We start from the raw sequence: 115,343 nt of genomic DNA, 5'->3' as shown, positions 1-115,343 counted from the left end.
GTGTGTGCGCTCGACACGACTCGGGCCCGCTCGGCGGACGCGTCTGCCGTCGTGTCCTCGTCGTCGATCAATGTGTCGAGTACTGCGTCGAGCCAGGTCGCTGCCGGGCCCTCGTAATCGGGTTCGCAGTCGACGCGGTCGAGCAGGCGCTGGGCACCCAAGGCGGTCAGTCGTTCGTCGATCCTTCGGCCGTGGCCGCAGAAGTCGGCGTAGTTCGAGTCGCCGAACGCCAGTACGGCATAACGAATTCCGGTCAGAGCCGGCTCGACCTCCGCGATCAGACTGTCCCAGAATCTCGCCCCGTTGTCGGGCGCTTCACCGTCACCGGTGGTGCTGCTGACGATCAGCACATCGGCCTCGGCGGGCAGGCCGTCGACGGTGAACGAGTCCATCGAGTGCTCGGCGATCGTCAGGCCCGCTCCCCGCAGCCTCGACAGGCACGACTGGACGTAACCCTCTGCGGTTCCGGTCTGCGAGGCCCACAGCAAGAACGCCGGTCGCTGATACGAGTCCGCTCGGGGGTGGACGGCGGAATCCTCTGCTCGCGAGAACAGGCCCGCGAGAACGCCGTCGAGCCATGCGTGGGTCTCGGGGGACAGGGGAGTCCGCGACGGCAGAGTAGGTGTTCCGCAGGCGCGACGACCCGCCTCACTGCCCAGGCCTTCGAGAAGTCCTGCGATGTAACGCTGTTCGACGGTGCTGAGCGGTGCTGCGGGACGGGACGGGCGACCGACGATCGCGGCGAGCGCATCGACCGGATCGTGGGAGCGTTGCTCGTCCTCGGGTGAGGGTGATAGGGCTGCAGCAACTCTGGTGAGCGTGACTGCGCACGCCTTGAACTCGGGTTGTCGAGAATCCGGATCGACGGCGTCGTTGGTGACGGCATTGATGGCGAGATGCTCACCGAATTCGTCGTTCCAGTGGAAGGGCGCGAAGCAGCTACCCGGGAGCACTCGATCGGTGACGACGGAAGGCAGTACCGCCCGGCCTCGACGGGACGCTACCTCGACACTGTCGCCTTCGACCACGCCGAGGCGTTCGGCGTCGAGTGGGTGCATTTCGACGAACGGGCCGGAATCGAGTTTGTTCAGTGCGGCGACCTTGCCGGTCTTGGTCATGGTGTGCCACTGGTGTGGCAGGCGCCCGGTGTTGAGCAGGAACGGGTAGTCGTCGTCCGGCATCTCGGCAGGTGCTATCGCGGGCCTGGCGAAGAAGTGTGCCCGTCCACTGGGCGTGGGGAACGACAGCGCTGGAATCGAACCGTCCGCCGATGTCCGTTGCCGTTGGCTGATCCCGTCGTTCAGGTAGCGGATCGGGTGTCTGGTTGTCGTGACCTCGGGCGGGCACGGCCACTGAATGGGACTCTCGCGCAACCGTTTGTAGGTGACTCCGCGAATGTCGTAGCCGGTGTTCGGGTTCCAGAATTGTTTGATTTCCTCGAACACCTCCTCGGCGCTCTCGTAGGAGAAGGCGTCGGCGTACCCCAGCGCGCACGCCATGTCCGCGATGATCTTCCAGTCCGGCAGCGCACCGCCCGGTGCCTCGAGCGCCGGTTGGAACAGCGTGAGGTTGCGCTCGGAATTGACCATCACGCCCTCGGCTTCCGTCCACAACGCGGCGGGCAGCATCACATCGGCGTAGCCGTTGGTTTCGGTATCGGCGAACGCATCCTGAGTGATGACCAACTCGGCGGCCTCGAGACCGTCGATCACTGTTGTTCTGTTGGCCACCGAGGCAACCGGATTGGTGCAGATGATCCAACACGCTTTGATTTCGCCCGTGGCCAGCTTGGAGAACATCTCGATGGTCCCGCCGCCGATGTCGGTGCGCAGCGTTCCGCGTGGGATGCCCCATCGATCCTCGACGAATGCTCGGTCGTCGTCGTTTCCGACCGCACGCTGTCCCGGCAATCCGGGGCCCATGTACCCCATTTCGCGCCCGCCCATGGCGTTCGGTTGTCCGGTGAGGGAGAACGGTCCGCTGCCGGTCTTGCAGATGGCACCGGTCGCCAGATGGAGGTTGCACAGCGCGTTGGTGTTCCAGGTTCCGTGTGTCGACTGATTGAGCCCCATGGTCCAGCAGCTCATCCAGTTCTCGGCACCGCCGATCATCGCAGCCGCGGATCGAAGATCTTGCTCGGCGATACCGGTTGCGGCGCAGACCTTCTCCGGGGTGTAGTCGCCGAGGAAGTCCGGCATCGCGTCCCATCCGTCGGTGAATTCCGCGATGAAGTCGGGGTCGATCTCGCCGTTGTCGACAAGGAGGGCGAGTAGACCGTTGAGCAGAGCCAGGTCCGATCCCGGCTCGACTTGCAGGTGCAAGTGGGCCTTGCTCGCCGTGGCGGTGCGGCGGGGGTCGACGACGATCAGCTGTGCGCCTGCCTTGACGCGGTCCATCATGCGCAGGAACAGAATGGGGTGACAGTCGGCCATGTTGGAGCCGATCACGAAGAAGACATCGGCGTGGTCGAAGTCCTGGTACGACCCGGGCGGGCCGTCGGCACCCAAGGATTGTTTGTATCCGGTTCCTGCGCTGGCCATGCAGAGCCGAGAATTGGATTCGATCTGGTTGGTTCCGATGAACCCTTTGGCCAATTTGTTCGACAGGTACTGCGCCTCGATGGACATCTGTCCGGACACGTACAGAGCGAGCGCATCGGGGCCGTGCTCGTCGATGATGGTTCGCAGCCGCCGGGCGGTGTCGTTGATCGCCACCGAGGTGTCCGTGCTCTCCGGGCGCTCGCCGCGGCGCTGCCGAATCTGGGCTTTCTCGAGCCGGCCGGGACCGGCGAGCATGTCCGCAGTGGTGGTCCCCTTGGTGCACAATCGGCCGAAGTTGGCCGGGTGAGCCTTGTCTCCGACGGATTTGGTGACTACGGGCCTGGTCGGGGTGGCGTCGGAGGACGTGGACCGGCCGCCGATCTCGAGCACCATGCCGCATCCCACACCGCAGTACGCGCAGAGTGTCTTCACCGTGGTGACCATGGGTTCCACAGTGCCCGGTCCAGTGTGCGCGGCCATTACATGCCAGTTAGCCGGAAATGACGTTGTCCTCACCGCACTCTGCGAGGTCCGGTGATGTGCTCTCCGGGAGAACTGCGGTCACGGACACTGAGGTAACACGAACATTTCGCCCGGCGATTGGTACTCGAACGTTATTCGTCGAACGGGCTGTCGAGTGGAATGCAGCGATTCTGCGCTGGCACAATCGTCCGAGTCGGGCTCGAAGTGGGAAGTGGTGTGTTGATGAAGGTGTGTCGCGGATTCGTACTCGCCGCGGTGGGGTTTGTTGCTTCGGCTGCGGTCTTGTCTGGATGCACGTCTGGATCGGACATCTCCGAGCCGTCGGTGCCGATCGACTCGAATCCGATGACCGAACTGATGAAGCCGAAGCTGACATCCAGCGTCGTCGACGGAGCCGTAGGATTCTCGCCTGCGGACCCGGTCACCGTCTCGGTGGCCGACGGCAAACTGTCCTCGGTCACCATGCTCAACCCCGAGGGCGAGCCGGTATCGGGCGCTGTGTCACCCGACGGGCTGTCCTGGACCAACACCGAACCGCTCGGGTACGACCGTCAGTACCGCGTGCAGGCCGACGCGTACGGACTCGGGGGAGCGTCGAGCACCGTCACGAGTTTCACCACCAGTCAGCCCGGAAACTTCACCAAGCCGTATGTTCTGCCGAATCCCGGTTCCATCGTGGGCATCGGGCAGCCGGTGGCAGTCCAGTTCGACGAACCGATCGCCGACCGGGTTGCTGCGCAGAACGCAATCACGGTCACCACGACGCCCGCGGTCGAAGGCGCGTTCTACTGGGTCAACAACACCGAGGTTCGCTGGCGGCCGCAGAATTACTGGGCTCCCGGCACCGAGGTCGAGGTAGCGGTGAACGTCTACGGGCGCGATCTCGGTGACGGCATCTTCGGCCAGGAGGATGCGAGCACCTCGTTCACGATCGGCGACGCCGTCATCGCCACCGCGGACGACTACACCAAACAGGTGACGTTCAACGTCAACGGTCAGGACGTCATCACCATGCCGACGTCGATGGGCAAAGACAGCACTCCCACCGACAACGGCGTGTACATCATTGGCGACCGATTCGATCACCTGGTGATGGATTCGTCGACGTACGGTGTGCCGGTGGACTCGTCGAGCGGATATCGCACTCCGGTCGACTGGGCCACCCGTATGTCGTACAGCGGCATCTTCTTTCATTCGGCACCGTGGTCGGTAGGGCAGCAGGGCTACTCGAACACCTCGCACGGTTGCCTGAATCTCAGTCCTACCAACGCCAAGTGGGTCTACGACAACACCAAACGCGGGGACATCGTCGTGGTGAAGAACACGGTCGGAGGAACGCTCTCGGGTACCGACGGACTCGGCGACTGGAACATCCCGTGGGACGAGTGGAAAGCAGGAAACGCGACCACCGTCTGATCGATCCCGTGTTCGTCGATCAGCGCCGGTCGCGGGTCTGATACAGCGAGGGATCGATGCCGAGGGTCTTCAGATATGCCGTCGGCTCGATGCTCGATCCGTTGTTACGTACCTCGAAATGCAGGTGCGGTCCGGTCGAATTGCCGGTGCTGCCGACAGCGCCGAGGACGTCTCCCGGTGCCACTTCGTCGCCGACGGAGACCGCGATGCTGGACTGATGGCCGTAGTAGGTCTCGGTGTTGCCGCTCTTGATCCGGACGAGTTTGCCGTAGCCGTCGCCTGCATCTCCGGCCTGGACGACGGTTCCGCCGGTCACCGCGTGGATGGGGGTTCCGCTGTCGGCGGCGAGATCGATTCCCTGGTGGTACTGCGCGCCGTTTCCGGTCGGGTTGTTGCGTCCGCCGTAGCCCGAGGAGATTCGGTATTTGCCTGCCTCGATGGGGAGCACTGCACCGCCGAGTCCGATGGTGGGCGGCGCGATCGGAAGTTCGATCGCGGGCAGGTCCGTTGTGCTCGGTGCGTCCGGTGTCGAGAGCGTATCGCCGTCGAGAACGATGGCAGCGACCTGCGTGATCAGGACGCCGGTTGCGTCGAGCACGGCGGACAGGATCGCGGCCCGCTGTTGAGCATCGGGTTGGGGGATCGGGATCTGGGGCAGTTCGATCGTGGGTTGTGCGGTGGCCACCGCGGGGTTGACCATGCCGGTTGCGCCGATGCACAGTGCTGCCGACAACATCGAACCCGCTATGACTCTGTGCAATCTGCGACCCACGAATAGCCTCCTCGTCTGCGCCCAACGCGCACCGATGGACTGGTGCGATGTGGGCGTAAGAACATGTTCGGTGACGCTTCGGGGCACGCTGAACTCACGTAGCAGAAAACACATGAATCACATTGGTACTTTTCTTCCCCAAAAGTGCCATTAGTTACCGTACGTCACATCAACCCCATAAGAAACCTGAAAGTTGAATTACAACAACGTAATTCGAGGTCGGAGGGGCCGCGTCGGCACCGGGAACGCTCGAGGCCGGGGAATGAACGCACGAAAAAGGCCGGTCTCACGAGGAGACCGGCCCTTGTCGTATGGGGTGAGTGACGGGACTCGAACCCGCGACACCCAGGATCACAACCTGGTGCTCTACCAGCTGAACTACACCCACCATGTCCACATCAGCAGAACCGTGTGTGGCTCTCCATCAGCAGCGTCGACAATACTAGCGGGTTGAATCCCGGGTTGCTAATCCGCCCCTGCTTGCGTGTCGAGATCCTGAACGACAGCCGCGATATCGCTGGTCGACGGGCCCGGCTGTGCCACGAATGCCGTTCGACGGTAGTACTGCAGCTCCTTGATGGACTCCTTGATGTCCGCGAGAGCGCGGTGCGCCAAGCCCTTGGGAGGCTGCCCGTAGTAGATCCGCGGGTACCACCGCCGGGAAAGTTCTTTGATCGAGCTGACGTCGATCATGCGGTAATGCAGATAGGTATCGAGCGCGGTCATGTCACGCGAGATGAATCCGCGGTCGGTGGCGATCGAATTGCCGGCCAGCGGCACCGTCCCGGCCACCGGGACGTGCTCCTTGATATAGGCCAGCACCTGCTGCTCTGCATCCTCCAGCGATACCGTCGACGCCCGCACCTCGTCGGTCAGCCCCGATTTGGCGTGCATGGCGGTCACGACGGCCGGCATGTTCGCCAACGCCTCGTCCTCGGCATGGATGACGATGTCGACACCCTCCCCGAGAATGTTGAGCTCGCTGTCGGTCACCAGAGCAGCAATTTCGATCAGCTTGTCCTTGCTCAGGTCCAAGCCGGTCATTTCACAGTCGATCCACACGAGTTTGTCCTGCACTCGCTCCACAGTAGTGCGCGCCCTGCAGCCGCTAGGGTTTGCGGTGGCGATCGAACCAGTTCAGTTACAGCACACGTTCTTGGAGGACGCGGACATGACAGTCGACCCGACCCAGCCGGCACCCACGCTCAGCCCGGCCGAGAAGGCGAAGGCGGCCAAGGCGGCCGCCGTCGAAGCTGCGCGGGTGGCCGCCGAGGCCTTGGCCGCGGCCGAAGCGGCCGAGGCCGAAGCGCTCGCCGCGGAACAGGGGCTGTCCCCGACCGCGAACGGCAAGGCCGCCGAGATCGCAGCCGGATACGCCTCGGTGGGCGCTGCGCTGGAACTGGGAACGGTGATGCTGGACGGCGACACCGACCCGGCTGCCCGCATTCGAATTCCGTTGGCCACGTTGAACCGGCACGGACTGGTTGCCGGAGCCACCGGCACCGGAAAGACGAAGACGCTGCAGGGGATTGCCGAACAGCTCTGCGCCGCCGGTGTGCCCGTCGTGATGGCCGATGTCAAAGGCGACCTGTCGGGTTTGTCGGCGCCGGGCGAGGACAACGAGAAGATGCGCAGCCGAGCTGTGGATACCGGCGCTTCGGACTGGGAACCCGCGGGCCATCCGGTGGAGTTCCTCTCCCTCGGCACGGAGGGAATCGGTGTGCCGGTGCGTGCCACGATCACTGCCTTCGGGCCGATTCTGCTCAGTAAAGTGCTGGGGCTGAACAACACTCAGGAGTCCACTCTCGGTCTGATCTTCCATTGGGCCGACTCCCAGGGGCTTGCCCTGCTCGATCTCAAGGACCTGAGATCGGTGATCATGCATCTGACCAGTGACGAGGGCAAGGCTGATCTGAAAGGCATCGGCGGTGTGTCCTCAGCGACCGCAGGGGTGATTCTGCGCGCGCTGGTCAACCTCGAAGCAGATGGCGGCGACACCTTCTTCGGCGAACCGGAACTGGCGACCGAGGATCTGTTGCGCGTCGGACCGGACGGGCGAGGCATCATCACGCTGTTCGAGCTCGGAGCGCAGGCATCGCGTCCGGTCATGTTCTCCACGTTCCTGATGTGGGTGCTCGCCGATCTGTTCCAGACGCTGCCCGAGGTTGGAGACATCGACAAGCCCAAACTGGTCTTCATCTTCGACGAGGCGCACCTGCTGTTCGCCGACGCCTCGAAGGCATTTCTGCAACAGGTGGAGCAGACGGTCAAGCTCATCCGCTCCAAGGGCGTCGGCGTCTTCTTCTGCACGCAGTTGCCGACCGACGTGCCCAATGACGTGCTCTCGCAATTGGGTGCCCGAATTCAGCATGCTCTGCGCGCGTTCACACCGGACGATCAGAAGGCGCTGAACAAGACGGTGCGCACCTACCCCAAGACCGATGCCTACGACCTCGAGAAGGCGCTGACGTCGTTGGGTACCGGTGAGGCGATCGTGACGGTGCTCTCGGAGAAGGGTGCCCCGACACCGGTGGCGTGGACGAAGATTCGCCCGCCTCGTTCGTTGATGGACACCATCGGAAACGACGCCATCGCGGCGGCCGCGTCGTCGAGCGCCCTGTCTGCGAAGTATCGAGAAACCATCGATCGTGAGTCGGCTTACGAGCGGATGAACGCTCGGGTGGCGAACGTGCCCGCTCCGGACGAGAAGTTCGACATTCCGCCGTTGCCTGCCGATCTGCCCGACCTACCCCCGAGCGAGCCGGAAGGTCCGTCGGCCGCCGAGCGCATCATGGACAACCCGGCCGTCAAGAGCTTCCTGCGGTCGGCCGCCTCGGCTGCCGGGCGTGAGATCTCGCGCAGCATCTTCGGAACCGGACGCCGCCGGCGGCGCTGAGGTCAGTTACCCAGCTTCTTGTAGAAGCTGCCGATGATCGGTGCGGAAATGCTGCGTGGGCTGTACTGCCCGGCCGCGGACATGCCCTTGCTGAGCAGTCCGGGTACGACGCGCATCTTGTTCTTCGCCAGGCCGTCCAGCGACAGCTTCGCGGTGTAGGCGCTGTCGATCCACAGAAAGTCGGGAACCATCTTGTCCACGATCGAGGCATCGGCCGGGTCCGGTGTCTCGGTGCGGACCGGGCCGGGGGCGAGGAGGGTGACGTTGACACCGGTACCCGCGAGCTCTCCGCGGAGCGATTCGGAGAAGGTGTTGACGAAGGCCTTGGTCGCGGCATAGGTGGCGTTGTTGGGGATGGCCATGTTGCCCGCCGCCGAACCGGTGATGAGGATGCCGCCCGCTCCACGGCCGATCATGCCGGGCATGACAGCCAGCGTGAGATCGTGTACCGCAACGGCATTGAGCTCGACCTGATCTCGCTCGTACTCCGGATCGAGCCCGGCCAACGGGCCGAATGTCGCGATGCCTGCGTTGTTGCACAGGATCGAGATCTCACGCTCGGACAGTTCGGTGACCAGATCCTGACGCTGTTCGCGGTTCGACAGATCCGACTGACGCACCTCGACGGCAACGCCGTGCTCGGCCGTGAGCTTGGCAGCCAACGCCTCGAGCAGCTCGCCGCGTCGCGCCACCACGATCAGCGAGTGACCACGGGCGGCGAGTTCGGTGGCCAGGGCTTCACCGATCCCGGAGGAGGCTCCGGTGACGACGGCGCGGGCATCTTGGCTGGGATTGGGCAGGCTCACGGTGAGACAGGCTAGCGGACAGATCAGATCGTGGCCGCGAGCCGGGTCCCTTGCTCGATGGCCCTCTTGGCGTCCAGCTCCGCGGCGACGTCCGCACCGCCGATGATGTGCGTGGTGGTGCCCGCAGCCTTCAGTTCTTCGACCAGATCGCGAACCGACTCCTGGCCCGCGCAGATCACGATGGTGTCCACCTCGAGAACGCGCGGACGTTCGTGCTTGTCGCCGAAGGAGATGTGCAGCCCCGCGTCGTCGATCTTCTCGTAGTTGACGCCCGAGAGTTGATGCACGCCTTTGGCTTTCAGTGCAGCGCGATGGACCCAGCCGGTCGTTTTCGCCAGCCCGGCACCGATCCGCCCCGGTTTGCGTTGCAGCAGATACACCTCACGCGGAGACGGCGCGGGAACCGGGGTCGTCAACGCGCCCGGCGCGGCCTCGGGCTCGGTGACGCCCCACTCCTGCTTCCATTCCTTCAAATCCAACGTGGGGGAGTCGTCGGTGGTGAGGAATTCCGAGATGTCGATACCGATTCCGCCCGCACCGATGACCGCGACCCGATCGCCGACGGGCTTGCCATCGCGCACCAGTTCCGCGTACGACAGCACCGACGGGTGCTCGATGCCGGGGATCCGGGGAATCCGGGGGGTGACGCCGGTCGCGAGTACCACCTCGTCGAACTCGCCTGCGAGAAGTTCGGCGGCGGTGACGCGGGTGTCCAGGTGAACGGCGACGTCTGCGCTACGCAGTGCACGGGAGAAGTACCGGATGGTTTCGGCGAACTCCTCCTTGCCGGGGATGAGTCTCGCGATTCCGAACTGTCCGCCGATCTCGTTTCTGGCCTCGAACAGGCTGACAGTGTGTCCGCGCTGCGCGAGGTTCACCGCTGCCGACAGTCCTGCGGGTCCGGCTCCCACGACGGCGACCTTCTTGGTCTTCTTCGTCGGCAGTAGCTGTAGGTCGATCTCACGTCCGGCTCGCGGGTTGACCAGACAGGAGACCTTCTTGTGTACGAAGGCGTGGTCGAGGCAGGCCTGATTGCACGCGATGCAGGTATTGATCAGGTCGGCCGAGTCGGTGGCGGCCTTGTCCACCCAGAACGGATCGGCCAGCATCGGCCTGGCCATCGCAATCAGCTGAGCGTCACCTCGGGCAAGGATGTTCTCGGCGATCTCGGGCATGTTGATGCGATTGGATGCGGCCACTGGGATGTTCACGTGCTTCTCGAGCTTGCCGGTGATATCTGCGAATGCGGCTCGCGGAACCGAGGTGACGATGGTCGGCACCCGTGACTCGTGCCAGCCGATATCGGTGTTGATGATGTTCGCACCCGCTGCTTCGACCTCCTCGGCCAGCGCGACGATGTCGTTCCAGCTCTGACCTTCCTCCACCAGATCGGCCATCGACAGCCGGAACACGATGAGGAAGTCCGGCCCGACGGCTGCCCTCGTCTGTCGCACGATCTCGACGGCCATCCGTCGTCGGTTCTTCGCCGAACCGCCCCACTCGTCGCGCCGCTTGTTGGTGCGCTCGGAGAGGAACTGGTTGATGAAGTAGCCCTCGCCGCCCATGATCTCGACGCCGTCGTAACCGGCGCTCTGCGCGAGGCGGGCGCAACGGACGAAGTTGCGGATCTGCCAGCGAACGCCCCTCGACGTCAACCGCCGCGGTCGAAAAGGGTTGATGGGAGCCTTGATCGACGACGCCGACACGCTCAGCGGCTGATACGAGTAACGCCCGGCGTGCAGGATCTGCAGCGCGATCTTGCCGCCCTCACGGTGTACTGCCGCGGTGATCCTGCGGTGCCGACGGGCCTCGAGGCGGTTGGTCAGCTTGGCTCCGAACGGCAGCAGCCAGCCGGTGCGATTGGGGGCATAGCCCCCGGTGATGATGAGGGCGACGCCGCCGCGGGCCCGCTCGGCGAAGTAGGCCGCCAGGCGGCCGGTGTCGCGGGCACGATCTTCGAGGCCGGTATGTATCGAGCCCATGATCACCCGGTTCTTCAGCGTGGTCGCACCGACGTCCAACGGCGACAACAGAATCGGATACGGGCCAGCAGTCTGCTCGGTTTTCACAGCTTCTCCAATACCTCGGTGCACCATTCGGTGAATCCTTCTTCGACGCGAATTCCGCCGCGCAGCACCAGGTATTGATGCAACGCGGTGCCGGTGAGGGCAGCGGGGGCCGGAAAATCCTGCTTCTCGATCAGTCGATAGACATCGAGGCGGGTGGCATGGACATCGCGATGGCGGGCGACCTCGACTTTGAGTGCCTCTATGTCGCCATTGGCTGCACCGCGGATCTTGACGGCGAGTTCCTCCCGGAGCTGCGAGGGATCGGTAGGAGCGGCGATCCAGCGATCGAGCTCGGCCCGCCCTGCGGCACTGACGGAGTAGACCTTCTTGTCCGGCCGGCCTGCCTGCGCGACTGCCTCGCCGGTGATCCACCCGGCTGAGTCCATCCGCGTCAACGTTCGATAGATCTGCTGGTGGGTTGCGCTCCAGAAGAAGCCGATCGACTTGTCGAACCGTCGGGCGAGCTCGTACCCCGAGCCGCTGAGCTCGGTGAGGGAGACGAGAATCGCGTGTTCCAAAGCCACGACCGAGATTATGTATGCAACGCAGTGACTATGCAACTAGGTGCACTTCGGCGGCCGACCTTCTCGGGCTAGTGTTGGCAACCATGGGAACCCAGCCCGAGGCCGCCGTCGTCGGAGTCGCAACCACCCGCAAGCAGGTCACCGCCTGGGGATTCTGGGACTGGGGCTCGGCGGCATTCAACGCGGTGATTCTCACCTTCGTGTTCTCGGTGTATCTCACCGATGCCGTCGGCGACGACCTTCCCGGCTCTATCTCTGCCACTACCTGGTTCAGCTGGTCGATCGCCGTGTCGAGCGTCGTCATCGCACTTCTGGCACCGGTGTGTGGGCAGTACTTCGACGCCCGCGGCAAACGCAAATGGCTGCTCGGGCTGTTGACCGCGTTGACCGTCGTGGCCATGGCCGGTCTGTTCTTCGTCAAGGACGACTACCACTACCTCTGGCTCGGCCTCGTGTTACTCGGTCTCGGATCCGTCATGTTCGAGTTGGCCAGCATCCCGTACAACTCGATGCTGCGGCAGGTCTCCACCCCGGAGAACATCGGCCGAGTATCCGGGTTCGGCTGGGCCATGGGCTATTTCGGTGGGATCGTGTTGCTGCTGATCTGCTACCTCGGCTTCATCGCCGGCGACGGCGACACTCGAGGTTTTCTCGGCCTCACCACCGACGGCGGGTTGAACATCAGGTTCGTCGCGGTATTGGCCGCCGTCTGGTTCGCGGTCTCGGCCATCCCGGTGATGACGGCAGTTCCCGAGGTGCCCCGCGCGGTGGCCGATCCGAAGGCGGCGGAGGCAGGCTTCGTCGAGTCGTACCGGGTTCTCTTTCGCGACGTACGCGAGTTGTGGAGCGCAGACCGCCGCGCTGTCCACTACCTGATCGCCAGCGCCCTGTTCCGCGACGGGTTGGCCGGAGTGTTCACCTTCGGAGCCGTTCTCGCCGTCAGCGTCTACGGCATCGGAGCAGCGGACGTGCTGCTGTTCGGTATCGCGGCCAATGTCATCGCCGGGATCGGAGCGATCGTCGCCGGTCGGTTCGATGACCGCGTCGGTCCCAAGAAGGTCATCGTCTTCTCCCTCACATCGATGATCGCCGCCGGTATCGTCCTGCTGTTCGTCTCGGGGCCGACGATGTTCTGGGTCTTCGGGCTGATTCTGTGCCTGTTCGTCGGGCCGGCGCAATCGTCGGCCCGTACCTTCCTCGCCCGGCTCGCGCCGCCCGGGCGAGAAGGCCAGTTCTTCGGTTTGTATGCGACGACCGGGCGGGCTGCCTCTTTTCTGGCACCGTCCCTGTTCGGTCTGTTCGTCTGGATGTTCAGCGCCGATCGCGCGGGTATCGCCGGACTGATCATCGTTCTCGGTGCCGGACTCCTGGCACTGCTGAAGGTGCGGGCCCCACGCGAGGTCTAGACGGACCGAATGCGCGCCAGAATTTCGGCGGTGAGCACTTCGGCGGCTTCCTCGGGGATCCAATGGGATACCCCGTCCAATTCGACGAATCGATACGGCGCATCGACGAATTCACCGCAACGCTCCGCACCGGCACGGCCGATGGCTGTGTCGCCGTTGCTCCAGAGGTAGGTGGTGGGGACGGTCACCGGAGGAAGGTTCGCGAACTCCTTGGTCATCGCGGCGTACCAACTCGACGCCGCTGTCAATGCCCCGGGTACCGCGAGGTGACGAACGTATTCCTCGTCGAGGCTCTGCGCACCGAACATGGCGCGCAGCCGTTGCGCGTCGTTCTCCACCAGTACACGCTCGGCCTTCTCCGGTTCTCGAAGTAGGCCGAAGTACTGTGACCGCTCCTGCTGATCCGGATCCTCGCGGATGGCCCAGTTGAAAGCCGCCGAATGGGGGACCGATGCCGCGGTGAGCGTGCGTACCCGATCGGGGTGTTCGGCCGCGAGGTGCCAGGCGACCACCGCGCCCCAGTCGTGTCCCACCAGGTGTGCCGAAGGCAGATCGAGTGCATCGAGCAGCCCCAGGATGTCGCCGGTGAGATGGTTGATGCGGTAGTGCTCGACACCGACCGGGCGGGCACCGGGCGAATATCCTCGCTGGTTGGGCGCGATCACTCGGCAACCCGCACCGACCAACCCCGGCGTCACACTGGTCCACGACACATTCGTCTGTGGGAAACCATGCAGCGCGACCACCGGAATACCGTCGGTCGGTCCCGATATCGCCACCTCGAACACGAACTCGCCGACACTTATCTCGGTCATGAACATCCCTTCGCGGCCGTCTCGTTCTCGAACGGTCAAGCCCGTCGTGGTTCCCATCGGCTCATCCCGAGCATGATCATGCGGATCTGCTTCTCGGTCCGCTCGATCAGATCCTTCTCGTTCTGGCTACCCGGTCTGTCGATCTCCAACAGGCCGACCACCGCAGTGAGCATCGTCGAGACGAGGAGATCGGCGGTCATCTCCAGATCGGCGACGTCCCACCGCTCGAGGCCGGGCATGCGGGAGAGGTCGATGGTGAGCTCGCTGACGAACAGGCGCAGTTCGGTGGCGAAAGCGCGGCGCACCTCGGTGACGCCGCCGTATCTCTCGCGGGTGAGGAAACGAAACTGGTCTTCGTGGGTCCGCACCTGGCGGACCAGGATTGCGAAGGATTCGGTGGCCGTCTTGGTGCTCGGGTTGCGCCGGGCATCACGCAGCATCTGTCGCAGCATGCGCATGCTTTCCTCGACGAGGGCGACGCCGAGGTCCTCCATGGAGGCGAAGTGGCGGTAGAACGCGGTGGGGACGATGCCGGCGGATCGGGCAACTTCTCGCAGGCTGACGCTGGCGAACGGGCGGTCGCGTAGCAGATCGAGGGTGCCCTCGATCAATGCCTGGCGGGTGCGTTCCTTCCGCTCGGCACGAGTACCCGGTTCTGTCACAACCCCCAGTTTATGGTCGCGCATTCTGTGACCTCCCATCCGGCTCCTCCCGGACTCCGTTGATCTGTCGACGAGCTCTGTAACGACGGTCACATAAACGTTGACAGGTACCAGTGCCGCTCTGTCACACTGATGTTAGTGCACAATCGTTCACTGAATGGGTCGTTGGTTTCGATCCGGTTAGGGAGGATGGAATGACGCTTCAAGAACGCCCGTCGCGAACCTCGGGTTCGCGCAAGTTCTCGCTTCTTTCCCTGTTCGAGGCCATGGCCACGCCCCACGCGCTCGATCGGTACCTCGAACTCGTCGACCCCATGACAACCGTTCGTGATCTTCGCGGCGAGGTCACCGAGATACATCGGTCCACCGAAGACTCGTTGACACTGGTCATTCGTCCCACGCGTCAGTGGAAGGGCTTCGATGCGGGCCAGTTCGTCCAGATCGGCGTCGTCATCGACGGGGTTCGTCACACTCGCTGTTACTCACCGGCCTGCTCGCAGTACCGCAGGGACGGTCGAATCGAACTGACGATCAAGGCCCATCCCGAAGGGCTCGTGTCGCGGTACCTACACAAGAATGCCCACATCGGTCTCGTGGTCAGCCTGTCGCAGGCGGACGGCACATTCAGGCTTCCCACGCCACGCCCGGCGAAGACGCTGTTGATCAGCGGAGGCAGCGGCATCACGCCGGTGCTGTCCATGCTCAGGTCGCTGCTGGACGAGGGGTACGGCAGCGACCTGACATTCCTGCACTACGCGTTCACCGAGAACGACGTCGCATACAAGAAGGACCTCGAGAAGATCGCCGCCGAGCACGAGAACGTCAACATCGTCTTCGCGTACACCGAGCAGAAGACGGGCGGCGATCTGCACGGGTTCTTCGGTCGGGAACATCTCGATGCCGTGGCTCCCTGGTTCGCCGATGCCGACACGTTCCTGTGCGGGCCGCCCGGGCTGATGAAGGGTGTGACCTCCTTCTTCGAGGATGCCGGGTTGAGCGAGCGACTACACCTCGAGGAATTCACGCCCTCGTTCGCCACCGTCAGTGACGACGTCACCGGAACCACCACGTTCTCCGGTAGCGACGTGTCCTCGGAGAACGACGGCGAAACCCTGCTCGAGCAAGCCGAGGCAGCGGGTCTCTCCCCGGCCAACGGCTGCCGGATGGGTATCTGCTTCACCTGCACCTCGGTGAAGAAGTCCGGCTGCACGAAGAACATCAAGACCGGTGAGACCGACACCGAATCCGACAAGAAGATCCAGCTGTGCGTGTCCGTTGCCGTGGGCGACGTCGACATCGACATCTAGATCCACCCCGGAACACCGATAGCCCCAGACCCATCTCGACCCGATCGAATTGGAGATCATCAGATGCTCGGAACGATTCTCTCGATCCTGCCCACCACCGTCCTGCCCTTTCGCCGCAACGAGTCCGTGCCGGACCAGCCCACCGTGCTGACCTTCGAGCAAGTCGAAGAACTCGGCCGCGAACTCGACGACCTCCGCGCCCGCACGGTCGCGAAGCTGGGCGACGAGGACCGCGAATACATCTACAAGATCATCAAGGCCCAGCGCGGCCTCGAGATCACCGGACGCGCATTGATGTACCTGCCGTTCCTCCCGCCCGCGTGGCTGGCAGGCGTCGGTGCCCTCGGCGTGGCGAAAATACTCGACAACATGGAGATCGGGCACAACGTCATGCACGGCCAGTACGACTGGATGCGTGAGCCCGGCCTGAACTCCCAGGTTTTCGAGTGGGACACCGTCTGCCCGGCGGAACAGTGGAAGCACTCGCACAACTACATGCACCACACCTTCACCAACATCGTCGGCATGGACCGCGACATCGGTTACGGCATCCTGCGGATGGACCAGGATCAGAAGTGGAACCCGTACTACCTCGGTAACCCGGTCTACGCGTTCTTGCTGATGACGTTCTTCGAGTGGGGCGTCATGCTGCACGACCTCGAGACCGAGAACATCGTTGCGGGCAAGCGCAAGTGGCACGACGTCAAGCCGCTGCTGCAGGGCATGTGGCGCAAGGCGGGCAAGCAGGCCCTCAAGGACTACGTGATCTTCCCTGCGCTGACCGGCCCGTTCTTCGTCTCTACCGTGGTCGGAAACGTCGCCGCGAACCTCATCCGCAACGTGTGGAGCTACTCGATCATCTTCTGCGGCCACTTCCCGACCGGAGTCCAGACCTTCAGCCAGGAAGAGACTGCCGAGGAGACCCGCGGCGAGTGGTACGTCCGTCAGATGTTGGGATCGGCCAACATCGAGGGCAGCCCGCTGTTCCACATCATGTCGGGCAACCTCTCACACCAGATCGAGCACCACCTGTTCCCCGATCTGCCCGCGCATCGCTACCCGCAGATCGCGCCCGAGGTCAAGGCGCTGTGTGAGAAGTACGACCTGCCGTACAACACCGGTGGCTTCTTCCACCAGATCGGCACCGTGTGGGGCAAGATCTTCAAGCTGGCTCTGCCCAACTCGCTCACGGGTTCGGCGGCTCCCGCCGGTGTTATCGTCGAGCGTAAGAAGACCAGCGCAGCGTGACGACTTCGAAGGGGGCGGTCCTGGTGGTAGGAAAGTTCGAGCGCAACAAAGATACCGTTCAGGACTTCACCGAATCGGCCGCGACTCACGTCGGCCGGATCGTCGTGATCATCGCCGGAGCCGTCCGCGACGTCACGCGTGAAATCGGTGATCTGATCACCGATGGCATCGAGATGCGCGAGGCAGCGAAGAAGGCGGAGCGCGACGCTCCGCTGGGCACCGTGATCAACGGAGAGTTCGAGACCCGCGAACGATAGGGCAGTACCCGATCGACACTGCAGCACCAGATCGACACTGCAGCACCAGGTCGACACTGCAGCACCAGATTCGCACAGCGCCGCCCGAGCACTGCTCGGGCGGCGCTCTCGTGTGCGGTCAGCGTGCCCGCAGTTGCCACAGCGACGTGGTTTCGCGCGAGCGTGCCTCGTGCAACACATCGGCGCTGTCGGTGACGCGCGAATGAGTCGGGGCGGTGTCGGTACGGCCGACGACGGACAGGCCTGCAGCATCGATAGCCGTGAGAAGGTCTGCGCGAGTGACCAATTCGAGTAGCTCGGCGAGGTCGGACACGATCAACCACGCCTCACCGTTCGGTGTCAGATGCCCACGGAGACGGCTCAGAAACGACTTGAGCATCCGCGAGCCCGGGTCGTAGACCGCGTGCTCGATCCCGGACGTCGGCTTCGTGGGAATCCAGGGCGGATTGCACACGATCAGCCCCGCGCGACCGGACGGGAAAATGTCCGCCTGCACCACCTCGACCCGATCTGCGTATCCGAGGGCATCGATGTTGGCTCGCGCGCACGCCACCGACCGCGGATCCTTGTCGGTCGCGACCACCGAGGTCACGCCGCGGCGGGCGAGTACTGCAGCAAGGACCCCCGAGCCGGTGCCGATGTCGAACGCTCGGTCCGTGTGCGGCAGCGGTGCGGTGGCGACGAGTTGGATGTACTCGCCGCGGACGGGGGAGAAGACGCCGTAGTGCGGGTGGATCGAGGCGTCGAGAGCCGGAACGAAGACACCCTTGCGACGCCACTCGTGTGCGCCGACGATACCGAGTAGCTCGCGCAACGACAGGACGCACGGCACTGCGTCCGGGCCCATAGCCTCCGTGACGGCGGCCCGCACGTCCGGTGCCCGGCCAAGATCGAGACACGCGTCCGAATCGAGTTCTACCAGAAGCATTCCCAATACTCGCGCACGTCGCGCCTGGTACTGGCGGTGCAGATGGAACCGCTCCGCACCCGACGCATCCGGAGAATGTTTCGCGGCCGGTACCCGGCGGGCCATGGCCGACAACAGCTGTCGTGCATTGTTGTAATCCCCACGCCACAACAGGGCCTCGCCGATCGTGGCCAGCTTGTACGCCACGTCGGCAGTGGTCGAATCGTTCACGATGCGCACCTGGCGGGGCGGGGGAGCGCCGTTCTCGGACTGCCAGCGGGAGGTGCGTTCGCTACCGTCCTCGACCCATGTGACGCTCACGAAGTGTGCCCGTTCACGCTGCGGTGTGCGGGTACTGCGCACTGCGGTGTTGGAAGGCAAGGATATTGGGGTTCACGATGACGCCGTTCCTGATCTCGATCGAGCGCTCGATGGTGGCATCACGACTCCAGGCCGCGTGGCCGTCCAACACGGTTCGCAGATACGGCAGCAATGATTCGCTGATCTCCCAGGTTGCCGAGTTCCACAGGTAGGACGGGCTGTGGTCGACGGCGTAGTAGTGCACGTTCTCTCCCACGGTGAACATGGGATCGGCGAACGACGTCGGCTTTGCCCATTCGAAGCCCATCCCTTCGTCGCAGGAAACGTCGACCACGAGCGTGCCGGGTGCGAGAGTGGGGAGATCGTCGTTCATCAAGAACGTCAACGGTGCGTTGGTGTCCTGCAGAACACAATTGACGATCACGTCGTGGTCGGCGAGGAACCCTGACAGTGGTACCCGTCCCTCGGGGGTGAGCGCTCGACTCTGCTGGGGATCGGCGTCGTCGAGATCGAAGTTGACGATGTTGGCCGAGTGAATCGGTGAACCCACCGCTGTGACACCTCGCTGGGTGAGGACGTCGACATCGTGAATACCGTGCGCGCTCAGTGCCGTCACGGCACCGCGAGCGGTGGCCCCGAAACCGATGACTGCCGCACGCAACCTGCGGCCGTAGTCGCCGGTGGAACCGATGAGCTGCAGAGCATGCAGCACAGAGCAGTAGCCGGCCAACTCGTTGTTCTTGTGGAACACATGGAGATTGAACCAGCCGTCCGAGGTCCAGTGATTCATGGCCTCGAAGGCGATCAGAGTCAGCGTGCGATCGACGGCGATCTGAGTGAGCTCACGGTCCTGCACGCAGTGCGGCCAACCCCACAGCGTCTGACCCGGCCTGAATTCGAGCAGGTCTTCCGCCTGTGGTTTCGGCAGCAGAATCACATCGCAGTCGGCGATGAGTTCGGCCCGCGTGCGAATGCCCGCAACCCGAGCGGCCAAGTGCTCGTCCGAAATCCCGAACGGTTCGCCGTACCCGGATTCGAGGAAAATGCGGGCTCTGATGTCGGCGTCGATGCGATCGAAATGCAGTGGATGAATCGGTAGTCGACGCTCATCGGGCTTGCGCGAATGTGAGAGGACTCCGAGAGTGAGCTGATGCACGTGTGACCCTTCGTTGAGCGAAGTCAACCACAGTGAGCCCAAGGGTTCTGCGTTCCTGCTGGTCAGAGGTGCCCCCGGCAGGATTCGAACCTGCGACCAAGGGATTAGAAGGCCCTTGCTCTATCCCCTGAGCTACGGAGGCTGGCACGTGCGAGTGAACCCGCTCGAGCACGGTTGACGAGTGTACCTTTCCGTGTGAGCCGACCGTGCAGGCATGGGTTGGGCGAGCGGTGCAGTGGGAAACCCGTGGACTCGGAATCGTTCCGATCGGTGTGGGAAGGAGGTTCGATGGACGACGTCATCGACGATGTTCTGCGCATCTGGCAGTCCGGCGACATCGCCGCTGTGGCAACGGTGATCCGCACGTTCGATTCGGCACCGCGCCCGGTCGGTGCGGCCATGGTGGTCGGTTCGGACGGCGCGGTTGCCGGTTCGGTATCGGGCGGCTGCGTCGAAGGGGCGGTGTACGAACTCGCGCAGGACGTCATGCGCACCGGCGCTCCCGTACTCACTCGATACGGAGTGTCCGACGACGACGCTTTCGCCGTCGGACTCACCTGCGGCGGAACACTCGACGTCTTCGTCGAAGTCGTGTCCCAGCGCACGTTTTCCGAACTCGGTTCTCTCGTGACGGACGTACGAAACAACATTCCCGTCGCGGTGGCGACCGTGGTTGCACACGCAGATCCGGAACGCCTCGGCCGACGGATCGTGGTCGGACCATCCGGCACCCGCGGTTCCATCGGCAGCGCACGTGCCGACGCAGCCGTCGCCGACGACGCCGCAGGGCTTCTGGCCGCGGGACGCTCGGCCGTCCTGGCGTACGGGCCGGATGGTCAGCGTCGAGGCGAGGGAATGGAGGTGTTCGTCTCCAGTCACGCGCCGCCGCCGCGAATGCTGGTGTTCGGGGCCATCGATTTCGCCGCCGCGGTGGCGCAGCAGGGGGCATTCCTCGGCTACCGCGTCACCGTGTGCGACGCGCGAGCGGTCTTCGCGACCTCGCAGCGTTTTCCTGCCGCCGAGCACGTGGTGGTCGCATGGCCGCACGACTACCTGTCTCAGCAGTGGTCGGCGGGGGAGTTGGACGAGCGCACCGTCGTCTGCGTGCTGACACACGACCCGAAGTTCGACGTGCCACTGCTCGAGGTGGCGTTGCGCATTCCGGTGCTGGCGTTCGTCGGCGCGATGGGCTCTCGCCGCACCCACGACGACCGCACGGCTCGACTACGGGCGGCAGGGCTGACCGAGATCGAACTGTCTCGGCTGGCCAGTCCGATCGGTCTCGACCTCGGCGCGCGCACCCCCCAGGAGACAGCCGTATCGATCGCGGCGGAGATCATTGCCCACCGCTGGGGCGGTAGCGGTGAACCATTGCGCACTCGACCCGGCCGCATCCACCACGACTCGACCGAGGGGCCTCGCCGGAACCAGTACGACGCTGTGTAGGACTCGCGTTTCGGGTACTGCTGATCACCTCTTACTCTGGTGGTATGGCAACACCGGATCTCGACAACATCGACCCCTCGTCCGCTGATCTCGCAGCGGACGAAGTCGGCGAGAGCACTGCCGCATCGGGTGCAGATCCGCGTTCGGCTACGACGACGGTGTTCGTCACTGCCGCCGCCATCGCCGGAGCTGTCGCGGCGCTCATCGTCATGCTGTCCGCCTCCGACGCGTTGGTGCTGCTCGGAATCCCGGATCCGGGCCCGGCCACCACATACGGTCTGCCCGCGCTGCGAGCAATCGGCGAGATCGCTGCCGTCATCGCCGTCGGATCGTTTCTGCTCGCCGCATTTCTGGTGCCACCGCAGAAGAACGGGGTACTCGACGTCGACGGCTACCGCGCGGTCCGTACCGGTTCGGCGGCATCGATGGTCTGGGCCGTCTGCGCGCTGATTCTGGTGCCGCTGACGTTGTCCGATACCTCCGGTCAGCCGTTCGCGGAGGCCATCAAGCCCGCGAACCTCTGGATCGCCCTCGACCAGGTGGAGATCGCGAGCGCGTGGCGTTGGACCGCCATCATGGCCGTGGTGCTCGCCATCGTCTCGCGCACGGTGTTGCGGTGGACGTGGACGCCTGCGCTGCTCGCATTCTCACTGGCCACCCTGCTGCCGCTGGCGCTCAGTGGTCACTCCGCCGCCGGTGGTTCGCACGACGTCGCGACCAACAGTCTGATCCTGCACCTCGGAGCCGCGTCGTTGTGGGCGGGTGGCTTGTTCGCGCTCCTGGCACACGTCCGCAGGCACGGTGCACACACCGACGTCGCCGCGCGCCGATTCTCCACCATCGCCGGCATCTGCTTCGTAGTCATGGGCATCAGCGGCGTGCTCAACGCGCTCGTTCGGGTCTCGCTCGGCGATCTGTTCACCACCACGTACGGAATGCTGATCATGGGCAAGGTCGGTGCCCTGATCGTGCTGGGCGGGTTCGGCTGGATGCAGCGTCGCCGAGCACTGCCCGCCTTGACAGCAGATCCCACCGACCGCGGAGCTCTGCTTCGCTTCGCGGGTGCCGAGGTACTCGTGCTCGCGGCGACGATCGGCCTCGCGGTCGGACTGGGCCGCACCCCGCCGCCCGCCGAGATCGATCCCAACCTCACTCCGACCGAGGCGGCACTCGGTTACGACCTGAGTGGGCCGCCGACGTTCGCCCGCATGGCCTTGGACTGGCGATTCGATCTGATCTTCGGCACTGCGGCCATCGTCATGGCCGTGGTGTACGTGATCGGCGTGCGGCGTTTGCGCCAGCGCGGCGACGCGTGGCCGGTCGGTCGAACAGTCGCCTGGCTCGCCGGGTGCGCGACGCTGCTGATCAGTACCTCCTCGGGAATCGGACGCTATTCGACGGCTGTGTTCAGCGTGCACATGAGCGGCCACATGCTGCTGTCGATGCTCGTGCCCGTTCTGCTGGCTCTCGGTGGCGCGCTGACCTTGGCGCTGCGAGTGCTACCCGCAGCCGGTAAGGACGGCGTTCCGGGTATGAGGGAATGGTTGCTGATCGGCCTGCACAGCCGACTGTCGAAGTTCCTGACGCATCCGCTCGTTGCGTCGGCGATCTTCATCGGCGGCTTCTACGCGCTCTATCTCGGCGGGATCTTCGGAGCCGTACTGGACAGTCACGGCGCACACCTGCTGATGAATCTTCACTTCGTGCTCAGCGGCTACCTGTTCTACTGGACCGTCATCGGCGTGGATCCGTCCCCGCGCAAAGTTGCGCCGGTCACGAAGCTGGCCGTGGTGTTCGGATCGCTGCCGTTCCACGCCTTCTTCGGGGTGGCCTTGATGAGTATGAACACCGTCATGGGTGCCTGGTACTACCGGACGCTGGGACTGGACTGGAACTCCGATCTGCTCGGAGATCAGAAGCTCGGCGGTGGAATCGCGTGGGCAACCGGCGAGATACCACTGGTGCTCGTCATGCTGGCGCTGTTGATCCAGTGGTCTCGCAGCGACGAGCGCGACGCCAGGCGCGGTGACCGCGCGGCAGAACGTGACCACGACGCGGACCTGGCCGCCCACAATGCGATGTTCGCCGAGCTCGCTCGACGCGATCGGCTCGGCGGACAATAGCCGATCCGGTTCAGTCGCCCCCGGCGATCTTGCCGAGCAGCCGGTTCAGCTCGACACGTTCGTGCGGCTGAAGGCCGTCGAACATTTCCGAGGACACCTGACGGCGTGCGTCGTCGATTCGGTCCAGTAACGCGCGGCCGGTATCGGTGAGCCCTACCAGGACCGCTCGTCGATCGCTCGGATCCTGCTGCCGTGTCACCAGGTTCGCGGCCTCGAGTGAGTCGACGATGTCGGTGGCCGATCGCGCGACGATCCGCAGATGCTCGGCGAGGTCGCGTAGCCGGACCGACTCACGTTCACGCGCCAGGACATGCAGTGCCCGACTCTGTGACGGGTTGAGGCCGAACGGTTCGAGCGCAGTCATGTGGCTCCGGCGGATTCGCCTGGCGACAGCCATGAACGAATCGCTCAGGTTGGGCGAGGGTCCGGTGTCCATGGACGAATCATAACGAGGATTGCACGCAACCTCATAGTGAGGTAACCTCTGCATATTGTTGCATCGACCCATGGAGGTCTACTTGGAAAGCCGACCAGAGCGTTCTCTGCCCACTGCCGATCCAGCGCCCGTCCGACGCGTCCTCGCTCTCTTCACGCCCTATCGGCGCAAGATCGCGGTCGTGAGCTCGATCATCGTTGCCAGTGCGATCATCGCGCTCGCCTCTCCCTTGCTCCTTCGCGAACTCCTCGATCATGCAATTCCCGATCGCGATGTTCGGCTCGTCAGCCTCATCGCGCTCGGCATGATCGCAGTCGCAGTCGCCACCAACACCCTTGGCGTCGTACAGACGTGGATGTCCAACGGCGTCGGTCAGCAACTCATGCACGAGCTACGAGTTCAGGTGTACTCGCATCTGCAGCGGCAGTCCCTCGGGTTCTTCGCTCGCACTCGAACCGGGGAAGTGCAATCGCGGATCGCCAACGACATCGGCGGCATGCAATCGGTCGTCACCAACACCGCGACGTCCATTGCGCAGAACGCGACGACCGTCGCCGCGACAGTGGTCGCACTGTTCCTGCTCGACTGGAAACTCGCTACGTTCTCACTGATCATCTTGCCGATCTTCGTTCGCGTCGCCCGCCGTATCGGCGACGAGCGTCGCAAGATCTCGACCAAACGACAGCGGTTGCTCAGCGAACTGTCGGTTCAGGTCGAGGAATCGCTGTCTGTCAGCGGTATTCTGCTGGGCAAGACCACCGGCTCCGCGCAGGCACTGACCGAGAAGTTCGCCGCCCGATCCCACGAGGTGGCCGGAGTCGAGCTCGCCGCGATGATGGCGGGCAAGTGGCGGATGGCCACCATTCAGATCAGTTTCGCGGTCATGCCCGCGCTGGTGTACTGGTTCGCCGGAATCACCATCGGTCAGGGCAGTGCACTGACGATCGGCACGCTGGTCGCCTTCACCGCTCTGCAGACCCAATTGTTCCGTCCCACTATGCAATTGCTCAATACCGGCGTCGAGGTGCAGGCCTCGCTCGCGTTGTTCGGCCGTGTCTTCGAGTATCTCGATCTGCCGATCGACGTGGCCGAGCCGGACGATCCGATAGCCCTGCCTCGCGAGGAAGTGCGCGGCGACGTCGTCATCCGCGGGGTCGATTTCACCTACGCTGGTGCCACCGTGCCGACGCTGTGCGATATCGACCTCGACGTGCCCGCCGGTGGCACTCTCGCCCTCGTCGGTGCCACTGGATCGGGAAAGACGACGCTCGGGTATCTCGTTGCGCGGCTGCACGATCCGACTGCCGGGTCGGTGACCATCGATGGTGTCGACCTGAGAGACATGGCATCGGAGACCATCGCAGATCTGGTGGGGGTCGTCTCTCAGGAGACGTATCTGTTCCATGCCACCATCAGGGAAAATCTGCGGTTCGCCAAGCCCGACGCCACCGACGACGAGATCGTCGCGGCAGCCGAAACGGCGCAGATCCACGAGTTCATCGACGGGCTCGACGACGGATACGACACCATGGTGGGCGAGCGCGGCTATCGGTTCTCCGGTGGTGAGAAGCAGCGCATCGCCATTGCTCGAACCGTGCTTCGTAACCCGCCGATTCTGGTGCTCGACGAAGCAACCAGTGCACTCGACAATCGCACCGAACGGGCAGTGCAAACGGCGCTCGACGGTTTGATGGAAGGGCGAACGACCATCCTCATCGCGCACCGTCTGTCCACGGTGCGTTCCGCTGACCGCATCGCGGTACTCGACCACGGGGTCGTGCGTGAGGTCGGAAGTCATGAATCCCTGCTCGAACTCGATGGGATGTACGCCCGATTGGTGCGAGCGGCCGACGATGTGGTGGACAGCGTTGCGGTATGAGTGCAGCACGGCACAGGAAAGGCCGGGTGATCATCGTGCGTACCATCGCGGGCCGCGTCGAGTGTGAGACCGAGATCAAGAAGTCACGGTTTGTCGCGGTCGTCGATCGTGCGGCCACCGAAGCGCAGGCTCGGGCGGTGATCGAGGCCGCTCGCAAAGCCGATCCCGCTGCCGGACATCATTGTTCGGCGTTCATCGTCGACGCGTCGGCTACCGACCCTCGCATCGAGCGATCCAACGACGACGGCGAACCCAGTGGGACTGCGGGGATGCCGATGCTCGAGGTGCTGCGCGGACATCGCGCGACCAACGTCGTCGCCGTCGTCAGCCGATACTTCGGCGGAACCAAGCTCGGCACCGGGGGACTGGCCCGCGCCTACGGCGGCGCGGTGACCGAGGCGCTCTCACACGCGAGATTCCTCACCAGGGAGCGCCGGGAGGTCCTGACGCTCGAACTCGACCACGTCGATGTGGGGCGCGTGGAATCGGAGCTGCGGGGGCACGGGGTCGTCGTTCTCGGTACCTCGTATGCGGCGGTTGCGGTGTTGACCGTCGCTGTCGTCGACCCCGATTCGACTGCGGCACTTGTTGCTTCGCTCACTGCCGGCCGGGTCGAGCCGGTTCGCAGCGGAGTGATGTACGCGGAGGTTCCCGAGTAGCACACCCAGCCGACACTTTCGGCGGGAGCAGGCCTCGGCCCGTGCCCTTCATCCACAGGCCGAGCGGCTGTCCACATTTTCCGAACCCATCCACCACGAGCGTTCCCTGCGTAGCAGTGTCGATCTCGATCGCAATCACGCGATCCGCAACACGAGAGGAAGACACCATGTACGAGGCACAATGCGCCGTGGTCGGAACGGTCATCACCAACCCGGTCAAGCGTTCCACACCTACCGGCGACGAGGTTCTCAGCTTCCGGATGGCCAGCAATGCCCGACGCCAGGATCGCACCACCGGCGAATGGACGGACGGCGGCACCCTGTACCTGACGGTCACGTGCTGGCGCCGTCTGGTGCGCGGCGTGGCAGCGTCACTGATGAAGGGCGACCCGATCATCGCCTACGGGCAGCTGCGCACCAACGAATACACCAATCGCGACGGCGTCGAACGTGCCGATCTCGAGATGCGGGCCAGTGCCGTCGGACCGGACCTCTCGCGTTGCATCGTCTCGGTTCATCGGACCAAGGAGCCGGCTCCCGACACGGCCCAGGACGGCGATGTGGGAACAACATCGGCGCAGGACCTCGATCGGGAGTCGATCGAGGCCGCCGAACGCGTCGACGAGGACGATCGCGAGTCGATCCTCGCGTGACCGGCCGCCTGCATCCGCCGTCCGTGCAGTGTCGCCACCTGCGGAGCAGCGCGGACGGCCGATGTAGGCACCACACCTACTCGGGCGATGGTGTTCGGACGCGCTCGCACCGATAAGCTGGGCGACATGGCTGAATTCATTTACACCATGAAGAAGGTGCGCAAGGCGCACGGCGACAAAGTCATCCTCGACGACGTGACGATGAGCTTCTATCCGGGAGCGAAGATCGGCGTCGTCGGCCCCAACGGCGCCGGCAAGTCCAGCATCCTCAAGATCATGGCGGGAATCGATCAGCCCGGCAACGGTGAGGCCTTCCTCGCTCCCGGAGCATCGGTCGGCATCCTGATGCAGGAACCGGAACTCGACGACACCAAGACCGTTCGCGAGAACGTCGAGGACGGTCTCGGTGAGACGATGGTCCAGCTCAAGCGCTACAACGAAATTGCCGAGCTGATGGCCACCGACTACTCCGACGAGCTCATGGAAGAAATGGGCGAGCTGCAGGAAAAGCTCGACCATGCCGATGCCTGGGAGATCGACTCCCAGCTCGAGCAGGCCATGGACGCGCTGCGCTGCCCGCCGCCCGAGGCGGCTGTCACCAATCTCTCCGGTGGTGAGAAGCGCCGTGTGGCCCTGTGCAAGTTGCTCCTGAGCAAGCCGGACCTGTTGCTGCTCGACGAGCCGACCAACCACCTCGACGCCGAGAGCGTGCTCTGGCTCGAGCAGCACCTGGCCGCCTACTCCGGTGCAATTCTTGCCGTGACTCACGACCGGTACTTCCTCGACCACGTCGCGCAGTGGATCGCCGAGGTCGACCGCGGTCACCTGTACCCGTACGAAGGCAACTACTCCACGTACCTGGAGAAGAAGGCCGAGCGTCTCGAGGTCGCAGGCAAGAAGGACCAGAAGCTGCAGAAGAGGCTCAAGGACGAACTCGCCTGGGTGCGCTCCGGTGCAAAAGCCCGCCAGGCCAAGAGCAAGTCTCGACTGGCTCGGTACGACGAGATGGTGGCCGAGGCCGAGAAGACGAGAAAGCTCGACTTCGACGAGATCCAGATCCCCAACCCGCCGCGACTGGGCGATGTCGTGGTGGAGGTCAAGAGCCTGGACAAGGGCTTCGACGGTCGGGTGCTGATCAAGGACCTGTCGTTCACGTTGCCGCGCAACGGCATCGTCGGCGTCATCGGCCCCAACGGTGTCGGTAAGACGACGTTGTTCAAGACCATCGTGGGGCTCGAGGAGCCGGACGGCGGCGAGGTGAAGATCGGCCAGACCGTCAAGCTCAGCTACGTCGACCAGAACCGATCGGGGATCGACCCGACCAAGACGGTGTGGGAGACGGTCTCCGACGGCCTGGACTTCATCACCGTGGGCAATTCGGAGTTCCCGTCCCGCGCCTACATCAGCTCGTTCGGGTTCAAGGGCCACGATCAGCAGAAGCCTGCCGGGGTGCTCTCCGGTGGTGAGCGGAACCGCCTCAATCTGGCGATGACGCTCAAGCAGGGCGGCAACCTGATCCTGCTCGACGAACCGACCAACGACCTGGACGTCGAAACGTTGGGATCGCTCGAGAATGCGCTCGAAGAATTCCCCGGTTGCGCCGTGGTCATCTCGCACGACCGGTGGTTCCTCGACCGCACCTGCACGCACATCCTGGCCTGGGAAGGCGGCTTCGGTGACAACGAGGCGGCCTGGTACTGGTACGAGGGCAACTTCGAGGGTTACGAGGCCAACAAGATCGAACGGCTCGGCCCGGATGCTGCACGTCCGCACCGCGTCACGCACCGAAAGCTGACCAGGGACTGAGGTGTCGAACAAGACCTTCACCTTCACCCTTCAGGTGCGGTGGGGAGACTCCGACCGCCTCGGGCACGTCAACAACACCCGCTTCGTCGAATACCTCCAGGAGGGCCGCGTTCAGTTCTTGGACGCGGTCTTCGGGGGGCCGGGGAAGCGTGGCGCGGCGGTGGTGCGCACGTTGACCACCGAATTTCTGCATCCGATTCTCGACGACTCGGGGCCGTTGACGATCGACCTGTGGATCACGTCGGTCGGAAACACCTCGTACGGTGTGCAGCACGTGGTGACCGACCGCGAGGGAACGGTGTGTGCGCGGGCCGAGGCGCTGATGGTGGCGTTCGATCTCGACACCTCGACCTCCCGTCCGTTGGAGGAGCGCGAGCGCGCACTACTCGGGGAGTATCTCGTCGCCGAGTAGTGCCGAGTAGTGCCGAGTGAATCGGACGCGCTGGGTCTGCGAGGTCACTGCGGTAACAGGGTCCTCGACACTAAGGTCGAGGTGTCAACGACGACCGGCGATCGGCGGGCGTCGGGAAAATCCTCACGAGGGAGTACTCGAACACCATGCCGCGCTCGCTGGACCTGAACGACAACGACTGGGCCGACGGGCTCGACGACCGACTGCTGGCCGAGTTGGACACCCTGCGTGGCGAGTACTTCGAGCACGTGGACACCGAGGCTGTCGGGGCGTCCGCGCATGCCCCCGACAGCACGACCTTCCGGCACCATGTTCGGCTGGCCGCGCAGCGTCGGCCGGAGACGGCGAACGTGGCCGTTCACCGACCGAGCGACTCGGCCTCGGCCGCGGATCGGGCTGCGGGAAGCTACCTGCAGATCGTCACCGACGACATGCCGCTGCTGGTGGAGTCCGTCATCTCGTTGCTCTCCCGTCTCGGCATCGAGTACACCGATGTGGTCCACCCGATTCTGTCGGTCGGTCGTGAGTCCGACGGTGTGCTGACCGGACTCAGTGCCAGCGGATCGCCCGAGTCCTGGATTCACGTTCAGCTCCACCCGTCGACTCCCGAGGATGCGGATGCACGTCTGGAGTCGGAGGCGAGTCGTGTACTGGCCGATGTGCGTCAGGTGGTCGCCGATACCGATCACATGCGTCGAGTGCAGGCAGAGGTCGCCGACCGCCTCGACGAGGTCGCTCGGGGCGCGAGCGATGCGGACCCGGACGGTGCCGACGAGCATCGTGACGCAGCTGCGTTGTTGCGGTGGCTCGGCGACGGCCACTACACGCTGCTCGGCTACCGGCGATACAGCATCGAGGGCGTCGGCGACGAGCGCAGGGCCACCGGCGACGAGTCGAGCAGCCTCGGTGTGCTGCGCGAATCGGTCACCGACAGGGACGGTTCGGAACCTGTCGGCCATCGCGATCTGGTTGCCTTGACGCAGGGGGCGAGCCCGGCCACGGTGCACCGCGCCGTGTATCCCTACTTCGTCAGCGTGCTCGATCTCGACGATTCCGCCGAACATCGGTTCGTCGGTGTGTTCACGGTGACCGCGCTGCACGAGAACGTTCTCGATATTCCGGTGATCGAGAGGCGGGTGCGCTCGGTCATCGCGCGCGCCGGCCATGATCTCGGGTCGTTCTCGGGTCAGGCGATGCTCGAAGTTCTGCAATCGATGCCGCGTTCGGAGCTGTTCGCCACCTCGAGCTCATGGCTGTACGAGACGGCGAGTGCTGTTCTGGCACTGGGGCGTCGGCGCAAGGTCAGGTTGTTCGTTCGACCCGATGCGAACGGCTCGTTCGTCTCGGCCTTGGTCTACCTGCCGCGTGACAGGTACACCACCCGTGTTCGGCTCGCCATCCAGGATCGCTTGCTCCGCGAGCTCGGCGGAACCTCGCTCGATTACACGGCGCGCGTGACGGAATCGGACCTGGCGTTGTTGCACGTGACCGTGCGTCGTGAATCCGGGGCCGCTACGACGGAGCTGTCGGCCGAGGACATCACCAGGATCGAGGCGTCGCTGACCGAGACCACCAGAACCTGGGAGGATTCGCTCGGCGACGCAGTGTCCCTTGATCGCGGCGTGGACCCGTTGCGAATTCAGCGGTACACCGATGCGTTCCCTGAGGCGTACAAGCAGGACTTCGGCCCGGCTCGGGCCGTCTCCGATATCGCCCGACTCGAAACGCTCGGCGACGAGTCGATCGACATGCAGCTCTACCGCAACGAGAAGTCCGCGGTGGGTAGCTGGAGATTCTCGTTGTACATCGGCGGCGGGGGTGTCTCGTTGTCCCAGGTGTTGCCCATCCTGCAGAGCCTCGGCGTCGAAGTCGACGACGAGCGGCCGTACCCGGTGGTTCGACCGGACGGGATGTCCTGCTGGATTTACGATTTCGGGCTTTCGGCTTCGCGCGAGATGTTGCACTCGGCAATCGACGGAGATATCGACGCCGAGTTGTCCGAGGCGGGTACCGCCGATCGTGAGAGCCGGGTCCAGCAACGGTTCACCGATGCGTTCGAGGCAGTGTGGAGTGGGCAGGCCGAAGCCGACCGCTTCAACGAACTGGTGATGCGCGCCGGACTGCACTGGCGGCAAGCCGTGGTCTTGCGTGCATACGCGAAGTACCTGCGCCAAGCCGGTTTCCCCTACAGTCAGTTCAACATCGAAGGTGTGCTGCTGACGCACCCACACACCGCTCGACTGCTCGTTGCGTTGTTCGAGGCGCAGTTCGACCCCGAGGCGAGCTCCGAGGAGGACGCGCGCTCGATCGGTGCCGAACTGGGAGAGCTGATCGACGAGGTCGTCAGCCTCGACGCGGACCGAATTCTGCGAAGCATGTTCGAGCTGATCCGCGCAACCTTGCGAACCAACTTCTTCGTCCGGGCAGCCGACGGCGAACATCGGGCATACCTCTCGCTCAAGTTCGATCCGCAATCGATCGCCGAATTGCCCAAACCGAAGCCGAAATTCGAGATATTCGTGTACTCGCCTCGCGTCGAGGGCGTGCACCTGCGGTTCGGTGCGGTGGCCCGCGGCGGCCTGCGCTGGTCGGATCGACGCGAGGACTTCCGGACCGAGATCCTCGGGTTGGCGAAAGCTCAGATGGTCAAGAACTCCGTCATCGTGCCGGTCGGAGCCAAGGGCGGATTCGTCGTCAAACGCCCTCCGGTGTCCACCGGTGACACCGATCGCGATCGCCAGGCATATGCGGAAGAGGGCAAGGCCTGCTATCGCCTGTTCATCGCCGGACTTCTCGACATCACCGACAACCTCGATCGCGCCTCCGGTTCGGTATCGGTTCCGGACGGTGTCGTGCGCCGCGACGGAGACGACACGTACCTGGTGGTCGCCGCCGACAAGGGCACCGCCACGTTTTCGGACATGGCCAACGGCGTTGCCGCCGAATACGATTTCTGGCTCGGCGACGCCTTCGCCTCCGGTGGCTCGGCCGGCTACGACCACAAAGCCATGGGCATCACGGCCAAGGGAGCGTGGGAGAGCGTCAAGCGTCATTTCCGCGAGATCGGAATCGACACGCAGACCGAGGATTTCACCGTCGTCGGTGTCGGAGACATGAGCGGTGACGTCTTCGGAAACGGCATGCTGCTGAGCAGACACATCAGGCTGCTCGCCGCCTTCGATCACCGACACATCTTTCTCGATCCCAACCCGGACCGAGAATCCTCGTTCGCCGAACGTGAGCGGTTGTTCGCGCTGCCACGGTCTTCGTGGGCGGACTACGACTCGTCCCTGATCAGCGCCGGCGGCGGAGTCTGGGAACGCACCCGCAAGTCGGTTCCCATCAGCGCGGCCGCACGTGCTGCGCTCGGTCTGGACGAATCGGTCGAGTCGCTGTCTCCGCCGGAGCTGGTCAATGCAATCCTCAAAGCCCCCGCGGATCTGCTGTGGAACGGCGGCATCGGCACCTACATCAAGGCGTCGACCGAATCCAACGGCGAGGTCGGTGACAAGGCCAACGACACGGTCCGCGTCGACGGTTGTGACGTACGAGCCGCGGTGGTGGGGGAGGGTGGCAACCTCGGTGCCACCGCCCTCGGCCGCATCGAGTACGCGGCGGCCGGAGGCAAGATCAACACCGATGCCATCGACAACTCGGCCGGCGTCGATTGCTCCGATCACGAGGTCAACATCAAGATCCTGTTGGAAACGGCCATCGCCGACGGCAGGCTGGCCCGCGAGGATCGAGACGAGCTGCTGGCGTCCATGACCGACGAGGTCGGACGACTGGTGTTGTGGGACAACATCATGCAGAACGAGCTGCTCGGTACGTCCAGATACGACGCCCCCAATCTGGTCACCGTGCACAGCCGGGTGATCGAGGACCTGGAAGCTCGGCGGGGACTGGACCGAGAGCTCGAGGCCTTGCCGACGGAGGCCGATCTGCGTCGACGCAAACAGGACGGGCGCGGGCTGACCTCGCCGGAACTGGCCACGTTGATGGCTCATGTGAAGCTCGCGTTGGAGGCGGAACTGCTCAGCAGTGAGCTTCCCGACAGCGATGTCTTCGCTCCGCGGCTACCCAAGTACTTTCCCGAGCCGTTGCGAGAGCCGTACGCCGATGCGATCACCGCGCACCCACTGCGGCGTCAGTTGGTGGCCACGACTCTGGCGAACGAGGCCATCGACTGCGGCGGAATCACCTTCCCGTATCGCTTGACCGAGGATTCCGGTGCCGCGGGAACCGATGCCATTCGCGTGTTCGCCGCCGCGACCGAGATATTCGGACTCGACGAGGTGTGGAATTCGATCAGGGCCGCGGACGTGCCGACCGACGTCTCGGCCGAGTTGTTACTCGAGTCGCGTCGAATGCTGGACCGTGTTTCGCGGTGGCTGTTGGCGAACCGGCCACAGCCGTTGGCCGTCGGCGCAGAGATCAGTCGCTACGCCGATCAGGTACGCGCCCTGCAACCGTCGGTGTCCACGTGGATCTCCGGCCACCAGGCCAGTGATCTGGATACGCGTTCCGCGGCGGCAATCGAACGTGGAGCACCGGTTGGGTTGGCCCGCCACATCTTCGGACTGCTCGATGTCTACTGCCTGCTCGACATCATCGATATCGCCGATATCGTCGACCGCGACGGAGCCGAGGTTGCCGAGCTCTATTTCGCACTCGATGCGCACATTGGAATCGACTGGCTGCTCTCCGCAGTGTCGAAGCTGGCGCGCGGTGATCGCTGGCATTCGTTGGCGCGCTTGGCTCTTCGAGACGATCTGTACACCTCGCTGCGGGGAATCACACAGGCGGTGTTGGCCGGAGGGGAACCGGACGAGTCGGTAGCGGAGAAGATCGCGGAGTGGGAATCGACGAACTCCTCGCGTCTGGCCAGGGCACGAGCCGCCCTGACCGAGATCGCCGAGACCGGAACCCTGGACCTGGCTACGCTGTCGGTTGCCGCCCGCCAGGTTCGCAACATGGTCCCCTGAGCCGGGTTCCGTGCCCGACGGTCCCACCCCGGAGCCGGGACGAGGGATGTCACCGAGAAGTCGACCGAGAAGAGGAAACGTAGACGTGAGTGTGCCCGAGGACCATCTGTCCGACAGGCGACCGGAGGCCGAACCTGTCGGCTTTCATGCCGCCGTGGACGTGCGGTGGTCGGATATGGATGTGTACCAGCACATCAACCATGCCCGCATGGTGACCCTCCTCGAAGAGGCACGTATCCCGTGGTTGTTGGTGGACGGAAGACCGACGGCGAACCTGCGCCACGGTGCCGTGATCGCGGATCTGCACGTGAAGTATCGAGGTCAGCTTCGGCACGAGGACGGCCCGCTCGATGTGTTCATGTGGATCGACGCCGTCCGAGCGGTCGACTTCGTGGTCGGATACGAAGTGCGGGCCGCAGGTGCATCCCTGGATACACCTGCGGCCGTGGTGGCCTCGACACAGATCGCGGCCTTCGACATCGATGCACAGCGGTTGCGTCGACTCACCCCGGACGAGCGTGCATTTCTTCTGAGTTGGCAGCGTGTATGAGCGCGTACTGACCGTTCCCGACGCGGTCGAGCGGGAGAACCTGGCGGCGTTCTGCACGCGGGCGATGCGCTTGGACGACGCGGCCGTCATCCGCATGCGCGCCCGCGACGGTGGAGGCGTGTCCTGTTGGGCCGCTACCGGTTTCGATGCCCTGGCGGCGCGGGTGGTCTCCGGAACCGTCGCTCCTGTGGACACATGCGCAGGCGCGGATGTTCTGGTTGCTGCACTGCGGCAGGCCGACGACGGCGTGATCGACCCAGGATTCTCGATGGATTCGGCCTGGCGCGGCGCATTGCCGCCGGACGGCGGATTCGAGCACCTCGACGATGTCCCCGCTCGAATCCTCGTCGGGCTTGCGCAGCGCGGCGCGGCGCTGGCGAAAGAACACGGCAGCAGCCACGGTCCGCCGAGTTCGCTGCTCGAACAACAAGTGCTGCACGTGTCCGGGGAGACCGACGAGGTGTCCATCTCCATGCGGACTGTATTCGCCTTGACGGCAATGGGTTTCGTTCCGCACAGTGGAACCGATCCCATGACGATCGATGTCGATCCGGATCGGATCGCAGCAGACGAGGTCGTTCGGGTACGCGCGACGCCGGTGTGGGTTCGCCTCGATGCCCGCTACGGCTCGGTATACGTCCGCCGGGCGGGCAACCCGCTGTCGCTGACGGTGGAGCGTTAGTGTCCTGAGTCTTTAATTTGCTCGCAGTAACGTGCTTTGATCTGCCTCGCCCGCAGACGAACCAACGTCCTGTACGTGATGCTTAAGACCGGTTCGGAGTATCGCGGAGGCGTCGTATCGTCACGTGGCGGCGACGCGCTCGCCGCGTAGGCGGGCACGCTGTGGGGCGCATCTCCCTGGTCATCGTAAGTCTCGTGGCCGGGGTGGCGGTCGGTGCTTGTTTGAACGCTTGGTGCACAACGTATGTTTCGAGATCAGCTGTTCAGTACGAGGTGCACTCCAGAAACGGGTATGCCGAATTCTGGGTACGACGCGAACAGCGTCAGGGACGTGCCAGGGTACGGGGAAACGAAGTACTCGGCTCGGGCTTCAACGCCGTGGTCGGCAATTCCTCTGCCGCTAGTCCCGCCAACAATCCACAAATTGTCTGCAAAGGAAGGGAACTCACCAGGATGCGCAGTGTTGGTCATCAGATCACCGCCAACATCCGCATAGGCGAGTAGCCGAATTCTGTGTGGTAGATCCGGCCGAATCCGGAAGCTCAGGTTGAGTGCGTCCTGGGGATCTCCGCGGTATGCGGCATCGGGTTGCACTGCAGAGATCCTGAACAACAGACCGTGTTCGAAGCGGCGGAACGGACCGACACGTAGCTCCAGATCCGCTCGCCGGTACAGCGTCGCCCAGTGCTCGTCGCTGATGTCGTCGACGGGCGTCCGCTCCGGCGGGCGCCGCCAATCGGGTACCTCGCGGCTCCGGAGCATCAACGCGCGGCGGTCGTCTGCTGAAACATGCTGATCGGCATCGGGTTCGTGTTCGCCGAGGATGGTTCGCGCACGGATAGCCCATTCCGGATAGCCGGTCCAGTCTTCAGCTGCAGCGGGGCTACACGTGACAGACATTGGACCCGCGGTAGGGAAGTCTTCGCTCATTCTCGCCATTAGATCAGTCGCTGTTCATCTGGAGCGCTCTCTCGCTTACCGCTGACATACGCGGGCAGTGGCTCGAACCTCAGGTCGATTGGTGGAAGTTGTATGGCCACGCCTCGCCGCCAAAATGCCACCAGCGGTGAGGAGGCGGCTCGCGATAGATCAAGGGGGCGAGTCCGCGCATGATCGCGGCGGGTCGAGGTCCACCTGCGGTTTCGTTTCTTAATAGGCTTGAGCCGTTGGCGGGACGACGCCTTGAGTTCAGCACTGCCCGAGGAGCGGTGGAAGACGCGTTCAGCGCTCAAGACTCCTGCGGTATCGCTGACACCACAAGCGTTTAAGTCCGAATACCCGATTCTGCGGTCTCGCGAATCGGGTTTTTCATGCCTGAATCAGGCACCAAAACTTCTGCCGCGACCACGCTCGGAAAGCTCACGATCGGGCACCGGATTTTCTTCAACATCGTCGCCCACACCGACACCGTAGAGGCCGACACCGACAGCTGGGTGGCGGTTTCCATCTAACGCCCAGTCATCCCTCGCGAGCAGCTGAGACACTCACGACATGAACCACTTCTTCCCCAACCGAGAGCAAGTGCTGACCGGGAGATGGACGCCGTCGCGTGGAGTCGAGATAACGCACGCCGACCTGCCGGACCCGTGGTTGCGTGCTATCCAACGACTCAGTCATGACCTGCATGTGCGCCAGTACAACGGCGTCATCGAACATATCGGTTGGGTGGCCGAGTACGACCCCGACGGCGGCGCGGTGTGGCTTGCGAGCGCAGTGACCATCGCCGGTCAGCGAGCCAACGGCCTGAACGGCAACGGCACCGGCGCGAATATCGATGCCGAGGAGGATGCTGCGTTGTGGTCGATGGCGGACCTTGTCCAGAATGCAGTGGCCGAGGCGCACACAGCGTGGCCGTGGGGCGATGCAGGTGGGTTCATGTGCCCTCGGCTCGTTGACGAGGTAGCGGTGTGGCGCGATAGGAACGGCGGCAACATACGAATGGGTCACCTCGCAGAAAAACCGTGAGCACTCGTTCAACCGCACGCAGGGGCCAACGGGAGGAGGGCTTGCCGCGCTCGGATCTGTAGCTGCCTTGCGGAGAAGGTAGAAACCCTGGTCTCCCTGGACGACGCACCACCACCACCAGCGACCTCTGCTGCTCACTCCCAGGCTAAGGCCAGTTGTGCTGACGAACGTCCTCTCTGTAGTAGAAGAAGAATGCCGAACCAATGATCGGCACAAGCCAAGCTGTCAGAATCGAAATCGCCGTACGCCGCGCAGTCAGAGGTGGCCCCGCAGCTGCAGACACATAGGTAGCGAGACCGAACCACAGCAACACGAAAAGCAAACCGATACCGATTTTCAAGAAGAAAGCGTCAAATTCAGCGCCGCAGACGCCAGCGTTCACGCACTCGCTGAAACCAGCTTCGGCCAGATAAGTACTCACCGCCTCAGGCTAGCCCGCGTACATCGCTGCAGTTGCGAAGAAGATAGAAGCACTCGAGTTCGGCGCGTTCGTCGTCCGTCAACGTGATCTCCGCAGGACGCGGACCTCGGGTTGCCATGCCGCAGTTTGTCAACTGCGGTCTTATTTACGACTCAGGACACTAGACCAGCCAGGCCGCAGCGTTGGCAGCAAGTCTGCCCTCGACGAGGGGCGCACTGGCCAAGAGCAACTCGCCGGGCGGCAGCGGGATCGATTCCTCCGATGCGTTCAGGGCACAGATGAGACCGCCGGCCCGGCGAAAGGCCAGACAACCGGGAGGCGCTCCGTACCAATCGATTCCGTTGCCGGTGAATTCCGGACGCAGCGCTCGTAGTTCGAAGGCCGTGCGGTAGAGGCTCAACATCGAATCGACGTCTTCGAGCTGTGCCTCAGCAGTATGGCCGTCCCACTCCGGTGGCATCGGCAACCAGGTCTGATCGGTGGAGGAGAAACCGAACGGGGGTTCGTGGCCCTCCCACGGCATCGGAACACGGCAGCCGTCGCGTCCTCGTTCGGCGTGTCCGGATCGCTCCCACACAGGGTCCTGCAACGCACTGTCCGGCAGCTGTACATTCGGTAACCCGAGTTCGGCACCGTTGTAGACGAAAATCGTTCCCGGCAGGGCCAATTCGACCAGGATCATCGCGCGGGCGCGGGCCTGGCCGACATCGCCGCCGCCGTACCTGGTGACCTCGCGCTCGACGTCGTGATTCGACAGCGTCCACGTCGGGGTGCCTGCGACGAGTTCGACGGCAGCGAGGGAGTTCGAGATGGCGTCGCGGATGGTCTCGGCGTCGAAGTCGACGCTGGCCAATCGGAAATTGAACCCCAGGTGCAGCTCGTCGGGCCTGATGTACTCGGAGAACCGAACATTGTCCTGAACCCAGATCTCGCCGACGGTGACCGTTCCGGGAAACTCGTCCATCACAGTTCTGATCTGTCGATGGATGTCGTGGACGTGGGGATTGTTGAATCGTGGATCGTCGTCGTCGTTCTTCATCAACGCGTTCAGTTCGAGACTCATATCGGCCAGGTCTGCGGGTTTGGCCATGCCGTGCGCAACGTCGAGTCGAAATCCGTCGACCCCGCGGGAGAGCCAGAATCGCAGTGTGCGTGCGAAGTCCTCGAACACTTCCGGGTTGTCCCAGTTCAGATCCGGCTGTTCGGGCGCGAAGATGTGCATGTACCACTGCCCTGGGGTGCCGTCGGGCTCGGTGATGCGGGTCCAGGCCGGGCCGCCGAAGATGCTGGGCCAGTTGTTCGGAGGCTGCGATCCGTCGTCGCCGCGACCATCTCGAAAGATGTATCGGGCGCGCTCGGCTCCGTCGCGCGGTGCCGTCAGGGCCGACCGAAACCACGGATGCTCGATGCTGGTGTGATTGGGCACCAGATCCATCGTGACCTTGATATCGCGCGCATGAGCCTCGTCGATCAGCGCATCGAAGATCTCGAGGTTGCCGAACATGGGGTCGATGTCGCGGGGATCGGAGACGTCGTAGCCGTGATCGGCCATGGGGGAGCAGGTGATCGGTCCGATCCAGACAGCGTCGATACCCAGCAGTTCGAGATAACCGAGTTTGTCCCGAATCCCGTCGAGGTCACCGATACCGTCTCCGTTGGAGTCCGCGAACGATCGGGGATAGATCTGATAGAAGACGGCGTCCTGCCACCACAACATCTCGGAGCTCTCGGTCGGATCGGTCACAAGTGGCAATAGTGCCAAACGAATGGCCAAGGAACGATTCAGGGGCGCGCAGATTCGGGCGGACGTGGCGTCTCCGGTCAACACCGAGTAAAGACTTGTGCTCATTCACATGACCGACACGTGCCTTCTGCTTTGGAAAGTGTTGTATGTTCTGCTTCTGGTATCAGTAGCGGCGTAGGCCGCGCCCGACGGGTAAGGACGCGACGCAAGCCATGACTCTTTCGACCATCGAAGCCGTACGGCTCGGCGATATCGCGCTCGACGACAGTCCCATCGAGCCGGACTGGGTCCTCGAGGGGAACCCACAGGCGCGCGTCGCCGAGTGGTCGAAGAGTATCGACGGCACCACCACCACCAATGTCTGGGACTGCACGGCCGGACGCTTCCGCTGGTATTTCGCCGTGGACGAGATCGTGCACATCATGGACGGTTCGGTGACCGTGTCGAGTGACGACCACGCACCGCGCACTCTGGTTGCCGGAGACGCTGCTTTGTTCCGCGCAGGCACCTGGTCGGAGTGGCACGTGGAGAACTACGTACGCAAGCATGCGATCTTGCGTCAGCACCTGCCCGGGCCGCTGTCCTTCGTTCTCAAGGTCGCCGGCTCCCTGCGAGGGGTCGGGGGCAAGCTCAAGAACGTCGCCGGGGGACAGGGGCCGCGGCGCGGGGCGTCGCTGTAGCTCAGATCGCCGAGTTGACCATCGAATTCGCCGCCATTTCCATGTAGTCGACGAGTTGCGCGCGGTGTGCGGCGTCCAGTACCGACGGATCGATCGACGCGATCGCGATGTGCATGCATCGAAGCCACGCGTCTCTTTCCATCGGACCGATCCGGAACGGACTGTGGCGCATCCGTAGTCGAGGATGGCCGCGTTCGTCCGAATACGTCCGAGGGCCACCCCAGTACTGTTCGAGGAACATCCGCATCCGCCGTTCGGCCGGTCCGAGATCCTCCTCGGGGTACAGCGGGCGCACAATCTCGTCCTTGGCGACTTCCTCGTAGAACTTCGCTGTGAGTGACCGGAACGTCTCGGCACCGCCGACCGCGTCGTAGAACGTCTGCTGCGGTTCGGTCATCACACTCTCTCTTCCGGATGGGCCGATCGCTCTGATCGGCCTCGCACGGTAATCATCGTCTCTCTAGTTGTCGCGATCTGCCGCGACCCCACCGGGACGCCCCAGCGCGTACGGAGCCTTGATGCCAGCGTCGTCGAAGGCCTCCAGGATGTCCTGATGAAGACGGCGCTGGACAGCCCACTGGCGGCCGGGGCGGGTTTTGATGGTGACGCGGATGGTGACGGTGTCCGCGCTGACGGCGTTGACTCCGAGCATCTGCGGCGGTTCGAGAATGTCGCTGTCGAAGTCGCCGGATTCGACCAACGACGCAGCGGCGCGATCGGCGACAGCGCAGGCTTCCTCGATGTTCGCGGTATGCGAGACGGGCAGATCCAACACTGCGACCGCGAAGCCCTGGCTCATGTTTCCCACCCGGAGCACTTCGCCGTTGCGGCAGTACCAGACCGTGCCGTTGATATCTCGGATCGTCGTGACCCGCAAACCGACGCTCTCGACGGTGCCGGTCGCCTCGCCGAGGTCGACGACATCGCCGACGCCGTACTGATCCTCCAGCAGCATGAAAATGCCGGACAGGAAGTCTCGAACCAAGTTCTGGGCACCGAAGCCCAGTGCAACACCGACGATTCCCGCCGACGCGATGAACGGTGCCACGTTGATACCGAGCACGTCGAGAACCGAGAGCACGAACCAGGTGAGAATCAAGACCGACACGGCAGACTTGAGCACCGAGCCGATGGTGTTCGCCCGTTGCTTTCGCCGTTCGTTGAGAATGGCGCCCTGGACGGTGCTCGAAGACCGGTCCCGCAGTGGCCGGAGCAGCATCGGTGATCTGCCGACCTCGTTGCGGGTGAAGCGGGTGATCATCCGGTGCAGCACGAGGCGCAGCACGATGGCCAGAACCAGATAACCGAGAATCTGCAGCGGACGATCGACCAGCCAGTCGCGTCCGGTTTCCGTCAGCTCGAAGGCTCGGGTGTCGAGCTGCCGAAGCAGTGACAGGTCGGTGGGGGGCGATGCGGACAGAAGGGTTGATGCAGACACCCGAAAAGTCTACGGAGACGCAGAATTCTCGCCAGTCGCGCAGCGCATGGGCTCCCCGGTGGCCGATCGCGAACGCGTCGACGCGCAAAGTTCACCGATCGGCAACAGAAAATGCCCGGAAAAAGGCTGTGCGCAGGCGGTGTATTCGTGTTCCACTGTCACTCGTGTTCCACGCAAGCCATGCGCGGGCGCCGACTGCTTCTGGAGTGACGCATGAAGAACTCGCAACACCGCCATCGACAACTCCCGCCCACTGAGGGCCGCACCACGCACGACCAGCGTGAGACGGCCTCGGGGGCTTCTCCGCTGCGCGTGGTGCCGACGGCCCACGATGCCACGAGCGACGACGCCGTACCGGCGTGGGTCAAACGCCGTGTGCTGCTCCTCAATGCCACATTCGAACCACTGACCGCGCTTCCGATGCGCCGGGCGGTGGTTCTTCTCGTTTGTGGGAAGGCCGACGTGGTGCACGACGATCCGGAAGGGCCGTTCATCAGATCGGCCGACTTCTCGGTGCAGGTTCCGTCGGTGATTCGGCTGAGAACCTTCGTTCGGGTTCCGTATCGAGCGCGAGTGCCGATGACGCGTGCCGCCCTGATGCACCGCGATCGCTTCCGCTGCGCATACTGCGGAAGCAAGGCCGAGACGGTCGACCACGTCGTGCCGCGCAGCCGAGGCGGGGGCCACTCGTGGGAGAACTGTGTGGCGTGTTGTGCTTCGTGCAACCATCGCAAGGCGGACAAACTGCTCAGTGAGATCGGCTGGACGCTGCGGGCGCAGCTGGTGCCGCCGAAGGGGCCGCACTGGCGTCTGTTGGCGACGACCAAGGAGTTGGACCCGAGTTGGCTGGCGTATCTCGGTGAAGGTGCTGCCTGACACTCGACCGGTGTATACGGTTCGGTCACAACACCGGCCCCGACGTGGTTCGAAGCGCAATTGTCGACTAACGTCACACCCTGTGAGCATTTTGGAGACCACGCTGATATTCGGGGTGATTCCGGTTGCGGTGATCGGACTCATCGGCGCGTTGACCTACTTGACCGACAAGCAGCCCGGTATGGACGTGCCTCCGTACCGACTGACGGACGAGTGGACGCGCGAACCATTGCTGTGGAGCGCTACGGACGAGGTGACTCCCTTCGGAGGACACGGATCGCACGACGCCGACGCGGCCGATTCGATCGGAGGTGCTGCAAGTGGCAAGTGGTGAACTCGTTCGTCACGACATCGAGGAACGGGATCTGCCGTTCGGATCCGCCCTCACCGCCAGCGGCCGCGTCTCGGCTGCGCACGAGTTCGGGACCGTCAACCCCGATCACCTACCGTTCGCGACGCAGGATCTGGTTGCGCTCGACGACGCGCTGACCGAGGCGACCCGGCAGACCAAGATTCGCTTCAACATCTACATCGGTGATCTCGGCGACGATCCGTCCACCGGCGTCGAATCCGTCTTTCCCGGCACGCCCGATGCCATTCGGTCCGTCCTGATCGCCGTCGATCCCAATCGGCACGCCGTCGAGATCCGGAGCGGAAAGCGAGTGTCCAATCGCGCGACCGACCGGGTTGCGCAGCTGGGTGTCACGGCGGCACTCGGGCCGTTCCGCGACGGCAACCTCATCGACGGTCTCGTCACCTCGGTGCGGGTGATGACAGCGGCCATTCTCAGTCCCTAGGTCTTCTTGCCACACGACCGCGAACGCGGCACGGGCCGGTTGCTCGCCGAAAGGCGACGCAACCGGCCCGTGCCGTCTGTTCTGCCGAGATCAGCCGGCGTCGAACTCCCGCGCGGCAAGCGATCGAACAATTCCGGCACGGCCCTCGATCACCAGGCGTCGTAGCGCGGGTGGCAAGTCCGCGTCCAGGAACCTGTCTGCGGCCGCCAGCGACTGTTCGCTGATCGACCAGGACGGGTACAGGCCGACCACAACGGTCTGCGCGACCTCGCTGGATCGACGAGACCACACACCTTCGATGGCTTCGAAATAGCGGGCGACGTACGGCTCGAGCAACTCGGCCTGACCTGGGCCTGCGAAGCCGCCGATGATCGAGCGGGCCGTGATGTTGGGGACGGCATCGTCGTCGACGACCGTCGTCCAGGCCTGCTCCTTGACTTCAGCGCTCGGCCGGGCCGCTCGCGCGGCCGCGGCGGATCGAGCACCGGCCGCGGTGTTGTCCCGGTCGGCCTCGGCGTCGATCACCGGCGAGTCGAGCCCATCGGCGTCGATGGCACCGGCCCCCGCCAATGCGGTCACGATGCGCCACCGAAGATCGGTATCGACACCCAGACCCGACAGGGACTGACCATCGACATCGCCGTCCAGTAGTGCCCGCAACACCTCGACGTGACGATCACAGAGTTCGGTAGCGGTGAGGGCGTTGACGAACGCGAGCTGGTGATCGGAGCCTGCCTCGGCTCCCCTGGCCAATTCGAGTACTGCATCGGCGAATTCGGGGGACCCGTGCTCGGCGGCCCAGGTGGGGTCGGCATAGGAGTCGACTGCAGTCTTGGCTTGCAGCAGAAGACGTTGCACCACACCCACTTCGGTTTCGCCGCCGATGCCGCGCTGGACGAGTGCGACGAAGTCCCGGGCCTTCATTTCCGCTGAGCGGGTCATCTCCCAGGCCGCCGACCAGGCCAGGGTGCGGGGGAGCGGCTCGGCGATGTCGCCGATTCGAGAGAGCAGGGTGGCGAGCGAGTCCGGATCCAGCCGCACCGCGCAGTACGTCAGATCGTCGTCGTTGACCAACACCAGCTTGCCGCGGGAGACTCCGACCAGTGCGTCGACGGTCGTCGATTCGGCGGCATCCAGATCGAGTTCGACGCGCTCGGTGCGCACCAACTTGCCGTCGACGTCGTCGTAGATGCCCACTGCGACCCGGTGGACCCGATGCTCGCCCGCACCGGGTGCCGCTCCGGTCTGTCGAACAGCGAAGCGGGTGAACGTGCCGTCGGCGTCGACGTCGAAGTCCGGGCTCAGTGTGTTCAACCCGGTGGTGCGCAGCCACTGTGCACCCCAGTCCGAGAGATCCCGACCCGAGGACTTCTCCAGGGCCGACAGCAGATCCGAGAACGTGGCATTGGCGAAAGCGTGATCGACGAAGTAGGACCGCAACCCGGCCAGGAAGTCCTCCTTGCCGACGTAGGCCACCAACTGCTTGAGCACACTCGCGCCCTTGGCGTAGGTGATGCCGTCGAAGTTGACCTCGACCGCAGCCAGATCGGGGATGTCCGCGGCGATGGGGTGGGTCGAGGGCAGCTGGTCCTGGCGGTATGCCCAGGCCTTCTCGACGTTGGCGAACGTGGTCCATGCGTTGGTGTATTCGGTTGCCTCGGACTGGCAGAGCACCGAGGCGAACGTGGCGAAGGACTCGTTGAGCCACAGGTCGTCCCACCACGTCATCGTCACCAGGTCGCCGAACCACATGTGCGCCATCTCGTGCAGCACGGTCTCGGCACGGCGCTCGTAGGAGTACCGAGTCACCTTTGACCGGAAGACGTAATCCTCGAGGAAGGTCACCGCGCCCGCATTCTCCATGGCACCGGCGTTGAACTCGGGTACGAACAGCTGGTCGTACTTGCCGAACGCGTAGGGAGTGCCGAAGTTCTCGTGGTAGAAGCCGAAGCCCTGTTTGGTCTCGGTGAACAGCCGTTCCGCATCCATGTACTCGGCAAGCGATGCGCGGCAGTAGATTCCGAGTGGGATGGTGCCGTGGTCGTCGGTGTACGAGTCGGTCCATTCAGCATACGGACCTGCGATGAGCGCCACGAGGTAGGTGCTCATCAACGGTGTCGTGTCGAACACGTGCTCGCCTGATGCCGGTTCGGCCGCGTGTGCGGCATTGGAGATGACGGTCCAGCTTTCCGGTGCGGTGACTTTCAGATCGAAGGTTGCTTTGAGATCCGGCTGATCGAAGCAGGCGAACATGCGTTTGGCATCGGCGGTCTCGAACTGCGAGTACAGGTACACCGAGTCGTCCGACGGATCGACGAACCGGTGCAGACCCTCGCCCGTGTGCGAGTAGATGCAGTCCGCATCGATCACCAGCTCGTTGTGCTCGGCCAGGTTCTCGAGCGCGATGCCCGTCGACTCGTCGTAACTCGTGGTGTCCAGGTCCGTCCCGTTGAGGGTTGCGGAACGGATCGTGCGCGCAACGATGTCCACGTACGTCGACGCTCCGGCCGTGGCCGAGAACGTGATGGTGGTGAGCGAGCGGAATACCTTCTCGCCGGGATTGCCCTGGCCGTCGGTGAGATCGAGAACGATCGCGTACTTCGTTTCCCCGATGATCGCCGAACGTTCGGAGGCTTGGTCACGCGTCAGGTTGGGAGCAACCACTTCTGTCGACACCTCTTCGTGTAGTTATGGGTAGTGCCCTCCATCCCATCACGTCACGAGTAGCCGGCGCTGGCCGACAGACGTCGCGGAATGTCTGTGCGGTGGGAGGTTGTTGTGCATGAAGATAGGTTGACCTCGACTTGCAAGGAGAGCACTGTGGCCGGTTCAGGACAGAAAGACACCGCCGATTTTTGGTTCGACCCACTGTGCCCGTGGTGCTGGATCACCTCACGGTGGATTCTCGAAGTGGAGCAGGTACGCGACATCGACGTGAACTTCCACGTCATGAGCCTCGCCGTGCTCAACGAGGGCCGCGATCTGCCCGAGGAATACGCCGAGATGATGAAGAAGGCATGGGGCCCGGTGCGCGTGGCCATCGCCGCCGCCAAACTGAAGGGCGACGAGATTCTCCCACCGCTGTACACGGCAATGGGAACGCGAATCCACAACGAGGGCAACAAGGATTTCGAAGTCGTGATCAAGGAGTCCCTGGCCGAGCTGGACCTGCCGGCGGATCTCGCCGACGCGGCAGGCAGCACCGACCACGACGAGGAATTGCGCACCAGCCATCACGCCGGAATGGACAAGGTCGGCCCCGATGTCGGTACCCCGACCATCCACGTCAACGGCGTCGCGTTCTTCGGTCCGGTGCTCTCGCGCATCCCACGGGGTGAGGAAGCAGGCAAGCTCTGGGACGCATCGGTGACCTTCGCGTCGTACCCACACTTCTTCGAGCTCAAGCGCTCGCGGGACGAGGATCCGCAGTTCGACTGATCGCGCCACCTCCCCGCGTGCACGGAAATTCATAGCAGGGTGCACGGAAATTCATAGCAGGAGAAGAACTTTCGTGCACGCGGGGTCAGGCCACGATTCGGTCCGATGCGTCCTCGGTGCCGAAAACACGGTGCTTTCCGGCGTGGAAGCGCTGCGCCGACCATGCCGCCGCGGCTGCGTCGAGAAAATCGTCCACGGCCGGTCCCGGCGGTAGGTCCGCCAGGTCGACGTTCTCGCTCCACCGCCCGAGCGTGGCCAGTCGCTGCCCGATGCCGCGGCCGGATTTCTTCGATGCGTAGTCGGTCGCAGGCGACATCGCGCGAAACGAGCATTCCGGATGCACCTCGACGTACGTGTCCACGTCGACATGCGCCTCCCGCCAGGCACGTACTGCGGGCAGGATGTGCCAGGTCTGTTTGCTGATCGCCTTGCCGGTGATCTCGCGGGAAATCGAGCACGCCTGCTCGTAAGTCGAAGCCTCGAGCACATCGACGACGGGGGTGTGGAAGATCGAGCTGCGAGCCGGTCCGAGAAACTTCTTCGCCTCGAGTTCGCTGACTCGGTAGCCCTCGGTGGGCAGGGACAGCGGCATGTCGACGCCGACTCGCGCGCACTCTCGGGTGAGATCGATCACGTCCGGCACCGAGGAGCAGGCAGTCCACGTCAGTGTCGTGCCATCGAAGATCGCGAGGACCCACGCACCCTTCGCGCCGTCCACGCCGGCGAATTTCTCGGCTCCGGAGTTCACCTGTCAGACTCTAGGCATGCGCGTATACCTGGGTGCTGACCACGCCGGCCTCGAGTTCAAGAATCAGATCATCGAACACCTGACAGCGACCGGGCACGAGCCCGTCGACTGCGGTGCCTTCGACTACGACCCCGTTGACGACTATCCGGCCTTCTGCATCGACGCAGCCCGTCGCGTCGTTGCCGACCCGGGCAGTCGCGGCCTGGTGCTCGGTGGTTCCGGAAACGGCGAGCAGATCGCTGCGAACAAGGTCACAGGCGCTCGCTGCGCACTCGCGTGGAGCGTCGAGACCGCCAAGCTGGCCCGCGAGCACAACGACGCACAGCTCATCGGTCTCGGTGGCCGCATGCACACACTGCCCGAGGCCCTCGCCATCGTCGACGCGTTTCTCGATACTCCGTTCTCGGGAGAAGAGCGCCACCAGCGACGCATCGACATCCTGTCCGAGTACGAGCGCACCGGCGAGGCACCCGAGGTGCCGGGAAAGCCTGCATAGGTGCCAGAAGGCCACACCCTGCACCGACTCGCCAGGGTGCATCAACGTCGATTCGGCGGGGCACCGGTGGCCGCGAGCAGCCCTCAGGGGCGGTTCACCTCCGGTGCTGCGCTGATCGACGGGCTCGTGCTCGAGAAGGCCGAGGCTTGGGGCAAGCATCTGTTGCACCGCTACGAGTCCGATCTGATCGTGCACATTCACCTCGGCCTCTACGGGAAGTTCACCGAACAGGCCGTGCCACTGAACGAGCCGGTGGGTGCCGTCCGGCTGCGCATGGTGGGGGAGAAGTACGGTGTCGATCTGCGCGGCCCCACCGCCTGTGAGATCTACACCGAAGAGCAGGTCGACGCCCTGGTGGCGCGCTTGGGGCCGGACCCGCTGCGTAAGGACGCCGACCCGAACAGGGCGTGGGCGCGAATCTCGGCATCACGCACCTCCATCGGCACGTTGCTGATGGATCAGAAGGTGCTCGCCGGCGTCGGAAACGTCTACCGCGCCGAGATTCTGTTCCGCCACGAGATCAACCCGATGCGACCGGGCAAGGACCTCGATCGAGCCGAGTGGGACGCAATCTGGTTCGACCTCGTCGAGCTGATGAAGATCGGTGTTCGACGCGGCCGCATCATCACCATCCGGCCCGGGGACGATCACGGCGATACGTACGCCGCGGGCAGGCCCCGGTCCTACGTCTACCGCAGGCAGGGGTTCCCGTGCCGGGTGTGCGGCACCGAAATCCTGCACTCGACGATGCAGGTGCGAAACCTGTTCTGGTGCCCGGTCTGTCAGGCCACCTGAACAGTGTCAGAACAAGTCTCCGAAGCCGCCGTCGCCGAACAAGCCGTCACCGCCCCCGTCGTCGATCGAACCGTAGTCCGAGTCGCCGCCCAGGTCGTTGCCCTCGTCGCCCATGCCGCCGTCCTCGGCTCCTGCGTCGCCGCCCGCTGCGGTGTCGTCCGGAACCCCGGCCATGCCGGAGAACATCGCCGAGAACAGGAACATCGAACCCATTCCCCATGCGCCTGCGACCAGGGCCGGACGCCACCACGGCTCGGAGTACCAGCCGGCGGGAACCGGACGGCCCGCTACGCGGCCACCCGGGTAGTAGTTCGGGGTGCGTTCGGACGGATCGGGTGACGCCGCGACCTCACGGCCCTCGAAGTCGACCGTGCGATCCTCGGTGACTCGACCTGCCTGCTGCTGGCCGTCGATGCCCTGGACCTCGGGGCCTGGATCCATGCCCATCGCCAGGCGTGCAGCGCGAATGTAGTAGAGCCCCTCGAGGGCCGTCTGCTTGGCCAGTCGGGCCTGTTCGGGGGTCGTGGCCTGGTCGATTTGCGAACCGGCCGCGATATTGCGCTCGGAAGCGTCGGCCAATGCCTGTTTCGAGGGCGTGTCGGTGCCGATCAGGTTGTAGACCTGGCCGCCGAGACGTTCGATCGACTGGCGGGCATCGGCCTTGGCGTCGGCCAGAGCGGTTTCGGCGGCTGCAGCCGAGTTCTTCTTGCTTCGCACCACCAGCAGTGCCACTGCGGCGATGACGATGACGATCAGGACTATTTCCACTTCGGGCCTTCCGCCGACGGTGCATGTCCAGTTCGGACAATTCGGACTCGTATTTCAGGATACGCGGACACGAAAAAGCCCCGCACTGACAGTGCGGGGCTTTTCGATGGAGCCGATGACGAGAATCGAACTCGCGTAGCCTGTTTGGAAGACAGGGGCTCTACCATTGAGCTACATCGGCGTGCAAACAACAGTCTTGGGATCGCCAGTTCCGTCGCCTGCGTTTCAAGACTGTACCCAACGCCGCTGCCGGATTCCAAACCGGCCCGCCGCGCCAGGTCCGGCCGAACGCCATCGGTGGGGCGCCCATCAGGGTCTACTATCGGTTGCTGTTCAATGGTGTCCGTACGACGGGGTGTGGCGCAGCTTGGTAGCGCATCCGCTTTGGGAGCGGAGGGTCGCAGGTTCAATTCCTGTCACCCCGACAAATGAGGTCCGTAGAGACGGTTCGCCGTGATTCGCGGCGAGCGAGGCGAGACCGTAAGCCAGCACGATCAGCAAGCAAGAATCACCACAAAGGAGCATGTCCCGTGAAGAGCACCGTCGAGCAGCTGAGCCCGACGCGAGTCCGTATCAACGTTGAGGTGCCCTTCGAGGAGCTCAAGCCTGATTTCGACCGCGCATACAAGGCTTTGGCTCAGCAGATCCGCCTGCCAGGATTCCGTCCGGGGAAGGCTCCGGCCAAGCTGCTCGAAGCACGCGTCGGTCGCGGTGCCGTACTGGAGCAGGTCGTCAACGACGCTCTTCCCTCCCGCTACTCCGAGGCCGTGACCAACGAGAACGTCAAGGTCATCGGCCAGCCCGAGATCGAGATCACCAAGATCGAGGACGGAACCGAGCTCACGTTCACCGCCGAGGTCGATGTGCGCCCCGAGATCGAACTGCCGGACTACTCGACCATCAGCGTCGTCGTCGACCCGATCGAGATCAGCGACGAGGCCGTGGACGAGCAGTTGCAATCGCTGCGCCAGCGGTTCGGCACCCTCACCGGCGTCGACCGTCCCGTCCAGGACGGTGACTTCGTCTCGATCGATCTCTCGGCCACCGTCGACGGCGAGAACGTCGAAGAAGCCACTGCGAGCGGGCTGTCCCACGAGGTCGGCTCAGGACAGCTCATCGACGGTCTGGACGACGCCATCATCGGTGTCTCGGCAGACGAGTCGAAGGAGTTCACCTCGACGCTGGTAGCCGGTGAGTACTCGGGCAAGGAAGCCGTCGTCACGGTCAAGGTCGTCTCGGTCAAGGAGCGCGAGCTTCCCGAGGCCGACGACGAGTTCGCCCAGCTGGCGAGCGAGTTCGACACCTTCGACGAGCTGCTGGAGGACCTGAAGGCTCGCGTCGAGCGAGGCAAGAAGGTCGAGCAGGCCGGTCAAATTCGCGACAAGGTGCTCGAGACCCTGCTCGACACGATCGAGATTCCGGCCCCCGAGGCCGTCGTCAAGGCCGAGGTCGACTCCCAGGTGCACGAGGCCATCCACGGCCTCGATCACAACGAGGAGGCTCTCGCCGAGCTGCTCGAGTCGCAGGGTTCGAGTCGCGAGGAGTTCGACAAGGACGTCAAGGAGGGGGCCGAGAAGTCGGTCCGTACCCAGCTTCTTCTCGACGCGATCGCCGAGGCCGAGAACACGCAGGTCGGCCAGGAAGAGCTCACCGAGCGGATCATCTTCCAGGCGCAGCGCTACGGCATGCCGCCCGAGCAGTTCATCCAGCAGGTGCAGCAGGCCAACCAGCTCGGTGCTGTGTTCGCCGATGTCAAGCGCGGTAAGGCCTTGGCCTCGGTTGTCGAGCGCGTCACCGTCACCGACACGACCGGCGCGAGCGTCGATACCGCGGAGCTGTTCGGCAGCCCCGCCGATGCTCCCGGCGAGGTCGAAGCGGCCGATTCATCCGAGGGCGAACAAGAGAAGTAACGCTGACAGCGAACGACGGCGGTTCCGGGACTCCGGAGCCGCCGTCTTTCGTTAGTGTCTGTGTCAGGAATCAACGATTTGTTATGGAAAAGGCAGGTACCGTGACTGTTCAGAATCCGGCGGCTTCGCACGAGCAGAGTCCCGTCATGACTTCGGCTGCATCAGGGCTGAATCTCAGCGACTCCGTGTACGAGCGTCTGCTTCAAAACCGCATCATTTTCCTCGGTACCCAGGTCGACGACGATATCGCGAACAAGTTGTGCGCCCAGATCCTGCTGCTCTCGGCCGAGGATCCCACCCGCGACATCGCGCTGTACATCAACTCGCCCGGTGGCTCCGTCACCGCGGGCATGGCCATTTTCGACACCATGGAATTCGCAGAGTGCGATATCGCGACCTACGGCATGGGGCTGGCCGCCTCGATGGGGCAGTTCCTGCTGTCCGCCGGTGCCAAGGGCAAGCGCTACGCGCTTCCGCACGCGCGGATCATGATGCATCAGCCTTCGGCCGGTATCGGCGGCAGTGCGTCCGATATCGCCATCATGGCCGAGCAGTTCGCCCACACCAAGCGCGAGATGGCCGAGCTCATCGCTCTGCACACCGGCCAGACCGTCGAGCAGATCACCGAGGACTCCGACCGCGACCGATGGTTCACCGCGCAGGCGGCCAAGGAATACGGGTTCGTTGACCACGTCGTCTCCCGCGCGCGGCAGGCCGGTGGACTCGGCGAGTAGTTCGGCCGTTACCGGCGACCTCGATCCCTCACATCTTGGAGAAACGATGACAAACCTGTTCGATCCCAACCAGTTGCCGTCCTCGCGGTACATCCTCCCGTCCTTCGTCGAGCACTCCAGCTACGGCGTCAAGGAGTCGAACCCGTACAACAAGCTGTTCGAGGAGCGCATCATCTTCCTCGGCGTCCAGGTCGACGACGCGTCCGCCAACGACATCATGGCCCAGCTGTTGGTGCTCGAGGGCCTCGATCCCGACCGGGACATCACGATGTACATCAACTCGCCCGGCGGTTCGTTCACCTCGCTGATGGCGATCTACGACACGATGCAGTACGTCCGCGCCGACGTCGCGACCGTCTGCCTCGGCCAGGCGGCCTCGGCAGCTGCGGTTCTGCTCGCAGCCGGAACCCCCGGCAAGCGCGCCGCTCTGCCCAACGCTCGGGTGCTGATTCACCAGCCGTCCAGCGGCGGAATCCAAGGCCAGGTCTCCGACCTCGAAATCCAGGCTGCCGAGATCGAGCGCATGCGGCGACTGATGGAGACCACCCTCGGTCGGCACACCGGAAAGGATCCCGACGTCATCCGCAAGGACACCGATCGCGACAAGATCCTGACCGCTGAGCAGGCCAAGGAATACGGCATCATCGATACCGTGTTCGAGTACCGCAAGCTCTCTGCACAGAGCTAGCAGAGCGAGCACCACCGGTCGGACCGGTACGGTCCGGCAGAGGATTCTCGGCGCCGGGCGCGAGTGAGATACTCCGCCCGGCGGTCGCGATTTACCAGCCGATCACCGAGATCGACGAAATCGGGTGGCGAATCACCGGAAACAACCCGCCCATGTTCGGCGAACACGGGTAGCGTCGCACCCAAGAACTCGGGCGATCGATCTCGGCGTGACGAAAGCCGGGAACAAGCCCCACCGCGGACTCGGCACAATCCGACCGCGTGGGTCGTACGCGGACAAGGAAGTAGGAACCTCCGAATGGCACGCATCGGTGACGGTGGCGATCTGCTGAAGTGCTCGTTCTGCGGCAAGAGCCAGAAGCAGGTCAAGAAACTCATTGCTGGACCAGGGGTGTACATCTGCGATGAGTGCATCGACCTGTGCAACGAGATCATCGAGGAGGAGTTGGCCGAGTCGAGCGAAGTGAAGCTCGACGATCTGCCCAAGCCCTCCGAGATCAAGGACTTTCTCGAGAATTACGTGATCGGCCAGGACGCTGCCAAGCGCACGCTCGCCGTCGCGGTGTACAACCACTACAAGCGCATCCAAGCTGGTGACAAGGCCCGCGATGTGCGAGGCGAATCCGTCGAATTGGCGAAGTCGAACATCCTGATGCTCGGCCCGACGGGCTGCGGTAAGACGTACCTGGCGCAGACGCTGGCCAAGATGCTCAACGTCCCGTTCGCCATTGCCGATGCCACCGCACTCACCGAGGCCGGCTACGTGGGCGAGGATGTCGAGAACATTCTGCTCAAGCTGATCCAGGCGGCGGACTACGACGTCAAGCGGGCCGAGACGGGCATCATCTACATCGACGAGGTCGACAAGATCGCCCGCAAGAGCGAGAATCCGTCGATCACGCGCGATGTGTCCGGTGAAGGCGTGCAGCAGGCGTTGCTGAAGATTCTGGAAGGAACCCAGGCCAGCGTGCCGCCGCAGGGTGGACGCAAGCATCCGCATCAGGAGTTCATTCAGATCGACACCACCAACGTGCTCTTCATCGTCGCCGGTGCTTTCGCGGGCCTCGAGAAGATCGTCTCCGATCGCGTTGGAAAGCGCGGACTCGGCTTCGGTGCCGAGGTTCGTTCCAAGGCCGAGATCGACACGCAGGATCACTTCGCCGAGGTGATGCCGGAGGATCTGATCAAGTTCGGTCTGATTCCCGAGTTCATCGGTCGGTTGCCGATGATCGCCTCGGTGACGAATCTGGACAAGGAATCGCTCGTGACGATTTTGTCCGAGCCGAAGAACGCGCTCGTCAAGCAGTACCGGCGCTTGTTCGACATGGACGGCGTGGAGCTCGAGTTCACCTCCGAGGCGCTGGAAGCGATCGCCGATCAGGCAATTCTCCGCGGGACCGGTGCGCGTGGACTTCGGGCCATCATGGAAGAAGTTCTGTTGCCGGTGATGTATGACATCCCCAGCCGCGACGATGTCGAAAAGGTGGTGGTCACGGCAGAAACGGTGAACGACAACGTGCTGCCGACCATCGTGCCGCGCAAGCCGGAACGTCCCGAACGCCGAGACAAGTCCGCCTGACGAACATCCTGTTCCACGAACGAGCCCCGATCATCGAGACGATGATCGGGGCTCGTTGTCGCGGGGCCAGGTGGTTCGCGATGTCCGATAGGCAATGGATCCCGCCGGTCAGCTGAGGCGCTCGAACACCGCCGCCAGTCCCTGCCCGCCGCCGATGCACATCGTCTCGAGTCCGTAGCGGACCTCGCGGCGTTCCATCTCGCGCAGCAAGGTGGTGAGAATTCGAGCTCCGGTAGCGCCTACGGGGTGCCCCAGCGAGATTCCGGAACCATGTGGGTTCAACCGCGGGTCGTCGGCGTCGATGCCCCAGGTTCTGGTGACGGCGAGGGCTTGAGCTGCGAACGCCTCGTTGAGCTCGATGATCCCCATATCGTCGAGACCGAGTCCGAGGCGTCCGAGCGCTTTCTCGCTGGCAGGCACAGGACCAATGCCCATGGTGCGCGGGGCCACTCCGGCCACCCCCCAGCCGGCGAGGCGGGCCAGTGGCCGAAGGCCAAGGGCTGCAGCCTTTTCCGGGGTGGTGACAACGGCGAGTGCGGCTCCGTCGTTCTGCCCGCTGGCGTTTCCTGCCGTGACCGTCGACTCGGGATCGATGGCGGCGCGGATCGGCTTCAAACCGGCCAAGGACTCCATGGTGGTTTCTGCGCGGGGGTGCTCATCGGTGGTCACGAGCACGGGATCCGATTTACGTTGGGGGACAGATACTCCCACGATCTCCTCGGCGAACACGCCGCTGTTCTGTGCGGCGACCGCCCGTCGGTGCGATTGCACGGCCAACGCGTCCTGATCGGCGCGGCTGATGGAGAATTCCGCCCGCAGGTTCTCGGCAGTTTCGATCATGCCGCCGGGTACGGGAAAGTTCTTGCCGCCCGCGGTCACTCGCGCACGGGCAAGCCGATCGGACAGCGCCACCGCCTCGGCTTTGACGCCCCATCGCATGCCGGTGGCGTAGAACTCGGTTTGGCTCATGCTCTCCACGCCGCCCGCCAGAACCAGGTCGTTGCCGCCCGACTGCACCTGCATGCACGCCTGGAGCACCGCTTGCAATCCGGAGCCACAGCGCCGATCGACCTGCATACCGGGGACATCGATTCCCAGGTGCGCATCGAGCGCGGCAATACGGCCGATTGCAGGCGCGTCGCCGTTGGGAGACGCTTGTCCCAGTATCACGTCGTCGATATCTGCACCGGAAATGCCGGTGCGAGCAACGAGTTCGGCGATGACCGTGGCGGCCAGAGTCTGGGCGGAGATATCGCGAAACTGGCCGCCGAAGCGGCCGACCGGGGTGCGAAGTGGTTCACAGATCACTGCATCAGGCATGGGGGGTTCCTCGTGTGTCGTTGAGTCCGGTGCTCACCCGGAGCAGGTCGGTTTCGATGGCGCGGATGGCGTCGAGCAGGGCAGGAAGAAGTTCGCTGCGGACGGCGTCGGCAGAATGCCGCGCGGCCTGAGTGGAGACGTTCGCCGCGGCGACGACCGCCCCGTTGCCGTCGTGGATGGGTGCAGCGATCGACCGCAGGCCCTCTTCGAGTTCTTGATCGACCAGGCAGAAGCCCTCGGCGCGTACGCGATCGAGCTCGCGGTCGAGCTCCTGGGCCGAGGTGATCGTTCTCCCGGTGAGCGGAGTCAGCTGCACTCGGGCGAGGTATGCGGTGCGTTCCTGGGCCGGTAGCCCGGCCAGAAGCACCCGCCCCATCGAGGTCGCGAACGCGGGGAATCGGGTGCCGATGTTGATTCCGACGGTCATGATGCGGCTCACGGGGACTCGGGCGACATACACGACATCGTCACCGTCGAGTATTGAGACCGAGGACGATTCTCGTACCCGTTCGGCCAGTGCCTCCAGGTGTGGCCCCGAGACTTCCGGGAGGGTCAGGCTCGACAGGTAGCTGTAGCCCAGTTCGAGTACGCGCGGGGTGAGCCAGAACATCGCACCATCGGTACGGACGTAGCCGAGCTCGACGAGCGTGAGGAGAAACCGTCGGGCTGTGGCACGGGTGAGGTCGGTTGCCCTCGCGACATCGGAGAGTGTTCGACGCGGATGCTCGGCGTCGAAAGCTCGAATCACCGCGAGGCCGCGGCCGAGCGACTGAACGTAGTCCGAGGAAGGCGGCGGCGCGTTCTCGGCATTCACGAGGTGCCCGCCTCGGCCTCGGTAGCAGACGAGGCTTCGGTGATCGCGGAGTTCGCGAGGGCGAAGGCACTGTTGCTGTTCGGAACTCCGGCGTACACCGCGGTGTGCAGAAACACCTCGGCCAGTTCTCCAGGTGGCACTCCTGCGCGTAGGGCAGCGCGGATATGCATATCGAGCTCGTGCTCATTACCCACCGCCGTCAGAATCGCCAGCGTCAGCAGTCTGCGCGTCTTGTGGTCGAGCCCGGGGCGGTTCCAGACATCGCCCCACGCGGTGCGGGTGATGAAGTCCTGGAACGGTGCGGTGAATTCAGTCCGCGCCAAGATGCTGCGGTCGACGTGGGCATCGCCGAGAACGCTGCGCCGCACCGCCATACCGACATCGTGCGCAGCGGCGCGGCCCGTGGTGTACGAGTTCGATCCGATGTGTGCGGCGATCGCGGCAGTGACCGGCCCCGCCTGCTCGACGTTGGCCAGGTGCGCGGCCGGGTCCAGTATTCGGAACGTCGATCCGGCGACACCGTCGGCGATGATCTTCAGGTCGGTGGGGGTCGTTGCGGGATCCTGTAGCCCGGCGAGGACGAGGGTGGGTGCGCTGATTCGTCCGAGGTCCGCCCGGGAGTCCCAGCCCGCCAACGCCTCACAACACGATGCGTAGCCCTCGTCGGGGGTGTCGACGATCATCGTGCGATACCGATCGACGAGATCGGTATCGCGAGCGAGTAGTTCCGCGGTGAACCAGCGTGTGAGGGCGGCATCGGCCAAGGATTCGGTTCCCGACGCACGCACGCCTGCTGCGCGGTCGATCCATTGCGCCGGGTCCCCGAACTTCGTCGAGGTGCACAGCAGTGTCAGTGTCTGCACGCGCTCCGGACGATGGATGGCGATCCACTGCGAGATGGCACCGCCGATCGAGAGCCCGACCAGGTGCACACGTTCCAGATCGAGCGAGTCCAGCAGCGCCAGAACGTCTTCGGCGAGCTCGGCCATCGAGTACGGACCTGCTGGAACAGGTGACTGCCCGTGGCCACGGAGATCGACCGCGAGTACGTGCACGGAGGCAGAGAGCGGACCGATCTGCGGGTTCCACATCGATCGATCGGAACCGAGGGAACCGATCAGCACGACGGTGTCCGCGTCGGCGCGCGGTCCTGGGACGTGTTCATGAGCCAGTGCAACGGTCATCAAGACCCCTTCGAGTCGGTGGGGTGTTCGGTCTCGGGTGTCAGCTGGGCGAGGATGCGGTCGACCAGTTCGGGGGCGTGGCCCAGATATCCAGCCGGATCGAGCAATTCACGAACCGTCGACGGCGTGAGAAATTCGGTGATGGCAGCGTCGGTGTCCAACGGTTCCTGTGCTGCGCACCGAGCAGTCACGATGTCCCGAGCCCGCTCGGTGTGCGGTGCCAAAGCGGCTGTGACCCGTTCGGCGAGCAGTGCGCCGTCGGTGGCTCCGAGATTGCGGGCCATGTTCTCCGGATGTACGTGCAGTCCATCGAGGCTGGTGGCAATCCGGTGTGCGGCACCGCCGGTGAGGCGCAGCAGGTCGGTGACGGTCTCCCATTCGGCGTGCCAGGCGCCCGCAGCGCGTTGATGTTCGTGATTCATGTTCGAGAGCACGGTCGACACTGCGCCCGGCACACGGCGGGTCGCAGCACGGGCGGTGATGGCGGCCACCGGATTGCGTTTGTGTGGCATCGCGGAGGAGCCCCCGGGCGCATCCTCGGACACCTCACCCAGCTCGGTGGACGACATCGACACGATGTCCCCGGCGATCTTGCCGATCGATCCGGCGGCCGTACCCAACGCGCAGGCGATGTCGGCGATGGCTGTGCGCTCGGTGTGCCAGGGGGCGAGCTGCGGTGCCAACTCCAATTCTGCGGCCAGTGCCGTGGCAATGGTGATCCCGTGGGGAAACGCCGCCGCGAGAGTGCCTGCGGCACCGCCGTACTGCACCTCCAACGCAGCTCGCACCGCTGCCAGGCGCGTGCGTGCGCGGTACAAACCCAATGCCCAGTTCGCGGCGACGAGGCCGAAGGTGGTCGGCAGTGCCTGCTGGCCGAGAGTGCGTGCCGCCATGGGGGTGGTGCGATGGGTCGCGGCGAGATCGCGTGCGGCGCGGCACGCGCCGTCCAGCGTGGCTTCGATCTCTCCGAGTGCACCGCGCGATACGACGATCAGCGCCGTGTCCATGATGTCCTGGCTGGTGGCACCGGGATGTACTGCACTGGAGGGAACCCCGGATGCGGCCACGGCATCGCGAAGCAGCTGCACCAGCGCAATGACGGGATTTCCGCCTGCGGCCGCTGCGTTCCCGAGGCGAGTGATGTCCAGGTTCTCACCGAGTTCTGCGGCGGCAGCGGTGATGATGTCGGCGTCGCCGACCGTCACCAGTCCGGCCGAAGCCGCGGCCCGCGAGAGGGCTGCTTCGACGTCGAGCATCGCTGTCACCCAGGCGCGGTCACCGACCATCGGCGCGATGACATCGCTGCCGAACGTCGGGTCGAACAGTGCACCTCGCTCGGATGTCATTGCCCTCCTTCGAGAATCGATTGTCACAGTTCGAAGAACGGGGTCTCGTCGCCGTGCGGGTCGGTGTTCTGCAGCACGATATCGAGGTGATAACCACCCTCGACCGACCGTGCAACGAGTCTGGCACGCCTGTGCTCGGGCAAGGCGGACAACACCGGATCGACCGCGTTGGCCTCGGCCTCGTCGGGGAAGTACACCCGGGTCACGACGCGCTCGAGCATTCCGCGGGCGAAGATGCCGACGTCGATGTGCGGAGCCTCCACGGCACCGTTCTCGGCGGGCAGTGGTCCTGGCTTGATCGTCGTGATGGACATCGTCCCGGTCTCGTCGGCGAACGTACGCCCGAATCCGCGAAAGCCCTCGGTGCGTGGCACCACCGCGCCCCGAGGGTCGTCGGGATGATCGAACCGACCGTCCGCGTCGGCCTGCCAGGTCTCGATCATGGCATCGGCCATGGGGGTTCGCGATCCGTCTATCAGGGTGAACGTCACGGTGACGGCACCCTCGGTGCCGGGAGGTACCACGTTCTCGCCGTCGGGCCAGAGCAAGCCGATGTGCACGTACGGCCCCACCGTCTGGGACGGGGTCTGCCCGAACGAGGCGGTGGTGAAATCGGCTCCGGTCATCACTGCGTAGCGCGGCGCGAACTCTGGATCAGTCATCGTGCTCGTCTTCCTCGAAGGGGGTGGCGTCGCGGCCGCGCAGCACGATGTCGAACCTGTAGCCCAGAGCCCAGTTTTCCTGTGTGGCTTCGTAATCGAAGGCACTGATCATGCGAGCGCGAGCGTCCTCGGGTGCAGAGTTGTAGATCGGATCCTGGAAGAACATCGGATCGTCCGGAAAGTACATCTGGGTCACCAGGCGTTGGGTGAATGCCTGGCCGAACAACGAGAAATGAATGTGGGCTGGACGCCACGCGTTGTGATGGTTGCCCCAGGGGTACACACCCGGCTTGATCGTGGTGAAGCGGTATCCACCGTGCTTGTCGGTCAGTACCCGCCCCACTCCGTCGAAATGCGGATCGAGCGGCGCAGGCCAGCGGTCTCCCGAGTGTCGATAGCGTCCGCCCGCGTTCGCCTGCCATACCTCGACGAGCGTGTGGGGCACTGCCTTGCCGTCGCTGTCGAGTACGCGACCGTGCACGATGATGCGTTGCCCTTGTGCTTCACCGCCGTTCGCGAGAGTCAGGTCTGCGTCGGCAGCGGTGACCCTGCCCTCGCCCAAGACCGGCCCGGTGATCTCGGTGAGCCGCTGGGGGAGCAGCGTCAACGGCTGTGCCGGGTGGCGCAGCGTGGTGGTGCGGTACTCGGTGAAATCTCGTGGGGCATTGATGCCGGATTGATCGCGATAGTCGGGTGGCAGATGAAGCATCGAAGGTTCCTCACGATCGTGGTGATCTACGCGATGGTCACCGTAGCTGAAGTGTTCGCATAGTGGCAAGGTGTTCATATATCGCACAAAGTCGGGTAGCGTGGATCGCATGTTGGACAAAGTCGTGGCCAGCGCCACCGAAGCGGTAGCAGATATTCCAGACGGATCCTCGATCGCCGTCGGCGGATTCGGCTTGGTGGGAGTGCCGGAGATCTTGATCGATGCTGTGCTGGCGCAGGGGGCCACCGATCTCGAAACCATCAGCAACAATTGTGGAACCGATGGATTCGGACTGGGAGTTCTTCTGACGCAGCACCGAATTCGCCGAACAATCAGTTCGTACGTGGGCTCGAACAAGGAATTCGCCCGGCAGTACCTCTCCGGCGAACTGGAGGTCGAGCTCACTCCCCAAGGCACGCTCGCCGAGCGATTGCGAGCCGGCGGTGCCGGGATTCCCGCCTTCTTCACACCCGCGGGCGTCGGAACACAAGTTGCGGACGGTGGACTGCCGCTGCGCTACGACGGAAGTGGCGGGATCGCCCTGGCCAGTCCGGCGAAAGAAACCCGCGAGTTCGACGGTGTCACCTATGTGCTCGAGCGGGGAATCGTCGCCGATTACGCGCTGGTGCATGCGTGGAAGGGCGACAGGCACGGAAATCTGGTGTTCCACGCCAGTGCACGGAACTTCAATCCACCCGCAGCAGAGTCGGGGCGCATCACGATCGCCCAGGTCGAGAACCTGGTCGAGCCAGGGGAGATCGGGCCGGACGAGGTGCACACCCCCGGAATCCATGTCCAACGGGTGGTACACGTCGGGCCCGTCGAGGTCGGCATCGAGCAGAGGACGGTACGAGCATGACCGAGAAGATGACCCGTGAACAGATGGCCGCGCGAGTGGCACAGGAACTCGGTGACGGACAGTACGTGAACCTGGGCATCGGTATGCCGACGCTCGTGCCGAACTACATCCCCACCGATATTTCGGTGATCCTGCATTCGGAGAACGGAGTGCTCGGCGTCGGCCCTTACCCCACCGAGGACGAACTCGACCCCGAGATCATCAACGCGGGCAAAGAAACCATCACGGTACTTCCCGGTGCCTCGTACTTCGATTCGGCGGCGTCGTTCGGAATGATCCGAGGTGGCCGGGTGGACGTCGCGGTATTGGGGGCGATGCAGGTCAGCGCCACTGGCGACCTCGCGAACTGGATGATCCCAGGGCACATGGTCAAGGGTATGGGCGGCGCGATGGATCTTGTACACGGAGCGCGGCGCGTGATCGTGATGATGGAGCACCTCTCACGCAAGGGCGAGCCGAAGATCCTCGAACAGTGCACCCTTCCCCTCACCGGAAAGGGCTGCGTACACAGGATCATCTCGGACATGGCCGTGCTCGATGTGACCGAGAAGGGCCTACGCCTCGTCGAGACCGCGCCCGGCGTGTCCGTCGACGAGGTCCTCACTGCGACTGCCGCCGAAATCCTCGTCGATTCGGTCGTCTGAGACCAGGACGCGGTCGGAACGTGAGTAGATGTTCATCGACCGACCGCGTAGGAATCCGATCACTGTCAGACCCGATTCCGACGCGAGGTCCACGGCCAGTGAGGACGGAGCCGAGACCGCCGCGAGAATCGGGATTCCCGCCATCACGGCCTTCTGAGCCAGCTCGAACGAGGCCCGGCCGCTGACCATCAGCACCGTGCCGGTGGCAGGAATGCGGTCATGGGTCACGGCCCAGCCGACGACCTTGTCGACGGCATTGTGGCGTCCGACATCCTCACGCAGAACCAGCATCTCACCGTCGGCGGTGAACAGAGCGGCGGCGTGCAAGCCCCCAGTGGCATCGAAGACCTTCTGAGCTGCGCGCAACGAGTCGGGTAGCCCGGTGAGCGTCCGCGATGTGACGACCACGGGGTCGGACGCGGGGGAGTGCTTGGTACGCAGTCGAATTGCCTCCAGAGATCCCTTGCCACACACTCCGCACGACGAGGTCGTGTAGAAATTGCGTTCGACGCCCGTCTCCGGTGGCGAGACACCCTCGGCCAGGGTGATGTCGAGGACGTTGTACGTGTTGGCACCCTCGTCGTCGACTCCATCGCAGTAGCGGGCCGCGGCGATGTCGGACCCCGCCGAGATCACCCCTTCGGTCAGCAGGAAGCCGTGAGCGAGTTCGACGTCGTGGCCCGGGGTTCGCATGGTCACCGCCAGCGCCTTACCGTCGACCCGCAATTCCAGTGGCTCTTCCACCACCAAGGTGTCCGGCCGCTCGACGCGGTGCTCGCCGCGTAGCCGGACCACCGGCCTGCGAGCTGTGATCCGTCCCATCAGTACCGGCCGTTCTCGGAACGCGCTGCGTAGTTCATCCTTCGATTGTGGACCTCGGTGTCATCGGTCCGTCGACTCGGTAGCCATGGCATGTACCAACGACACCATCCGCGGGTGATCGACCAGATCGTCGACCAGCACCCGCTTGCCGTCGGCATCGGCCAACGGAACCTTCCAGTTACCGTATTGGGTCTCGTCGGTACCCGGTTGGTTCTGGATTCGGTGTTCGCCGACTGCGTCGACGAGCGCGACACCGATCAGCAGTGATGGACTGCGCTGCACCAGGCGATGAAGGGCTTCGACCGTGTCCTGTCCGTCCGCATCGGCGGCGAGCAACCCGCGCTCGCGCGCCAGATCGAGAACGGCCTCCCGTTGGACCGCGTCGATCTCCTTCTCGGCGTCGAGATCGCGTTCGAGGAGTCCGAGACGTGAGCGCAGCTCGATGTGTTCACCAGCGAGGTACCCGGCGGTCGGTGGTAGATCGTGCGTGGTCACCGACGTCAGGCACAGGCGGCGGTACTGCTCGGGCGGAATCGGACCTGAATCGTCGGCCTCGAACCACAGAATCGAGGTCCCGAGGATTCCGCGTTCGGTGAGATACTCCTGCACCCTCGGTTCGAAAACCCCGAGATCCTCACCGACCACGACCGCCCCAGCCCGTTCGGCCTCCAACGCGAGGATGCCGATGAGAGCCTCGTGGTCGTACTCGACATATGTTCCGCCGCCAGCGTTGTCGGCCTGTTGCGGAATCCACCACAGGCGGAACAAGCCGAGAATGTGGTCCACTCGGATGCCGCCGGCGTGACGGAGGATCGTCCTGAGCATGTCGCGGTAGGGGATGTACGCCAGTTCTCGGAGGCGATCGGGGTCCCACGGCGGCTGATTCCAGTTCTGACCCTGCTGATTGAAGTTGTCCGGCGGGGCACCGACGGTGACGCCCGAGGCGAGTACATCGCCGAGCGCCCAGGCGTCGGCCCCGCCGCGGGCCACGCCCACCGCGAGGTCGTGCATGACCCCGATGTCCATCCCGGCATCGAGTGCGGCGCGCTGCGCAGCGGCCAACTGTTCGTCACAGATCCACTGCAGCCACATGTGGAAATCGATGCGCTCGGCGAGCTTCGTGCGTTGTTCGATCACGAAATCGGTGCGCGGATGGGCGGCCCGATCCGTCCATGCCGAATCGTGCGGGCCGAACTTCTCGGCCAGCGCACTCCATACCGCGAAATCACGCAAGCCGGAGCCCTCGCGCTCGATGAACGCCCGGTAGGAGGATTCCCGCGCCGGGCTGCGTTCGACCTTGTGAACGCGTTCGAGGGCGCGAAGTTTCGCTGTGAACGTGGCGTCGCGTTTGAGCTTGTCGGTGCGCTTGTTCGCCTTGTCGAACCGCCGCGCAGCGCTGCGCACCTTGCCGAACTGTTCCTGCGAGAGCATGGCCGCCTCGCGAATGTTCTCCACCCGGATGTAGAGCGAATTGAAGAATCGTCGAGTGGTCGGCAGATAGGGCGAGGCCTCGACCGGGGTGGTCGGTCGGTCGGCGTGCAATGGATTGACCAGGAGGTAGTCGAATCCGTGCACGCGACCGGCGATATCGGACAGATCCTCCAGGTCGCCGAGATCGCCGATTCCCCACGATCGTTGCGATCGCACCGAGTACAGCTGCGTCAGCAGTCCGGTTCGTTGCCGATCAGCCAGTTCGGCATTGGGCGACAACGACTTCGGCGTGACCACAACCACAGCGTCGGATGTACGGACCGTGTCGTCCTCGCTGATCGTCGTCGCGGTCAGACTGTGCCAGCCGAGCGGCGCGTCGGCGGGAACGACGAACGTGGCCCTACCGATCAGCCGGCCGTCGACCTCACGCGGATCGAACCAGACGTCGGCCTGGGGCACCTCGATGGGCTCGCCCTCCTCGGAGACCATCGACACCTCCACCGGATTGCCGTGCGGCACATGCACCCACACCGAGGTATCGGTGCCCTGGGTGGCCACCACCACCGGAGGCAGCAGCCGCCGCCACGGGGCATCGTCGATATCGGCCAGCGCTCGTTCGACGTCCTCGGTCGACTCGGTGGCGTAGCCCCGCGCAGCGAGGACCTGCTGCAGGGTCTCGTCGCTCACGGTGTGTTCGGCGTCGTCCCAGCCCCGATACGAGGTCGAGGTGCCGAGGCGCCGGGCGAGTGATCGAAGTGCGTGCGAGTAATCCACAGCCGAGTAGTCCACAGCGTCGATCGTGCCAGTTCGCGGCACTTGCGTCATCCGGGCGGTCCGGTCGTTCATCGGGCGTTCGCCGGTGGGACTCGCGTGCCGAGTTGCAAGGATTGAAACCGTGTCGGCTGGGTAGTCTGGACCGGCAAACGATTGAACACTGCGTGGCGACGATGGGAAGTGCGGATGGCTGGGGTCAGCAAGATCGAAGAACTGGAGCGAGGTTCCGGTGCACCGGTCGAGCTGAGGGTGCGCGCCGAGGCGGACCAGTTGCCGGTGGTTCGCGCCGTTGCCGAAACTCTCGTGGTGCTCAGCGACTTCACGCTCGACGACATCGCCGATGTGAAACTGGTGGTCGACGAAGTGTGTTCGCAGTTGATCAAGGGTTCGGTGTCCGACGCCGAACTCTCGTGCACGTTCGAGGTGGGCGAATCCGGCATCCGAATCGTCGTGGCTTCGGTTCTGGCTGCTCAGTCCGTACCGAAGAAGGACAGCTTCGGCTGGCACGTGTTGCAGACCTTGACCGACGCCATCGAGTTGCGCGCCGCTGACGCCGTCGAAGGCGATGCCGGTCGCGCCGTGGCGATCGACGTGATCAAGCGGAGGAGCAAGGTCTAGTGCCGGTGCACGAACGAAGCACACGGCGAGAATCAGACGATTACAGCGACGTTGTTGCACTGATCCAACAGATGCAGGCGCTCGACGAGAATTCACCGCAGCGCCGAGTATTGCGCGATCGCATCATCACCCGATGCCTTCCGCTCGCCGAACACATTGCCCGACGCTTCGGTGGTCGCGGCGAAGCCCACGAGGACCTGCTGCAGGTCTCACGACTGGGGCTGGTCAACGCCGTCGACAGATTCGACATCGAGCGCGGCTCGGATTTCGTCTCGTTCGCGGTACCGACGATCATGGGCGAGGCGCGCCGTTACTTCCGCGACGCAGGTTGGTCCGTCCGGGTGCCGCGGCGGATGAAAGAACTGAACTCGATGATCTCGCAGGCGGTGGGATCGTTGTCGCAGAAGCTGGGTCGGGCCCCGACCGCCACCGAGATCGCCGCGGAACTCGGAATAGAGGTCAAGGAAGCGTCGCAAGCCCTGCTGGCGCGCAGCGCATATCAGACGGTCTCGGTCGACTCGGTCGTGAGCGAAGATCGGCTGCCGCTGATGGACACCCTCGGTGCCGACGATCCCGAACTCGAGAAGATGGAAAGCTACCTGGCCGTGCGCCCCGCACTGGAGAAGCTGCCCGAGCGCGAGCGTCGAATAGTGGTACTTCGATTCTTCGGATCGATGACGCAGACGCAGATCGCGGAGAAGGTGGGGATCTCGCAAATGCACGTCTCGCGGATCCTGGCGCGCACTCTCGCCCAACTGCGCGAGGAGCTGGGCGAGGACTGAACTCGTGCCGCTAGGCTCGGACGATGAGCATCTACGACGACGTCGACGAGTACATCGGGGCCCGCCGAGTCACCGATCTGGCCGTCTCCCACGATTTCTCGCGTGCGGTTGTTTCCATTGCCGCACTCGATGATTCGCGCACCGAGTACCGAACGTCCCTGTGGGAGGTCGATGTCGAGGGCAGCGCACCCGCCAGGCGTCTGACGCACGGTGAGTTGGGCGAGAACGCACCGGTGTTCACCGCCTCCGGCGACCTGTTGTTCTCGCGCCGGTCGAACAAGGACGATCCGGCCCAGCTGTGGATCCTGCCGGCATCGGGCGGTGACTCGCGAGTGCTCGAGACCCGAACGGCGGGTGTGAACGGGGTCCGCACCGCTCGCGCCGGAGCGTCGATGGTGGGATTCTCCCCGGTGTTCGGCGCGTCGAGTACCGATGAGGACGACGACGCGCTGCGCACCGAACGCACGGCGAACAAGGTCGATGCGATTCTGCACACCGGCGTTCCGGTGCGTTTCTGGGATCACGACCTGGGCCCTGCAACCCCTCATCTGTTCGCCGGATCGGCAGCGGATCCGACCGGGCTGCGTGATCTGACCGAGGGTGCGGCCGGAGCGTTGCACGAGGCGAAGTTCGATGTCAGTAGTGACGGCTCGTTCGTCGTGTCGACCTGGGCGGTGCCCGGCGCGTTGGCGACCGTGCGAACCGTGCTGGTGCGCATCGACACCGAGTCGGGTGAGCGGACCACGATCGTCGACGACGTCTCTGCGGATCTGAGCGCGCCCGCCATCTCGCCCGACGGTTCCGCCGTTGTCTTCGTCCGTGAGTCGCTGAGCACCCCCGAGGATGCGCCTCGAATGACGCTGCAGCGATACGACTTCGAGGACTCCTCGGTGTCCGATCTCGCGGACGGTTGGGATCGATGGCCGATGGACCCGGTGTGGCTGCCGGATGGATCAGGGGTACTGGTCACCGCGGACGAGGACGGCCGCTCACCGATCTTCGTTCTCCGTGACGGGGCGCAGCCGCAGCGGCTGACGCACACCGACGACGCATACACCCACGTTCACGTGTCCTCGGTCGGCACGCGGGTGCTCGCTCTCGCCGCGTCGTATCTGGCGGCGCCGCATCCGGTGTCGATCGAGATGTCGGACGGCAGCGTCACCGCACTCGACACCGGGATAGACCAAGCCCCGGTGCCCGGCACCCTCACCGAGGTCGACACCGTCGTGTCGGACGGTTCCCGGGTGCGCGGTTGGCTGGCGCTGCCGGACGGTGCGTCCGAGCTCTCGCCTGCGCCACTGCTGCTGTGGGTGCACGGTGGTCCGCTCGGTTCGTGGAACAGCTGGTCGTGGCGGTGGAATCCGTGGCTGATGGTTGCTCGTGGGTACGCGGTGCTCCTGCCGGATCCTGCGTTGTCCACCGGGTACGGCCAGGATTTCGTGCAGCGGGGATGGGGAGCGTGGGGCAAGGCACCGTTCACCGATCTGATGGCGTTGACCGACGTCACCGCCGCACGGTCGGACATCGACGACACCCGCACCGCTGCGATGGGCGGATCGTTCGGTGGGTACATGGCGAACTGGATCGCCGGTCACACCGACCGGTTCGACGCCATCGTCACTCACGCGAGCTTGTGGGCGCTCGATCAGTTCGGCCCGACGACCGATGCGCCGTGGTACTGGGCGCGAGAGATGTCTCCCGAGATGGCGGTCGAGAACTCTCCGCACCTGTTCGTTGCGGACATCTCGACACCGATGCTGGTCATTCACGGAGACAAGGACTATCGCGTACCGATCGGCGAGGGTCTCCGTCTGTGGTACGAGCTGCTCAGCGAGTCGGGTCTGCCCGCGGACGACGAGGGCAACACCGAACATCGCTTTCTGTACTTTCCCGGGGAGAACCACTGGATACTGAGTCCTCAGCACGCAAAGGTCTGGTACGAGGTCGTGCTCGCGTTTCTGGCCGAGCACGTGCTGGGTGAGAGCGCATCGATGCCGCGAATCCTCGGCCACTAGAATCGACCGGTGACCAGTTCAGCGCCAGAGCCCTCAGCGAACCCTGCCGATTCGATCGACCTGCCCAAGAGCTGGGATCCCAGTGTGGTCGAGGCGGAGCTGTACCGGTCCTGGGTTGACGCCGGATACTTCGAGGCAGACGCCACCAGCGGAAAGCCGCCGTACTCCATCGTGCTGCCCCCGCCCAACGTGACCGGCAGCCTGCACATGGGGCACGCGCTGGACCACACCCTGATGGACGCGTTGTCCCGCCGCAAGCGCATGCTCGGGTACGAGGTGCTGTGGTTGCCAGGCATGGACCACGCGGGCATCGCGACGCAGACCGTGGTGGAGAAGCAACTCGCCGCCGAGGGCAAGACCAAGGAAGAGTTCGGCCGCGAGCTGTTCATCGACAAGGTCTGGGACTGGAAGCGCGAGTCGGGCGGAACCATCGGCGGCCAGATGCGACGCATCGGCGACGGGGTCGACTGGAGCCGCGAGCGTTTCACCATGGACGACGGCCTGTCCGAGGCCGTGCAGACCATGTTCAAGCGGATGTTCGACGACGGCTTGATCTACCGCGCCGAGCGACTGGTCAACTGGTCGCCGGTGCTGCAGACTGCCATCTCCGATATCGAGGTCAAGTTCGAGGACGTCGAGGGCGAGCTCGTGTCGCTGCGATACGGATCGCTCGACGATTCCGAGCCGCACGTGATCGTCGCGACGACCCGTGTGGAGACGATGCTCGGAGATACCGCCGTCGCCGTGCATCCCGAGGACGAGCGGTACAAGGATCTGGTCGGTACCACGCTCGAGCATCCGTTCACCGGACGGCAGATCCCGATCATCGCCGACGACTACGTCGACCCCGAGTTCGGCACCGGCGCGGTGAAGATCACCCCGGCCCACGATCCCAACGACTTCGAGATGGGTGTGCGGCATTCGCTGCCGATGCCGTCGATCATGGACGAGGTAGGCCGAATTGTCGGCACCGGAACACAATTCGACGGGATGGACCGCTTCGAGGCGCGGGTCAAGGTTCGTCAAGCCCTTGCCGAACAGGGCCGCGTCGTCGCCGAGAAGCGCCCCTATGTGCACAGTGTCGGACACTCCGAGCGCAGCGGTGAACCCATCGAGCCTCGTCTGTCACTGCAGTGGTGGGTCAAGGTGGAGAGCCTGGCGAAAGCCGCCGGCGACGCAGTGCGCAACGGCGACACCGTCATTCACCCGAAGAGTCAAGAACCACGCTGGTTCGCCTGGGTCGACAACATGCACGATTGGTGCATCTCTCGCCAGTTGTGGTGGGGTCATCGGATTCCGATCTGGTACGGACCCGAGGGTGAAACCGTCTGCCTCGGACCGGGAGAGAGCGCACCCGAGGGCTGGGAGCAGGACCCCGACGTTCTCGATACGTGGTTCTCGTCCGGGCTGTGGCCGTTCTCGACGATGGGATGGCCGGACTCGACCCCTGAGCTCGAGAAGTTCTATCCGACCGGCGTGCTCGTCACCGGATACGACATCCTGTTCTTCTGGGTCGCCCGCATGATGATGTTCGGTACCTACGTGGGAGCAGACGACGCGATCACCGCAGGCAAGCAAGGGCCGCAGGTCCCGTTCCGAGATGTGTTCCTGCACGGTCTGATTCGTGATCAGTTCGGCAAGAAGATGTCCAAGTCGCGAGGCAACGGAATCGATCCACTCGACTGGGTCGATCGCTTCGGTGCCGATGCGCTGCGATTCACGCTCGCTCGCGGGGCGAACCCCGGTGCCGACATGTCCGTCGGCGAGGACCACGCGCAGTCCTCGCGAAACTTCGCGAACAAGCTGTTCAACGCGACCAAGTTCGCTCTCATGAACGGCGCGGCACCGGCGGAACTGCCGACGCGCGAGGAGCTGACCGCCGCCGACCGGTGGATTTTGGATCGATTGGAACAGGTTCGGGCAGAAGTAGATTCGGCGTTCGACCGGTACGAGTTCAGCAAGGCCTGTGAGGCGCTCTATCACTTCGCCTGGGACGAGGTCTGTGATTGGTACCTCGAGATCGCCAAGGTGCAGTTCGCCGACGACACCATCGCCGCGACCACCCGGGGAGTACTCGGGAACGTGCTCGACGCCCTGCTGCGCCTGCTGCACCCGGTGATTCCGTTCGTCACCGAAACACTGTGGAAGGTGCTCACCGGCGGCGAGTCGCTGGTGATCGCGTCCTGGCCGACCCCTGCCGCAGAGCCGGCCGATCATGCTGCGGCGCAACGAATCGAGGACATGCAGCGACTCATCACAGAGGTCCGCCGATTCCGCAGCGACCAGGGGCTCAAACCGTCGCAGAAGGTCGCGGCCCGCGTCGTCGGAGTGTCCGAGGCCGATCTGGACGGGCAGATCACGGCGGTCACGTCGCTGGCTCGGCTCACCGAGCCCGAAGACGGCTTCGAGGCGACGGCTTCGGTGGAAGTGCGGCTGAGCAAGGCCACCGTGGTCGTCGAGCTCGACACCTCGGGCACCGTCGACCTGGTCGCCGAACGAGCCCGACTGGTGAAGGATCTCGCCGCAGCGGAGAAGGAATTGGCGCAGACCACCGGCAAGCTCGGGAACGAGGCGTTCCTGGCGAAGGCCCCGGATGCGGTGGTGGACAAGATCCGAACACGCCAGACGATCGCAGGCGAAGAGATTGCACGCATCTCCGCGCGACTCGAATCGATGGGAACCTAAGTGACCGAAGCCGACGACGCCCTTCCGACGCCGCCACCGAGTCCGGTCGATCTCGCCGAACTGGCGTTGGTCGAGTCCGAACTGGACAAACGCTGGGGGGAAACGAAGATCGAGCCGTCGACGGCTCGGATTTCGGCTCTGATGGACCTTCTCGGGTCGCCGCAGAAGGCGTATCCGTCGATCCATGTGGCAGGCACCAACGGCAAGACCTCGGTGACCCGCATGATCGATGCGCTGCTCACCGCGTTCCATCGACGAACCGGGCGCACCACCAGCCCGCATCTGCAGATGGCGACCGAGCGGATCAGTATCGACGGGCACCCCATCTCGCCGCGGCTCTACGTCGACACGTACAACGAGATCGCCCCGTTCGTGGAGTTGATCGATGCTCGGTCCGAGGCCGAAGGCGGGCCCCGGATGAGCAAGTTCGAGGTGCTCACGGCAATGGCGTTCGCCGCGTTCGCCGAGGCTCCGGTGGAGGTCGGCGTCATCGAGGTCGGGCTGGGCGGGCGTTGGGACGCCACCAACGTCGTCGACGGCGAGGTGGCCGTCATCACCCCGATCGGCCTCGATCACGTCGATTTTCTCGGCGACGATCTCACGTCGATAGCGGGGGAGAAGGCCGGGATCATCAAGAAGGCCCCGGAACGGCTCGTGCCGCGGGACACGGTCGCCATCCTGGCCGAGCAGAAACCCGAGGTCTCGGAGGTGTTGCTGCGGGCGGCGGTACAGGCCGATGCTGCCGTGGCTCGGGCAGGATCGGAGTTCACCGTGCTGGGCAGGCAGATCGCCGTAGGTGGCCAGCAATTGGAGCTGCAGGGACTCGGCGGGGTCTACACCGATATCTTTCTGCCGTTGCACGGACAGCACCAAGCGCACAATGCCTCGCTGGCCCTGGCTGCGGTCGAGGCATTCTTCGGAGCCGGGCCCGAACATCAGCTCGATCAGGACACCGTGCGCGCGGCATTCGCGACGATCGTCAACCCGGGCCGTCTCGAACGGGTGCGCAACGCTCCCACCGTGTTCCTCGACGCTGCGCACAACCCACATGGTGCCGCCGCGCTGGCTGCCGCCCTCACCGACGAATTCGACTTCCGCAAACTCGTCGGCGTCGTCAGTGTCATGTCGGACAAGGACGTCGGTGCAATCCTCGACGAACTCGAGCCGGTCTTCGACGAGATCGTCGTCACCCACAACGGCTCGGCTCGCGCAATGGATGTGGATGCATTGGCCGACATCGCGGTGGCCAAGTTCGGCGACGAACGGGTGGTGGTGGCCCCGACCCTGCCCGATGCCCTCGAGACGGCCATCGGGCTGGCCGAGGACGTCGCCGAGCCGGGAGAAGCAGTATCGGGTGCCGGAGTCGTCGTCACCGGATCCGTGGTGACCGTAGGTGCGGCCCGCACCCTGTTCGGAAAGGACCCCGCGTGAGCGAGGCACAGTTCAAACCACCCACCACCGACCCGTGGAAGGGCTTCCGCGGCGTGGTGGCGGGCACTCTGGTGCTCGAAGCGATCGTCACTCTGCTCGCGTTACCCGTGGTGGCAACCCTCGGCGGAGGTGCCACCTGGTTCTCGACCACGTATATCGTGGCCTTGGCCGTCGCGATGATCCTCGCGGCAGGCAAGCAGGGAAAACCGTGGGCGATGAAGCTCAACCTGATTCTCCAGCTGTTCGTGCTGGCCGGGGCGGTCTTCCATCTCTCGATCGGGGCTGTGGGCCTGATCTTCATCGCAGTATGGCTGTATCTGCTGTACCTGCGCCGCGACATCACCGAACGGATGCGGCGAGGAATGCTGCCGGGACAACGCGATTGACCCGAAACAGTCCGGTTTCGGCGATGCGCCGCGCGAGATCACGCTCGGGTCCATTACTGTCGTCGACGTGACCGACCGCACCCTTGTACTGATCAAGCCCGACGGAGTTGCCCGGCGTTACGTAGGAGAGATCCTCGGCCGCGTGGAGAAGAAGGGATTGAGCATCGTCGCACTCGAGCTCAAGAACGTCTCCCGTGATTTGGCCGCGGCTCACTACGCAGAGCACGAGAGCAAGCCGTTCTTCCCCGAACTCCTCGAGTTCATCACGTCCGGACCGGTGGTGGCCGCCGTCCTCGAAGGCCCCCGCGCGATCGCGGCCTTCCGGCAGATCGCAGGCGGCACCGACCCGGTGGCCAAGGCCGTTCCCGGCACCATCCGCGGCGATCTCGCCCTCGACGGCCAGCAGAACCTGGTCCACGGCTCGGATTCCGTCGAGTCGGCCGAGCGCGAGATCGCGCTCTGGTTCCCCGGCCTGGCCTGACCGCACCGCACTCCGTATCCATGCGCAGTTCGCGCGCAGCCACGCCGCACCTGCTCGGCACCCGATCGGTGCGGCGTGGCAAGTACGCGTCGACGCGTGTGGGATACTCGACGGAGATCGACTCCACAGCACAACTCAGTACAAGTTTCACGCTCCACCGAAGTCAAGGCTTCACCTAAGTTCGCTAGCCCGGTGTCGTGGATTCGATCGGATGACTGTCGTCTATCCGCTGCCCGTCATCGCAGATGCTCGAACGAGAGACAGGCTCGTTCGCGTTCTTGCTTGATGATCAGGCGCTCGGATCACCGAGACACCACCATCCAGCCAGGCACCGCACACGCTGTCGTCGACCACCGAGAATGCCGAAGTGGTCATCGACTCGAGTGCGGAGCGAGACCGAACAGCTGACGTCCAACCCGACGTGAGTACACAAGGATTGCCCTCGCGTGGCCGCGTCACACCCGAATTCGGATGAACGCGCCCGGGGGCCCGAGGAGAATACGTGGCCGATCAAAGCCCGCCCGAAGATGTACAGAACGCCAACGCACAGGGTCAGGAGCGCGTCGACGAGGTTTCGTCTGTGGAATCAGCCGAGGTGTCGTCTGTGGACTCAGACGAGGTGTCGCCTGCACAGACCGACGCCACCCCGCTGCCTACCAGGCTGCGTGTTCACGCACTCGCCAAGATCCTGGGCGTCACCAGCAAACAACTACTCGTCACCCTGGGTGAGCTCGGCATCGAAGCGCGTAGCGCGCAGTCGAGTCTCAGTCGCGAGGTTGCGGAGTCCGTCCGAGATTCCGTCAACGGCACCGATGCCGGCCCAACCGATACGTCCCCGGCCGATCCTTCCGCCTCAGAGCAAGCCGAGTCTAGCGCCGCGGTAGAGGCACCGTCCGCCGAAGCTCCCTCCGCCGAAGCGCCGTCCGTCGAGGCCACGTGGTCGGAGCCGCAGTTGTTCACCAACGCGGCCGCACCGGAACCCGAGGCCACACAGCCCACCGCAGCCACACAGCCCGGCGCGGCCACATTTGCCACCCCGCTGTTCTTGCAGCCCGCCGCCGTCGACGCTGCAGCACCGGAGTCGGCGGAGTCGCCGGCGCAACCGCCGGCCCGTCGTCGTCGCAGCCGCAAGGCAGCGCCGAAGGACGAAGGCTCGAACGCCGAGAACAACGAGTCCACCTCCGGTACCTCGGCCGAGGAAACCGCGACGGTGTCGGCACCCGACACATCCGAGTCCACCGCACCCGACACCTCGTCGGCCGACCGTTCGTCCTCGGCCGAGTCCGGGGAGCAGAACGCCTCCGAGAGCTCGGGCGACGGCGACGACGACCAGTCACAGCCGCGTCGCCGTCGGCGTGGCCGCCGTGGCCGTGGCCGTGGCCGCGGGGAACAGTCCTCCGATGACAACTCGAGCGACGACAACTCGGAGGACGATTCCGAGGTCGACAACAGCTCGGAAAAAGCCGATTCGAGCGAGTCGGAGTCGTCCGACACCGACGCTGGAGACTCGGACGAGTCGTCCTCGAACGATGAACAGCAGTCGGGCTCGGGCAGGCGTTCGCGTCGATCCCGCACCCGCAACCGCGGATCGGACCGGCAGAATTCCGATTCGAGCGAGTCATCGGACGACACGGGGTCCGAGGACTCCTCGGGCCAGGACAGCGAATCCGACTCCGATGCGAGTGCGCAGGACAACCACGACGACTCCGACAACGGCGGTCAGGACGGGGACGGCTCCAGTCGTCGTCGCCGTCGCCGACGCCGCCGCAAGACCGGAGCCGAGGCGGCTGCCGAGGGCGCATCCTCCGAGGACGATCCGCCCAACACCGTCGTGCACGAGCGTGAGCCGCGCAACAAGAGCCGTGCGCCCCGGGACGAAGTCCAGGGCATTACCGGATCGACCCGACTCGAAGCCAAGCGTCAGCGTCGTCGCGACGGACGTGATGCCGGGCGTCGGCGTCCGCCGATTCTGACCGAGTCGGAGTTCCTGGCCCGACGCGAATCGGTGGACCGTGTCATGGTCGTGCGTGAGAAGGCGACGCCGGATCACCCGCTGACCACGCAGGTTGCCGTGCTCGAGGACGGGGTGCTCGTGGAGCACTTCGTGACCAGCAGTGCCACCGCGTCGATGGTCGGCAACGTCTATCTGGGTCGTGTTCAGAACGTGTTGCCCAGCATGGAGGCGGCGTTCATCGATATCGGCCGTGGCCGCAACGGTGTGCTGTACGCCGGTGAGGTCAACTGGGACGCTGCAGGACTGGGCGGAAACTCACGGAAGATCGAGCAGGCACTCAAGCCGGGCGACCAGGTTCTCGTCCAGGTCAGCAAAGATCCGGTTGGCCACAAGGGTGCCCGCCTGACCACGCAGCTCTCACTTGCAGGACGCTTTCTCGTCTACGTCCCCGGCGGCAGCTCCACGGGTATCAGCCGCAAGCTTCCCGACACCGAACGCAAACGCCTGAAGGAAATTCTCCGCGAGATCGTGCCGCCGGAGGCCGGGGTCATCATCCGTACGGCCGCAGAGGGCGTCAGCGAGGAAGAACTCGCACGCGACGTGTCTCGGCTGCAGGCGCAGTGGGCCAGCATCGAAGCACGATCGGCCAACGCTGAAACCGGCAAGGGCGTCCAACCACAGACTCTCTACGAAGAGCCGGACATGCTCGTGAAGGTCATCCGTGACCTGTTCAACGAGGACTTCTCCAAGCTGGTCATCGAGGGCGACAAGGCGTGGACGACGACGTCGAACTACGTCGAGACCGTGGCACCGGACATGATGGAGCGGCTGCATCGGTACGAGGCCGACGGCAGTTCGGTCGACGTGTTCGCGGCGCATCGAATCGACGAGCAACTGGCCAAGGCGCTCGATCGCAAGGTCTGGCTGCCCTCGGGCGGCACCCTGGTGATCGATCGCACCGAGGCGATGACCGTCGTCGACGTCAACACCGGCAAGTTCACCGGCTCGGGGGGCAATCTCGAAGAGACCGTCACCCGCAACAACATCGAAGCCGCCGAGGAAGTCGTCCGACAGATGCGTCTGCGCGACATCGGCGGCATGATCGTCGTTGACTTCATCGACATGGTGCTCGAGTCGAACCGCGATCTGGTGCTGCGGCGGCTCACCGAGTCCCTGGGGCGTGACCGAACGCGCCACCAGGTGTCGGAGGTGACCTCGCTCGGGCTCGTACAGATGACTCGCAAGAAGCTCGGCACGGGACTCGTCGAGGCGTTCTCCACCACGTGCGAGCACTGCCAGGGTCGTGGGATCGTCGTGCATCAGTTCCCGATCGACGCCAAGCCGGACAACGACAACGGGCGCTCGAACTCCTCTCGCTCGGAGTCGAGCAACTCGGGCAACAGTGGCAGGCGTCGACGCGGCAAGGACAACAAGTCCGACGGCAGCGACGGTCACGAGCGCAGCTCGTCGTCCGCGCAGTCCGGCCCAGCAGACGCACACGAGCCCCCCGCGGTGGATCCATCGATCAAGCGCGCACATCCGGTTGCCTTGGCTATGGCGGCGCATCACGACGACGTGGTGTCCGACGTCAGCCCCGCCGATGTCGAGACCCCGCAGGCGAGCACGAAGTCCGACGCCGAGGTGACGGTCGTCTCTGCCGACGAGGTGACGGTCGTCCCCGCCGACGACGTGGCCGTGGCAACGGCAGCTGCAGCCGATCCGGAGGCAGCGGATGCAGCTGCACCCGAGGCCCCGGCACCTGCACAGGATCGGTCTGCGCAGGATCGGCCTGCACAGGATCGGTCCGTGGGCGATCAGTCGGCAGAGCAGTCCGTTGCCGAGCCGGCCGTGTCGGTCGAACCTGCCGCACCGAAGGCTCGTCGTGGGCGTCGAGTGGCGCGCAAGGCCGCCGCGCCGACCAGTGCGGCACCGGACGCCGGGGTAGTCCTCGTGGTACCGGCCACGGACAACGCCGACGACGCTGCCTCTGCCGACCCGGCTGCCTCTGCTGAGGCAGAGGTGCCGGAACCGCTGACGTCGGCGGCCGAGCAGCCCACAGAGGCGGTGGAAGTGCCCACCGAACGACCACGTAGGCGGCGTGCAGCAGCGCGCCCGGCAGGTCCGCCGGTGGACATCGACGCCTAGCAGCACAGGGCAGTTTGACCCTGGCCGTCTCTCTGCCGTAACCTTGATAAGTCGCTCCCGGTGACACCGTTCTGCTGTGCCGTAGTGGTTCTACAGAATGCAACGGTTCTCGACCGGGCCGAGATGGATGCCATCGCGGCCGGCCGATAGGGAGCAAGCAAAGACGTCACACCAGACCAGTCGTGTTGCCATGCGCAACGCGAGCAAGTTCGAAAGAAGCAAGGGGTAGCCCTCCGATGGCAACGTACGCGATCGTCAAGACCGGCGGAAAGCAGTACAAGGTCGCTGTTGGTGACCTCGTCAAGGTCGAGAAGATCGAGGGAGCGCCCGGCACTGCTGTCTCGCTTGCTCCGGTCCTCGTCGTAGACGGATCCGACCTGACCACAGATGCAGACAAGCTGGCGAAGATCTCGGTCGCCGGTGAGATCGTCGAGCACACCAAGGGCCCGAAGATCCGCATCCACAAGTTCAAGAACAAGACCGGATACCACAAGCGTCAGGGACACAGGCAGAAGCTCACTGTCCTCAAGGTCACCGGCATCAAGTAACCAGGTCTCACCGGACCCGCGTTCTTTTCAGCTGATTCACCCCGAGGAGGGTATGCAACATGGCACACAAGAAGGGCGCATCGAGCTCCCGTAACGGTCGCGACTCGAATGCTCAGCGCCTCGGCGTCAAGCGCTTCGGCGGCCAGACCGTAGGCGCAGGCGAGATCCTGGTTCGTCAGCGCGGCACGCACTTCCACCCCGGCGTCAACGTCGGCCGTGGCGGCGACGACACCCTGTTCGCACTCGCCGCAGGCGCAGTCGAATTCGGTGCCAAGCGCGGGCGCAAGACCGTGAACATCGTTCCGGTCGCTGTAGAGGCCTAGTCCTCCTGCAGCGTTCGCGCCGCGATTGCCCACTCGAACAAGGAACTACTCGAACAGGACATTCACGGCGTACGTTCACAACTCCCGATAGGGGCGGACCAGGGTCATGAGACCGGTCCGCCCCTATCGCTTTTTTCTCCCGCTTTTCTCTCCAGAAAGGATCGAAGACAGCTATGTCACGATTCATCGACCGCGTGGTGCTGCACGTCAGCGCCGGCAAAGGTGGCAACGGCTGCTCTTCGGTTCACCGCGAAAAGTTCAAGCCTCTCGGTGGCCCTGACGGTGGAAACGGCGGACAAGGTGGCGGGGTCGTCTTCGTCGTCGACCCCAACGTGCACACCCTGCTCGACTTCCACTTCTCCAGTCACGCCAAGGCGGGCAACGGCACCCAGGGCATGGGTGGAAACCGTGAGGGTGCGAACGGCGAGGATCTGATCCTCAAGGTGCCCGACGGTACCGTCGTGCTCGACAAGGAGGGCAACGTGCTCGCCGACATGATCGGCGAGGGAACACGTTTCGATGCGGCACCGGGTGGACGCGGCGGCCTCGGCAACGCAGCACTGGCGTCCAAGGCCCGCCGAGCACCGGGTTTCGCCCTACTCGGTGAGGAGGGCGTCGAGCGCGATCTCGTCCTCGAGCTCAAGTCCGTCGCCGATGTCGGTCTCGTGGGATTCCCGTCGGCAGGAAAGTCGTCGCTGGTCTCGGTGCTGTCGGCAGCCAAGCCGAAGATCGCCGATTACCCCTTCACCACGCTGGTCCCCAACCTCGGTGTCGTATCCAGTGGAGAGACCACGTTCACCGTCGCCGATGTACCCGGGTTGATCCCCGGCGCCAGTCAGGGCCGAGGACTCGGTCTCGATTTCCTGCGTCACCTCGAACGGTGCGCGGTGCTCGCGCACGTAGTCGATTGCGCCACACTGGATCCAGGCCGCGACCCGGTTTCCGACGTCGACGCTCTCGAAGCCGAGTTGGCCGCCTACAAGCCGGCCCTCTCCGGTGATGCCGGTCTCGGCGATCTCGCCGACCGTCCGCGCATCGTCGTGCTGAACAAGGCCGATATTCCCGAGGGCGCAGAGCTCGCAGAGATGGTCACCGCCGAGTTCGAGTCTCGCGGCTGGCCCGTGTTCACCATCTCGGCAGTGACGCGCGCCGGTCTCAAACCGCTGACATTCGCGTTGGCGAAGCTGGTCGAGGACTACCGCACCGCCCATCCGGCACCGGAGCCGCGCCGTCAGGTACTGCGCCCGGTCGCCAAGAACGACGACAGCTTCAAGGTCGTCAAGGATCCGGACGTACCGGGAGGATTCATCGTGCGAGGCACCCGCCCCGAACGGTGGGTACGCCAGACGCAGTTCACCAACGACGAGGCGGTCGGCTACCTCGCAGATCGGCTCGCGCGTCTGGGCGTCGAGGACGCACTGATCAAGGCAGGAGCCCAGCCGGGTGCGTCGGTCACGATCGGCGACGTGTCCTTCGACTGGGAACCGCAGACGCCTGCCGGTGTCGAGATCACCATGACCGGCCGTGGGACCGACGTCAGGCTCGACCAGGTCGAGCGCATCGGTGCCTCCGAACGCAAGCATGCCCGCCAGGTACGTCGTGGGCTCGATTCCGAACAGGAGTAGACGTGGTGTCGGTGCGTGAATCCGATGTGCCCGCAGAGGCTCTCACCGATACCCGTCGCACGATTGCCGCTGCCAAGCGCATCGTGGTCAAGATCGGGTCCTCGGCTCTCACCAGTCTCGACACCGGTCTGGATCTGGGTCGACTCGACCTGCTCGCCGACGCCATCGAGTATCGGATGCGCAGCGGAACAGATGTGGTTGTCGTCTCCTCCGGCGCGATCGGTGCCGGCATGGCGCCGCTCGGGCTGACGCGTCGCCCGCACGATCTCGCGACCAAGCAGGCCGCAGCCAGCGTCGGACAGCTCGAGCTGGTGCACGCCTGGGGTTCGTCCTTCCGCCGGTACGGGCGCACCGTGGGGCAGGTACTGCTCACGGCCGAGGACATCGCGCGTCGAACCAATCACCGGAACGCGCAGCGGACATTGGATCGACTGCGTTCGCTCGGCGCTGTCGCCGTTGTGAACGAGAACGACACCGTCGCCACCGCAGAGATTCGCTTCGGCGACAACGATCGGCTCGCGGCGCTCGTGGCGCATCTGGTGGGTGCGGACGCACTCTTTCTGCTCTCGGACGTGGACGGGTTGTACGACGGGGACCCCCGCAAGGGCAGCGCGACCCTCATTCCGGAGGTCACCAGCCCGGAGGATCTCGATGGCGTCGTCGCCGGCTCGGGGGGAGCACTCGGTACCGGCGGAATGGCCTCCAAACTGTCCGCTGCACGCCTGGCAGCCGACGCCGGTGTTCCCGTGTTGTTGGCCGCTGCTGCCGATGCCGGACACGCACTGACGACCTCCACAGTGGGTACCGCGTTCGCGGCGAGACCGACGCGGTTGTCGGCGCGCAAGTTCTGGGTCCGGCACGCGGCCGATGCTGCGGGGGAACTCCACCTCGACGCCGGTGCCGTGCGAGCGGTCGTGGACCGCAGGCGGTCGCTGTTGTCCGCGGGGATAACGTCGGTGACGGGATCGTTTCACGGTGGAGACGTGGTGTCGCTGGTGGATCACGAGGGCGCACTGGTGGCCCGCGGAGTTGTCGCGTACGACTCCGGGGAGCTGGCGGGAATGCTCGGCCGGTCGACGGGGGAGCTCGCTGCGGAACTACAGCGTCCGGTTGTTCACGCCGACGACTTGGTCCCCGCCTGAACCAGCGTATCCGCCAACGCCCGAGCGGTCTCCGAGCAACCCGAATGCATTGTGAGGGTAGCGAATTCGTCCCCTCGAGTGGTGCCTCTGTTGACGATGACGATGAGCTTGCCGGTTTTCGAGGCGTATCGGACGAAACGCAGGCCCGACATCACCGTGAGGGAGGACCCGAGTACCAGTAGGGCATCGCTTCGGTCGACGAGGTCGTAGGCCTGCGCAACGCGCGGTTTGGGCACACTTTCACCGAAGTAGACGATATCGGGTTTGAGTATGCCGGAACATGATTCGCAGTCGACCATGTGGAAATGTGCGGTCGAGGAGATGATTGCGTCGGCGTCGGGTGCGATCTCGACGCCGTCCGCAGGTGCAACCGACTCGAGAAAGCCGGGGTTGGCACGATCGAGTTTTCGGGCCAACTCGAATCGCGAGATCAACCGCTCGCAGCTCAGGCAGCGAACTCGGGCGTAGACGCCGTGCAAGTCGATGACCTTCCGGCTCCCGGCTTTGGTGTGCAGCATGTCGACGTTCTGAGTGATGACCCCGGTGACGATGCCCGCTCGTTCGAGCCGGGCGAGAGCTCGGTGGCCGGCGTTGGGGACCGCGGCGTCCATATGCCGCCAACCGACGTGGTTGCGGGCCCAGTAGTGCCGACGGAACTCGGCGTCACCGATGAACTGTTGAAACGTCATCGGGTTACGGGGTGGTGACTGTGGGCCTCGATAGTCGGGGATTCCCGAGTCCGTCGACATACCCGCACCGGTCACGACGGTGATGGACTTCCCGTCGAGTAGCGACGCCAGTTCCCCATCGATTGCGGCGGACCCCGGGTGTGCACTCACCCCATCCAGAGTAGCGCCCGATCGCAGCGCCGGCACAGACGCAACGCACACGGCCCGCACGAACGCCGTGGCGTCGGTGCGGGCCGTGTGAAGTAGCGGTTGCTACGCGGGTACCTCGACCAATGGGTACACGCCGTTCTCGTCGTGCGTTTCGTTGCCGACGACGGGAGGGTTGAACACACAGAGCATGCGCATCGTGGTGCGTGGCTCCACGGTGTGCCGCTCGTGACCGTTCAACAGGTACATCGAGCCTGCGCCGAGCTCGTATGTCTCTCCGGTCTCGCGATCGGTCAGTGTGCCCTCGCCTTCGATCAGCCAGACCGCCTCGATGTGGTTGGCGTAATGGAAGTTGTTCACCGTGCCGGCTTGAATCGTGGTCTCGTGGAACGAGAATCCGACCTTGTCGCCGCCGAGGATGATCCTCTTGCTGCGCCAGTTGCCGTCCTCGCTGGAAATATCACGGTCGGTCCCGGTGATCTCTTCGGTGCTGCGAACGATCATGCGATGTCCTCCTTCGATATCGATGGTTGCGAGGAACTCTTACGAGAGAACCTTGGCAACGGCGCTTTCGAGAATTGCCAGGCCGCGGTCCAGCTCGTCCAGCGTCGTGGTCAACGGCGGGAGCAGCTTGACGACCTCGTCCTTCGGCCCTGCGGTCTCGACGAGCAGGCGCTCGTCGTAGGCCAGCTGCGACACCTTGGAGGCCAACTCTGCGTCGTCGAAGACAAGGGCCTGGACCATGCCACGACCGCGGGTGGAGATGCCGTCGAACTTGGCGCACAGCTTCATGAAGCGATCCTGAATGTGCTCGCCCTTGGCGAGGATCTCCTTCTCGAAGGAGTCATCGGACCAGTAGTGATCGATTGCTGCCTTGGCGGTGACGAACGAGTGGTTGAAGCCGCGGAAGGTGCCGTTGTGTTCACCCGGCGACCACACGTCCAATTCCGGCTTGAACAGCGTCAGCGCGAGAGGCGTGCCGTAGCCACCGATCGACTTGGACAGGGTGACGATGTCCGGGGTGATGCCGGCTTCCTCGAACGAGAAGAACTGGCCGGTGCGGCCGCAGCCCATCTGCACATCGTCGACGATGAGGAGAATCTCGCGGCGCTTGCACAGTTCTGCAAGTGCGCGCAGCCATTCGGGACGCGCGACGTTGATGCCGCCTTCACCCTGAATGGTTTCCACGATCACTGCAGCAGGGCGGTTGAAACCGCTGCCCGAGTCGTCCAGAACGCGTTCGAACCACTGGAAGTCCTCGGTGACGCCGCCGAAGTAGTTGTCGTACGGCATAGGCGTGGTGTGCACCAACGGAATTCCGGCGCCAGCTCGCTTCATCGAGTTGCCGGTGACCGACAGCGCTCCGAGTGTCATGCCGTGGAAGGCGTTGGTGAAGTTGATGATTGCCTCACGGCCGGTGACCTTGCGGGCCAGCTTGAGTGCAGCTTCGACTGTGTTCGCGCCGGTGGGGCCGGGGAACTGGACCTTGTAGTCCAGGCCGCGGGGCTCGAGGATGTTCTTCTTGAACGACTCCAGGAACTCGCGCTTGGCCACGGTGGACATGTCGAGGCCGTGGGTGATGCCGTCGCTGGTGATGTAATCGACCAGCGCGCTCTTGATCATGTCGTTGTTGTGTCCGTAGTTGAGAGCGCCTGCGCCACCGAAGAAGTCGAGGTAGTCGTTGCCGTTCTCATCGGTGATCACAGAGTCCTTGGCCGTGGAGAACACAGCCGGCCACTGGCGGCTGTAGCTTCGTACGCCGGACTCGACGGTCTCGAACACATCGGGCTTCTCTGTTGTCACGGTGCTCTTCTCGGTCATATTCTGCTTGTTCCTTTCGTAATCCCGCGAAGCATCCGGGCCTACCGTGTAGAGCTCTTCGGCTTCGTGGCTATCAGGGAAATCGTTGGGCGCGAACAATTCCGACTTGACGATGTCGGTTCCTCGCTTGCGTGCGAGGCTCGTGAAGGTTGCGATGGACGCTTCGTTGTCCGGGCTGATCGTTGTTTCGAGATGCGTAATACCTTGGGGCTCGAGGCGGTCGAGCAGCTCCATCAGCATGCGACCGGCAAGTCCCTTGCCTCGTTGGCTCGCGTCCACAGCGACCTGCCACACGAACAGTGTGCGCGGTGCATCTTGACGGATGTACCCGGTGACGAAACCGACTGCGCGGCCGTCGATGTCGGATACGATCGTGGTCGCCGCGAAGTCGCGACACCACAGCACGTACGAGTAGCTGGAATTGAGATCCAGAACTCGCGAATCTCTTGCGATCTCCCAGAGCCGGACTCCGTCGGAGATCTTGGGCTTACGGAACTTCACTGCGTCCGGCGCAGTGATCGGGGTACCTCTCAGCAATACTGGCTTCATAGGAAATACAAACGTAACAACGTTGCCGAGGCATATCGAGTGCAGACGGAAATCGATGCCCGAAACGGACACGGTTCCGCTGGTGAGCCGGTAAATGTGACGTTGGTCACATGTTTGTGACCCCGGTGGCGGTACCCGATCCTCCCGGAATCAAACCACGATCTTTCCGGAGCCGAAACTCGGGTCTCGAAAACCCTACTTCGGCGTCGCCAGCGCGAACGGAAGCACGGCCTTCGCGCCGGCGGCCCGAAGCGCCGACGTGGCGCATGTGAATGTCCATCCGGTGTCGGTCACCAGATCGACCAACAAAATCGGCCCTGTAGCGGACGATACGTCGGGAACCTCCCAGGAGTCCACCAGCCCGGCCACCCGAAACGCCGAATTGGCGGCCGAGACCGGCGGATGATCGGGTCTGACCTGCATGACCCCCAGATTGGTCAGTCTTCCGATCGTGGCCAGTCTTTCCGCGATCGAGCGCACCAGAAGTGGATGAGTGGGGGAGTCCAGGGCCAGGACGGCGCTGGGACGCTCCTTCCAATCCCAGTTGGCGAGCACCGAGATGCAGGCCTTCTCGAGCGCGTCGGTCGCAGGCCCATCAGGTGCGTCGAGGAGCGCGCGCAGGCGGCTGCCCCAGCCCAGGTCGGTGAGTCGGCCCAGGACGCGGCCGGGTTCGTGCGGGTCGGAGATCTTGCCGGACAGAGACACCCCCAACTTCTTCATGCCGCTCGGCCACTGCTTTCTCGGCTGTAGGTCGATTCCCGGCCGATCGAGCCGCGCTTTCGCCGAGTCGACCGAGGCCGAGTCGACCGTGGCAGACAGATGCTCGCCCGTGCAGTTGTCGCACCGTCCACACCGATCGGACTCACCACCCGGCGCGCCCAGACCCGGGTCGTCGAGTTGTCTACGCAAGAACTCCATCCGACAACCATCGGTGCGCTGATAGTCGATCATGGCCTGTTGCTCGCGATCCCGGGCCTGCTCCAGACGTTCGTAGCGGTCCGCGTCGTACGTCCACTGCTCCCCGGTTGCCAGCCAGCCTCCACGGACGCGTTTGACGGCGCCATCGACGTCGAGGACCTTGAGCACCATGTCGAGACGACTGCGATTGAGTTCGACGAGGGGCTCGAGAGCCTGCGTGGATTGGGCCTTGTCGGTGTTCAGTGCATCGATGACCTGACGGACCAGGTGTTCGCGCGGAAACGCCACGGAGGCGAAGTAGCTCCAGATCTGTCGATCCTCGTGGCCGGGGAGCAGTACTACATCGGCGCGCTCGGTGGCGCGCCCGGCGCGGCCGACCTGCTGGTAGTACGAGATCGGCGACGACGGCGCCCCCACGTGCACGACGAACCCGAGATCGGGTTTGTCGAATCCCATGCCGAGTGCGGACGTCGCGACGAGGGCTTTGACCCGGTTCGCCAGTAGATCGCCCTCGAGTGCTTCGCGTTCGGTCGGATCCGTCTGACCGGTGTACGAGGCAACGGCGTGACCCTGGTCGGTGAGCAGCGCCGCCAGGTCTTTCGCTGCCGATACCGTCAAGGTGTAGATGATTCCCGATCCGGGCAGCGTGTTCAGATGGTCGCCGAGCCACGCAGCCCGCTCGGTCGCATTGTCGATCTGCACCACCGCCATGCGCAGCGAGTCTCGAGCGAGGCCACCGCGCAATACCAGTGTGTCCCCGCCGCCGACTCCCAACTGCGCAGCGACATCGTCGACTACGCGGTCGTTTGCCGTCGCAGTGGTCGCCAGCACCGGGATGCCGTCACGCAACTCGGCGATCAGAGTTCGGATACGTCGATAGTCCGGTCGAAAGTCGTGGCCCCAATCGGAGACGCAGTGAGCCTCGTCGACCACGACGAGGCCGGCGTCCCCGGCAAGGGACGGCAGAACCTGGTCGCGGAAATCGGGGTTGTTCAACCGCTCCGGGCTGACCAACAGCACGTCGAGTTCACCGGAGGCGACCTGGTGGTGAATGTCCTCCCATTCGGTCATGTTCCCGGAATTGATAGTGGCCGCACGCACGCCCGCGCGTTGGGCGGAGGCGACCTGGTTGCGCATCAAGGCCAGCAGCGGGGAGACGATGACCGTAGGGCCCAAGCCCTGCGCGCGCAGCAATTTCGCGGCGATGAAGTACACGGCGGACTTTCCCCAGCCGGTTCGCTGTACCACCAGAGCGCGGCGACGGTGCACCACGAGCGCCTCGATTGCCGTCCACTGATCTTCTCTGAGCACCGCGTCGGGGCCGGCGAGCTCGCGTAGCAGCCGCTCGGCGTCCTCGCGAAGATTGCCCGCGGGCGTGTGCGTTGCTGTCGTCATACGGTCCATCGTGCAGCATCGGTACGACATGGACGGCAGTCGGCGGGCAGTGGCTCGCCCGCCGACCCTCGGACCGCGTTCAGGCCTGGCTGACGCGCACCATGTTGCCGGCCGGGTCACGGAAGGCCGCGTCGCGAGCCCCCCACGGCTGGCTCGTCGGTTCCTGCAGAATCTCGCCGGTGCCTGCCGCCCTGATCCGCTCGAAGGCCGCGTCGAGGTCGTCGGCGCGGAAGAGCGGGCCCGGCAGCTCGCCCTTGGCGAGCAGCGCGGAGAGCTGATCGCCGAGCTCGGCCGAACGTCCCGCATGCGGCTGCGACAACACGATTTCGATTTCGGGTTGATCCTTGGGAGACAGGGTTATCCATCGGTAGCCGTCATTGGCGACTTCGCTCTTGACCTCGAGCCCCAGGGCGTCTCGGTAGAACGCCAACGAGGCATCGGGGTCGTCGGTGTAGACGTGTACGTGGCTCAGTGAAAGTGTCATGGGAGAAGGCTAGGACGACGCGGCCGGCGACGCTTCTTCGATTCTGCTCGCTTCGGTGACGGTGACTGCAGTGTTGCCCTTGATGTGCCGGCCGAGCACCATCGCGGAGCAACTCGGTACCGCCCGGCTGTCGCGGTGATCGCGGGCACGGTACGCGCTCGGTGTCTCACCGACGATCTCGGTGAACCGCGAACTGAACGAGCCGAGACTGGTGCAGCCCACCGCGAAGCACGCTTCGGTGACGGTGACATCTCCACGGCGCAGTAGGGCTTTGGCGCGCTCGATGCGCCGGGTCATCAGATGGGCGTACGGCGTCTCACCGTAGGCCTCGCGGAAGCGCCTGCTGAAGTGTGCGGTGGACATCAATGCAGTTCTGGCCAGCGTCGGCACGTCCAGAGGTTCGGCGAACTCGCGATCCATCCGGTCGCGCGCGCGACGAAGCAGCGCGAGTTCTGCCAGGTCCTGTTCGCTCATCGGGTGACCGCCCGGCGGAGGGCGTCGATCTCGTCCCTGGTGCCGGAGGATGTGCTCGCACCAGGGCGTGTTGCGGCGAAAGAACCTGCAGAACAAGCCCATTCGACAGCATGACGTGGACCGGAGGTCCAGCAAGCTGCCAGCGCCCCGGCGAAGGCGTCTCCGGCACCGGTGGTGTCGACGGCCTCGATGCTCGGAGCCGCCACCTCGAACGATTCCGATCCGCGGTAGCGCGCGCCCCTGGGGCCGAGCGTGGTGATCACCTCATTCACCGAGCCGGCTCGGTGAACGAGGCGCGCGTGTTCGGCCTCGTTGACCACGAGCACGTCGGTGTGGGTCACCAGGGCATCGGGGAGATCCTGTACCGGTGACGGATTGAGCATCGTGAGCACGCCGTGAGAGCGCGCGTACTCGAAAGCGGCGACGACGGTGTCGAGTGGAATCTCCAACTGGCACAACAGGATATCGGCGTCGGCTATGGCGGCGCGGTCATCGTCTGTCAAGTCCCGCACGGCAGCGTTCGCTCCCGGGACGACGACGATGCTGTTCTCGGCACGGTCGTCGACCGTGATGGCGGCGATGCCGCTCGAGCCTGCTGCCGTCCGCAGCGCACTGTCGTCCACGCCCGCGCTCATGAGCGTGCGCCGCAACGATTCCCCGAACGCGTCGTCGCCGACCGCGCCGATGAATGCAACTGGTGATCCGGCTTTGGCGGCAGCGATGGCCTGATTGGCACCCTTGCCGCCCGGGGCAGTGGTGAACGAGGTTCCCAGCACGGTCTCGCCGGGCTCCGGTAGTGACGGGGTGCGGGTGATCAGATCCATGTTGATGCTGCCGAGAACGACGACGCGCGGGTTCGAGACGGACACGAACGAACTGTAGCCGTCGTGACCGTCGCCGTTGCGCCGAACTATCAATTGCAGATTGTTGACAATCTGGAATCGGTGCGTGACGATGGCACGCATGACAGCGTCGACTCGAACCCATCTCAGCCCGGCACTCAAGCAGGCGACCCCGATCGTCGTCGATCACGGAAAGGGCTGCTGGATCATCGGCACGGACGGGCGCAAGTATCTCGACTTCACCACCGGTATCGGCGTCACCAGCACCGGACACTGCCATCCACGCGTCGTCGAGGCCGCTCGCGAGCAGGTGGGCAAGATCATCCACGCGCAGTACACCACCGTCATGCACCAACCCCTGCTGGCACTGACCGACAAACTCGGCGAGGTGTTGCCCGCGGGACTCGACAGTGTGTTCTACGCCAACTCTGGTTCCGAGGCCGTCGAAGCGTCGATTCGATTGGCACGCATGGCAACCGGCCGACCGAACATCATCGCCTTCCACGGGGGCTTTCACGGTCGCACGGTAGCGGCCGCGTCGTTGACCACAGCCGGGACCAAATTCCGCTCCGGGTTCTCGCCGATCATGGGTGGTGTGCACATCGCACCGTTCCCGTACGCGTTCAGGTACGGCTGGGACATCGATACCGCAGTCGCGTTCGCGCTCAAGGAGCTCGACTATCTGCTGATGACGATGTCCAGCCCCGCCGATACCGCCGCGTTCATCATCGAACCGGTTCTCGGTGACGGCGGATACCTACCCACACCGCCCGCCTTCCTCGAGGGACTGCGTGAGCGCGCCGACACACACGGCATCGTCCTGATCGTGGACGAGGTACAAGCAGGTGTCGGAAGGACCGGAAAATTCTGGGGACATCAGCACTCGTCGGTGACGCCCGACGTCGTCATCACCGCGAAGGGGCTCGCGAGTGGGTTCCCGATCTCGGCCATCGCAGCATCGACGGAGTTGATGAGCAAAGCGTGGCCGGGGTCGCAGGGCGGAACATACGGCGGTAACGCCGTCGCCGCTGCCGCAGGGGTCGCCACCCTCGACGTCGTCCGGGACGAAGGTCTGGTCGCCAATGCAGCAGCACAGGGCGATGTTCTGCTCGACGCGCTGCGCGCACTCAAAGCCGAGCACTCGGCCATCGGCGACGCGCGCGGACTCGGCTTGATGCAGGCACTCGAATTCGTCGACAGTGCAGGCAATCCCGATGCTGCGGCCGCGCTTCGGGTACAGCAGGGTGCGATCGACGAGGGGCTGTTGCTGCTCACCTGCGGCGCGCTGGGCAACGTCGTCCGCATCATCCCGGCTCTGGTCGTGAGCGACGACGAAATGCGTCAGGGCATCGACGCGCTGTCGCGGACGCTGAAGAACGCGCTGTGACGGCTGTTCACCCCCGATCCGACGTTCCCGCACTCGTGGACCGAGTGCGGGAGATGGGGATCGACATCGACGACTCCTCGAGACGGCTCGCCGAGTACTCCTACGACGCATCGAACTATCGAATCCCGCCTGCGGCCGTCGTCTTCCCGCGCGATGCCGACGAGGTGGCGACCGTGGTGACCGAATGCGCCGCCGCCGGAGTTGCGGTCATCGGCCGCGGCGGTGGTACGTCGATGGCGGGCAACGCACTAGGCCGCGGATTCGTGCTCGACTTCTCCCGCCACATGAACCGGGTCGTCTCGGTCGACACGGACTCGCGAACTGCCGTGGTGGAACCGGGAATCGTCATCTCGGAGTTGCAACGTGAACTGGTGACGCGCACATCCGGGGCGTTCACGTTCGCCCCCGACCCGTCCAGCAAGACCCGCGCCACGGTGGGCGGGGCAGTGGGCAACGACGCGTGCGGAAATCATTCGGTGCGCTACGGCCGAACCTCGGACCACACGGTGGCCATGGACGTCGTGTCGGCGGAGGGGCATCTGCTTCGAGTGACCCGCACCGGTGTGTCCGCAGTGCACCGCGAGGATGCAGCCGCAGTGGAGGCGGCCGAACGTATTTCGCGAGACTTGCGCGCACTCGCGGCCGACAATCTGGCACTGTTCAGAGTCGAGCTGGGCCGAATCCCGCGGCAGGTCTCCGGGTTTCATCTCTCGCATCTGCTACCCGAGAACGGGTTCGACATCGCTCGCGCACTCGTCGGCAGCGAGGGTACCTGTGCGGTGATCGTCTCGGTCACCGTCACCGTGGTGCCCGTATCGCCTGCGGCTCTGCTGCTCTGTCTCGGGTACGACGATGTGGTGGCCGCAGCGGCCGACGTCACCGCAATCCTGGAGTTCTCCCCGGCCGCCGTGGAGGGCATCGACGACAACATCGTGCAGACGATGGAGTACCGACGCGGACCGGACTCCGTGCGTGGCCTACCCGCGGGAAACGCCTGGCTGTACGTCGATCTCGACGGTGCCGACGCGGCCGAGGTGGAGGACAAGGCTGCCCGCTTGCTCGCCGCGCTCGCCGATCTCGGACGGGTCAAGGAAGGTCGCATCGTCGCCGATCCCGCCGATCGGACAGCTTTGTGGCGGGTCCGTGAGGACGGTGCGGGCCTGGCGACTCGGTTGGCGAGCGGAGACGAATCCTGGGGCGGCTGGGAGGACGCCGCTGTGGCCCCCGAGAACCTCTCTGCGTACCTGGGCGATCTCAATTCTCTTCTCGCCGAGTACGAGCTGACCGGAGTGATGTACGGCCACTTCGGCGCAGGATGCATGCACGTGCGTATCACATTCGACCAGCGCACCGATGCCGGGCGGCGGGTGATGTACGACTTCCTGCGTGCGGCTGCGCGGGTGGTGGTCAAGCACGGCGGCAGTCTGTCGGGAGAGCACGGTGACGGGCGGGCTCGCTCGGAATTGCTACCGGTGATGTACTCACCGCGCATGCTCGACGCCTTCGCGCGGTTCAAGGAGATCTGGGACCCCCGTGGGATCCTCAATCCGGGATCGATCACCGAGCCGGAGCCGATGATGGACAACCTGATGTTGCAAGGCATTCCGCAGCGGGAGTGGAAGACGACGTTCGATCTCCATCAGATCGGGTCGCGAAAGGATCTGGATCCGTTCGTACATGCGAGCCAATCGTGTGTCGGGATCGGCAAGTGTCGGACGGCGTCGGGAGGCGTCATGTGTCCCAGTTTCCGCGCGACCGGGGACGAGAAGGATTCCACTCGTGGTCGGGCCAGGGTTCTGCAGGAAATGGTGCGCAATTCGCCGACTGTCGCCGACGGGTGGGCGTCGAACGACGTGGCGGAATCACTCGACCTGTGCCTGTCGTGCAAGGCATGTTCCTCGGACTGTCCGGTCGGGGTGGACATGGCGACCTACAAATCGGAGTTCCTCGACCATCACTACGCCGGTCGGCTGCGGCCTCTCTCGCATTACTCGTTGGGCTGGCTGCCGCGGTGGCTGAAGGTGACCCGGCGAACGGCACCACTGCTCAATCTCGTGCTCACGCCACGGGTCGCCGCGCTCGCGGCCAGGCTCGGAGGTTTGACCGGCGAGCGAGCGTTGCCACGTTTCGCCTCGGCGAAGGAGCTCGCAGGCGCGGTCCGCATCGGCGGTGGCCGCGAGTCCGACGTCGTCCTGATAGTCGATACGTTCACGCAGGGTTTTCGGCCTGAGGTCGCCGGAGCGGCGCAACGCGTCCTCGAAGATTCCGGTCGCAGCACCGAATGCCGAACCGACGTGTGTTGCGGCCTGACGTGGACCTCGACGGGTCAACTGAAGACGGCGCGTCAGAAGCTGACGAAAGCTGTGGCCGCACTGGACGACGGCACCGATCGACCGATCGTCGTCACCGAACCGAGCTGCGCCGCGGCATTCAAAAAGGACATGCCCGAGCTGGTTCCCACGGCAGCCGCGAGACGGGTTGCCGCGCGCGTGCAGAGCTTCGCGGGGGCGGTCATCGACCAGGCCGCCGACGGATGGCTGCCGCCGGGGGAGGTGCCCGCCTCGGTGACGGTTCAGACCCACTGCCACGAATACGCCGTGTTCGGAAACGCCACCCAGCGCGCCGCACTGGCCGCCGTCGGTATCGATGCGGTACGAGAAGCCACCGGATGTTGCGGGGTGGCAGGAAATTTCGGCTTCGAGAAACGTCACTACGCGCTCAGCATGGAGGTCGCCGAACAGGCCCTCGCACCGGCTGTCCGCGACACCGAGCCCGACACGCCGATTCTGACCGACGGATTCAGCTGCCACATGCAGGTGCGTCAACTCACCGGTGACCTGACGAACGACGCGTCGGTACACCTTGCTCAGATACTCGACCCACGTGCGACGAAAGGACCGCGACGATGACCGCAAGCTCGACCACCAGCCTCACTCGTCCGACCATCACGGCCCCCAACGACCTGTTCATCGGAGGGACGTGGACCGCTGCGGCCTCGGATGCCCGTTTCGACGTGCTCGATCCCGCCACCGGAGAGGTGATCGCCCGAGTGGCCGACGGCGGCATCGCCGAGGCCGAGAACGCCATGGCTGCGGCGGTCGACGCGGCTGCAGAGTGGGCTGCGACCGCACCACGCGCACGCAGCGAAATCCTCCGCAAGGCATACGAATTGATCATGGCTCGGTCGGAGGAGCTGGCCGAGATCATCACCGCGGAAATGGGTAAGCCGCTGGGCGATGCTCGCGGCGAGGTGGCCTACGGCGCGGAGTTCTTCCGTTGGTTCTCGGAGGAGGCAGTGCGCATCTCGGGTGATCACACCCTCACCGGAGACGGCAAGAACCGCATCGTGGTCACCCGCGCGCCGGTCGGGCCGTGCATTCTGGTGACGCCCTGGAACTTTCCGCTGGCGATGGGAACGCGCAAGATCGGTCCGGCTCTGGCTGCCGGCTGCACCGTGGTGTTCAAGCCGGCCGAGCAGACGCCGCTCACTGCACTGGCGTTGGCGGCGATTCTGCAGGAAGCGGGTGTGCCGCCGGGAGTGGTGAATGTCGTGACGACCACCGACGCGTCGGGCGTGGTCGGTTCGTGGATGAGCAGCGGTGCGGCCCGCAAGATCAGCTTCACCGGATCGACTGCCGTGGGAAAGATTCTGCTCGAGCAGGCGGCGTCCACGGTGATGCGGACCTCGATGGAACTCGGTGGCAACGCGCCGTTCGTGGTCATGGAGGATGCAGATCTCGGGCGCGCGGTGGACGGCGCGATGGTGGCCAAGATGCGCAACATGGGTGAGGCCTGCACGGCGGCCAACCGGTTCTTCGTACACCGCAGTGTCGTCACGCAGTTCGCCGAGAAGCTGGCCGAACGCATGGGTGCGTTGACAGTGGGTCCCGGGAGTGCGCACGGCACCGAGGTGGGACCGCTGATCGACGACGCGGGCCGAGACAAGGTGCAGAGACTGGTAGACGATGCTCTCGGGCGTGGCGCGCGAGCGATCGTCGGGGGAGTGTCACCGGAGGGGCCGGGCTACTTCTATCCGCCGACCGTTCTCGCGGATGTGGATTCGGCCTCGGATCTGATGTCACAGGAGATCTTCGGCCCGGTGGCGGCGATCGTTCCGTTCGACACCGAGGACGAAGTGGTGGCCCTTGCCAACGACACCGAATGGGGCCTCGTCGGATACGTCTTCACTCAGGACATCGACCGAGCGCTGAGGATGGGGGAGCGAATGGAGGTGGGGATGGTCGGTCTCAACACCGGTTTGGTGTCGAATCCGGCGGCGCCCTTCGGCGGCGTCAAACAGTCCGGGCTCGGCCGCGAAGGCGGACGAGTCGGAATCGACGAGTTCCTGGAATACAAGTATTTTGCCATTCCCCGAGGCTGAGAGAGGTTTTCGATCATGCCCAGTTCGAGACGTTTGACACCGATCGACGCACGCAACACGTCGATGGTGATCGCAGACCAGATTCGAGACCGCATCATCGACGGGTCCTACGCGCCGGGAGAGCAGATCAACGAGGCCAACGTCGCTGCGGAACTGGAGATCTCGCGAGGGCCGGTGCGTGAAGCACTGCAGCGCCTCAATCAGGAGGGATTGCTCGACAGCTATCGGAACCGCGGTGTGTTCGTCGTGGAGCTCAGCAGCGACGATGTCGTCGAGATCTACGAGGCGCGTGCCGCGATCGAGGTCGGTGCCGCGTGGACACTGGTGCACGGAGACCGGGCACGCCTGACCAGGACTGCCGACGAGCTCTCGGCCATCGTGGTGCAGATGCAGCCGTTCATCGACCGAGCGGATTGGCGGGGTCTGGCCGAACGGGACCTCGCTTTTCACACCGCTCTGGTCGGGGCGACTCGCAACAGTCGGATGTCTCGGATGTATGCCACGCTCGCTGCGGAGGCGCGCATCTGCATGGGGAACCTCGAAACCGCGTACTACCGTCCCGAAGCGCTGGTGGAGGAACATCAGTTGATCGTCGATCTCCTGCTCGGTTCGGATTGGGATGCGCTGGAAAAAGGGGTGCACGAGCACATGGACACGGCCATCCACGACCTGACCCGGGCGATGGTGGAGGAAGATGCCGAGCATTCGGCTCTGGCCACTCCTGGATAGGTCGCCCCGCGCAACACAGCATTTACATCTCGTGTCTTGCGGACGGCCGAGGCGAACGCTTAGCCTGATTGTCAACAATCTACTAAATCGACAAATCTGAAGGGGGTGCCCGTGAACGATTCATCAGACGTCACCTACGTCACTGCACTTGGACCGGACGACGCTGTAGGACGGGCCGCTCCCGGCCTGGCGCGGTACCCGGACGTCCCGAACAGCACGCCGATCACGTTCACCGACGAGGAGTACGCCACTCGACTCGCTGCCGTCCGGCAGCGCATGGCGTCGCAGAGCTTGACGGCGCTCATCGTCACCGACCCTGCGAACCTCTACTACCTGCTCGGGTACAACGCGCTCTCGTTCTACACCCCGCAGATGCTGTACGTGCCGCTCGAGGGCGACATGTATTTCTTCGCTCGCGAAATGGATGCCAACGGCGCATTTCGCACCTCGTGGCTGCCGCAGGACCACACGTTCGGATATCCGGAGACGTTCGTACAGCGCAAGGACACGCACCCGTTCGTATGGGTGGCCGCAAAGTTGCGTGAACTGGGCCTGGTGAACAACTTCGAGCACGGGCAGGTGGGGCTCGAGATGGACTCGTACTACTTCAGCCCCAAGGCATTCGAGGCGCTGGTGAAGTCTCTGCCCGAGTACCGTTTCACCGACTCCTACGAACTGGTCAACTGGGTGCGAGTGGTGAAATCTGCCGCCGAGATCGCGCTCATGCGCGGTGCCGCCCAGGTGTGCGAGTCGGCGATGTCGGCGGCCTATCAGGCGATTTCGGTAGGGGAGCGCCAGTGCGACGCAGCCGCCGCGATCATGAACGCCCAGGTGCGCGGCACCGCAGATTTCGGCGGCGATCATCCGGCCATCGTGCCGATGCTGCCGACCGGTGCTGGAGCCGATACCCCGCACCTGACGTGGTCGAATCAACCGTTCGTCCGTGGTGAGACGACCGTGGTCGAACTGGCCGGTGTCTTCCGGCGCTACCACATACCGATGGCGCGTACGATCGTGCTCGGAAAGCCAAGTCCCCGTTTGGATTACCTGGCGAAATCCACCGGCGAAGCGCTGAACGACGTGCTCGCGGTCGTGCGGGCAGGCGTCACCGCGACCGATCTGGCACAGGTGTGGAGCACCAGTCTCGCCAAGCACGGGCTGCACAAGCCGTCGCGTATCGGATACTCGATCGGCATCGCCTACGCCCCCGACTGGGGTGAGCGCACTGTGAGCCTGCGCACCGACGACGAGACGGTGCTCGCCGAGAACATGACGTTCCACATCATCGGTGGAATGTGGATGGACGACTACGGATACGAGGTCTCCGAGGCAGTCCGCGTCACCGAGACAGGCGTCGAGACCTTCACCGCGTATCCCCGAGAACTACTGACGAAGGAGTGAGACATGACCGCCACTACACAGGGTCGCTCCGCAGGCTCCACTCCTGCCGGCAACATCCCCTGGGCCCTGCGGACCGACAAGCTGACGGGTTCGGTGATCGATTCGTCGACATCGCTCCTGGCCGCTCAGAAGCACGACATCGTCCGCTTCGCGATGGGATCTCCTGCCGCCGAGACGGTTCCGGCCGCCGCGTTCACCGACATCGCCGGTACCGTCCTCACGGCGGATGCATTCGACTACGGTGCGACCGAAGGTGATCCCGGCTTGATGGAGGCACTGCTCGCATATCTGGAGTCGGTGGGTGAGCCTACGTCCGAAGATCGGGTGGTGATCACCTCCGGCGGAATGCAGGGCCTCGATATCGCATGCAAGTTGTTCGTCGATCCGGGAGACCTGGTGATCGTCGAAAGTCCCACGTACACCAACGGAACAGCCACTGTGCTCAGCTACGGGGGCGATATCCTCGAGGCCCCGATGGACAGTGACGGTCTGATCGTCGAGGCGTTGCCCGAGCTCGTCGAACGTGCGGGCCGGCTGCCGAAGATGATCTACGTGATTCCCAACTTCCAGAACCCGTCCGGGGTGACCATGTCGCTCCAACGCAGACTGCTGTTGATCGAACTGGCACATCGCTGGGGCTCGGTGATTCTCGACGACGATCCATACGGTCTGTTGCGGTTCTCGGGTGAATCCATCCCCGGTTTCGGCACTCTCAGTCCGAACGACCCACTGATCTTCTCGGTGCGCACCTTCTCCAAGATGATTGCGCCAGGACTGCGGGTGGGGTGGGTCGATGCCGCGCCCGAGGCGCGACAGTTGATCATCAACGCCAAGCAGGCAATGGACACCTGCACCAATCTGCCTGCACAGCGGATGGTGGCCGAGTACATCCGGCGTGGATTGCTCGAGGAGCATCTGCGGTCGTTGGCGTCGGTGTACCTTCCGCGCAAGGTCGCGATGCAGAACAGCATCGCCGAGCACTTCGGCGATTCGATGTCCACGACCGATCCCGAGGGCGGATTCTTCCTGTGGGCGACGTTGCGCGGCAATGACGTCGACTTCTCGACCCAGGATCTGTTCGAGACGGCGTTGGCCGAAGGCGTTGCCTACATCCCCGGGCCGGCGCTGTCGGTGGGCGGCAAATTTCACGATTCGTTGCGTCTGTGCTTCGCCTCGTCGACCCCCGAACGTATCGAAGAAGGAATCAAGAGGCTCGCTGCGGCGGTGGACAAATCCAAGCACCTGCTCGCCTCCGATCCCACTCGATGACGGTTTCGACGTCCGAACAGGTCCTGCTCGACGCGATCGACGAGCACGACATCGTCTCTCTCACTGCGGCATTGATCGACGCAGGCGGTGAAAACCCGGGGGGCACCGAGGAGAAATCAGCGCAGGTACTCGCCGACTACTGCCGCGCACAGGGATTCGACGTTCGGATCCGCGAGGTGGCTCCGGGGCGACCCAACGTGATCGTCTCCATCGGGTCCGACGAGCGGCCCGGAGTTCTGTTCGTCGGGCACTCCGACGTGGTACCCGCGGGAACCGGTTGGACCACCGATCCGTTCTCCACCGTGGTCCGAGACGGCCGAATCTTCGGTCGCGGGGCCTGCGATATGAAAGGCGGTCTGGCCGCGGTCGTTTCCGCGATGACCGCCGTGTTTCGGGCCGGTTTGGCGGACGAGCATCCGATGACGTTGGCTTGCCTGGTCGACGAGGAGGACACCGGCCTTGGCATCAGAGCGTTCGTAGCCGAGCCGGGCCTGCGAAAGTACAGCCATTGCGTGGTGGCGGAGCCGACAGATCTGGTCACCATCTTCGGTTGCCGAGGAGCGTCGAATCTCGAGATCGACATTCGAGGTCGTTCTGCTCACGCGGGGCAGCCGCGCAACGGAGCGAACGCAATCTCGGCCGCCGCACGCATCATCTCGGTCATCGAGGCCTCGCAGACCGAGTTGGACGAGCACCCCGACCCGGATTTGGGCCCTGCCACGTGGAATGTGGGAACGATTGCCGGCGGCACGGGCACCTCGATGGTCGCCGATCGGTGCGTCGTCACGGTCGATCGACGCCTGTTGCCAGGGGAGAGTGCAGCCGGAGTCGTCGAGGATCTGCGATCACGTATCGAATCGGTCGGCGACATCGGCTCCGGCATCGACCTGGACGTCGGTGTGTCGATGGAGATGCCGGGCTTTCTGACCAGTGTGAACGATCGATTGGTCAGCACGGCAGTCCAATCGGTCATCGACGCCGGAGCGGTACGAATCGGCCGTTCCACTGACATCTGGACCGCATCGTGCGACGGTGGTTTCGTGGCAGAACAGATGGGTATCCCAACTATCGTGTTGGGCCCAGGCGAGATCGAAAGCCAAGCTCATCGGCCGGACGAATCCGTCGCGGTGCGTCAATTGACCGACAGCGCAAGAGCATACGTGTTGACGGCCATCAGAATGACGGCGCTAGCAGGGCTTTAGCGTCGCGGGAGGGGGTTGGCCGACACCGAAGGTGCGCGTCGTCGTAGTGTCGAACGCTGCGAAGTACCACACCGACGCTCCACTTTGTCCACAAAAGCGAGAGGTATTTCGACCGTGACCAACAATTCAGGGTCGGCAGCATCGCCGACCGGATATCCCCCGAGTACCGAGACCCTGAGCCCGGACGAGACGAAAATCCTGCACCGCGCCATCGGCGGATCAGCACTCGGCAATGCAGTCGAGTGGTTCGACTACGCGGTGTACGGCTACCTCGCCGTCTACATCGCAGCCAACTTCTTCCCCTCCGAGGACGGCGGAGCGAGCCTGCTGTCCACCTTCGCCGTTCTGGCCGCGTCGTTCATCATTCGCCCCATCGGTGGCATCGTGCTCGGCCCCCTCGGCGACCGAATCGGGCGGCAGAAAGTCCTCGTGCTGACGGTCACCATGATGTCCGTCGCCACGGCACTGATCGGTGTGCTTCCGACCTTCGACACCATCGGTATCGGCGCGCCGCTGCTGCTGCTCGCCTGCCGCTTGGTACAGGGCTTCTCCACCGGTGGTGAGTACGGCGGCGCAGCGGTGTTCATGGCCGAATACGCACCGGACAAGCGCAGAGGATTCTTCGGATCGTTCCTCGAGTTCGGCACCCTCGCAGGCACCGTGGGCGGTGCCACCCTGTGCACACTGCTCAACGTCGTGCTCGGCGACGAGACCATGGAGGCCTGGGGCTGGCGAATTCCCTTCCTGCTGACACTTCCGCTCGGCATGGTGGCCCTGTGGCTACGAACCCGGCTCGAGGATTCGCCGGTGTTCTCCGAGGCCAAGGAAGACGGCGGGACGGTCGACGAAGGCGAAGGCGGAGCCATGGCCTCGCTGAGGACCACCATGACCTACTGGCAGCGGATCCTGATTCTGATGGGGTTCGTGCTGCTGCTGAACATCGCCTACTACACCGTGCTGACGTTCCTGCCCTCGTATCTCAGTGACACCCTGGGGCACAGCACCACCGAATCCAACTTCACCCTCGTGGTGATCATGCTCATCATGATGGCCATCATCAACCCGATCGGAGCGCTGTCCGATCGAATCGGTCGAAAGCCGCTGCTACTGACGGCCTGCGTCGGTTACTTCGTGTTCAGCGTGCCGCTGTTCCTGCTCATTATCAACGCCGGCCTGATCGGCCAGACCATCGGTCTGCTCGGTCTCGGATTGCTACTGGTCATCATGACCTCGTGTGTGTCCTCGACCCTGCCTGCGCTGTTCCCCACCCAGGTGCGCTACGGGTCGTTCGCCATCGGCTACAACGTCTCGACTTCGCTGTTCGGCGGTACGGCTCCGCTGATCCTGACGTTCCTGATCGACCGAACGGGCTCGGACCTGGTCCCGGGCTGGTACATGATGATCGCCGCTGCCATCGCGTTCGTCCCGATTCTGCTGATGCCCGAAACTGCTGGGCGGTCCCTACGCGGCACCCAATGCCCCGGCGACAACGACGACGAGGTGGCGGCCTCGGGCGTCGAACTCGTCGGATACAAGAAGAAGTAGTGGCGCCCGTTCTCGTCGTCCTGCACGCAGGCGACCTTCCCGATGGACTCGATTCCATCGCGGAGGTCGCCGACGTGCGGTTCGCCACCGCCGACACACTCGGTGATGCAGTCGACGGTGCCGACGCATTGCTGTTGTGGGACTTCTTTTCTCCCGCAGTCGAATCCGCGTGGCCGCGCTGTGGTTCGCTCAAATGGATCCACATCGCCGCCGCCGGCGTCGACTCGCTGATGTTCGACGAGCTTGTCGATTCCGATGTGGTCGTGACCAATTCGCGGGGCGTATTCGATCGTCCGATCGCAGAGTTCGTCCTGGCGCAGATCCTCGCGTTCGCCAAGGACTCGGAACGCTCGCGCGCACTGCAGCATTCGAGGGTGTGGCAGCATCGCGAGACCGAACGGATCGATGGTGCTCACGCGATGGTCGTCGGCACCGGAGCGATCGGTCGCGCCATAGCGAACCTGTTGACGGCGGTGGGAATGTCTGTCTCGGGAGTCGGCCGAACTGCGCGAGAAGGCGACCGTGACTTCGGCACCGTGCACGCCAGCGACAACCTGGCAGCCGTTGCCACTCGAGCTGACTACCTGGTACTGGTCGCGCCTTTGACCGAACAGACGCGGGGACTGGTCGACGACGCGGTGTTGGCCGCGATGAAGCCCGGATCTCGGATCATCAACGTGGGGCGAGGCGAACTGCTCGACACCGATGCACTGCTGGCGCACCTGGGCAGCGGACACATCGCAGGTGCCGCGCTCGACGTCTTCGACACCGAGCCGCTCTCTGCCGACCATCCCCTGTGGACGGCCGAGAACGTCGTCGTCACCCCGCACATGAGCGGAGACGCCTCAGGATGGAAGCGTCGACTCGCGCACGTGTTCGCCGACAACGCGCAACGGTATTTTCGGGGCGAACCGCTGCTCAATGTGGTGGACAAGAAACTCGGCTTCGTCCCCTGACCCGTCGCCGTGTCTCGACAGAAAGGCGCGCTGGTATCGCGGTGCCGCATCATTCCCGGCCCCACTAGGGTGTAGTTCATGACTGCTTCCGTCTCGGCCGAATCGGAGCCCACCACGGTCGACGAGCGTGAGAACGTGCACTCGGCTGCTCGTCAGGCACGGATCGCCTCGCGTGCGCTGGCATTGCTGACGACCGCGGAGAAGGACTCGCTGCTCCGCTCCGCCGCTGATGCCGTGGTTGCTGCCGCCGAATCGGTCTTGACCGCGAACGCGGCCGATATCGAGATCGCGCGGGCCGCCGGTACGGACGAAGGTCTGTTGGACCGGCTGCGCCTGACCGCGTCGCGCATCGACGGCATCGCCGCGGGGCTGCGGCAGGTGGCCGGATTACCCGATCCGATCGGCGAGATCATCCGCGGTTCGACGCTTCCCAACGGGCTCGAGATCCGGCAAGTGCGGGTGCCGCTCGGGGTGGTGGGCATGGTCTACGAAGCACGCCCCAACGTCACCGTCGACGCGTTCGGTCTTGCGTTCAAGTCCGGCAACGCGGTGCTACTGCGCGGTTCGTCGTCTGCCGCCCAGTCCAACGCCGCACTCGTCGCCGCCCTGCAGGGCGCGTTGGCCGCTCACGGTCTACCCGAGGCCGCAGTGCAGCTCCTCGGCAGCGCAGACCGAGCCACGGTCACCCACCTCATTCAGGCACGCGGCCTGGTGGACGTCGTGATTCCCCGCGGCGGAGCAGGACTGATCAGTGCCGTGGTCCGTGACGCCACCGTCCCGACCATCGAGACGGGCGTCGGGAACTGTCACGTGTACGTACATTCCTCGGCCGATCAGGACACGGCCGAGAGGATCGTGCTCAACGCCAAGACCCGTCGAGTCAGCGTCTGCAACGCTGCCGAGACGGTCCTGGTCGACGCCGCGATCGCCGAAACGATGGTGCCCCGGCTGCTGCAGGCGTTCCAGATGCACAGCGTCACCGTGCACGGTGACCTGCCCGGACTGGTGCCGGCCCACGACGAGGACTGGTCGCAGGAGTATCTCTCACTCGACATCGCGTTGAAGGTCGTCGGCGGCATCGACGAGGCGATCGAGCACATCGACCGCTACGGCAGCGGCCACACGGAGGCGATCGTCGCATCCGACATCGGGGCCGCGCGCGAGTTCACCCAGCGGGTCGACGCCGCGGCAGTGATGGTCAATGCCTCCACCGCGTTCACCGACGGCGAGCAATTCGGTTTCGGAGCCGAGATCGGTATCTCCACGCAGAAGCTGCATGCCCGCGGACCGATGGGACTGCCCGAGCTGACTTCGACCAAGTGGACCGTATGGGGCGACGGACACATCCGAGATGCCTGACACCCAGGCCAGACCCGATCTTGTAGGAGTTGTGACGTGGACCGTGCCCTACCGACAACACCCCCGCTGTTCGCCGGCGTGGACGATGTTCAGAGCAGGCTGGCAGAGACGGGGTACCTGGCCGACAAGGCGACGGCGACGTCGGTGTTTCTCGCCGATCGACTCGGCAAACCGCTCCTGATCGAAGGTCCAGCGGGCGTCGGCAAAACCGAACTCGCCCGAGCCGTAGCGCAGACCACCGGTGCCGAGCTGGTGCGGCTGCAGTGCTACGAGGGCGTCGACGAGGCTCGCGCGCTGTACGAGTGGAACCACGCCAAGCAGATCCTGCGTATCCAGTCCGGCACCAGCGCCGACTGGGACTCGACGAAGCTCGACGTCTTCTCCGAGGAGTTCTTGCTGGCGCGCCCGCTCCTGCAGGCAATTCGACGCACCGATCCCACAGTGCTGCTCATCGACGAGACCGACAAGGCCGATGTCGAGATCGAAGGACTGCTGCTCGAGGTACTCAGCGACTTCGCGGTCACCATCCCCGAGCTCGGCACGATCACCGCGGAGCGCACGCCGTTCGTGGTGCTGACCTCCAACGCAACTCGTGAGCTGTCCGAGGCCCTCAAGCGCCGCTGCCTGTTCCTGCATCTGGACTTTCCCGATGCCGATCTCGAGCGCCGAATTCTCGCCAGCCGTGTCCCCGAGTTGCCCGAGGCAATCGCAGAGCAGATGGTCAAGACCGTGCGGGTGCTGCGCGCAATGCAGCTCAAGAAGCTGCCGTCGGTGGCCGAGACGATCGACTGGGGCCGCACGCTACTGGCGCTCGGCATGGACACGCTCGACGACGACGCCGTTCGTGCCACCCTCGGTGTGGTGCTCAAGCACCAGTCGGACCAGGTCCGAGCTGCAGCCGAACTTCGTCTGAACTGACATGGCCGACCCGCACGGATTCCCCGGACACCTGGTGGGGTTCGTCGATGCGCTGCGTCGACGCGGGGTGTCGGTCGGTCCCTCCGAGACCGTCGACGCCGGCCGCGTTCTGTCGGTTCTGGACCTGCTCGACAGGGAAGCCGTACGCGAGGGCCTGGCCTGCTCGCTACTGCGACGGCCGACGCACCGCGCCGTATTCGACGCCGTGTTCGATCTGTGGTTCCCGGTGGCGTCGGGCAGGAGGGACTCGGGGCAGATCGACACGGCACTACCCCGAACCGAGGCCGGCGAGGTGGACATCGATGCGCTCCGCGAGCTGTTGGTCGACCTGCTCTCCGACGATTCGGCGGAGGCTGCGAAGTTGACGCAGATGTTGGCGGCGCAGATGGTGGAAGAACTGGGCCAGTACAAGTCCTCGAACGGGCCGTCGTTCTCGGCCTACCAGGCCCTACGTGAGGTCGCGCCGGATACATTGCTCCGCAAGATTCTCGACGGCCTGCTCGGTCGCAGTGACGATGCACCGGATCGGCCTACCGACGACTACGAATCCGAAGTTGCCAAACGTACTGCAGCACAACGCATCGCAGATCTTCGTTCGATGGTCGAGAGCGAGACGAGGCGCCGATCGGCCGAAAAACTGGGTCGCGAGCGGGTGGCGAGCTACGGTGTGCCCAAACTGGCGGAGGAAGTCGACTTCCTGCGGGCCTCGGACAGTGAGATGGCTGCGCTGCGACGCAACGTCACACCGCTGGCCCGGTTGTTGGCATCACGACTTGCAGTGCGGCGCAGTCGAAGCAGGCACGGCTCGATCGACCTGCGCCGCACCCTGCGCACATCGATGTCCACCGGCGGCATTCCGATCGATCTGGTCGAAAGAAAGCCGCGTCGATCCCGTCCGGAACTGGTTGTACTGTGCGATGTTTCGGGATCGGTAGCGGGATTCAGTAACTTCACCCTGCTGTTGGTGCACGCATTGCGCGAACAGTTCTCGCGAGTGCGCATCTTCGCGTTCATCGACTCCACCGACGAGGTGACACGGTTCTTCGATTCCGGTTCCGATCTCGGTGCCGCGATGAGTCGCATCATCCGAGAGTCGGATCTGGTGACCTACGACGGGCACTCCGACTACGGACGGGCTCTGACGACCTTCGACGAGAAGTACGCGCACGCGGTCACCGGTCGCAGTTCGGTGCTGATTCTCGGTGACGCCCGCACCAACTACCGCGAACCGAAGCTGCCCGTGTTGGCGCACATCGTCTCGGTGGCCAAGCATGCGTACTGGCTCAACCCCGAGCCGAAATCGCAGTGGGGGTCCGGTGATTCGGCGGCCAGGGTATACGCCGATGTGATCGCAATGCACGAGTGCCGGTCGGCCCAGCAGCTCGCCACCGTGGTCTCCCGTCTGCTGCCGGTGTGAGGGGTGTGACGGACGGCTGCGTCTCGGCCGTAGAATCGGCGGTTGTGCAGCGCGAACCCGACTCCGACGCCGAAACGAACAGGCGGCCCGCTCGCCGTCTCGGCGTGATGGGCGGCACTTTCGACCCCATTCACCACGGGCACCTCGTCGCCGCCAGCGAAGTGGCGAACAAGTTCGGCCTGGACGAGGTGATCTTCGTCCCCACCGGAAACCCGTGGCAGAAGGAAGGCAAGACGGTCAGCCCGGCGGAGGACCGTTACCTGATGACGGTCATCGCGACCGCGTCCAATCCGCGATTCTCGGTCAGTCGCGTGGACGTCGACCGAGAGAAGTCGACGTACACCGTCGACACCCTGCGTGATCTTCGGGCGCAGCATCCCAACGCGGAGTTGTTCTTCATCACCGGCGCGGACGCCCTGGGATCGATTCTGACGTGGCAGAGCTGGGAGGAGCTGTTCGAGCTCGCCAAGTTCGTGGGAGTCTCGCGTCCGGGGTTCGAGCTCGGCGTCGAACATCTGGCCAACCATCTTCGATCGTTACCTGCCGACATCCTCACATTGATGGAAATCCCGGCACTCGCGATATCGTCGACGGACTGTCGAATTCGAGCCGGAGAGAATCGACCCGTCTGGTATCTCGTGCCGGACGGCGTCGTGCAATACATCTCGAAGAGAAATCTCTATCGACCACGAGGCGCGCAACGCCTCGACGGCTCCGTCACCATGTCGGAGCCTGCACCTCAGAAGAAGCAACCGGAAGGACCGGTCACCAGCGCAATGACCGAGAATCCGAACCAATCGAGTGGGAGTACACCCAAGTGACTGCAACAGCCGAAGCCGCCGAAATGGCGCGTATCGCCGCGCTCGCAGCCGACGACAAGCTGGCCGGCGACGTGGTGATTCTCGACGTCTCCGACCAGCTCTACATCACCGACTGCTTCGTGATCGCCTCCGCACCCAACGAGCGTCAGGTCAACTCGATCGTGGAGAACATCGAAGATCAGCTCCGTGAGGCCGGTCACAAGCCGATTCGTCGCGAGGGTACGAGGGAAGGTCGCTGGGCGCTGCTGGACTACTCCGACATCGTCGTGCACGTCCAGCACAACGACGAGCGCAACTTCTACGCACTCGAGCGGCTGTGGAAGGACTGCCCGACCATCGAGGTTCCCGGCCTCGGGCAGCATCCGACCGAAGAACCGGAGCAATGATCAGACGACTCATCCTGCTGCGGCACGGGCAGACGGAGTACAACGCCACCGACCGGATGCAGGGCCAGCTCGACACCGATCTCACCGAGCTCGGTCGAACTCAAGCGAAGACAGCTGCCACGGAACTGGCGACGCGTGAGCCGATCCGGATCGTCTCCTCCGACCTCAAGCGTGCCCTCGACACGGCGGTGGCTCTCGGGGACGCCGCACAGGTGCCGGTGACGACGGACGAGCGTCTGCGCGAAACTCATCTCGGTCAATGGCAGGGACTGACCCACACCGAGGTCGACGCCATCGCGCCCGGTGCGCGCCCGGCCTGGCGCGCCGACGCCACCATCGCCCCACCTGGCGGAGAGAGCCGACTCGACGTCGCCGCCCGCAGTGTTCCCCTGGTTCGCGAGCTCCTGAGCAGTGTCCCCGAGTGGGGCGCAGACGGCAGCGCACAGCCAGTGGTGCTCGTCGCACACGGAGGCTTGATCGCGGCACTGACCGCGGCACTGCTCGATCTGCCGACCGATCGATGGCCGGTGCTCGGCGGACTGGCCAACACCAGCTGGGTACAGCTCGGTGCGCACGGAGCCGGTGACGCACCGTCGTGGCGTCTCGACGTGTGGAATGCTTCGGCGCGAGTGGCCAGTGACGTCCTCTGACGCGACTGGGAACCAGCCCACACTGCTCGTGCTCGCAGATTCGCTGAGCTACTACGGGCCAGAGGGCGGTCTACCCGTCGACGATCCACGCCTGTGGCCCAATCTTGTTGCCGCAGAACTGGGTTGGACGGTGGAGCTGGTTGCGCGGATCGGGTGGACCAGTCGTGACGCGTGGTGGGCACTGACTCAGGACCCGCGGGTCTGGGCCGCCATTCCCCGTGCCGGTGCCGTCGTCCTCGCGATCGGCGGGATGGACTCGCTTCCGTCGCCCTTGCCCACCGCGCTGCGAGAGCAGATCAGGTACATCAGACCGCCTGCTCTCCGGCGCGTAGTTCGCGCGGGATACCAAGCGGTGCAACCTGTTCTCTCGCATCTGGGGTGGCCCGTTGCACTGCCGCCGCGGCTGAGCGTCGACTATCTGGAGCAGACCAGGGCAGCGTTGGCCTACGTGCGTCCAGACCTCGCCGTCGTCGGCACCTACCCGTCGGTGCACCGCTGCGATGCCTACGGAAGAGTGCACTCGGGCCGAGAACCTGCAGTACGTGCATTACGTTCGTGGAGCACGGACAACAATGTTCCCATGGTCGATCTCGCGGACGCTGTGCGCCCGAACATCGACTCCGAGAACGCGAATCCCGACGGTATTCACTGGGGGTGGGACGCGCACGTGGCAGTGGCAGAAGCGATGCTCGAGGCCCTGCGCCCCGTGGCTGCGTCCGCGACGATTCCGAAGCGATGACCGTAGTCGTCGTCACCGACTCCTCGGCATGCCTGCCGTCCACACTCGCTGCCGAGCACGGAATATCCGTGGTGCCCCTGCACGTGTTGGTCGACGGCGTCGACCATCGAGAGGGTGTCGACGAGATCCCTGACGACTCCACTTCGGGTAAGCCGGTGACCACTGCGGGCGCGTCGCCGGGCGAACTGGCCGAGGTGTACGCCGCCGCTCTCGACCGAAGTCGTGGGGCCGGCGTTGTGGCGCTGCACATCTCGCGCGGATTGTCGAGCACGTGGGAGGCCGCGCGTCAGGCCGCCGAGCAGGTGGGATCTGCCATCCGGGTGGTCGATTCTGCTTCTGCGGGAATGGGGTTGGGCTTCGCAGTGCTCAATGCTGCCGAGTCGGCCGCCGGGGGAGCGGATCTGGATTCTGTGTACCACGAGGCCGTCTCCGCGGCGACGACCTCGCGGTGTTTCATCGTCGTCGATCGCCTCGACCATCTTCGACGCGGCGGTCGGATCGGTACTGCCGCAGCGCTCCTCGGGACGGCACTGGCAATGAAACCGGTGCTGCACATCAGCGAGGGCACCCTCGTGTTGCGGGAGAAGGCGCGGACTTCCTCCAAGGCCATGAACAAGCTCGTCGATGCAGCCGTCGCTGCAGCGGCCGAGGTGGGGTCCGAGGCGGGGGTAGCGCTCGCGGTGCACCACATGCAGTGCGCGGAGCGCGCCGAGAACGTCGCCGCCATGTTGTCCGCCCGAATTCCGCTGTCCACCAGCATCGCGGTGTATCCCTTCGGGGCTGTGCTGGGAGCTCACGTCGGGCCGGGCGCGGTCGGCGTCGTCGTCGCACCGGCACGTCGATAGCAGCACCGACCGGGCGGCTCATCCACAGGCAACAGGTTTGTGCACAGGGCAATTCGCGACCAGCGTCATCGTCCCGGGAGTCGACGTGCGAGCCCTAGCGTCCTGATACATGGGCGGTGACGAGAATCGGGCGCACACTGTGGCGCGATTGACTGCCGCGCGAAGGCAGCCCGCTGTGGTACACGAGAGCGGGTTGCCCGATCGCGGAGAGGGGGAAGATCGGACCCCCGACGGTGCGGCCGCGACTCCGGATTGGCTGTTGCCGGATTCGCATCGACCGGGCTCGTTGTTGTCATCGGTACTCCCACAGCGATGGCGCTCGGCCCGCGTGGACCCAGGACGTCATGGCGCGATCGCATTGGCGGTGGCCGGAGTCTTCGTCGTCCTGCTCGCGGCCGGTGCAGTGTTTCGAGACTCGCCGAGGGCTGCCCCGGTGCCACCGCTGGCTGTGGTGACCGCCGATACGGCGGACCCCTTGGTCACGTCGGCACCGGACGCCACCGTCGAGATGGAGCTGGTCGTCAGCGTCGTGGGTTTGGTGTCGAACCCCGGTCTGGTCAGGCTGCAACCCGGTTCGCGGCTGGCCGACGCGTTGGCTGCTGCCGGTGGACCCGTGGAAGGTGCCGATCTGCTGGCACTGAACATGGCCGCGCGAGTAGCCGACGGAGACCAGATCGTCATCGGACTCGTGCCACCGGAAGCAGGCCCACCTGTGAGCAGCACGACATCGGCGCAGAGCCTCACTACCGACACCGGTGCGGCGTCGGCCGATACTGCGGCGGGATCCGCGGATGTCGGCACGGTCGATCTCAACGCCGCTAGTGTCCCCGAACTGGACGCGCTGCCCGGTGTCGGTCCGGTGACCGCGACATCGATCGTGCGGTGGCGAGAGATCAACGGCCGCTTCGCCACTGTGGATCAGCTCGCCGAAGTGGACGGCATCGGGCCCGGCAGGCTGGCGAAGATCCGCGATCTGGTGCACGTCGGATGAAGACGGACGGCGCGCCGCCCGGTATCGCGCAGACCGAGGACAGTGCTCCCTTCGATGTTCGACTGATTCCGGTTGCCGTGGTGTGCTGGGCGATCACGGCAGTCGGAATCCTCGATGGACCCGGTGCGGCGGTGATCGCGACCGCCGCGACGATCATGGTGGTACTACTCGGATCGACGGCCCTGCGTCTGGTGTCGACGCGACGGGCGGTCACGGGACCCAGCGGGGCGGGCGTGGCCGCGGTGATCGTGCTCGCGCTGTGCTTCGGCGCAGCCATCTGGCTTCAGATGCGCGCGATTGCACTCCATCCCGTGGCCGCGGCCGCGGAGGACCGTGCCTGGATCACCGCATCGGTGCGGCTGGAGGAGGATCCACGTCGCTTGTCGTCGGCGGGGCCCTCGATGGTGCTGGTGAAGGCCGAACTCACTCGCGTCGACGTTGGCGGCGACGCGCTGTATGTCGGGGGACGGGTGTCGATCATCGCACCGGAGTCGAGTTGGTTGTCGCTGCTGCCCGGACAGGAGGTCACCGTTCGAGGCAGGCTGGGTGTGCCCACTCGACCGGACATGAGCGTGGCGGTGATCCGCACATCGGCCCCGCCCGTCACCGTAGACGAGCCAGGGGCGATCTCGGCTGCTGCCGGCGCGTTCAGAGCGAATTTGGCTGCGGTGGCGCAGAATTCGATGCCGCCGGATCGTGCAGGGTTGCTGCCCGGTCTCGTGGTCGGGGATGTTTCGATGATGGACGAGTCGGTGGTCGAGAACTTCCGAGCGGCCGGGCTGACGCATTTGACGGCGGTGTCGGGCGCAAACTTTTCCATTCTGGTCGGCGCGGTGCTGTTGGTCTTGCGCGGCCTCGGGATCGGTCCGCGGGCGACGGTCGCAGTTGCGTTCGTCGTGCTGCTTGCGTTCGTGATCGTGGCTCGGCCGTCGCCGAGTGTGCTGCGCGCGGCGGTGATGGGCTCGATCGGCTTGTTGGCGCTCGTCACCGGTAGGCGCAGGCAAGCAGTCCCGGCGCTGTGCGGAGCGGTGCTGGGTTTGCTCGCATGGTGGCCGAGGCTGGCGGTGGACGTCGGTTTCGTACTGTCGGTGTTCGCCACCGCCGGGCTCGTGCTGCTCGCGCCGATCTGGGTCGACTGGCTGCGTGCTCGCGGCTGGCCGCGAACGGCCGCGGAGGTGGTTGCGGTGGCCGCGGCGGCGCACGCGGTGACTGCACCGGTGATCGCGGCCATGGCGGGAACCCTCAGCCTCGTGGGCGTTGCAGCCAACGTGGTGGTGGCCCCGGTTGTCGCCCCGATCACCGTGGTGGGAATTGTGACCGCCGTGATCGCCACCGTGAGCACCACCGCCGCAGAGTGGACAGCGCAGTTGGCGTCGGCTCCGCTGTGGTGGTTGATCGCGGTGGCCGAGAAGGCCGCGTCGGTGCCTGCCGCGAGCGTCGGCACCCCGGACGGACCGATGGGTGCGGCATCGACGGTGCTCGGCACCGCAGCGCTGCTGGCGGCTCTGCGGGTGCGGGCGTTTCGGTGGATTGCCGCCGGGGTGGCGCTGGCAGCCCTGGCCTGGTGGGCCGCGGCATTGCTGTGGTGATGCTCGGGCTGTGGTGATGCTCGGGCTGTGGTGAACGCCCGGGATGTGGGAGCGGTCGGTGGGAAGCGGATGCCCGAGCTGTCGGCCCCTCATGGCACGATCACGGGTGTGACTTCGAGTGTGGCACCTCTGCATCTGGTTCTCGGCGACGAGGAGCTTCTGATGGACCGCGCGGTAGCGGCGATCGTGGCTCAGGTGCGAGCGAATGCAGCGATTCCGGGGGAGGACCTTCCGGTCACGCGGCTGCGGACCGGCGACGTGAGTGCCCCGGAACTCGCCGAACTGCTCAGCCCGTCGCTGTTCGCAGAGGACCGCGTCGTCGTTCTGGAGGCCGCGGCCGAGGCGGGTAAGGACGCAGTTGCTCTCGTCCTCGATGCAGCCACCGATCCGCCCGAGGGCGCAGTGGTGGTGGTCATGCATTCCGGCGGCGGTCGGGCGAAGGCCATGGTCGGGGCGTTGCAGAAGTGTGGCGCACAGGTGCACGAGTGCGCCAAGCTCACCAAACCCGCCGAGCGCATCGACTTCGTGCGCGGTGAATTTCGTGCTGCCGACGTTCGCGTCAGCGGCGAGGTGATGGAGGCCGTCGTCGAGGCGGTCGGTAGTGAGCTCCGCGAATTGGCTTCTGCCTGTTCGCAGTTGGTCTCCGATACCGGAGGCAAGGTGGATCTGGCTGCGGTGCGTCGGTACTACTCGGGCAAGGCCGAGGTATCCGGATTCGATGTTGCCGACAAAGCCGTCATCGGTGATCGGGCGGGCGCTCTCGAGGCGGTGCGGTGGGCGATGCATCGGGGCGTCGCGCATGTCCTGCTCGCGGACGCACTGGCCGATGCCGTGCGCACTATCGCGCTCGTGGGATCGGCGGGCCGCGGAGACCCGTTCCGCATGGCCGGCGAACTGGGCATGCCGCCGTGGAAGATCAAGAAGGCGCAGGGTCAGGCACGTGGCTGGAACGGCCGGTCCATCGCGCAGGCGCTGCGGGTGGTGGCGCAACTGAACGCCGACGTCAAAGGTCAGGCGGCGGATGCGGACTACGCCGTGGAGAAAGCAGTTGCCGAGGTGGCGGCGTTGGGGCGGTAGGTCGCCCCAGACTCGTCCAGGACAGGCCTACACACGACAGAGCCCCACACTTCAGGCCCCACACACGACAGAGCCCGCTGCATCCGAGGATGCAGCGGGCTCTGTCGAGCTCAGTGGTGTATCAGAGCTTGTTGACTGCCAGTGCCAGTGCCGACTTCTTGTTGGCGGCCTGGTTCTTGTGGATGACGCCCTTGCTTGCGGCCTTGTCGAGCTTGCGGCCTGCGTCGAGGAGGATCTCGGAAGCCTTGTCCTTGTCGCCCGCAGCCTGTGCCTCGCGGAACGAGCGGATGACGGTACGAAGGGAGGACTTCACCGACTGGTTGCGCAGACGCGCACGCTCGTTGGTGAGAATCCGCTTCTTCTGGGACTTGATATTGGCCACGCGTAAAATCCTTGTCGTCTTCGTCGGTATTCCGGTCAGGGCGATCCATGATGGAATGCCCGAAGTCTGCTGCTGAGCGATGAGCCCTGCGCCGAAGATCGAGAATACCAGCACGGCCGGTCAGAACCCAATTCGGATACTCCTAGGGATGCGTTTCAAGAAATTAACGCTTCTACCGCGCCTAACTACTGTCTCTGTAGCAACATGACCAGGATGAGTCCGCGATCGGCAGCGACTGCCACCACCAAGGCCAAAGCGAGCAAATCCAAGTCCGCGGATCGCGTCGAACCGGAGGCCGACGGCGTGTTCGGGGGGTACTCCGACGTCGGGAAATACGGCCTGGCCTTCGACGAGATGTTCGACGTGGACGGTCGTACCAGAACCCCGTACAAGGGCATTCACACTGCCCTTGCCCCGGCGAACGCATCGGATCTCGATGCCAGGTCTGATGCACTGGGACGAGCGTTCGTCGACCAGGGCATCACGTTCTCGCTGTCCGGCCAGGAGCGTCCCTTTCCGCTCGACCAGGTTCCCCGCGTCATCGCCGCGGGAGAGTGGTCACGGCTCGAGCGCGGCATCAAGCAGCGCGTCAAAGCGCTCGAGATGTTCCTCGCCGACATCTACGGAGAACAGGAGATCCTGCGTGACGGTGTGGTCCCGAAGCGGCTGATCACCTCCTGTGAACACTTCCATCGTGAGGCAGTCGGCATCACGCCACCCAACGGTGTTCGCATTCACGTCGCCGGAATCGACCTGGTGCGCGACGCACAGGGCACGTTCCGCGTGCTCGAAGACAATCTGCGTTCTCCCTCGGGAGTGTCGTACGTCATGGAGAACCGTCGCACCATGGCTCGGGTGTTTCCTGATCTGTTCGCCAGCCACCGCGTGCGCGCGGTCGGCGACTACGCCTCGCATCTTCTCCGCGCCCTGCGCTCCGCTGCTGCCCTCAACGAGGCCGATCCGACGGTGGTGGTTCTGACACCCGGCGTCGCCAACTCCGCCTATTTCGAGCACTCGCTGCTCGCCCGGCTGATGGGCGTCGAACTCGTCGAGGGTCGCGACCTGTTCTGCCGAGACAACATCGTCTACATGCGAACCACCGAGGGCGAGCGCCAGGTCGACGTCATCTATCGACGCATCGACGACGATTACCTCGACCCCATGCAGTTCCGGCCCGATTCGGTGCTGGGAGTGGCCGGTCTGGTCAACGCCGCCCGCGCGGGCAACGTCGTCATCTCGAGTGCCGTCGGCAACGGCGTGGGAGACGACAAGCTGGTCTACACCTACGTTCCCACGATCATCGACTACTACATGGGCGAGAAGCCGCTGCTCGCCAACGTCGACACCTTCCGGTGTTGGCTCGACGACGAGTGCGAGCAAGTCCTCGACCGCATCGACGAACTGGTCATCAAACCGGTGGAAGGATCCGGTGGATACGGCATCGTGTTCGGCCCCGATGCTTCGCCGAAGGAACTGGCGACGATCAGCAAGAAGGTGCGCGCAGATCCGCGAGGCTGGATCGCGCAGCCCGTCGTGCAGCTCTCGACGGTCCCGACGAAGATCGGCGACAGATTGGTTCCCCGGCACGTCGACCTGAGGCCGTTCGCGGTCAACGACGGTGACGACGTGTGGGTCCTGCCCGGCGGATTGACCAGAGTGGCCCTTCCGGAAGGGTCGTTGGTGGTCAACTCGAGTCAGGGCGGCGGCAGCAAGGACACCTGGGTGCTCGCCACCCGAACCTCGCAGGAGGAGCAGGAACTGGCAGGCGAGGAGATCGTCAGCGTTCCGCCGGAGTCCCCCATGGTCGAACAGGGTCCGGAACTGACAATGGACCAGCAGCAACAGCAACAGCAGCAGCAGGCAATTAACTCGGACTCGAACGGCGGTGGACAGTAAATGCTCGCGCGCAATGCAGAGTCGCTGTACTGGATCGGACGGTACGTCGAGCGAGCGGACGATACTGCTCGCATCCTCGATGTCACGGTCCACCAGCTTCTCGAAGACGCCACAGTCGATCCCGATCACATCTCGCGAGTGCTGTTGCGAGTGCTCGGGTTCCAGCACGAGCTGGATGTCTCGCTCGACGTGTGGTCGCTCACCGAACTGGTGGCCTTCAGCCGTGAAGGGCTCGGCTCCATCGTGGACTCGCTCTCCAGCGCACGCGAGAATGCCCGCGGCGCACGCGAAGTCACCTCCAGTGAGATGTGGGAATGTCTGAACACCACCTACAACGGGCTGAACGAGCGCATCCGGGCATCCAAGCGCACCGGGCCGGCCGAATTCTTCAGCTACATCGAGGAGCGGGCCGCGATGTTCGCCGGGCTCGCCGATTCCACCCTCAGTCACGACGACGGCTACCGCTTTCTGTTGCTCGGCCGCTCGGTGGAGCGCATCGACATGATCGTTCGGCTGTTGCTCTCGCGTGCGGGCGATCGGCCGTCCTCGCCGGCCTGGGTGACGGTGCTCCGCTCGGCAGGGGCCCACGACACCTATCTGCGGACCTATCGCGGAGCTCTCGACGCACAGCGGGTGCTCGAATTCATGTTGCTGGACCGGCTTTTCCCGCGTTCGGTGTTCTATGCGCTCAATGAGGCAGAGCGTTCGCTCGATCAGCTCGATCACCAGCCCAACAGTCGCGTCGGCGCGCGAGCCGAGGCGCAGCGGCTTCTCGGCCGAGCTCGCAGTGAACTCGAATTCCTGCGTCCCGGTGAAATTCTCGACGATCTGCAGGATCGGCTGTTGGCACTGCAGGAGACGTGTCGCGAGCTCGGCGAGGCGATCTCGAAGCAGTATTTCCATGCCGCGCCGTGGGTCGCGTGGACGGATGCCGGCTCAGGAACATTCGAAGATCAATTGGAAGGTGAACTGTGAGCTGGCGTATGCGTGTGGTGCACACTACGGGCTATCAGTACGACGCACCGGTGACGTCGTCGTACAACGAAGCTCGGTTGACGCCGCGAAGTGACAACCGGCAGAACGTCATCCTGAA

The 115,343-nt window shown here is 64.6% G+C and carries 101 protein-coding genes, 4 tRNA genes and 1 pseudogene (2 of these 106 cut by a window edge); 67 read left to right on the top strand and 39 right to left on the bottom strand.

Annotation, left to right across the window (positions count from 1 at the left end; genetic code table 11):
* Positions 1-2,984: the 5' portion of a bifunctional nitrate reductase/sulfite reductase flavoprotein subunit alpha gene (locus J1M87_RS10320; RefSeq protein WP_206489438.1), read on the bottom strand. Its footprint begins 1,147 nt before the window's first position; only the first 2,984 of its 4,131 coding nucleotides appear in the window; its start codon is at positions 2,982-2,984; its stop codon lies off the left edge, out of view.
* A gap of 261 nt (positions 2,985-3,245) precedes the next feature.
* Here J1M87_RS10320 and J1M87_RS10315 point away from each other — a divergent pair, with 261 nt between their 5' ends.
* On the top strand, positions 3,246-4,439 hold the full coding sequence (locus J1M87_RS10315) for an Ig-like domain-containing protein (RefSeq protein ID WP_206489437.1): 1,194 nt from the start codon (positions 3,246-3,248) through the stop codon (positions 4,437-4,439).
* Between the two features lie 19 nt (positions 4,440-4,458).
* Here the strand turns inward: J1M87_RS10315 and J1M87_RS10310 are convergent, their stop codons facing one another.
* The 3 genes from J1M87_RS10310 to orn all read right to left on the bottom strand — a co-directional run bounded on the left by J1M87_RS10310 (position 4,459) and on the right by orn (position 6,288).
* Positions 4,459-5,211: a M23 family metallopeptidase gene (locus tag J1M87_RS10310; protein ID WP_206489436.1), complete on the bottom strand. Its 753-nt coding sequence runs from the start codon at positions 5,209-5,211 to the stop codon at positions 4,459-4,461.
* A 312-nt stretch (positions 5,212-5,523) separates the two neighbouring features.
* Positions 5,524-5,599, bottom strand: a tRNA-His gene (locus tag J1M87_RS10305).
* Between the two features lie 77 nt (positions 5,600-5,676).
* Complete coding sequence (gene orn, locus J1M87_RS10300) at positions 5,677-6,288, bottom strand: oligoribonuclease (protein WP_206489435.1); 612 nt, start codon at positions 6,286-6,288, stop codon at positions 5,677-5,679.
* A gap of 94 nt (positions 6,289-6,382) precedes the next feature.
* Between orn and J1M87_RS10295 the strand changes: the two genes are divergently transcribed.
* Positions 6,383-8,107: a helicase HerA-like domain-containing protein gene (locus J1M87_RS10295; RefSeq protein WP_206489434.1), complete on the top strand. Its 1,725-nt coding sequence runs from the start codon at positions 6,383-6,385 to the stop codon at positions 8,105-8,107.
* A 2-nt stretch (positions 8,108-8,109) separates the two neighbouring features.
* Here J1M87_RS10295 and cmrA read toward each other — a convergent pair whose 3' ends face one another.
* From cmrA to J1M87_RS10280, 3 genes are read right to left on the bottom strand one after another with little or no spacing between them, the layout of a single operon-like run.
* Positions 8,110-8,913: a mycolate reductase gene (cmrA, locus tag J1M87_RS10290; protein ID WP_206489433.1), complete on the bottom strand. Its 804-nt coding sequence runs from the start codon at positions 8,911-8,913 to the stop codon at positions 8,110-8,112.
* Positions 8,914-8,936: 23 nt separating this feature from the next.
* Positions 8,937-11,009 carry an NADPH-dependent 2,4-dienoyl-CoA reductase gene (locus J1M87_RS10285; RefSeq protein WP_206489432.1) on the bottom strand — a complete coding sequence of 691 codons (2,073 nt, stop codon included), beginning with the start codon at positions 11,007-11,009 and terminating at the stop codon, positions 8,937-8,939.
* Positions 10,979-11,506 carry a PadR family transcriptional regulator gene (locus tag J1M87_RS10280; protein WP_206489431.1) on the bottom strand — a complete coding sequence of 176 codons (528 nt, stop codon included), beginning with the start codon at positions 11,504-11,506 and terminating at the stop codon, positions 10,979-10,981. The genes J1M87_RS10285 and J1M87_RS10280 overlap by 31 nt, the downstream gene beginning before the upstream one ends.
* A gap of 83 nt (positions 11,507-11,589) precedes the next feature.
* On the opposite strand from J1M87_RS10280, the gene J1M87_RS10275 reads away from it, so the two are divergent.
* The gene (locus J1M87_RS10275; RefSeq protein ID WP_206489430.1) at positions 11,590-12,912 is read left to right on the top strand and encodes an MFS transporter; all 1,323 of its coding nucleotides are present in this window, start codon (positions 11,590-11,592) and stop codon (positions 12,910-12,912) included.
* Here J1M87_RS10275 and J1M87_RS10270 read toward each other — a convergent pair.
* Positions 12,909-13,733 carry an alpha/beta fold hydrolase gene (locus tag J1M87_RS10270; RefSeq protein ID WP_206489645.1) on the bottom strand — a complete coding sequence of 275 codons (825 nt, stop codon included), beginning with the start codon at positions 13,731-13,733 and terminating at the stop codon, positions 12,909-12,911. The genes J1M87_RS10275 and J1M87_RS10270 overlap by 4 nt on opposite strands.
* Before the next feature lie 29 nt (positions 13,734-13,762).
* Positions 13,763-14,413, bottom strand: a complete 651-nt coding sequence (locus J1M87_RS10265) for a TetR family transcriptional regulator (RefSeq protein ID WP_206489429.1) — start codon at positions 14,411-14,413, stop codon at positions 13,763-13,765.
* Positions 14,414-14,583: 170 nt separating this feature from the next.
* Here J1M87_RS10265 and J1M87_RS10260 point away from each other — a divergent pair, with 170 nt between their 5' ends.
* The 3 genes from J1M87_RS10260 to J1M87_RS10250 all read left to right on the top strand — a co-directional run bounded on the left by J1M87_RS10260 (position 14,584) and on the right by J1M87_RS10250 (position 17,201).
* On the top strand, positions 14,584-15,696 hold the full coding sequence (locus J1M87_RS10260) for a ferredoxin reductase (protein ID WP_206489428.1): 1,113 nt from the start codon (positions 14,584-14,586) through the stop codon (positions 15,694-15,696).
* A gap of 63 nt (positions 15,697-15,759) precedes the next feature.
* On the top strand, positions 15,760-16,944 hold the full coding sequence (locus J1M87_RS10255; RefSeq protein WP_206489427.1) for an acyl-CoA desaturase: 1,185 nt from the start codon (positions 15,760-15,762) through the stop codon (positions 16,942-16,944).
* Between the two features lie 23 nt (positions 16,945-16,967).
* A complete protein-coding gene (locus tag J1M87_RS10250) occupies positions 16,968-17,201 on the top strand; it encodes a hypothetical protein (RefSeq protein WP_206489644.1) in 234 nt (77 codons plus the stop codon).
* Between the two features lie 118 nt (positions 17,202-17,319).
* Here the strand turns inward: J1M87_RS10250 and J1M87_RS10245 are convergent, their stop codons facing one another.
* The 3 genes from J1M87_RS10245 to J1M87_RS10235 form a co-directional block, all read right to left on the bottom strand.
* Complete coding sequence (locus J1M87_RS10245; RefSeq protein ID WP_206489426.1) at positions 17,320-18,429, bottom strand: class I SAM-dependent methyltransferase; 1,110 nt, start codon at positions 18,427-18,429, stop codon at positions 17,320-17,322.
* 13 nt (positions 18,430-18,442) lie between these two features.
* On the bottom strand, positions 18,443-19,585 hold the full coding sequence (locus tag J1M87_RS10240; RefSeq protein ID WP_206489425.1) for a N(5)-(carboxyethyl)ornithine synthase: 1,143 nt from the start codon (positions 19,583-19,585) through the stop codon (positions 18,443-18,445).
* 69 nt (positions 19,586-19,654) lie between these two features.
* Positions 19,655-19,727: transfer RNA gene (locus J1M87_RS10235), tRNA-Arg, on the bottom strand.
* A 146-nt stretch (positions 19,728-19,873) separates the two neighbouring features.
* Here J1M87_RS10235 and J1M87_RS10230 point away from each other — a divergent pair.
* Together J1M87_RS10230 and J1M87_RS10225 are read left to right on the top strand one after the other, a co-directional pair.
* A complete protein-coding gene (locus J1M87_RS10230) occupies positions 19,874-21,031 on the top strand; it encodes an XdhC family protein (RefSeq protein ID WP_206489424.1) in 1,158 nt (385 codons plus the stop codon).
* A 44-nt stretch (positions 21,032-21,075) separates the two neighbouring features.
* Positions 21,076-23,154 (top strand): cytochrome c oxidase assembly protein, encoded by a 2,079-nt coding sequence (locus J1M87_RS10225; RefSeq protein WP_206489423.1) that lies wholly within the window; start codon positions 21,076-21,078, stop codon positions 23,152-23,154.
* 10 nt (positions 23,155-23,164) lie between these two features.
* Here the strand turns inward: J1M87_RS10225 and J1M87_RS10220 are convergent, their stop codons facing one another.
* Entirely contained in the window at positions 23,165-23,590 is a 426-nt protein-coding gene (locus J1M87_RS10220) for a MarR family winged helix-turn-helix transcriptional regulator (RefSeq protein ID WP_206489422.1), read from the bottom strand.
* Between the two features lie 70 nt (positions 23,591-23,660).
* Here J1M87_RS10220 and J1M87_RS10215 point away from each other — a divergent pair, with 70 nt between their 5' ends.
* The 8 genes from J1M87_RS10215 to J1M87_RS10180 all read left to right on the top strand — a co-directional run bounded on the left by J1M87_RS10215 (position 23,661) and on the right by J1M87_RS10180 (position 35,216).
* On the top strand, positions 23,661-25,469 hold the full coding sequence (locus J1M87_RS10215; RefSeq protein ID WP_206489421.1) for an ABC transporter ATP-binding protein: 1,809 nt from the start codon (positions 23,661-23,663) through the stop codon (positions 25,467-25,469).
* A complete protein-coding gene (locus J1M87_RS10210) occupies positions 25,466-26,128 on the top strand; it encodes a YigZ family protein (protein WP_206489420.1) in 663 nt (220 codons plus the stop codon). Before J1M87_RS10215 ends, J1M87_RS10210 begins: the two co-directional genes overlap by 4 nt.
* Positions 26,129-26,295: 167 nt before the next feature.
* The gene (locus J1M87_RS10205) at positions 26,296-26,781 is read left to right on the top strand and encodes a single-stranded DNA-binding protein (RefSeq protein WP_206489419.1); all 486 of its coding nucleotides are present in this window, start codon (positions 26,296-26,298) and stop codon (positions 26,779-26,781) included.
* Positions 26,782-26,907: 126 nt separating this feature from the next.
* The gene (gene ettA / locus J1M87_RS10200; RefSeq protein ID WP_206489418.1) at positions 26,908-28,587 is read left to right on the top strand and encodes an energy-dependent translational throttle protein EttA; all 1,680 of its coding nucleotides are present in this window, start codon (positions 26,908-26,910) and stop codon (positions 28,585-28,587) included.
* A 1-nt stretch (position 28,588) separates the two neighbouring features.
* Entirely contained in the window at positions 28,589-28,999 is a 411-nt protein-coding gene (locus J1M87_RS10195) for a thioesterase family protein (protein ID WP_206489417.1), read from the top strand.
* Positions 29,000-29,145: 146 nt separating this feature from the next.
* The gene (locus tag J1M87_RS10190) at positions 29,146-33,984 is read left to right on the top strand and encodes an NAD-glutamate dehydrogenase (RefSeq protein WP_206489416.1); all 4,839 of its coding nucleotides are present in this window, start codon (positions 29,146-29,148) and stop codon (positions 33,982-33,984) included.
* An 85-nt stretch (positions 33,985-34,069) separates the two neighbouring features.
* Positions 34,070-34,534 carry a thioesterase family protein gene (locus tag J1M87_RS10185; RefSeq protein WP_206489415.1) on the top strand — a complete coding sequence of 155 codons (465 nt, stop codon included), beginning with the start codon at positions 34,070-34,072 and terminating at the stop codon, positions 34,532-34,534.
* A complete protein-coding gene (locus tag J1M87_RS10180; protein WP_206489414.1) occupies positions 34,527-35,216 on the top strand; it encodes a hypothetical protein in 690 nt (229 codons plus the stop codon). The genes J1M87_RS10185 and J1M87_RS10180 overlap by 8 nt, the downstream gene beginning before the upstream one ends.
* A gap of 254 nt (positions 35,217-35,470) precedes the next feature.
* On the opposite strand, the gene J1M87_RS10175 is transcribed toward J1M87_RS10180, so the two are convergent.
* A complete protein-coding gene (locus tag J1M87_RS10175; protein ID WP_206489413.1) occupies positions 35,471-36,115 on the bottom strand; it encodes a hypothetical protein in 645 nt (214 codons plus the stop codon).
* 410 nt (positions 36,116-36,525) lie between these two features.
* Here J1M87_RS10175 and J1M87_RS10170 point away from each other — a divergent pair, with 410 nt between their 5' ends.
* A complete protein-coding gene (locus J1M87_RS10170) occupies positions 36,526-36,666 on the top strand; it encodes a hypothetical protein (protein WP_206489412.1) in 141 nt (46 codons plus the stop codon).
* A 40-nt stretch (positions 36,667-36,706) separates the two neighbouring features.
* Positions 36,707-37,180, top strand: coding sequence for a hypothetical protein (locus J1M87_RS10165; RefSeq protein ID WP_206489411.1), 474 nt, complete (start codon positions 36,707-36,709; stop codon positions 37,178-37,180).
* A 145-nt stretch (positions 37,181-37,325) separates the two neighbouring features.
* Here J1M87_RS10165 and J1M87_RS10160 read toward each other — a convergent pair whose 3' ends face one another.
* Both J1M87_RS10160 and J1M87_RS10155 read right to left on the bottom strand, forming a co-directional pair.
* A complete protein-coding gene (locus J1M87_RS10160; protein WP_206489410.1) occupies positions 37,326-37,601 on the bottom strand; it encodes a hypothetical protein in 276 nt (91 codons plus the stop codon).
* A 160-nt stretch (positions 37,602-37,761) separates the two neighbouring features.
* Positions 37,762-39,318 (bottom strand): glycoside hydrolase family 13 protein, encoded by a 1,557-nt coding sequence (locus J1M87_RS10155; RefSeq protein WP_206489643.1) that lies wholly within the window; start codon positions 39,316-39,318, stop codon positions 37,762-37,764.
* 239 nt (positions 39,319-39,557) lie between these two features.
* On the opposite strand from J1M87_RS10155, the gene J1M87_RS10150 reads away from it, so the two are divergent.
* A complete protein-coding gene (locus J1M87_RS10150; protein ID WP_206489409.1) occupies positions 39,558-40,025 on the top strand; it encodes a cupin domain-containing protein in 468 nt (155 codons plus the stop codon).
* A 1-nt stretch (position 40,026) separates the two neighbouring features.
* Here the strand turns inward: J1M87_RS10150 and J1M87_RS10145 are convergent, their stop codons facing one another.
* A complete protein-coding gene (locus tag J1M87_RS10145) occupies positions 40,027-40,422 on the bottom strand; it encodes a globin (RefSeq protein WP_206489408.1) in 396 nt (131 codons plus the stop codon).
* Between the two features lie 63 nt (positions 40,423-40,485).
* Positions 40,486-41,445, bottom strand: coding sequence for a mechanosensitive ion channel family protein (locus J1M87_RS10140; protein WP_206489642.1), 960 nt, complete (start codon positions 41,443-41,445; stop codon positions 40,486-40,488).
* A gap of 231 nt (positions 41,446-41,676) precedes the next feature.
* On the opposite strand from J1M87_RS10140, the gene J1M87_RS10135 reads away from it, so the two are divergent.
* The 3 genes from J1M87_RS10135 (at position 41,677) to J1M87_RS10125 (ending at position 43,136) form a co-directional block, all read left to right on the top strand.
* On the top strand, positions 41,677-42,339 hold the full coding sequence (locus J1M87_RS10135) for an HNH endonuclease (RefSeq protein WP_206489407.1): 663 nt from the start codon (positions 41,677-41,679) through the stop codon (positions 42,337-42,339).
* 82 nt (positions 42,340-42,421) lie between these two features.
* A complete protein-coding gene (locus J1M87_RS10130) occupies positions 42,422-42,673 on the top strand; it encodes a hypothetical protein (RefSeq protein WP_206489406.1) in 252 nt (83 codons plus the stop codon).
* Complete coding sequence (locus J1M87_RS10125; RefSeq protein WP_206489405.1) at positions 42,660-43,136, top strand: DUF5130 family protein; 477 nt, start codon at positions 42,660-42,662, stop codon at positions 43,134-43,136. Before J1M87_RS10130 ends, J1M87_RS10125 begins: the two co-directional genes overlap by 14 nt.
* Before the next feature lie 90 nt (positions 43,137-43,226).
* Here J1M87_RS10125 and pepN read toward each other — a convergent pair whose 3' ends face one another.
* Positions 43,227-45,800 carry an aminopeptidase N gene (pepN, locus tag J1M87_RS10120; RefSeq protein WP_206489404.1) on the bottom strand — a complete coding sequence of 858 codons (2,574 nt, stop codon included), beginning with the start codon at positions 45,798-45,800 and terminating at the stop codon, positions 43,227-43,229.
* Between the two features lie 90 nt (positions 45,801-45,890).
* Between pepN and J1M87_RS10115 the strand changes: the two genes are divergently transcribed.
* Complete coding sequence (locus J1M87_RS10115; RefSeq protein ID WP_241256633.1) at positions 45,891-46,574, top strand: DsbA family protein; 684 nt, start codon at positions 45,891-45,893, stop codon at positions 46,572-46,574.
* An 85-nt stretch (positions 46,575-46,659) separates the two neighbouring features.
* On the opposite strand, the gene J1M87_RS10110 is transcribed toward J1M87_RS10115, so the two are convergent.
* Positions 46,660-47,322 carry a DUF429 domain-containing protein gene (locus J1M87_RS10110; protein ID WP_206489402.1) on the bottom strand — a complete coding sequence of 221 codons (663 nt, stop codon included), beginning with the start codon at positions 47,320-47,322 and terminating at the stop codon, positions 46,660-46,662.
* Between the two features lie 16 nt (positions 47,323-47,338).
* Between J1M87_RS10110 and J1M87_RS10105 the strand changes: the two genes are divergently transcribed.
* Positions 47,339-47,818 (top strand): ribose-5-phosphate isomerase, encoded by a 480-nt coding sequence (locus J1M87_RS10105; RefSeq protein WP_206489401.1) that lies wholly within the window; start codon positions 47,339-47,341, stop codon positions 47,816-47,818.
* Positions 47,819-48,613, top strand: a complete 795-nt coding sequence (locus J1M87_RS10100; RefSeq protein WP_206489400.1) for an Fpg/Nei family DNA glycosylase — start codon at positions 47,819-47,821, stop codon at positions 48,611-48,613.
* A 6-nt stretch (positions 48,614-48,619) separates the two neighbouring features.
* On the opposite strand, the gene J1M87_RS10095 is transcribed toward J1M87_RS10100, so the two are convergent.
* Both J1M87_RS10095 and J1M87_RS10090 read right to left on the bottom strand, forming a co-directional pair.
* Positions 48,620-49,381, bottom strand: coding sequence for a DUF1542 domain-containing protein (locus J1M87_RS10095; protein ID WP_206489399.1), 762 nt, complete (start codon positions 49,379-49,381; stop codon positions 48,620-48,622).
* A gap of 107 nt (positions 49,382-49,488) precedes the next feature.
* Positions 49,489-49,562, bottom strand: a tRNA-Gly gene (locus J1M87_RS10090).
* A 170-nt stretch (positions 49,563-49,732) separates the two neighbouring features.
* On the opposite strand from J1M87_RS10090, the gene J1M87_RS10085 reads away from it, so the two are divergent.
* The 5 genes from J1M87_RS10085 (at position 49,733) to clpX (ending at position 54,291) form a co-directional block, all read left to right on the top strand.
* Positions 49,733-49,806 (top strand) — tRNA-Pro (locus tag J1M87_RS10085).
* A gap of 105 nt (positions 49,807-49,911) precedes the next feature.
* A complete protein-coding gene (gene tig / locus J1M87_RS10080; protein ID WP_206489398.1) occupies positions 49,912-51,291 on the top strand; it encodes a trigger factor in 1,380 nt (459 codons plus the stop codon).
* An 83-nt stretch (positions 51,292-51,374) separates the two neighbouring features.
* Entirely contained in the window at positions 51,375-52,025 is a 651-nt protein-coding gene (locus J1M87_RS10075) for an ATP-dependent Clp protease proteolytic subunit (protein ID WP_206489397.1), read from the top strand.
* Positions 52,026-52,071: 46 nt separating this feature from the next.
* Positions 52,072-52,713 (top strand): ATP-dependent Clp protease proteolytic subunit, encoded by a 642-nt coding sequence (locus J1M87_RS10070; RefSeq protein ID WP_206489396.1) that lies wholly within the window; start codon positions 52,072-52,074, stop codon positions 52,711-52,713.
* A gap of 297 nt (positions 52,714-53,010) precedes the next feature.
* Positions 53,011-54,291: an ATP-dependent Clp protease ATP-binding subunit ClpX gene (gene clpX / locus J1M87_RS10065; RefSeq protein ID WP_027497577.1), complete on the top strand. Its 1,281-nt coding sequence runs from the start codon at positions 53,011-53,013 to the stop codon at positions 54,289-54,291.
* 108 nt (positions 54,292-54,399) lie between these two features.
* Here the strand turns inward: clpX and J1M87_RS10060 are convergent, their stop codons facing one another.
* From J1M87_RS10060 to pcaH, 6 genes are read right to left on the bottom strand one after another with little or no spacing between them, the layout of a single operon-like run.
* On the bottom strand, positions 54,400-55,611 hold the full coding sequence (locus J1M87_RS10060) for an acetyl-CoA C-acetyltransferase (protein WP_206489395.1): 1,212 nt from the start codon (positions 55,609-55,611) through the stop codon (positions 54,400-54,402).
* Entirely contained in the window at positions 55,604-56,425 is an 822-nt protein-coding gene (locus J1M87_RS10055) for an IclR family transcriptional regulator (RefSeq protein ID WP_206489394.1), read from the bottom strand. Before J1M87_RS10055 ends, J1M87_RS10060 begins: the two co-directional genes overlap by 8 nt.
* The gene (gene pcaD, locus J1M87_RS10050; RefSeq protein WP_206489393.1) at positions 56,422-57,609 is read right to left on the bottom strand and encodes a 3-oxoadipate enol-lactonase; all 1,188 of its coding nucleotides are present in this window, start codon (positions 57,607-57,609) and stop codon (positions 56,422-56,424) included. The genes J1M87_RS10055 and pcaD overlap by 4 nt, the downstream gene beginning before the upstream one ends.
* Complete coding sequence (pcaB, locus tag J1M87_RS10045; RefSeq protein ID WP_206489392.1) at positions 57,609-58,955, bottom strand: 3-carboxy-cis,cis-muconate cycloisomerase; 1,347 nt, start codon at positions 58,953-58,955, stop codon at positions 57,609-57,611. Before pcaB ends, pcaD begins: the two co-directional genes overlap by 1 nt.
* Positions 58,956-58,978: 23 nt before the next feature.
* A complete protein-coding gene (pcaG, locus tag J1M87_RS10040; protein WP_206489391.1) occupies positions 58,979-59,617 on the bottom strand; it encodes a protocatechuate 3,4-dioxygenase subunit alpha in 639 nt (212 codons plus the stop codon).
* Positions 59,610-60,326 (bottom strand): protocatechuate 3,4-dioxygenase subunit beta, encoded by a 717-nt coding sequence (pcaH, locus tag J1M87_RS10035; protein WP_206489390.1) that lies wholly within the window; start codon positions 60,324-60,326, stop codon positions 59,610-59,612. The genes pcaG and pcaH overlap by 8 nt, the downstream gene beginning before the upstream one ends.
* 109 nt (positions 60,327-60,435) lie before the next feature.
* Between pcaH and J1M87_RS10030 the strand changes: the two genes are divergently transcribed.
* Both J1M87_RS10030 and J1M87_RS10025 read left to right on the top strand, forming a co-directional pair.
* Positions 60,436-61,185 carry a CoA transferase subunit A gene (locus J1M87_RS10030; protein ID WP_206489389.1) on the top strand — a complete coding sequence of 250 codons (750 nt, stop codon included), beginning with the start codon at positions 60,436-60,438 and terminating at the stop codon, positions 61,183-61,185.
* A complete protein-coding gene (locus J1M87_RS10025) occupies positions 61,182-61,829 on the top strand; it encodes a CoA transferase subunit B (RefSeq protein WP_206489388.1) in 648 nt (215 codons plus the stop codon). The genes J1M87_RS10030 and J1M87_RS10025 overlap by 4 nt, the downstream gene beginning before the upstream one ends.
* Here the strand turns inward: J1M87_RS10025 and fdhD are convergent.
* Complete coding sequence (gene fdhD / locus J1M87_RS10020) at positions 61,740-62,651, bottom strand: formate dehydrogenase accessory sulfurtransferase FdhD (RefSeq protein WP_206489387.1); 912 nt, start codon at positions 62,649-62,651, stop codon at positions 61,740-61,742. The genes J1M87_RS10025 and fdhD overlap by 90 nt on opposite strands.
* Positions 62,652-62,711: 60 nt before the next feature.
* Positions 62,712-64,856 (bottom strand): 4-alpha-glucanotransferase, encoded by a 2,145-nt coding sequence (gene malQ / locus J1M87_RS10015; RefSeq protein ID WP_206489641.1) that lies wholly within the window; start codon positions 64,854-64,856, stop codon positions 62,712-62,714.
* A 186-nt stretch (positions 64,857-65,042) separates the two neighbouring features.
* Between malQ and J1M87_RS10010 the strand changes: the two genes are divergently transcribed.
* The 12 genes from J1M87_RS10010 (at position 65,043) to proB (ending at position 80,991) form a co-directional block, all read left to right on the top strand.
* Positions 65,043-65,474, top strand: coding sequence for an ATP-binding protein (locus J1M87_RS10010; RefSeq protein WP_206489386.1), 432 nt, complete (start codon positions 65,043-65,045; stop codon positions 65,472-65,474).
* Positions 65,474-66,256, top strand: a complete 783-nt coding sequence (locus tag J1M87_RS10005; protein ID WP_206489385.1) for a SigB/SigF/SigG family RNA polymerase sigma factor — start codon at positions 65,474-65,476, stop codon at positions 66,254-66,256. Before J1M87_RS10010 ends, J1M87_RS10005 begins: the two co-directional genes overlap by 1 nt.
* A 23-nt stretch (positions 66,257-66,279) precedes the next feature.
* The gene (locus tag J1M87_RS10000; protein WP_206489384.1) at positions 66,280-68,271 is read left to right on the top strand and encodes an alpha/beta fold hydrolase; all 1,992 of its coding nucleotides are present in this window, start codon (positions 66,280-66,282) and stop codon (positions 68,269-68,271) included.
* Between the two features lie 9 nt (positions 68,272-68,280).
* The gene (locus J1M87_RS09995; RefSeq protein WP_206489383.1) at positions 68,281-70,956 is read left to right on the top strand and encodes a valine--tRNA ligase; all 2,676 of its coding nucleotides are present in this window, start codon (positions 68,281-68,283) and stop codon (positions 70,954-70,956) included.
* Entirely contained in the window at positions 70,957-72,387 is a 1,431-nt protein-coding gene (locus J1M87_RS09990) for a folylpolyglutamate synthase/dihydrofolate synthase family protein (protein ID WP_206489382.1), read from the top strand.
* Positions 72,384-72,773: a DUF4233 domain-containing protein gene (locus tag J1M87_RS09985; protein WP_206489381.1), complete on the top strand. Its 390-nt coding sequence runs from the start codon at positions 72,384-72,386 to the stop codon at positions 72,771-72,773. Before J1M87_RS09990 ends, J1M87_RS09985 begins: the two co-directional genes overlap by 4 nt.
* Before the next feature lie 67 nt (positions 72,774-72,840).
* Positions 72,841-73,254, top strand: a complete 414-nt coding sequence (gene ndk / locus J1M87_RS09980) for a nucleoside-diphosphate kinase (RefSeq protein ID WP_206489380.1) — start codon at positions 72,841-72,843, stop codon at positions 73,252-73,254.
* 502 nt (positions 73,255-73,756) lie between these two features.
* Positions 73,757-77,353, top strand: a complete 3,597-nt coding sequence (locus tag J1M87_RS09975) for a translation initiation factor IF-2 N-terminal domain-containing protein (RefSeq protein WP_206489379.1) — start codon at positions 73,757-73,759, stop codon at positions 77,351-77,353.
* Positions 77,354-77,589: 236 nt separating this feature from the next.
* Positions 77,590-77,901, top strand: coding sequence for a 50S ribosomal protein L21 (gene rplU, locus J1M87_RS09970; protein WP_032394581.1), 312 nt, complete (start codon positions 77,590-77,592; stop codon positions 77,899-77,901).
* A 59-nt stretch (positions 77,902-77,960) separates the two neighbouring features.
* Entirely contained in the window at positions 77,961-78,224 is a 264-nt protein-coding gene (gene rpmA, locus J1M87_RS09965) for a 50S ribosomal protein L27 (protein WP_008715377.1), read from the top strand.
* A 173-nt stretch (positions 78,225-78,397) separates the two neighbouring features.
* Positions 78,398-79,849, top strand: coding sequence for a GTPase ObgE (gene obgE / locus J1M87_RS09960; RefSeq protein ID WP_206489378.1), 1,452 nt, complete (start codon positions 78,398-78,400; stop codon positions 79,847-79,849).
* A 26-nt stretch (positions 79,850-79,875) separates the two neighbouring features.
* Positions 79,876-80,991: a glutamate 5-kinase gene (gene proB / locus J1M87_RS09955; protein WP_374222379.1), complete on the top strand. Its 1,116-nt coding sequence runs from the start codon at positions 79,876-79,878 to the stop codon at positions 80,989-80,991.
* Here the strand turns inward: proB and J1M87_RS09950 are convergent.
* The 8 genes and pseudogenes from J1M87_RS09950 to J1M87_RS09920 form a co-directional block, all read right to left on the bottom strand.
* On the bottom strand, positions 80,964-81,803 hold the full coding sequence (locus tag J1M87_RS09950) for a Sir2 family NAD-dependent protein deacetylase (protein WP_374222378.1): 840 nt from the start codon (positions 81,801-81,803) through the stop codon (positions 80,964-80,966). The genes proB and J1M87_RS09950 overlap by 28 nt on opposite strands.
* A 129-nt stretch (positions 81,804-81,932) precedes the next feature.
* Complete coding sequence (locus J1M87_RS09945) at positions 81,933-82,331, bottom strand: ectoine synthase (protein WP_206489375.1); 399 nt, start codon at positions 82,329-82,331, stop codon at positions 81,933-81,935.
* A 39-nt stretch (positions 82,332-82,370) separates the two neighbouring features.
* Positions 82,371-83,648 (bottom strand): diaminobutyrate--2-oxoglutarate transaminase, encoded by a 1,278-nt coding sequence (gene ectB, locus J1M87_RS09940; protein WP_241256722.1) that lies wholly within the window; start codon positions 83,646-83,648, stop codon positions 82,371-82,373.
* A 48-nt stretch (positions 83,649-83,696) separates the two neighbouring features.
* Positions 83,697-84,197, bottom strand: a pseudogene (gene ectA, locus J1M87_RS28565) (diaminobutyrate acetyltransferase); the annotation flags it as partial.
* Between the two features lie 195 nt (positions 84,198-84,392).
* Positions 84,393-86,510, bottom strand: coding sequence for an ATP-dependent DNA helicase RecQ (locus J1M87_RS09935; RefSeq protein WP_206489374.1), 2,118 nt, complete (start codon positions 86,508-86,510; stop codon positions 84,393-84,395).
* Between the two features lie 79 nt (positions 86,511-86,589).
* The gene (locus tag J1M87_RS09930; RefSeq protein WP_206489373.1) at positions 86,590-86,994 is read right to left on the bottom strand and encodes a VOC family protein; all 405 of its coding nucleotides are present in this window, start codon (positions 86,992-86,994) and stop codon (positions 86,590-86,592) included.
* Between the two features lie 9 nt (positions 86,995-87,003).
* The gene (locus tag J1M87_RS09925) at positions 87,004-87,468 is read right to left on the bottom strand and encodes a helix-turn-helix domain-containing protein (RefSeq protein ID WP_206489372.1); all 465 of its coding nucleotides are present in this window, start codon (positions 87,466-87,468) and stop codon (positions 87,004-87,006) included.
* Positions 87,465-88,337 (bottom strand): ribokinase, encoded by an 873-nt coding sequence (locus tag J1M87_RS09920; protein WP_307830773.1) that lies wholly within the window; start codon positions 88,335-88,337, stop codon positions 87,465-87,467. The genes J1M87_RS09925 and J1M87_RS09920 overlap by 4 nt, the downstream gene beginning before the upstream one ends.
* 94 nt (positions 88,338-88,431) lie before the next feature.
* Here J1M87_RS09920 and J1M87_RS09915 point away from each other — a divergent pair, with 94 nt between their 5' ends.
* From J1M87_RS09915 to holA, 20 genes are all read left to right on the top strand, one after another.
* Positions 88,432-89,697 carry an aspartate aminotransferase family protein gene (locus J1M87_RS09915; protein WP_206489370.1) on the top strand — a complete coding sequence of 422 codons (1,266 nt, stop codon included), beginning with the start codon at positions 88,432-88,434 and terminating at the stop codon, positions 89,695-89,697.
* Positions 89,698-89,750: 53 nt separating this feature from the next.
* A complete protein-coding gene (locus J1M87_RS09910; protein ID WP_206489639.1) occupies positions 89,751-92,606 on the top strand; it encodes an FAD-binding and (Fe-S)-binding domain-containing protein in 2,856 nt (951 codons plus the stop codon).
* On the top strand, positions 92,603-94,078 hold the full coding sequence (locus J1M87_RS09905) for an NAD-dependent succinate-semialdehyde dehydrogenase (protein WP_206489369.1): 1,476 nt from the start codon (positions 92,603-92,605) through the stop codon (positions 94,076-94,078). Before J1M87_RS09910 ends, J1M87_RS09905 begins: the two co-directional genes overlap by 4 nt.
* A gap of 15 nt (positions 94,079-94,093) precedes the next feature.
* Positions 94,094-94,807: a GntR family transcriptional regulator gene (locus tag J1M87_RS09900; RefSeq protein WP_241256631.1), complete on the top strand. Its 714-nt coding sequence runs from the start codon at positions 94,094-94,096 to the stop codon at positions 94,805-94,807.
* Between the two features lie 222 nt (positions 94,808-95,029).
* Complete coding sequence (locus J1M87_RS09895) at positions 95,030-96,208, top strand: Xaa-Pro peptidase family protein (RefSeq protein ID WP_206489637.1); 1,179 nt, start codon at positions 95,030-95,032, stop codon at positions 96,206-96,208.
* A gap of 3 nt (positions 96,209-96,211) precedes the next feature.
* Entirely contained in the window at positions 96,212-97,477 is a 1,266-nt protein-coding gene (locus tag J1M87_RS09890; RefSeq protein ID WP_206489368.1) for a PLP-dependent aminotransferase family protein, read from the top strand.
* Positions 97,474-98,679, top strand: coding sequence for a M20 family metallopeptidase (locus J1M87_RS09885; protein ID WP_206489367.1), 1,206 nt, complete (start codon positions 97,474-97,476; stop codon positions 98,677-98,679). Before J1M87_RS09890 ends, J1M87_RS09885 begins: the two co-directional genes overlap by 4 nt.
* A 174-nt stretch (positions 98,680-98,853) precedes the next feature.
* A complete protein-coding gene (locus J1M87_RS09880) occupies positions 98,854-100,224 on the top strand; it encodes an MFS transporter (RefSeq protein WP_206489636.1) in 1,371 nt (456 codons plus the stop codon).
* Complete coding sequence (locus J1M87_RS09875; RefSeq protein ID WP_206489366.1) at positions 100,224-101,180, top strand: D-2-hydroxyacid dehydrogenase; 957 nt, start codon at positions 100,224-100,226, stop codon at positions 101,178-101,180. The genes J1M87_RS09880 and J1M87_RS09875 overlap by 1 nt, the downstream gene beginning before the upstream one ends.
* Before the next feature lie 78 nt (positions 101,181-101,258).
* Positions 101,259-102,539 (top strand): glutamate-5-semialdehyde dehydrogenase, encoded by a 1,281-nt coding sequence (locus J1M87_RS09870; RefSeq protein WP_206489365.1) that lies wholly within the window; start codon positions 101,259-101,261, stop codon positions 102,537-102,539.
* Positions 102,540-102,575: 36 nt separating this feature from the next.
* Positions 102,576-103,457 carry a MoxR family ATPase gene (locus J1M87_RS09865; RefSeq protein ID WP_206489364.1) on the top strand — a complete coding sequence of 294 codons (882 nt, stop codon included), beginning with the start codon at positions 102,576-102,578 and terminating at the stop codon, positions 103,455-103,457.
* A 1-nt stretch (position 103,458) separates the two neighbouring features.
* Positions 103,459-104,874, top strand: a complete 1,416-nt coding sequence (locus tag J1M87_RS09860) for a VWA domain-containing protein (protein ID WP_206489363.1) — start codon at positions 103,459-103,461, stop codon at positions 104,872-104,874.
* Between the two features lie 107 nt (positions 104,875-104,981).
* The gene (gene nadD / locus J1M87_RS09855; protein WP_241256717.1) at positions 104,982-105,695 is read left to right on the top strand and encodes a nicotinate-nucleotide adenylyltransferase; all 714 of its coding nucleotides are present in this window, start codon (positions 104,982-104,984) and stop codon (positions 105,693-105,695) included.
* Positions 105,692-106,081, top strand: coding sequence for a ribosome silencing factor (gene rsfS, locus J1M87_RS09850; RefSeq protein ID WP_206489362.1), 390 nt, complete (start codon positions 105,692-105,694; stop codon positions 106,079-106,081). The genes nadD and rsfS overlap by 4 nt, the downstream gene beginning before the upstream one ends.
* Complete coding sequence (locus J1M87_RS09845) at positions 106,078-106,731, top strand: histidine phosphatase family protein (RefSeq protein ID WP_206489361.1); 654 nt, start codon at positions 106,078-106,080, stop codon at positions 106,729-106,731. The genes rsfS and J1M87_RS09845 overlap by 4 nt, the downstream gene beginning before the upstream one ends.
* Positions 106,718-107,470: a diglucosylglycerate octanoyltransferase gene (gene octT / locus J1M87_RS09840; protein WP_206489360.1), complete on the top strand. Its 753-nt coding sequence runs from the start codon at positions 106,718-106,720 to the stop codon at positions 107,468-107,470. The genes J1M87_RS09845 and octT overlap by 14 nt, the downstream gene beginning before the upstream one ends.
* Entirely contained in the window at positions 107,467-108,315 is an 849-nt protein-coding gene (locus tag J1M87_RS09835) for a DegV family protein (RefSeq protein ID WP_206489359.1), read from the top strand. The genes octT and J1M87_RS09835 overlap by 4 nt, the downstream gene beginning before the upstream one ends.
* A gap of 109 nt (positions 108,316-108,424) precedes the next feature.
* Positions 108,425-109,306, top strand: a complete 882-nt coding sequence (locus J1M87_RS09830; RefSeq protein WP_206489358.1) for a ComEA family DNA-binding protein — start codon at positions 108,425-108,427, stop codon at positions 109,304-109,306.
* Positions 109,303-110,895, top strand: coding sequence for a ComEC/Rec2 family competence protein (locus tag J1M87_RS09825; protein ID WP_206489357.1), 1,593 nt, complete (start codon positions 109,303-109,305; stop codon positions 110,893-110,895). The genes J1M87_RS09830 and J1M87_RS09825 overlap by 4 nt, the downstream gene beginning before the upstream one ends.
* Before the next feature lie 108 nt (positions 110,896-111,003).
* Complete coding sequence (holA, locus tag J1M87_RS09820; protein ID WP_307830771.1) at positions 111,004-111,972, top strand: DNA polymerase III subunit delta; 969 nt, start codon at positions 111,004-111,006, stop codon at positions 111,970-111,972.
* A 121-nt stretch (positions 111,973-112,093) separates the two neighbouring features.
* Here the strand turns inward: holA and rpsT are convergent, their stop codons facing one another.
* Complete coding sequence (gene rpsT, locus J1M87_RS09815) at positions 112,094-112,354, bottom strand: 30S ribosomal protein S20 (protein ID WP_027497522.1); 261 nt, start codon at positions 112,352-112,354, stop codon at positions 112,094-112,096.
* 213 nt (positions 112,355-112,567) lie between these two features.
* On the opposite strand from rpsT, the gene J1M87_RS09810 reads away from it, so the two are divergent.
* The 3 genes in view from J1M87_RS09810 to J1M87_RS09800 are tightly spaced (at most 8 nt apart) and all read left to right on the top strand, a layout consistent with a single transcriptional unit that may run on beyond the window.
* The gene (locus J1M87_RS09810; protein ID WP_374222374.1) at positions 112,568-114,250 is read left to right on the top strand and encodes a circularly permuted type 2 ATP-grasp protein; all 1,683 of its coding nucleotides are present in this window, start codon (positions 112,568-112,570) and stop codon (positions 114,248-114,250) included.
* Positions 114,251-115,225, top strand: a complete 975-nt coding sequence (locus J1M87_RS09805) for an alpha-E domain-containing protein (RefSeq protein ID WP_206489356.1) — start codon at positions 114,251-114,253, stop codon at positions 115,223-115,225.
* An 8-nt stretch (positions 115,226-115,233) separates the two neighbouring features.
* On the top strand, positions 115,234-115,343 hold the 5' end (the start) of the coding sequence (locus J1M87_RS09800) for a transglutaminase family protein (RefSeq protein ID WP_206489632.1). Its footprint extends 721 nt past the window's final position; only the first 110 of its 831 coding nucleotides appear in the window; its start codon is at positions 115,234-115,236; its stop codon lies beyond the right edge, outside the window.

Origin of the sequence: Rhodococcus sp. KRD162, assembly GCF_017168335.1 — a bacterium.
In the GTDB taxonomy this organism is placed as follows: domain Bacteria; phylum Actinomycetota; class Actinomycetes; order Mycobacteriales; family Mycobacteriaceae; genus Rhodococcoides.
Note: the sequence above shows the minus strand (reverse complement) of the source record. Positions and strands in the feature narration are given on the sequence as shown.

Excerpts from the sequence above, each read along its gene's own strand:
- J1M87_RS10315 (WP_206489437.1), top strand. The coding sequence starts at position 3,246 with ATGAAGGTGTGTCGCGGATTCGTACTCGCCGCGGTGGGGTTTGTTGCT.
- J1M87_RS10295 (WP_206489434.1), top strand. The coding sequence starts at position 6,383 with ATGACAGTCGACCCGACCCAGCCGGCACCCACGCTCAGCCCGGCCGAG.
- J1M87_RS10285 (WP_206489432.1), bottom strand. The coding sequence starts at position 11,009 with ATGGTGCACCGAGGTATTGGAGAAGCTGTGAAAACCGAGCAGACTGCT.
- J1M87_RS10275 (WP_206489430.1), top strand. The coding sequence starts at position 11,590 with ATGGGAACCCAGCCCGAGGCCGCCGTCGTCGGAGTCGCAACCACCCGC.
- J1M87_RS10270 (WP_206489645.1), bottom strand. The coding sequence starts at position 13,733 with ATGTTCATGACCGAGATAAGTGTCGGCGAGTTCGTGTTCGAGGTGGCG.
- J1M87_RS10265 (WP_206489429.1), bottom strand. The coding sequence starts at position 14,413 with ATGCGCGACCATAAACTGGGGGTTGTGACAGAACCGGGTACTCGTGCC.
- J1M87_RS10260 (WP_206489428.1), top strand. The coding sequence starts at position 14,584 with ATGACGCTTCAAGAACGCCCGTCGCGAACCTCGGGTTCGCGCAAGTTC.
- J1M87_RS10255 (WP_206489427.1), top strand. The coding sequence starts at position 15,760 with ATGCTCGGAACGATTCTCTCGATCCTGCCCACCACCGTCCTGCCCTTT.
- J1M87_RS10230 (WP_206489424.1), top strand. The coding sequence starts at position 19,874 with ATGGACGACGTCATCGACGATGTTCTGCGCATCTGGCAGTCCGGCGAC.
- J1M87_RS10225 (WP_206489423.1), top strand. The coding sequence starts at position 21,076 with ATGGCAACACCGGATCTCGACAACATCGACCCCTCGTCCGCTGATCTC.
- J1M87_RS10220 (WP_206489422.1), bottom strand. The coding sequence starts at position 23,590 with ATGGACACCGGACCCTCGCCCAACCTGAGCGATTCGTTCATGGCTGTC.
- J1M87_RS10215 (WP_206489421.1), top strand. The coding sequence starts at position 23,661 with ATGGAGGTCTACTTGGAAAGCCGACCAGAGCGTTCTCTGCCCACTGCC.
- J1M87_RS10210 (WP_206489420.1), top strand. The coding sequence starts at position 25,466 with ATGAGTGCAGCACGGCACAGGAAAGGCCGGGTGATCATCGTGCGTACC.
- J1M87_RS10205 (WP_206489419.1), top strand. The coding sequence starts at position 26,296 with ATGTACGAGGCACAATGCGCCGTGGTCGGAACGGTCATCACCAACCCG.
- ettA (WP_206489418.1), top strand. The coding sequence starts at position 26,908 with ATGGCTGAATTCATTTACACCATGAAGAAGGTGCGCAAGGCGCACGGC.
- J1M87_RS10190 (WP_206489416.1), top strand. The coding sequence starts at position 29,146 with ATGCCGCGCTCGCTGGACCTGAACGACAACGACTGGGCCGACGGGCTC.
- J1M87_RS10175 (WP_206489413.1), bottom strand. The coding sequence starts at position 36,115 with ATGTCTGTCACGTGTAGCCCCGCTGCAGCTGAAGACTGGACCGGCTAT.
- J1M87_RS10170 (WP_206489412.1), top strand. The coding sequence starts at position 36,526 with ATGCCTGAATCAGGCACCAAAACTTCTGCCGCGACCACGCTCGGAAAG.
- J1M87_RS10165 (WP_206489411.1), top strand. The coding sequence starts at position 36,707 with ATGAACCACTTCTTCCCCAACCGAGAGCAAGTGCTGACCGGGAGATGG.
- J1M87_RS10155 (WP_206489643.1), bottom strand. The coding sequence starts at position 39,318 with ATGTTGTGGTGGCAGGACGCCGTCTTCTATCAGATCTATCCCCGATCG.
- J1M87_RS10150 (WP_206489409.1), top strand. The coding sequence starts at position 39,558 with ATGACTCTTTCGACCATCGAAGCCGTACGGCTCGGCGATATCGCGCTC.
- J1M87_RS10145 (WP_206489408.1), bottom strand. The coding sequence starts at position 40,422 with ATGACCGAACCGCAGCAGACGTTCTACGACGCGGTCGGCGGTGCCGAG.
- J1M87_RS10135 (WP_206489407.1), top strand. The coding sequence starts at position 41,677 with ATGAAGAACTCGCAACACCGCCATCGACAACTCCCGCCCACTGAGGGC.
- J1M87_RS10115 (WP_241256633.1), top strand. The coding sequence starts at position 45,891 with ATGTCTGTGCGGTGGGAGGTTGTTGTGCATGAAGATAGGTTGACCTCG.
- J1M87_RS10105 (WP_206489401.1), top strand. The coding sequence starts at position 47,339 with ATGCGCGTATACCTGGGTGCTGACCACGCCGGCCTCGAGTTCAAGAAT.
- J1M87_RS10075 (WP_206489397.1), top strand. The coding sequence starts at position 51,375 with ATGGAAAAGGCAGGTACCGTGACTGTTCAGAATCCGGCGGCTTCGCAC.
- J1M87_RS10070 (WP_206489396.1), top strand. The coding sequence starts at position 52,072 with ATGACAAACCTGTTCGATCCCAACCAGTTGCCGTCCTCGCGGTACATC.
- clpX (WP_027497577.1), top strand. The coding sequence starts at position 53,011 with ATGGCACGCATCGGTGACGGTGGCGATCTGCTGAAGTGCTCGTTCTGC.
- J1M87_RS10060 (WP_206489395.1), bottom strand. The coding sequence starts at position 55,611 with ATGCCTGATGCAGTGATCTGTGAACCACTTCGCACCCCGGTCGGCCGC.
- pcaD (WP_206489393.1), bottom strand. The coding sequence starts at position 57,609 with ATGACCGTTGCACTGGCTCATGAACACGTCCCAGGACCGCGCGCCGAC.
- pcaB (WP_206489392.1), bottom strand. The coding sequence starts at position 58,955 with ATGACATCCGAGCGAGGTGCACTGTTCGACCCGACGTTCGGCAGCGAT.
- pcaG (WP_206489391.1), bottom strand. The coding sequence starts at position 59,617 with ATGACTGATCCAGAGTTCGCGCCGCGCTACGCAGTGATGACCGGAGCC.
- pcaH (WP_206489390.1), bottom strand. The coding sequence starts at position 60,326 with ATGCTTCATCTGCCACCCGACTATCGCGATCAATCCGGCATCAATGCC.
- J1M87_RS10030 (WP_206489389.1), top strand. The coding sequence starts at position 60,436 with ATGTTGGACAAAGTCGTGGCCAGCGCCACCGAAGCGGTAGCAGATATT.
- J1M87_RS10025 (WP_206489388.1), top strand. The coding sequence starts at position 61,182 with ATGACCGAGAAGATGACCCGTGAACAGATGGCCGCGCGAGTGGCACAG.
- fdhD (WP_206489387.1), bottom strand. The coding sequence starts at position 62,651 with ATGGGACGGATCACAGCTCGCAGGCCGGTGGTCCGGCTACGCGGCGAG.
- J1M87_RS10010 (WP_206489386.1), top strand. The coding sequence starts at position 65,043 with ATGGCTGGGGTCAGCAAGATCGAAGAACTGGAGCGAGGTTCCGGTGCA.
- J1M87_RS10000 (WP_206489384.1), top strand. The coding sequence starts at position 66,280 with ATGAGCATCTACGACGACGTCGACGAGTACATCGGGGCCCGCCGAGTC.
- rplU (WP_032394581.1), top strand. The coding sequence starts at position 77,590 with ATGGCAACGTACGCGATCGTCAAGACCGGCGGAAAGCAGTACAAGGTC.
- rpmA (WP_008715377.1), top strand. The coding sequence starts at position 77,961 with ATGGCACACAAGAAGGGCGCATCGAGCTCCCGTAACGGTCGCGACTCG.
- obgE (WP_206489378.1), top strand. The coding sequence starts at position 78,398 with ATGTCACGATTCATCGACCGCGTGGTGCTGCACGTCAGCGCCGGCAAA.
- J1M87_RS09945 (WP_206489375.1), bottom strand. The coding sequence starts at position 82,331 with ATGATCGTTCGCAGCACCGAAGAGATCACCGGGACCGACCGTGATATT.
- ectB (WP_241256722.1), bottom strand. The coding sequence starts at position 83,648 with ATGACCGAGAAGAGCACCGTGACAACAGAGAAGCCCGATGTGTTCGAG.
- J1M87_RS09935 (WP_206489374.1), bottom strand. The coding sequence starts at position 86,510 with ATGACGACAGCAACGCACACGCCCGCGGGCAATCTTCGCGAGGACGCC.
- J1M87_RS09930 (WP_206489373.1), bottom strand. The coding sequence starts at position 86,994 with ATGACACTTTCACTGAGCCACGTACACGTCTACACCGACGACCCCGAT.
- J1M87_RS09925 (WP_206489372.1), bottom strand. The coding sequence starts at position 87,468 with ATGAGCGAACAGGACCTGGCAGAACTCGCGCTGCTTCGTCGCGCGCGC.
- J1M87_RS09915 (WP_206489370.1), top strand. The coding sequence starts at position 88,432 with ATGACAGCGTCGACTCGAACCCATCTCAGCCCGGCACTCAAGCAGGCG.
- J1M87_RS09910 (WP_206489639.1), top strand. The coding sequence starts at position 89,751 with ATGGGGATCGACATCGACGACTCCTCGAGACGGCTCGCCGAGTACTCC.
- J1M87_RS09905 (WP_206489369.1), top strand. The coding sequence starts at position 92,603 with ATGACCGCAAGCTCGACCACCAGCCTCACTCGTCCGACCATCACGGCC.
- J1M87_RS09900 (WP_241256631.1), top strand. The coding sequence starts at position 94,094 with ATGCCCAGTTCGAGACGTTTGACACCGATCGACGCACGCAACACGTCG.
- J1M87_RS09890 (WP_206489368.1), top strand. The coding sequence starts at position 96,212 with ATGACCGCCACTACACAGGGTCGCTCCGCAGGCTCCACTCCTGCCGGC.
- J1M87_RS09885 (WP_206489367.1), top strand. The coding sequence starts at position 97,474 with ATGACGGTTTCGACGTCCGAACAGGTCCTGCTCGACGCGATCGACGAG.
- J1M87_RS09870 (WP_206489365.1), top strand. The coding sequence starts at position 101,259 with ATGACTGCTTCCGTCTCGGCCGAATCGGAGCCCACCACGGTCGACGAG.
- J1M87_RS09860 (WP_206489363.1), top strand. The coding sequence starts at position 103,459 with ATGGCCGACCCGCACGGATTCCCCGGACACCTGGTGGGGTTCGTCGAT.
- nadD (WP_241256717.1), top strand. The coding sequence starts at position 104,982 with ATGGGCGGCACTTTCGACCCCATTCACCACGGGCACCTCGTCGCCGCC.
- J1M87_RS09845 (WP_206489361.1), top strand. The coding sequence starts at position 106,078 with ATGATCAGACGACTCATCCTGCTGCGGCACGGGCAGACGGAGTACAAC.
- J1M87_RS09835 (WP_206489359.1), top strand. The coding sequence starts at position 107,467 with ATGACCGTAGTCGTCGTCACCGACTCCTCGGCATGCCTGCCGTCCACA.
- J1M87_RS09830 (WP_206489358.1), top strand. The coding sequence starts at position 108,425 with ATGGGCGGTGACGAGAATCGGGCGCACACTGTGGCGCGATTGACTGCC.
- J1M87_RS09825 (WP_206489357.1), top strand. The coding sequence starts at position 109,303 with ATGAAGACGGACGGCGCGCCGCCCGGTATCGCGCAGACCGAGGACAGT.
- J1M87_RS09810 (WP_374222374.1), top strand. The coding sequence starts at position 112,568 with ATGAGTCCGCGATCGGCAGCGACTGCCACCACCAAGGCCAAAGCGAGC.
- J1M87_RS09805 (WP_206489356.1), top strand. The coding sequence starts at position 114,251 with ATGCTCGCGCGCAATGCAGAGTCGCTGTACTGGATCGGACGGTACGTC.